Origin of the sequence: Streptomyces sp. NPDC002055, assembly GCF_040296705.1 — a bacterium.
Lineage (GTDB): Bacteria > Actinomycetota > Actinomycetes > Streptomycetales > Streptomycetaceae > Streptomyces.
The window spans coordinates 1-114721 of record NZ_JBEOXS010000012.1 but is presented as its reverse complement, the minus strand read 5'-3'; the positions used below and the strand labels follow the sequence as shown (position 1 = coordinate 114721).

The 114721-nt window shown below is 73.5% G+C and carries 97 protein-coding genes, 1 rRNA gene and 4 pseudogenes (1 of these 102 cut by a window edge); 37 read left to right on the top strand and 65 right to left on the bottom strand.

What is annotated here, in order from left to right; translation table 11 throughout:
* From ABT112_RS09970 to abc-f, 5 genes are all read right to left on the bottom strand, one after another.
* On the bottom strand, positions 1 to 712 hold the 5' portion of the coding sequence (locus tag ABT112_RS09970) for a helix-turn-helix domain-containing protein (RefSeq protein WP_351507535.1). 143 nt of this gene lie to the left of the window's left edge; 712 of the gene's 855 nt are visible here — the first part of the coding sequence; its start codon is at positions 710 to 712; its stop codon lies beyond the left edge, outside the window.
* Between the two features lie 3 nt (positions 713 to 715).
* Positions 716 to 1237 (bottom strand): DUF6879 family protein, encoded by a 522-nt coding sequence (locus ABT112_RS09965; protein WP_351507533.1) that lies wholly within the window; start codon positions 1235 to 1237, stop codon positions 716 to 718.
* Positions 1218 to 1481, bottom strand: a complete 264-nt coding sequence (locus tag ABT112_RS09960) for a hypothetical protein (RefSeq protein ID WP_351507532.1) — start codon at positions 1479 to 1481, stop codon at positions 1218 to 1220. The genes ABT112_RS09965 and ABT112_RS09960 overlap by 20 nt, the downstream gene beginning before the upstream one ends.
* Before the next feature lie 548 nt (positions 1482 to 2029).
* Complete coding sequence (locus ABT112_RS09955; RefSeq protein ID WP_502975304.1) at positions 2030 to 2731, bottom strand: CatB-related O-acetyltransferase; 702 nt, start codon at positions 2729 to 2731, stop codon at positions 2030 to 2032.
* 222 nt (positions 2732 to 2953) lie between these two features.
* Complete coding sequence (gene abc-f, locus ABT112_RS09950; RefSeq protein WP_351507530.1) at positions 2954 to 4573, bottom strand: ribosomal protection-like ABC-F family protein; 1620 nt, start codon at positions 4571 to 4573, stop codon at positions 2954 to 2956.
* A 155-nt stretch (positions 4574 to 4728) separates the two neighbouring features.
* Between abc-f and ABT112_RS09945 the strand changes: the two genes are divergently transcribed.
* Positions 4729 to 5382, top strand: a complete 654-nt coding sequence (locus ABT112_RS09945) for a TetR/AcrR family transcriptional regulator (RefSeq protein WP_351507528.1) — start codon at positions 4729 to 4731, stop codon at positions 5380 to 5382.
* A gap of 218 nt (positions 5383 to 5600) precedes the next feature.
* Here the strand turns inward: ABT112_RS09945 and ABT112_RS09940 are convergent, their stop codons facing one another.
* A complete protein-coding gene (locus ABT112_RS09940; protein WP_351507631.1) occupies positions 5601 to 6215 on the bottom strand; it encodes a TetR/AcrR family transcriptional regulator in 615 nt (204 codons plus the stop codon).
* Positions 6216 to 6541: 326 nt separating this feature from the next.
* Between ABT112_RS09940 and ABT112_RS09935 the strand changes: the two genes are divergently transcribed.
* Positions 6542 to 7438: an alpha/beta fold hydrolase gene (locus tag ABT112_RS09935; protein WP_351507527.1), complete on the top strand. Its 897-nt coding sequence runs from the start codon at positions 6542 to 6544 to the stop codon at positions 7436 to 7438.
* A 203-nt stretch (positions 7439 to 7641) separates the two neighbouring features.
* On the opposite strand, the gene ABT112_RS09930 is transcribed toward ABT112_RS09935, so the two are convergent.
* Positions 7642 to 8049 carry a RidA family protein gene (locus ABT112_RS09930; protein WP_351507525.1) on the bottom strand — a complete coding sequence of 136 codons (408 nt, stop codon included), beginning with the start codon at positions 8047 to 8049 and terminating at the stop codon, positions 7642 to 7644.
* 160 nt (positions 8050 to 8209) lie between these two features.
* Here ABT112_RS09930 and ABT112_RS09925 point away from each other — a divergent pair, with 160 nt between their 5' ends.
* Positions 8210 to 8590, top strand: a complete 381-nt coding sequence (locus ABT112_RS09925; RefSeq protein ID WP_351507523.1) for a winged helix-turn-helix transcriptional regulator — start codon at positions 8210 to 8212, stop codon at positions 8588 to 8590.
* A gap of 123 nt (positions 8591 to 8713) precedes the next feature.
* Here ABT112_RS09925 and ABT112_RS09920 read toward each other — a convergent pair whose 3' ends face one another.
* The 5 genes and pseudogenes from ABT112_RS09920 to ABT112_RS09900 all read right to left on the bottom strand — a co-directional run bounded on the left by ABT112_RS09920 (position 8714) and on the right by ABT112_RS09900 (position 14825).
* Positions 8714 to 9373, bottom strand: coding sequence for a hypothetical protein (locus tag ABT112_RS09920; protein WP_351507522.1), 660 nt, complete (start codon positions 9371 to 9373; stop codon positions 8714 to 8716).
* A 54-nt stretch (positions 9374 to 9427) separates the two neighbouring features.
* Positions 9428 to 9580: pseudogene (locus ABT112_RS09915) on the bottom strand (aldehyde dehydrogenase family protein); the annotation flags it as partial.
* 6 nt (positions 9581 to 9586) lie between these two features.
* The gene (locus tag ABT112_RS09910) at positions 9587 to 10927 is read right to left on the bottom strand and encodes an MFS transporter (RefSeq protein ID WP_351507521.1); all 1341 of its coding nucleotides are present in this window, start codon (positions 10925 to 10927) and stop codon (positions 9587 to 9589) included.
* Positions 10927 to 12408 (bottom strand): CitMHS family transporter, encoded by a 1482-nt coding sequence (locus ABT112_RS09905; protein ID WP_351507519.1) that lies wholly within the window; start codon positions 12406 to 12408, stop codon positions 10927 to 10929. The genes ABT112_RS09910 and ABT112_RS09905 overlap by 1 nt, the downstream gene beginning before the upstream one ends.
* A gap of 167 nt (positions 12409 to 12575) precedes the next feature.
* Positions 12576 to 14825 (bottom strand): molybdopterin-dependent oxidoreductase, encoded by a 2250-nt coding sequence (locus ABT112_RS09900; RefSeq protein ID WP_351507517.1) that lies wholly within the window; start codon positions 14823 to 14825, stop codon positions 12576 to 12578.
* A 271-nt stretch (positions 14826 to 15096) separates the two neighbouring features.
* On the opposite strand from ABT112_RS09900, the gene ABT112_RS09895 reads away from it, so the two are divergent.
* Positions 15097 to 16743, top strand: a complete 1647-nt coding sequence (locus ABT112_RS09895) for an alpha/beta hydrolase (protein WP_351507515.1) — start codon at positions 15097 to 15099, stop codon at positions 16741 to 16743.
* 199 nt (positions 16744 to 16942) lie between these two features.
* On the opposite strand, the gene ABT112_RS09890 is transcribed toward ABT112_RS09895, so the two are convergent.
* The 4 genes from ABT112_RS09890 to ABT112_RS09875 form a co-directional block, all read right to left on the bottom strand.
* Positions 16943 to 17578 (bottom strand): TetR/AcrR family transcriptional regulator, encoded by a 636-nt coding sequence (locus ABT112_RS09890; protein WP_351507629.1) that lies wholly within the window; start codon positions 17576 to 17578, stop codon positions 16943 to 16945.
* 108 nt (positions 17579 to 17686) lie between these two features.
* Positions 17687 to 18970, bottom strand: a complete 1284-nt coding sequence (locus tag ABT112_RS09885) for a hypothetical protein (protein ID WP_351507627.1) — start codon at positions 18968 to 18970, stop codon at positions 17687 to 17689.
* A complete protein-coding gene (locus ABT112_RS09880; protein WP_351507514.1) occupies positions 18970 to 19932 on the bottom strand; it encodes a cupredoxin domain-containing protein in 963 nt (320 codons plus the stop codon). The genes ABT112_RS09885 and ABT112_RS09880 overlap by 1 nt, the downstream gene beginning before the upstream one ends.
* On the bottom strand, positions 19929 to 21959 hold the full coding sequence (locus ABT112_RS09875; protein ID WP_502975303.1) for a right-handed parallel beta-helix repeat-containing protein: 2031 nt from the start codon (positions 21957 to 21959) through the stop codon (positions 19929 to 19931). The genes ABT112_RS09880 and ABT112_RS09875 overlap by 4 nt, the downstream gene beginning before the upstream one ends.
* 215 nt (positions 21960 to 22174) lie before the next feature.
* On the opposite strand from ABT112_RS09875, the gene hmgA reads away from it, so the two are divergent.
* From hmgA to ABT112_RS09860, 3 genes are all read left to right on the top strand, one after another.
* Positions 22175 to 23515 (top strand): homogentisate 1,2-dioxygenase, encoded by a 1341-nt coding sequence (gene hmgA / locus ABT112_RS09870; RefSeq protein WP_351507509.1) that lies wholly within the window; start codon positions 22175 to 22177, stop codon positions 23513 to 23515.
* Positions 23516 to 23711: 196 nt separating this feature from the next.
* Entirely contained in the window at positions 23712 to 24458 is a 747-nt protein-coding gene (locus ABT112_RS09865; protein ID WP_351507508.1) for a GntR family transcriptional regulator, read from the top strand.
* Positions 24459 to 24798: 340 nt separating this feature from the next.
* Entirely contained in the window at positions 24799 to 26040 is a 1242-nt protein-coding gene (locus tag ABT112_RS09860) for a type ISP restriction/modification enzyme (RefSeq protein ID WP_351507625.1), read from the top strand.
* Between the two features lie 177 nt (positions 26041 to 26217).
* On the opposite strand, the gene ABT112_RS09855 is transcribed toward ABT112_RS09860, so the two are convergent.
* Together ABT112_RS09855 and ABT112_RS09850 are read right to left on the bottom strand one after the other, a co-directional pair.
* Complete coding sequence (locus ABT112_RS09855; protein WP_351507506.1) at positions 26218 to 26742, bottom strand: LppU/SCO3897 family protein; 525 nt, start codon at positions 26740 to 26742, stop codon at positions 26218 to 26220.
* Between the two features lie 196 nt (positions 26743 to 26938).
* On the bottom strand, positions 26939 to 27373 hold the full coding sequence (locus tag ABT112_RS09850; RefSeq protein ID WP_351507504.1) for a VOC family protein: 435 nt from the start codon (positions 27371 to 27373) through the stop codon (positions 26939 to 26941).
* 190 nt (positions 27374 to 27563) lie between these two features.
* Between ABT112_RS09850 and ABT112_RS09845 the strand changes: the two genes are divergently transcribed.
* Positions 27564 to 28772 (top strand): CaiB/BaiF CoA transferase family protein, encoded by a 1209-nt coding sequence (locus tag ABT112_RS09845; RefSeq protein WP_351507502.1) that lies wholly within the window; start codon positions 27564 to 27566, stop codon positions 28770 to 28772.
* On the opposite strand, the gene ABT112_RS09840 is transcribed toward ABT112_RS09845, so the two are convergent.
* The gene (locus ABT112_RS09840; RefSeq protein ID WP_351507500.1) at positions 28769 to 29644 is read right to left on the bottom strand and encodes a helix-turn-helix transcriptional regulator; all 876 of its coding nucleotides are present in this window, start codon (positions 29642 to 29644) and stop codon (positions 28769 to 28771) included. The genes ABT112_RS09845 and ABT112_RS09840 overlap by 4 nt on opposite strands.
* Positions 29645 to 29848: 204 nt before the next feature.
* Between ABT112_RS09840 and ABT112_RS09835 the strand changes: the two genes are divergently transcribed.
* Positions 29849 to 30700, top strand: a complete 852-nt coding sequence (locus tag ABT112_RS09835; protein ID WP_351507498.1) for an oxidoreductase — start codon at positions 29849 to 29851, stop codon at positions 30698 to 30700.
* Positions 30701 to 31141: 441 nt separating this feature from the next.
* On the opposite strand, the gene ABT112_RS09830 is transcribed toward ABT112_RS09835, so the two are convergent.
* Both ABT112_RS09830 and ABT112_RS09825 read right to left on the bottom strand, forming a co-directional pair.
* Positions 31142 to 31411 carry a hypothetical protein gene (locus ABT112_RS09830; protein ID WP_351507496.1) on the bottom strand — a complete coding sequence of 90 codons (270 nt, stop codon included), beginning with the start codon at positions 31409 to 31411 and terminating at the stop codon, positions 31142 to 31144.
* Positions 31412 to 31766: 355 nt separating this feature from the next.
* Positions 31767 to 32570 carry an SGNH/GDSL hydrolase family protein gene (locus ABT112_RS09825; protein WP_351507494.1) on the bottom strand — a complete coding sequence of 268 codons (804 nt, stop codon included), beginning with the start codon at positions 32568 to 32570 and terminating at the stop codon, positions 31767 to 31769.
* 523 nt (positions 32571 to 33093) lie between these two features.
* Between ABT112_RS09825 and ABT112_RS09820 the strand changes: the two genes are divergently transcribed.
* Complete coding sequence (locus ABT112_RS09820; RefSeq protein ID WP_351507623.1) at positions 33094 to 34221, top strand: DUF5925 domain-containing protein; 1128 nt, start codon at positions 33094 to 33096, stop codon at positions 34219 to 34221.
* A gap of 390 nt (positions 34222 to 34611) precedes the next feature.
* Here ABT112_RS09820 and ABT112_RS09815 read toward each other — a convergent pair whose 3' ends face one another.
* The 3 genes from ABT112_RS09815 to ABT112_RS09805 form a co-directional block, all read right to left on the bottom strand.
* Complete coding sequence (locus tag ABT112_RS09815; RefSeq protein ID WP_351507492.1) at positions 34612 to 34995, bottom strand: GntR family transcriptional regulator; 384 nt, start codon at positions 34993 to 34995, stop codon at positions 34612 to 34614.
* A 181-nt stretch (positions 34996 to 35176) separates the two neighbouring features.
* Complete coding sequence (locus ABT112_RS09810) at positions 35177 to 36328, bottom strand: methyltransferase domain-containing protein (protein WP_351507491.1); 1152 nt, start codon at positions 36326 to 36328, stop codon at positions 35177 to 35179.
* Between the two features lie 340 nt (positions 36329 to 36668).
* Positions 36669 to 38495, bottom strand: coding sequence for a carboxyl transferase domain-containing protein (locus tag ABT112_RS09805; RefSeq protein WP_351507489.1), 1827 nt, complete (start codon positions 38493 to 38495; stop codon positions 36669 to 36671).
* 191 nt (positions 38496 to 38686) lie between these two features.
* On the opposite strand from ABT112_RS09805, the gene ABT112_RS09800 reads away from it, so the two are divergent.
* The 4 genes from ABT112_RS09800 to ABT112_RS09785 all read left to right on the top strand — a co-directional run bounded on the left by ABT112_RS09800 (position 38687) and on the right by ABT112_RS09785 (position 41572).
* Positions 38687 to 39103 carry a hypothetical protein gene (locus ABT112_RS09800; RefSeq protein ID WP_351507487.1) on the top strand — a complete coding sequence of 139 codons (417 nt, stop codon included), beginning with the start codon at positions 38687 to 38689 and terminating at the stop codon, positions 39101 to 39103.
* A complete protein-coding gene (locus tag ABT112_RS09795; RefSeq protein WP_351507485.1) occupies positions 39100 to 39537 on the top strand; it encodes a winged helix-turn-helix domain-containing protein in 438 nt (145 codons plus the stop codon). Before ABT112_RS09800 ends, ABT112_RS09795 begins: the two co-directional genes overlap by 4 nt.
* A gap of 176 nt (positions 39538 to 39713) precedes the next feature.
* Positions 39714 to 40121, top strand: a complete 408-nt coding sequence (locus ABT112_RS09790; RefSeq protein ID WP_351507483.1) for a GNAT family N-acetyltransferase — start codon at positions 39714 to 39716, stop codon at positions 40119 to 40121.
* Positions 40122 to 40486: 365 nt separating this feature from the next.
* Complete coding sequence (locus tag ABT112_RS09785; protein ID WP_351507481.1) at positions 40487 to 41572, top strand: lytic polysaccharide monooxygenase; 1086 nt, start codon at positions 40487 to 40489, stop codon at positions 41570 to 41572.
* Between the two features lie 192 nt (positions 41573 to 41764).
* Here the strand turns inward: ABT112_RS09785 and ABT112_RS09780 are convergent, their stop codons facing one another.
* Complete coding sequence (locus ABT112_RS09780; RefSeq protein WP_351507479.1) at positions 41765 to 42634, bottom strand: esterase/lipase family protein; 870 nt, start codon at positions 42632 to 42634, stop codon at positions 41765 to 41767.
* A 529-nt stretch (positions 42635 to 43163) separates the two neighbouring features.
* Here ABT112_RS09780 and ABT112_RS09775 point away from each other — a divergent pair.
* Positions 43164 to 44363, top strand: a complete 1200-nt coding sequence (locus tag ABT112_RS09775; RefSeq protein ID WP_351507477.1) for an RNA polymerase subunit sigma-70 — start codon at positions 43164 to 43166, stop codon at positions 44361 to 44363.
* 72 nt (positions 44364 to 44435) lie between these two features.
* Here the strand turns inward: ABT112_RS09775 and ABT112_RS09770 are convergent, their stop codons facing one another.
* Both ABT112_RS09770 and ABT112_RS09765 read right to left on the bottom strand, forming a co-directional pair.
* A complete protein-coding gene (locus ABT112_RS09770) occupies positions 44436 to 45593 on the bottom strand; it encodes a DNA polymerase Y family protein (protein ID WP_502975300.1) in 1158 nt (385 codons plus the stop codon).
* The gene (locus ABT112_RS09765; protein ID WP_351507472.1) at positions 45590 to 49132 is read right to left on the bottom strand and encodes a DNA polymerase III subunit alpha; all 3543 of its coding nucleotides are present in this window, start codon (positions 49130 to 49132) and stop codon (positions 45590 to 45592) included. The genes ABT112_RS09770 and ABT112_RS09765 overlap by 4 nt, the downstream gene beginning before the upstream one ends.
* A gap of 571 nt (positions 49133 to 49703) precedes the next feature.
* On the opposite strand from ABT112_RS09765, the gene ABT112_RS09760 reads away from it, so the two are divergent.
* A complete protein-coding gene (locus ABT112_RS09760) occupies positions 49704 to 50144 on the top strand; it encodes a subtilase-type protease inhibitor (protein ID WP_351507470.1) in 441 nt (146 codons plus the stop codon).
* A gap of 239 nt (positions 50145 to 50383) precedes the next feature.
* On the opposite strand, the gene ABT112_RS09755 is transcribed toward ABT112_RS09760, so the two are convergent.
* The 6 genes and pseudogenes from ABT112_RS09755 to ABT112_RS09735 all read right to left on the bottom strand — a co-directional run bounded on the left by ABT112_RS09755 (position 50384) and on the right by ABT112_RS09735 (position 59724).
* Entirely contained in the window at positions 50384 to 51457 is a 1074-nt protein-coding gene (locus ABT112_RS09755) for a S1 family peptidase (protein WP_351507468.1), read from the bottom strand.
* Positions 51458 to 52199: 742 nt separating this feature from the next.
* Positions 52200 to 53390, bottom strand: coding sequence for a slipin family protein (locus ABT112_RS09750; RefSeq protein ID WP_351507621.1), 1191 nt, complete (start codon positions 53388 to 53390; stop codon positions 52200 to 52202).
* A gap of 302 nt (positions 53391 to 53692) precedes the next feature.
* Positions 53693 to 54595, bottom strand: a complete 903-nt coding sequence (locus ABT112_RS09745; RefSeq protein ID WP_351507466.1) for a S1 family peptidase — start codon at positions 54593 to 54595, stop codon at positions 53693 to 53695.
* Between the two features lie 1418 nt (positions 54596 to 56013).
* Positions 56014 to 56202 (bottom strand): annotated as a pseudogene (locus ABT112_RS35345) (hypothetical protein); the annotation flags it as partial.
* Between the two features lie 198 nt (positions 56203 to 56400).
* Entirely contained in the window at positions 56401 to 57429 is a 1029-nt protein-coding gene (locus ABT112_RS09740; RefSeq protein WP_351507465.1) for an LLM class flavin-dependent oxidoreductase, read from the bottom strand.
* Between the two features lie 1041 nt (positions 57430 to 58470).
* Complete coding sequence (locus ABT112_RS09735; protein ID WP_351507463.1) at positions 58471 to 59724, bottom strand: DUF5685 family protein; 1254 nt, start codon at positions 59722 to 59724, stop codon at positions 58471 to 58473.
* A gap of 276 nt (positions 59725 to 60000) precedes the next feature.
* Between ABT112_RS09735 and ABT112_RS09730 the strand changes: the two genes are divergently transcribed.
* Positions 60001 to 60435 carry a cell division protein SepF gene (locus ABT112_RS09730; RefSeq protein ID WP_351507461.1) on the top strand — a complete coding sequence of 145 codons (435 nt, stop codon included), beginning with the start codon at positions 60001 to 60003 and terminating at the stop codon, positions 60433 to 60435.
* A 504-nt stretch (positions 60436 to 60939) separates the two neighbouring features.
* On the opposite strand, the gene ABT112_RS09725 is transcribed toward ABT112_RS09730, so the two are convergent.
* Both ABT112_RS09725 and ABT112_RS09720 read right to left on the bottom strand, forming a co-directional pair.
* Entirely contained in the window at positions 60940 to 62136 is a 1197-nt protein-coding gene (locus ABT112_RS09725) for an acyl-CoA dehydrogenase family protein (protein ID WP_351507459.1), read from the bottom strand.
* 332 nt (positions 62137 to 62468) lie between these two features.
* Complete coding sequence (locus ABT112_RS09720) at positions 62469 to 64166, bottom strand: MFS transporter (RefSeq protein WP_351507456.1); 1698 nt, start codon at positions 64164 to 64166, stop codon at positions 62469 to 62471.
* A 578-nt stretch (positions 64167 to 64744) separates the two neighbouring features.
* Here ABT112_RS09720 and ABT112_RS09715 point away from each other — a divergent pair.
* The gene (locus ABT112_RS09715; protein ID WP_351507454.1) at positions 64745 to 65791 is read left to right on the top strand and encodes a phosphatase PAP2 family protein; all 1047 of its coding nucleotides are present in this window, start codon (positions 64745 to 64747) and stop codon (positions 65789 to 65791) included.
* 369 nt (positions 65792 to 66160) lie between these two features.
* On the opposite strand, the gene ABT112_RS09710 is transcribed toward ABT112_RS09715, so the two are convergent.
* Complete coding sequence (locus tag ABT112_RS09710; RefSeq protein ID WP_351507452.1) at positions 66161 to 66376, bottom strand: I78 family peptidase inhibitor; 216 nt, start codon at positions 66374 to 66376, stop codon at positions 66161 to 66163.
* Positions 66377 to 66690: 314 nt separating this feature from the next.
* Between ABT112_RS09710 and ABT112_RS09705 the strand changes: the two genes are divergently transcribed.
* From ABT112_RS09705 to ctaD, 11 genes are all read left to right on the top strand, one after another.
* Positions 66691 to 66993, top strand: a complete 303-nt coding sequence (locus ABT112_RS09705) for a gas vesicle protein GvpO (RefSeq protein ID WP_351507450.1) — start codon at positions 66691 to 66693, stop codon at positions 66991 to 66993.
* A gap of 63 nt (positions 66994 to 67056) precedes the next feature.
* Positions 67057 to 67488, top strand: a complete 432-nt coding sequence (locus ABT112_RS09700) for a gas vesicle structural protein GvpA (protein WP_351507448.1) — start codon at positions 67057 to 67059, stop codon at positions 67486 to 67488.
* Positions 67485 to 68219, top strand: coding sequence for a GvpL/GvpF family gas vesicle protein (locus tag ABT112_RS09695; protein WP_351507446.1), 735 nt, complete (start codon positions 67485 to 67487; stop codon positions 68217 to 68219). The genes ABT112_RS09700 and ABT112_RS09695 overlap by 4 nt, the downstream gene beginning before the upstream one ends.
* Complete coding sequence (locus ABT112_RS09690) at positions 68219 to 68509, top strand: gas vesicle protein GvpG (protein ID WP_351507444.1); 291 nt, start codon at positions 68219 to 68221, stop codon at positions 68507 to 68509. Before ABT112_RS09695 ends, ABT112_RS09690 begins: the two co-directional genes overlap by 1 nt.
* The gene (locus tag ABT112_RS09685; RefSeq protein ID WP_351507443.1) at positions 68506 to 69240 is read left to right on the top strand and encodes a hypothetical protein; all 735 of its coding nucleotides are present in this window, start codon (positions 68506 to 68508) and stop codon (positions 69238 to 69240) included. The genes ABT112_RS09690 and ABT112_RS09685 overlap by 4 nt, the downstream gene beginning before the upstream one ends.
* Positions 69233 to 70495 carry an SRPBCC family protein gene (locus tag ABT112_RS09680; protein ID WP_502975299.1) on the top strand — a complete coding sequence of 421 codons (1263 nt, stop codon included), beginning with the start codon at positions 69233 to 69235 and terminating at the stop codon, positions 70493 to 70495. The genes ABT112_RS09685 and ABT112_RS09680 overlap by 8 nt, the downstream gene beginning before the upstream one ends.
* Positions 70496 to 70543: 48 nt before the next feature.
* Complete coding sequence (locus ABT112_RS09675; RefSeq protein ID WP_351507441.1) at positions 70544 to 70924, top strand: gas vesicle protein; 381 nt, start codon at positions 70544 to 70546, stop codon at positions 70922 to 70924.
* Entirely contained in the window at positions 70921 to 71814 is an 894-nt protein-coding gene (locus ABT112_RS09670; protein WP_351507440.1) for a GvpL/GvpF family gas vesicle protein, read from the top strand. Before ABT112_RS09675 ends, ABT112_RS09670 begins: the two co-directional genes overlap by 4 nt.
* 56 nt (positions 71815 to 71870) lie before the next feature.
* Positions 71871 to 72053 carry a gas vesicle protein gene (locus ABT112_RS09665; protein WP_351507617.1) on the top strand — a complete coding sequence of 61 codons (183 nt, stop codon included), beginning with the start codon at positions 71871 to 71873 and terminating at the stop codon, positions 72051 to 72053.
* A 7-nt stretch (positions 72054 to 72060) separates the two neighbouring features.
* Positions 72061 to 72345 (top strand): gas vesicle protein K, encoded by a 285-nt coding sequence (locus ABT112_RS09660; protein ID WP_351507438.1) that lies wholly within the window; start codon positions 72061 to 72063, stop codon positions 72343 to 72345.
* 231 nt (positions 72346 to 72576) lie between these two features.
* A complete protein-coding gene (ctaD, locus tag ABT112_RS09655) occupies positions 72577 to 74268 on the top strand; it encodes an aa3-type cytochrome oxidase subunit I (protein ID WP_351507436.1) in 1692 nt (563 codons plus the stop codon).
* A gap of 232 nt (positions 74269 to 74500) precedes the next feature.
* Here ctaD and ABT112_RS09650 read toward each other — a convergent pair whose 3' ends face one another.
* The 4 genes and pseudogenes from ABT112_RS09650 to ABT112_RS35340 form a co-directional block, all read right to left on the bottom strand.
* Positions 74501 to 75469, bottom strand: coding sequence for a hypothetical protein (locus ABT112_RS09650; RefSeq protein WP_351507434.1), 969 nt, complete (start codon positions 75467 to 75469; stop codon positions 74501 to 74503).
* Positions 75466 to 76737, bottom strand: coding sequence for a glycosyltransferase family 4 protein (locus ABT112_RS09645; protein ID WP_351507433.1), 1272 nt, complete (start codon positions 76735 to 76737; stop codon positions 75466 to 75468). The genes ABT112_RS09650 and ABT112_RS09645 overlap by 4 nt, the downstream gene beginning before the upstream one ends.
* Before the next feature lie 163 nt (positions 76738 to 76900).
* A pseudogene (locus ABT112_RS09640) lies at positions 76901 to 77329 on the bottom strand (ABC transporter substrate-binding protein); the annotation flags it as partial.
* 83 nt (positions 77330 to 77412) lie between these two features.
* Complete coding sequence (locus tag ABT112_RS35340; protein ID WP_502975298.1) at positions 77413 to 77775, bottom strand: transglycosylase family protein; 363 nt, start codon at positions 77773 to 77775, stop codon at positions 77413 to 77415.
* Between the two features lie 279 nt (positions 77776 to 78054).
* Between ABT112_RS35340 and ABT112_RS09630 the strand changes: the two genes are divergently transcribed.
* Complete coding sequence (locus ABT112_RS09630; RefSeq protein ID WP_351507431.1) at positions 78055 to 79002, top strand: DUF8842 C-terminal domain-containing protein; 948 nt, start codon at positions 78055 to 78057, stop codon at positions 79000 to 79002.
* Positions 79003 to 79214: 212 nt separating this feature from the next.
* Positions 79215 to 79523 carry a hypothetical protein gene (locus ABT112_RS09625; RefSeq protein WP_351507429.1) on the top strand — a complete coding sequence of 103 codons (309 nt, stop codon included), beginning with the start codon at positions 79215 to 79217 and terminating at the stop codon, positions 79521 to 79523.
* Positions 79524 to 79634: 111 nt separating this feature from the next.
* On the opposite strand, the gene der is transcribed toward ABT112_RS09625, so the two are convergent.
* The 5 genes from der to aroH all read right to left on the bottom strand — a co-directional run bounded on the left by der (position 79635) and on the right by aroH (position 84179).
* Complete coding sequence (der, locus tag ABT112_RS09620) at positions 79635 to 81095, bottom strand: ribosome biogenesis GTPase Der (RefSeq protein WP_351507427.1); 1461 nt, start codon at positions 81093 to 81095, stop codon at positions 79635 to 79637.
* Positions 81096 to 81157: 62 nt separating this feature from the next.
* Positions 81158 to 81745, bottom strand: coding sequence for a lysophospholipid acyltransferase family protein (locus tag ABT112_RS09615; RefSeq protein WP_351507616.1), 588 nt, complete (start codon positions 81743 to 81745; stop codon positions 81158 to 81160).
* An 89-nt stretch (positions 81746 to 81834) separates the two neighbouring features.
* Positions 81835 to 82536 carry a (d)CMP kinase gene (cmk, locus tag ABT112_RS09610; protein WP_502975297.1) on the bottom strand — a complete coding sequence of 234 codons (702 nt, stop codon included), beginning with the start codon at positions 82534 to 82536 and terminating at the stop codon, positions 81835 to 81837.
* A gap of 198 nt (positions 82537 to 82734) precedes the next feature.
* A complete protein-coding gene (locus ABT112_RS09605) occupies positions 82735 to 83820 on the bottom strand; it encodes a prephenate dehydrogenase (protein WP_351507424.1) in 1086 nt (361 codons plus the stop codon).
* Positions 83817 to 84179, bottom strand: coding sequence for a chorismate mutase (gene aroH / locus ABT112_RS09600; RefSeq protein ID WP_351507422.1), 363 nt, complete (start codon positions 84177 to 84179; stop codon positions 83817 to 83819). Before aroH ends, ABT112_RS09605 begins: the two co-directional genes overlap by 4 nt.
* Before the next feature lie 187 nt (positions 84180 to 84366).
* Between aroH and ABT112_RS09595 the strand changes: the two genes are divergently transcribed.
* Together ABT112_RS09595 and ABT112_RS09590 are read left to right on the top strand one after the other, a co-directional pair.
* Complete coding sequence (locus ABT112_RS09595; protein ID WP_351507420.1) at positions 84367 to 84729, top strand: DUF952 domain-containing protein; 363 nt, start codon at positions 84367 to 84369, stop codon at positions 84727 to 84729.
* 7 nt (positions 84730 to 84736) lie between these two features.
* Positions 84737 to 84913, top strand: a pseudogene (locus ABT112_RS09590) (DNA polymerase beta superfamily protein); the annotation flags it as partial.
* Positions 84914 to 84981: 68 nt separating this feature from the next.
* On the opposite strand, the gene ABT112_RS09585 reads toward ABT112_RS09590, so the two are convergent.
* From ABT112_RS09585 to pyrG, 10 genes are all read right to left on the bottom strand, one after another.
* Positions 84982 to 86010, bottom strand: a complete 1029-nt coding sequence (locus ABT112_RS09585; RefSeq protein ID WP_502975296.1) for an ADP-ribosylglycohydrolase family protein — start codon at positions 86008 to 86010, stop codon at positions 84982 to 84984.
* Between the two features lie 216 nt (positions 86011 to 86226).
* On the bottom strand, positions 86227 to 87258 hold the full coding sequence (locus tag ABT112_RS09580) for a pseudouridine synthase (protein ID WP_351507415.1): 1032 nt from the start codon (positions 87256 to 87258) through the stop codon (positions 86227 to 86229).
* Entirely contained in the window at positions 87258 to 87845 is a 588-nt protein-coding gene (scpB, locus tag ABT112_RS09575) for an SMC-Scp complex subunit ScpB (RefSeq protein WP_351507614.1), read from the bottom strand. The genes ABT112_RS09580 and scpB overlap by 1 nt, the downstream gene beginning before the upstream one ends.
* 326 nt (positions 87846 to 88171) lie before the next feature.
* A complete protein-coding gene (locus ABT112_RS09570; RefSeq protein WP_351507413.1) occupies positions 88172 to 89659 on the bottom strand; it encodes a segregation and condensation protein A in 1488 nt (495 codons plus the stop codon).
* Between the two features lie 122 nt (positions 89660 to 89781).
* Positions 89782 to 90381 (bottom strand): hypothetical protein, encoded by a 600-nt coding sequence (locus tag ABT112_RS09565; protein WP_351507410.1) that lies wholly within the window; start codon positions 90379 to 90381, stop codon positions 89782 to 89784.
* Positions 90382 to 90422: 41 nt separating this feature from the next.
* The gene (locus ABT112_RS09560) at positions 90423 to 91541 is read right to left on the bottom strand and encodes a ParA family protein (RefSeq protein WP_351507408.1); all 1119 of its coding nucleotides are present in this window, start codon (positions 91539 to 91541) and stop codon (positions 90423 to 90425) included.
* 389 nt (positions 91542 to 91930) lie between these two features.
* On the bottom strand, positions 91931 to 93046 hold the full coding sequence (ald, locus tag ABT112_RS09555) for an alanine dehydrogenase (protein ID WP_351507613.1): 1116 nt from the start codon (positions 93044 to 93046) through the stop codon (positions 91931 to 91933).
* 131 nt (positions 93047 to 93177) lie between these two features.
* On the bottom strand, positions 93178 to 95259 hold the full coding sequence (locus ABT112_RS09550) for a tetratricopeptide repeat protein (protein ID WP_351507407.1): 2082 nt from the start codon (positions 95257 to 95259) through the stop codon (positions 93178 to 93180).
* A gap of 376 nt (positions 95260 to 95635) precedes the next feature.
* Complete coding sequence (locus ABT112_RS09545) at positions 95636 to 96289, bottom strand: NUDIX domain-containing protein (RefSeq protein ID WP_351507405.1); 654 nt, start codon at positions 96287 to 96289, stop codon at positions 95636 to 95638.
* 78 nt (positions 96290 to 96367) lie between these two features.
* Positions 96368 to 98035, bottom strand: coding sequence for a CTP synthase (pyrG, locus tag ABT112_RS09540; RefSeq protein WP_502975307.1), 1668 nt, complete (start codon positions 98033 to 98035; stop codon positions 96368 to 96370).
* Positions 98036 to 98482: 447 nt separating this feature from the next.
* On the opposite strand from pyrG, the gene ABT112_RS09535 reads away from it, so the two are divergent.
* Positions 98483 to 100291: a glycoside hydrolase family 15 protein gene (locus ABT112_RS09535; protein ID WP_351507401.1), complete on the top strand. Its 1809-nt coding sequence runs from the start codon at positions 98483 to 98485 to the stop codon at positions 100289 to 100291.
* A gap of 70 nt (positions 100292 to 100361) precedes the next feature.
* The gene (locus ABT112_RS09530; RefSeq protein WP_351507399.1) at positions 100362 to 101981 is read left to right on the top strand and encodes a PucR family transcriptional regulator; all 1620 of its coding nucleotides are present in this window, start codon (positions 100362 to 100364) and stop codon (positions 101979 to 101981) included.
* 223 nt (positions 101982 to 102204) lie between these two features.
* Here ABT112_RS09530 and ABT112_RS09525 read toward each other — a convergent pair whose 3' ends face one another.
* From ABT112_RS09525 to ABT112_RS09500, 6 genes are all read right to left on the bottom strand, one after another.
* Complete coding sequence (locus ABT112_RS09525; RefSeq protein WP_351507397.1) at positions 102205 to 103329, bottom strand: glycosyltransferase family 4 protein; 1125 nt, start codon at positions 103327 to 103329, stop codon at positions 102205 to 102207.
* Positions 103330 to 103526: 197 nt separating this feature from the next.
* On the bottom strand, positions 103527 to 104420 hold the full coding sequence (locus ABT112_RS09520) for a hypothetical protein (RefSeq protein ID WP_351507394.1): 894 nt from the start codon (positions 104418 to 104420) through the stop codon (positions 103527 to 103529).
* A 265-nt stretch (positions 104421 to 104685) separates the two neighbouring features.
* Positions 104686 to 106404: a DNA repair protein RecN gene (gene recN / locus ABT112_RS09515; RefSeq protein ID WP_351507611.1), complete on the bottom strand. Its 1719-nt coding sequence runs from the start codon at positions 106402 to 106404 to the stop codon at positions 104686 to 104688.
* A gap of 399 nt (positions 106405 to 106803) precedes the next feature.
* Complete coding sequence (locus ABT112_RS09510) at positions 106804 to 107703, bottom strand: NAD kinase (protein ID WP_351507392.1); 900 nt, start codon at positions 107701 to 107703, stop codon at positions 106804 to 106806.
* Positions 107700 to 108506 (bottom strand): TlyA family RNA methyltransferase, encoded by an 807-nt coding sequence (locus ABT112_RS09505; protein WP_351507390.1) that lies wholly within the window; start codon positions 108504 to 108506, stop codon positions 107700 to 107702. The genes ABT112_RS09510 and ABT112_RS09505 overlap by 4 nt, the downstream gene beginning before the upstream one ends.
* Positions 108507 to 108678: 172 nt before the next feature.
* Positions 108679 to 108942, bottom strand: a complete 264-nt coding sequence (locus ABT112_RS09500; protein ID WP_351507388.1) for a hypothetical protein — start codon at positions 108940 to 108942, stop codon at positions 108679 to 108681.
* 66 nt (positions 108943 to 109008) lie between these two features.
* On the opposite strand from ABT112_RS09500, the gene ABT112_RS09495 reads away from it, so the two are divergent.
* A complete protein-coding gene (locus ABT112_RS09495; RefSeq protein WP_351507385.1) occupies positions 109009 to 109356 on the top strand; it encodes a sterol-binding protein in 348 nt (115 codons plus the stop codon).
* A 230-nt stretch (positions 109357 to 109586) separates the two neighbouring features.
* Here ABT112_RS09495 and ABT112_RS09490 read toward each other — a convergent pair whose 3' ends face one another.
* Entirely contained in the window at positions 109587 to 110618 is a 1032-nt protein-coding gene (locus ABT112_RS09490; RefSeq protein ID WP_351507609.1) for an HAD-IIA family hydrolase, read from the bottom strand.
* A gap of 71 nt (positions 110619 to 110689) precedes the next feature.
* Here ABT112_RS09490 and ABT112_RS09485 point away from each other — a divergent pair, with 71 nt between their 5' ends.
* The gene (locus tag ABT112_RS09485) at positions 110690 to 111973 is read left to right on the top strand and encodes a DUF1015 family protein (protein WP_351507383.1); all 1284 of its coding nucleotides are present in this window, start codon (positions 110690 to 110692) and stop codon (positions 111971 to 111973) included.
* Positions 111974 to 112081: 108 nt separating this feature from the next.
* Here the strand turns inward: ABT112_RS09485 and ABT112_RS09480 are convergent, their stop codons facing one another.
* The 3 genes from ABT112_RS09480 to rrf form a co-directional block, all read right to left on the bottom strand.
* Complete coding sequence (locus tag ABT112_RS09480; protein ID WP_351507608.1) at positions 112082 to 113068, bottom strand: tetratricopeptide repeat protein; 987 nt, start codon at positions 113066 to 113068, stop codon at positions 112082 to 112084.
* Entirely contained in the window at positions 113050 to 114417 is a 1368-nt protein-coding gene (locus ABT112_RS09475; RefSeq protein ID WP_502975295.1) for a hypothetical protein, read from the bottom strand. Before ABT112_RS09475 ends, ABT112_RS09480 begins: the two co-directional genes overlap by 19 nt.
* 213 nt (positions 114418 to 114630) lie before the next feature.
* A 5S ribosomal RNA gene (rrf, locus tag ABT112_RS09470) occupies positions 114631 to 114721 on the bottom strand; the annotation flags it as partial.

Genomic DNA, 114721 nt, shown 5'->3' with positions numbered 1-114721 from the left:
CAACGCTCACTTGCGCCTTGTCGTAGATCCAGAACCCTTCAACGGGCATACGCGCCCGTTCAAGCCGGGCGGGGACCACACCCAAGGTCACGTTGGGCAACTCGCCTTCAGCGAGGGAGCGCAGACGCTCAAGCTGTTCCGCTTGGGTGTCGACGTCGCCGTAGCCGTTCCTCAACACGGACTCTTCCACCAGGAACGCGAACCGGCGTTGCCCCTCGGTGAGCACCCGCTGTCGTTCCATGCGGACGGCCACAGCGTCGGCAACGTCATCGACTGGCACGCGGCGTCGCTGGACAGCGCGCAAGACAGCTTCGGTGTAGCCGTACGTCTGGATGAGGCCGGGCACGAGCCAAGAGGAGTAGGCCCGAAACCAGCGGGTGCGCTCGAACAGTTGCCACACGGACTCCTGCGCCCGTCGCAGCCCCGTGCGCTCCATCCGAAGCCAGGACACCCACATGCCCTCAACGGCCTGCAGAGAGGCGATCAAGTCCGCTGCCTGGTCCTCCACGCCGCAAGCTGCGCACCACGCGCGAATGTCGTCCTCGCTGGGCTGCGTCTTCGCCGTCGAGATCCGAGACACCTTGGACGGATGCCAGCCGCACAGCGCGGCAAGGTCTTTGCCCTCAAGCCCGGCATCCCTGATCAACTCCCGAAGGCGGTCGGCAAGGAGCTGCCGGGCTTGCTGGACGCTGGATGATGCTGACTGGGGCATGGATCACTGATCCGGCTTGTACTCCTCGTGAGGTGTGGCCCGATCCCACACCGACTCGAAGGCAGACGAGACCAGTTGGACCACTTCCGGTTCCGTCCGCCACTCGCGGTCAACGACTTCCCCGACGCCAGAGAAGTACGTGAACAACACCGCCTCGCTGTCGAACATCCACAGGTCAGTACCGGGCAGCGGGATGTCAGCGGCCTTGCGCCGGGGCAGCCAGCGGACAAGTTCCCCCGCTGCGACGTTGGCGAACGTCATGTCGTGCTCGTACCTGATGTACTCCGTGACCGGCTCAGAGACGATCCGGGCCCGCCGCATGACGACCCCGCGCGCTGTCGTCTCGTGCACTAGGTCACGCCAGGTACCCCACCAGTCCGGTAGCTTGGCCGGGTCGCTGTTGTACCTGTGGCCAGCGCTCCAGCGGGCAAACTCCGGATCGTCCGGCGTATAGCTGTCGCGCATCTCCAGGTGTACGGCGGAGTGCCGCGCCTTGGAGATCCCTTCACGTACGGGGTACTTCATCGTTGCCGTCCTCCGGTCGGGGGATGTACTTCAGCATCACAGCGGGGAGCCGAATGATCGTCTCGTGATCCGGCACGTCCGTGCTGTGGCCGGGGACAGAGCCGATCTCTTGGCACGCCATCACTTCCTCCTCGGTGGCCCGGTACGACTGGACCAGCAGATCCCCCGTGTCCTCGTCCAACCAGATGGTGGGCGAGTCGTCAACGGGCGTGTTCGGGATGATCCCGAGGAACCGCAGCTTCATGTGCGCGCTCTCCCTCTGCCGATCGGATTGCAGCCGATTGCTTGAGCCTCACCCGCTGGAGGCAGCCCGGCAAGACTGCCTGCCCGCACGGCACTTGTCCCAGGCGAGGAAGCGGCGACGGGGGCGGGGGTTCAGGATCGAAGGCGGCGGATCCCTTGCGAATCCCGGGGCGACCCTCGCAGTCGGCCGGGAAGTCACCGATTTTCGAAGCGCGCTCGGCGAGGCTGCGTCCATGGCGCAGAACCCGCACGGGTCGGGATCGGTCTTGCGATACCACCCGATTACCTCGGCGTCGTTCTGAGCCGGCCGAGGGAATGGAATTCGATTACCTGTGCCCACCCCCTAACGTTTAGGGGTGATCAGCGGCGCTGTGTGCCGAGTGCTGTTTCCGAGAGAGATCTTCGGCCCTCACTCCGCAGAGGTTCACCGCACACGAGGAGGCCACCGGAGCGGGGCGGCCCGGCGGTGAAGCCTTTCGGCCTCACCGCACGGAGCATTCCCAGCAGGGCACCGGCCTTCGCAGGGCCGTTCGTCCTCCGCCAGGCGTTTCAACGGCCCGGCGGCGGGTCTTGACGCGTCTCCGGCGACGTCTGTCCGGCCGCCGTCTCCAGGTCGTCGATGCTGCCGGACATGATCGTGCGGAGGTGTGCGGTGATCTGCTGGAGCGGCCAGTCCCACCAGGCCAGGGCAAGGAGGCGGTCGACGTCCGTATCGCTGTAGCGGCGGCGGACGAGACGGGCGGGGTTGCCGCCGACGACGCCGTAGTCGGGGACGTCGTCGACGACGACGGAGCCGGAGGCGACTATCGCTCCGTGGCCGATGCGGACACCGGGCATCACCGTGGCCCGGTAGCCGAGCCAGACGTCGTTGCCCACCACGGTGTCGCCCCGTCCGGGCAGCCCGGAGAGGAGGTCCATGTGGTCGCCCCAGGAGCCGCCCATGATGGGGAACGGGAACGTCGAGGGGCCGTCCATGCGGTGGTTGGCGCCGTTCATGATGAACCGCACGCCCTCCCCCAGCGCGCAGAACTTCCCGATGACCAGCTTCTCCGGCCCGTAGTGGTACAGCACGTTGCGGGTCTCGAAGGCGGTCGGATCGTCGGGGTCGTCGTAGTAGGAGAACTCCCCGACCTCGATCAGCGGCGAGGTGACCAGCGGCTTCAGCAGCACCACCCGCGGCTGTCCGGGCATCGGATGCACCACGGTCGGGTCGGCGGGAACGGGGGGCATGTCGGCGGGGACAGGTGGCATCGGGTATGGCTTCCTTCCTGACGAGGACGGGATGACCGCGGGGCCGGGGCTTCCCCCCGGCAGGGCGGCTGCGGACCTCAGGCGGGGGCCTCGGACTGCGGCCTCGGGCGGCGACTCTCGGGCGGCGACTCTCGGACTGCGGGCCCTCGGGCCGCAGGCTTCACCTCAGGCCGCGACCTCAAGGCCGAGCAGCCCTCACTGCGGACCTGAAGGCCGTGCCCCTCAAGCCGTGGCGCCGGATGTCGCGTTCGCCGGCAGGTCCAGGTGGGTGCCCTGCCAGCGCCGCCGCAGCCGGCGGTCGTGGCTGACGACGACGAGGGCGCCGTTGTAGCCGGCCAGCGCGGTTTCCAGCTCCTCGATGAGGGCGGGCGAGAGGTGGTTGGTGGGTTCGTCGAGCAGCAGGACGTCCGACGGCTCGCTGAGCAGGCGGGCCAGGGCGAGTCGCTGCAGCTGCCCGGTGGACAGCCGGCCGACCGGCACCGTGAGCTGGTCGCGGGCGAACAGGCCGAGGGACAGCAGCCGTTCGGCGTGCTCCGCGGCCTCCCCCGCCCGTCCGCGGGCGAAGGCGGCGAGCACGGTCTCGTCCGGTTCCCCGGGACGCGGCTCCTGGGGGAGGTGGCCGATCCTGCCGCGCCGGGTGACGCCCCCGCTGTCGGGGGCGACGTCCCCGGCCAGGACGCCGAGCAGGGTGCTCTTGCCGGCTCCGTTCGGCCCTGTGATCAGCAGGTGTTCGCCCGCCGTGACGGTGAGGTCCGTGCGGTCGAGCCGGTCGGTGACGGCGACGCCGGCCGCGTCGAGGACGGCACCCTGCAGGCGGCGGGCCCGCAGGACGGGGGTGAAGCGCAGCGGCTCCGGCGGGGGCGGGACCGGGTCGGCGAGGAGGCGGCGCAGCCGTTCCTCGGCGTTGCGCACCCGGCCGGCCAGCGACTGCTGCACGCGGCCGCCCGCCCGGTCGTAGGCCATCTTGTTGCCGTCCTTCATCGGGCGGCCGGGGGCCACCTGACGGGCGGTGGTCGCGGCGGTCTCGCGCAGCCGGTCGATGTCGGCCCGCCACTGGTCGTGTGCCTGGACCCAGCGCTGCCGGGCGGCCGCCTTCTCGGCGAGGTAGCCGGTGTAGCCGTTGCCGTACCGGACGACGCGGCGCCGGTCGGCGTCCACCTCCAGCAGGCCGGTGACGACCCGTTCGAGGAAGAGGCGGTCGTGGGAGACCGTCACCGTGGTGCCCCGCCGGGTGCGCAGGTGTTCCTCCAGCCAGTGCAGGGCGTCCCCGTCGAGGTGGTTGGTCGGCTCGTCCAGCAGCAGCACCTCCGGCGCGGCCGCCAGGACGGCCGCCAGCCGCAGCCGGACCTGTTCTCCGCCGGACAGACTGCCCGCGGTACGGTCACGGCCCACCAGCCCCAGGCCGAGGCCGTGCAGGGCACGTTCCACCCGGGCGTCGGCGTCGTAGCCGCCGCGCAGCTCGAAGACCGTCATCAGTTCGCCGTATTCGGGCAGACCGGACTCGTCACCCTCGGCCATCGCGGCTTCCAGACGGCGCATGCGCCGCTCGACGGCGCGCAGGTCGCCGAGGGCACGGTCGATGATCTGCTGGACGGTCACCCGGGGGTCCAGGCGCTCGTCCTGGACGAGGTAGCCGACGCCGCCGGCCGCCTGGACGACGATCTCGCCCTGATCGGGGCGTTCCCGCCCGGCGAGCAGGCGCAGCAGGGTGGTCTTGCCGGAACCGTTCTCACCGATGATCCCGGTGCGCTCGCCCGCGGGGAGCGAGCAGGTCACCGAGTCAAGGACGAGCCTTTCGTTGAAGGACTTGCTGACGGCGAGCGCGGTGATCTGTGCAGGCATGCAAAAACTCCGAAGCATTCGGGGACGAGGCGGCCGTCGAGGGCCGGATGGTCGGGCGAACGCTTCGAATGAGCATCGATCACTCCACTAGTGCGACAACTGATGCGTTAAGATGCTGCCACAACGCCGTCTCCTGAGCAATCGGATTTCCAGCGATGACTCCCGAAACCCCGGGCCCGGAAGACACCCGGCCGCCGCCGGCCCGCCGCAGGCCCGGCGGGCGCACCGCCCGCATCCGCACGCAGGTGCACGACGCGGTCCTCGCGGAGCTCGGTGAACACGGCTTCGACGGGCTCACCGTGGAAGCCGTGGCCGCCCGCGCGGGTGTGCACCGGACGACGGTGTACCGGCGCTGGAGGGACGTCGGCGGTCTGCTCGCCGACGTCCTCGACGCGGCGAGCGACGACGACTGGCAGCCGGCGGACACCGGCTCGCTGGAGGGCGACCTGACAGCGCTGAACCAGGAGATCCACACGGCCCTGACGGCTCAGCCGCCGATCGTCGCCGCGCTGATCGCCGCCTCGTTCCGCTCCGAGGAGGCCGCCCAGGCCCAACAGCGGCTCTGGGAGGACCGGTACACCCGCTGCGAGGTCACCGTCGACCGAGCCGTACGGCGCGGCGAACTCCCGCCGCGCACCGACGCCCGGCGCCTGCTCCTCGCCGCCACCGCGCCGCTGTACCACCAGTTGGTGCTCCTCCGGACGCCACCCGACCCGCACCTGCCGGGCCAGGCGGCCCGGACCGCCGCCCTCGCCGCGAGCGCCGGCGCCTTCGCCCTCGCCGAGCCTCCGGCGGCAGGTGGCGTCTGACGGCCCCTGTCGGCACGGCCGTCGCACCGCGCGCCGTCCGGGCACCCGTACCCGGCAGCCGAGACGGCCCCGGCTGCGGGTGCGCTGACGTCGGCGGCTACGGGGTGGGGCCCGGAGTGCGAGTGGACCCGGGCTACGGGGTGGTCCCGGAGTGCGAGTGGACCCGGGCTACGGGGTGGGCCCGGGCTGCGAGTGGTCCGGGCTGCGGGTCGGGCCGGCTACCCGTTCGCCCCCACCATGCGCAGCACCAGGGCTGCGTACAGGTCGCCGACCTCGTCGGGGGTGCGGCGGCCCTCGGTGTTGAACCAGCGGGCCACGTCGATGCAGAGCGACAGGACGGCGAGGGTGGTGCCCGGCACGTCGGGGACGTCGAAGTCACCGGTGTCGACGCCGGCCTCGATGATGGAGCGCACCGCGCCGTCGGTGCGCCGCCGCAGGGCGACGACCTCGGTGTAGTGCTCCTCGGAGAGCGCGCCCAGCTCGTACTGCACCACCCGGGCCGTCGTGTGGTGCTCGGCGTGCCAGCGGACGAAGGCGCGGACGGCCCGGGCCAGCCGGTCGGCCGGGGTGCCCGCGCTCTCCGCCGCGTCCCGGAGGATGCGCAGCGAGAGCTGGTGGCCGACCCGGCTGATCTGGAAGAGCAGCTCTTCCTTGGTCTTGTAGTGGATGTAGAGGGCGGCGGGGCTCATCCCGGCGCGGCCCGCGATGTCGCGGGTGGTGGTGGCGTGGTAGCCGCGTTCGGCGAAGGCCTCGACGGCGGCGATCACCAGCCGCCTGGCCGCGTCGGGGCTGATGTCCGCCCAGGCCCCGGTCTGCTGCTCCTCGCCGCCCATGGCACCCACGCCCCGTTTCTCCCGTCCTTCGGCGGTCCGTCCGCTGACAGGACGTACACCATACCCCGAAGGTGAGCAAGCGCTTAGGGGCCCCTGCGCCGTGCCCGCCGGGGGCGCCGGCCTGAGGGCGGTGGCCCGAGGGCGGGTGACCCGAAGCCGGGGACGGGAAGCGGCAGCCGTACGGGCACCGCGCCCTGCACCGTCTCCGCAGAGCACCGGTGGCGGATCACGGTGGCACCATGCCGAACTCACCGCCGTGCGATGGTGATCGGAGCCGGACGATATTCCGGTGCGCAGCGGCCCCGGCTGCGGCCATGCTGGCGATCATGACTGCGTATACCGATGATCCCGCCCGGCTCGGTCGGAGCCGGCTGCCCGACGGACGGATGCTCGGCTGGGCCGAGTGGGGTCCGGAGGACGGAACGCCCGTGGTGCTGTGTCCGGGTGCGGCGACGAGCCGGTGGCTCGGGCTCGGCGCGGGCGCGGCCGAGTCGCTGGGCGTGCGCCTGGTCTCGGTGGACCGCCCAGGGCTCGGCGCGTCGACCCCCGCGCCCGGCCGCTCCTTCGCCGGCTTCGCCTCCGACCTGCGGCAATTCGCCGTGGTGCGCGGGCTGGGGCGTCCGGCCGTCGTCGGGAACTCGCAGGGCGCGCCGTTCGCCCTCGCCTGTGCCGCGGCGGGCGTCGCGTCCGCGCTGGCCGTCGTCTCCGGCGCGGACGAGGTCGCCGCGCCGGGGTTCGCCCCGGTGCTGCCGGCGGAACTGCGGGACCTCGTGGAGCGGGTGGCGTGCGATCCGGCCGGTGCCGAGGAGTTCTTCGCGGGGTTCGGCGCGGAGGCGATGTGGGACATGGTCATGGCCGGGAGTCCGGAGTGCGATCTCGCCGTGTACCGGGATCCCGGCTTCGCGACGGCGTACCGCCGGGCCCTGGACGAGGCCTTCGCGCAGGGCGGGGCGGGCTACGCCCGGGACACGGTCCTGGCCATGGGGCGGTGGCCGTTCGCCCTCGAGGGCATCTCCGTCCCGGTCGACATCTGGTACGGCGAGCGGGACACCGGCCACTCCCCCGACGCCGGGGCACGGCTGGCCGCCCGTATCCCCGGCGCCCGGCGCCGGGTCGTTCCCGGGGCGGGCGGCGCGCTGCTGTGGACGCACGCCGAGCCGGTCCTCACCGCGCTCCTCGACCACGCCGTCGACGGCGCCGGGACGATGCCGGCGTGGCCGTGATGGACGTGGCCGTGATGGACGTGGCCGAGAAGCCGTTGTCGTACCGGCCATGAGGGCTGTCGACGGAACGAGAACCCTGGCCTGGTGTCGGTGGTGCGCTCGCCCCCCGGTGCGGCACCGCGCCGGTGTTCGCGTGACTGCGCACGCCGGTTGGCCGCTTCGGCGCTCAGTGACCGGGAGCAGCCCCTCGGTCGAGGATCGCGTCAGTCGAGGATCGCGGTGGCTTCGATCTCGACCAGATGGTCGGGGACGTCCAGTGCCGCGACACCCAGCAGCGTGGCCGGTGGGACCGGAGTGATCCCCAGCTTCGCGGCCGCCCGGGAGATCCCTTCCAGGAGCAGGGGCATCTTGTCGGGAGTCCAGTCAACGACGTACAAGGTCAGCTTCGCCACGTCGTCGAAGGAGCCGCCCACCTCGGCCAGCGCGGTCCCGATGCTGAGGTAGCAGTGCTCGACCTGCGCGGTGAGGTCGCCTTCGCCGACCGTGCCCCCTTCCGCGTCCCAGGCGACCTGCCCGGCGATGAAGACCAGTTTCGATCCTGATGCGATCGACACCTGCCGGTAGGCATCGATCGTGGGCAATCCGCTGGGGTTCACCAAGGTGATGGCCATACTGCCTGCCTCCTTGTCCTTGTCCGGTTGTCCTTGTCCGGGCGCCCGTGGGCACCCTCCACTGAACCGAGACACCCGTGGTCTCTTGTGGTTACTCAGGAACCGTAGGAGAGTGCTGCCTGACATGGAAGAACGCACTTTTCAGTGACAGGGGAACCTGATGGTGACCAAGCAGTTCAGGGGATCGCCCGAGGAAGCGGACCTGCGGCGCGCGGACTCCCTGGCGCGGGAGATCTTCTCGGACATCGCCAACAAGTGGGCGTTCCTGATCATCGAGACTCTCGGGGAGCGCACCCTGCGCTTCAGCGAGCTGCGCGACGAGGTCGAGGGCATCAGCCACAAGATGCTCACCCAGAACCTGCGCATGCTGGAGCACAACGGCCTGGTCGAGCGAAGGGTGCACCCCACCGTGCCGCCGCGGGTCGAGTACACCCTCACCGAGCCGGGCCGAGCCCTGCGGGCAACGGTCGACGGAATGTGCGAATGGACCCACCGGTACCTCGGTGACATCGAAGCAGCCCGCCGCCGCTTCGACATCTGACGTCCGACTGCCCGAACTGCCCCGCTCCTGCATGGTCGTCACCGGGAGGGCAGACGTCAGATGACGCGGAGCGGCGGACCGGCGACAAAGGCCGTCACCGGCCCCTGGTGGCCGCCCCCTGCGTCAGCTCAGCGGATCGGACAGCTCCGCTCGCACCGCCTCCAGGCGCGAGCTGCCGGTCAACTCCTCGATCAGCGGCGCCGGTCCGCCGACATAGGTGGAGTCGAGGTCGACGTCGGTGGCGACGCACCACGCCCGGTCGCGCGGCCACCACAGGTTCGGCGACTGGGGCAGCAAGCAGCCCGCCTCGCGGTCCCCCAGATCCGTCGCGGCCTCGACCGGGCCCTCGTACAGCAGGTAGGCGCGCCCGCTGAGGTGCACCCGGGGGCCGTCGGCGGTGAGCCAGCCCCAGCCGTCCCAGAGGCCCAGGTAGCAGGATTCCGGCGTGGTGGTGTGGGCGCTCAGTACGTCGCACAGGACGGGCAGGAGTTCCGCCTCGAACGATCCCTGCCACGGCTCCGCGCCCCCGGCGCCGACGGCGATGTCCGCGAACCGGACGCGGGAGTGCAGGGGGCGGCCGGCGCGCTCGGCGGCCTCGGCCCACCGCAGGAACGTGCCGCCGGACGCCTCGACCGGGTGCAACACCCGCGCATACGCGGCGAATCCGGTCGGCAGCAGCGCATGGACTCCGGCGTCGAAGTCGCCGGTCCGCGATTCGATCCAGCGAGCCGGAGCGAGATCCGAGACCGCGCGCAGCCGCGGCCCCTGGTCCGCTGATGCCATGGGTCGCCTCTTCCTGTCGGGGTCGGAAGACCACCAGTGTGCGCCCGCCGCGGCCGGCGAGCGGTGTCGCAAGCGGCCGCCTTTGATGTCGACCTGTCCGGTGTCGAGGCGGCGGGCGAAGGCGAGCGCCTCCTCGTCGTCCGACCGGACCGCGCCCGCGCCCGCGAGGCCGTACACCGTGCCGTTGGCAATCCGCGGGGCCTCGTCCGGCCCTCACACCGTCCGGTCGGCCCCCGCGGAACCCGGCCGGCGCTCGCCCCGGGACACGGTCTCCCGCCCGAGGCCTGGCGCGGTCCGGCCGGCCGGTTCCCGCTCCGGGCCCGGGTCCGCGTCCGGGTCCGCGTCCGGCGCGGGAGGCGGCGGGGCCGGGCCGCCCGGACGCGCCGCGGCCCCCGCCGCGACGAGGAGCAGCAGGCCGAGGGTGACGAACGGGGCGGCCGTACCGGCGATTCCGGCCAGCAGCCCCGCCCCGGCGGGCGCGGCGACCTGGCCGAGCCGGTTGCCGGTCAGCCGGAGGGCGAGCGCGGTGGAGCGGGATCCGGCGGGAACGGCCCGGACCACCGTGGTCATCGACAGCGGCTGCCCGACGCCGAGACAGAAGCCGAGGGCGACCAGCACCCCGGCCAGCACCGGGACGGGCAGCGGCACGGCGATGCCGCCGCAGAGCAGCGCGGCCAGCAGGCAGCTCCCGGCCAGCAGGGCGGTGCGGCCGACGAGCCGGATCATCGGGGTCATGACGAGGCGGCAGGCGATCGTCGCCGCGGCGCGCAGGCTGAGCAGCACTCCGATGGTGGCGGGTGCGATGCCGCGGTGTTCGCCGATGACGGGGAGGTAGGCGGTGAGGATGTCGGTCGCGGAGAGCACGGCGAGGCTGGTGAAGATCCCGGCGGGGACACCGCGGGTGCGCAGGATGCGGTGGACGGGCACCCGGCCGGCGGCGGCTTCGCCCGGCGCCCGGTCCCGGCGCCCCGTGCGGTGTTCGATCCGCCAGAGCGAGGTGACGGAGACCGCGGCGACCGCGGCGGCGACGAGCAGGGCGGTGGCGCTGGTGGGTCCCATCCGTCCGCTGTGCTCGGAGACCAGGAAGCCCGCCGCGACCGGGCCGACGAGCTGGCCGAACGAGGCGCCGATGGTGAAGTGCCCGAAGTTCCGGTCCTGTTCGGCCGGTCCGCTCTGCCGGGCGACGATGCTCTGGGCGCCGATGACGAAGCAGAGGTGGCCCAGTCCCATCACCCCGCTCCAGGCGGCCACGGCGGCCAGCGACCCGGCGGTGCCGCTGAGCGCGCAGCCCGCCGCGATGAGCGCGACGCCGGCGGGCAGCAGCGGGGCGCAGCGGCCGTGGTCGGTCCTGCGCCCCAGCGGGACCGCGGCGAACAGCGGCAGCAGGGCGTAGACCCCGGCGATGACGCCGACGGCGCGGGCGTCGGCGCCCAGTGCGAGGGCCCGGTAGGAGACGGCGGGCCGCGCCATGGACACCGCCCCCTGCGCGAAGGAGAAGGCGATGACCAGGCGCAGCAGCCAGCCCCTGCCGGGCCCCGTATCCGGGAGTGCCATCAGATGATGCCGAAGAGCAGTCCGGCGGCGAGGACCACCAGCGAGGTGAGCGCCGCCCACTTCACGGTGAACCGGGTGTGGTCGCCGAACTCCACCTTGGCCATGCCGACCAGGACGTAGACGGCCGGGACGAGGGGGCTGGACATGTGGAGGGCCTGGCCGACGAGCGAGGCGCGGGCGATCTCGACGGGGGCCACGCCGTGGGCGGCGCCGGCCTCGGCGAGGATCGGCACGATGCCGAAGTAGAAGCCGTCGTTGGACATGAAGTAGGTGAACGGAATGCTCAACAGGCCGGTGACCAGGCCCATGTGCGGGCCCATGCCGTCGGGGATCGCGTCGACGACCGCCCGCGCCATGTGCTCGACCATGCCGGTGCCGGTGAGGACGCCGGTGAACACGGCGGCGGCGAAGACCATGCCGGAGACGTTGAGGACGTTCTCCGCGTGGGCGGCGATCCGGGCCTTCTGGTCGGGCATGTGGGGGAAGTTGACGGTCAGCGCGATGGCCGCGCCCAGCAGGAACAGCACCGGGATGGGCAGCGTCTGCAGGATGAGCAGGGCGAGCAGGGCGACCGTCAGGGCGGCGTTGAACCAGTAGAGCTTGGGGCGGAGCGTGGCGCGCTGCGGGTCGAGGACGGCGTCCGTGGGGGCGTCGTCGTGGTCGGCGTCGGTGCCGCCGGCCGTTCCGGCTCCGCCGGTGCCGCGCTGCGCGGGCGCCCCGGTGCCGTCCCCTCCGGCGGCGGCACCGGCACCCGGGCCGGCTCCGGCGCCGACGAGCACGGGCTCGCCCTGCTCCGCCGTCTCCTGCTCGGCGGCCTTCTCGGTCACCCGGCCGGGGGCCTCCTCGGCCGGCCCGTCGAGGGTGAGCAGGCCGAGGCGCTTCCGCTCGCGCAGCCCGAGGACGTAGGCGAGGACGAACACGCAGACCAGCCCGACGCCGAGGGCGGGGATCATCGGGACGAAGATGTCGCCGGCGTCCAGCTTGAGCGCGGTGGCGGCGCGGGCGGTGGGGCCGCCCCACGGCACGGTGTTCATGACGCCGTTCGCGGTCGCGGCGACACCGGTCATCACGACGAGGCTCATCTTCAGCCGCCGGTAGAGCGGCAGCATCGCCGACACCGTGATCATGAAGGTGGTGGAGCCGTCGCCGTCCAGCGAGACGACCGCGGCGAGCACGGCGGTGCCGACGACGATCCGCATCGGATCGGCCTTGCAGAACCGCAGGATGACCCGGACGACGGGGTCGAACAGCCCGACGTCGATCATCACGCCGAAGTAGACGATGGCGAACATCAGCATCGCGGCCGTGGGCGCGAGGTCGCCGATGCCCTTGAGCACGTAGTCCCCGAGATGGGCGCCCTGCCCGACGAGGACGCAGAACAGTGCCGGAATGAGGACCAGCGCTGCCATCGGGGACATCTTCTTGGTCATGATCAGCGTCAGGAACGCCGCGATCATGACGAATCCGAGGATTGTCAGCATGGGGTGGACACCAATCGTTCGCCCGTGAACTCCACCGGGGGCGAGCAGTCCCGGCAGCCGCCGGTGGCGGTCCGGACGACCGTAGGGGGCCGAACTCCGCGTGAACAAGACCTTGACGCGTGAGCAATAAGCGCAAAAGACCAGGTCAACGCGGTACCCTTGGAGGTTCAGCGCACCGGGGCCACCTGCACGGGGAAGCCGTTGAGGACGGCGGTGCCGGAGAGCGGATCGAGCAGGCTGCCGTCGAGGAGCTGGTTCACATTGGCTCCGGCGTCGGCCGAGGCGACACGGAGCCGGGTGCCGGGCCGGTCGTGGCCCCAGCCGTGCGGCAGGCTGACGACTCCGGCGCGGACGGCGTCGGTCACCTCGACGGGCACCCGGAGCCCGCCGCCGTCCGCCGTCACCTCGGCTTCCGCGCCGTGCACCAGACCGAGCCGGCCGGCGTCCTCCGGGTGGACCTGGAGGGTGCAGCGGTTGCTGCCGCCGGTGAGCGCGGGCAGGTTGTGCATCCAGCTGTTGTTGGACCGCAGATGGCGGCGGCCGACGAGGACGAGTCCGGCGGGGCGGCCGGTCAGGGCGCGGCGGAGCCGGGGCAGGTCGGCGGCGACCGGCTCCGGGCACAGTTCGATCTTTCCGCTGCGGGTCCGCAGGAGCTCCGGGAGGCGCGGCGCGAGCGGACCGAGGTCGATGCCGTGCGGATGGGCGAGGAGCACCTCCAGGCCGAGGCCGCCGGGCGCCTGCTCCGGTCCGGCGGCGCCCGGCGCGCCGAACCCGTCGCCGTACGGGCCGAGCCGGAGCATCAGGTCCAGCCGCCGCTCGGCGCCGGTGCGGCCGTGGAGCTGCCCGGCCAGGCCGGCCGGATCCCGGCCGTGGACGGGTGAGTGCGGGTCGGCGACGGCCTTGGCGAGGGCGGTGTCGATGGCCAGGGTGTCGACGGCCGACGGGTCGGCCCCGTGCATCCCGCTGACGCACAGCACGAGCCTGGCGAGGATCTCGCATTCGTCGGGCCGGCCGTCGGGCAGCGGCAGCACCTCACGGGTGTAGCGGACCTGGTTGCGGACGGCGAACCCGTTGAACGCGAAGTCGTGGTGGGCGCTCTGCGCGGGCCTCGGCGGGGGCAGCACCACCTGGGCGTGCCGGGAGGTCTCGTTCAGGTACGGGTCGACGGCGACCATGAAGTCCAGGCCGGCCAGGGCCCGGTCGAGGCGGTCGCCGTCGGGCGCGGACAGCACGGGGTTGGCGGCGACGGCGAGCACGGCGCGGACCCGCCCGTCCCCGGGAGTGTCGATCTCCTCGGCCAGGGCGGCGAGCGGGAATTCGCCCTTGACCTCCGGATGGCCGCTGACCCGGCTGTGCCGGCGCCCGAGGTCGAAGCCCTTGCCGGGACCGGCGGGCCGGGGCGCGCGGGCCGTGGCGGCGAGCGGGAACATCGCGCCGCCGGGCCGGTCGAGGTTTCCGGTCAGGGTGTTGAGCACGTCGACCAGCCAGTTGGCGAGGGTGCCGAACTCGACGGTCGAGCTGCCGACCCGCCCGTAGACGGCCGCGGTGGGGGCGGCGGCCAGCTCCCGGGCGATGGCCCGGATCTCCGCGGCGGGGACGTCGCAGGCCCCCGCGACCGCCTCGGGCGTGAAGTCGGCGCTCCGGGCGCGGACTTCGGCGACCCCGTCGACCCGGTCCGCGAGCACGCCCGGGTCGACCAGGTCCTCGGCGAACAGCACCTGGACGAGCGCGGCGAGGAGCAGCGCGTCCGCCCCGGGGCGGATGGCCACATGCCGGTCGGCGAGCCGGGCGGTGCGGGTGCGGCGCGGGTCGATCACGGTGAGCGTGCCGCCGCGGCGGCGCAGCGCCTTGAGCCGGCCGGGGAAGTCGGGGGCGGTGCACAGACTGCCGTTGGAGTCCAAGGGGTTGGCCCCGATGAGCAGCAGGTGGGCGGTGCGGTCGAGGTCCGGCACGGGTATGGCGAACGGGTCCCCGAAGAGCAGCCCGGAGGAGACGTGCTTGGGCATCTGGTCGACGGTGCTGGCGGTGTAGAGGTTGCGGGTGCGCAGGGCCCCGAGCAGCAGCGGCGGGTAGAGCGCGCCGGCCATGGTGTGGACGTTCGGGTTGCCGAGGACGACGGCGACGGCGTCCGGGCCGTGGGCGTCGATCACCGGCCGCAGCCCCTCCGCGACCGCGTCGAACGCCTCCTCCCAACTCGTCTCCCGCAGCTCTCCGTCACGCCGTACGAGCGGCCGGGACAGCCGGTCGGGGTCGCCGTCGAGCTCGCCGAAGGCGGCTCCCTTGGGGCAGATGAAGCCGGCGCTGAACACGTCGTCGCGGTCGCCGCGGGCCCCGGTGACCCTGTCCCCGTCGACGGTGAGGGTGAGGCCGCAGGTGGCCTCGCACAACGGGCAGATACGCAGGGCGGTACGGCTCATTCGGTCCCTCCCGGGGCACGGCTGCGGCGGCGCGGCACGACGCTCCGACCATACCGACCGGTACGCATGCGAGGGGAGCCCCGGACGTCGGTCCGTCCGTCGCGACAGGTGGCCGAGAGCGGCCCATCCCCCTACAACTCGGGTACCACCCACGGCTGTTGTGTCATCCCCAGGGTGGACAGAGGTGCAGCCCCGGCGAGGGATCCGCATGCGGGGTCAGTCCCTGAAAGATCTCTCCTGTCCGAAATTTACGACCGGAAGGATCGATATCGTGCGCAGACGACGTCTCGCGCCCCTGGTGGCCGTGAGTGTCACGGCGACGCTGGCTCCCGCGCTCGCCACCGCCACGGCCACCGCCGCTCCGGCCGCCACCCCGTCGACCGCCTCCTCGTCCGCCGCCAAGGGCGCGCTGGACCGGTACGTGCAGCAGAAGCCTCGGTGGAAGCGGTGCAGTGCCGACGCTCCGGCGACCTTCCAGTGCGCCACGATCAAGGTCCCGCTGGACTACCGGGCTCCTGAGGGCAAGCGGATGGATCTGGCCATATCCCGGATCAAGAGCACCGCGCCCGGCAAGCGGCACGGCGTCCTGCTCTCCAACCCCGGCGGCCCGGGGGGACCGGGGCTCTTCATGCCGCTGAGCATGAAGGAGTCGCTCCCCCGGTCCGGCCGGCAGAAGTACGACCTCATCGGCTTCGACCCGCGCGGTGTGGGACGCAGCAGCCCCGTCTCCTGCGGTCTGAAGCCGAAGGAGGAGAACTGGCTGCGGCCGTACAAGGCGAAGACGTTCGACAAGGACGTCGCCTGGGCACGCACGGTCGCGAAGAAGTGCCGGAACAAGGCGGGCGGCACGCTCCGGCACATCACCACGCGCAACACCGCGCGCGACATGGATCTGCTCCGGGCGGTCCTCGGCGAGAAGAAGATCTCGTACGTGGGTTACTCGTACGGCACCTACCTGGGCGCCGTCTACACTCAGCTCTTCCCGCGCCGGGCCGACCGGTTCGTGCTGGACAGCGCGGTCGATCCGGCGCGCGCCTGGCGAGGCATGATGCAGTGGTGGGCGGAGGGCGCCGAGCCCGCGTTCGACCGGTGGAGCGAGTGGACCGCCGAGCGTTCCCGGAAGTACGGCCTCGGTGACACCCCGAAGAAGGTCGAGCGGACCTTCTGGGACCTGGTCGCGCAGGCCGACGTCAAGCCCATCGAGGTGGACGGGCAGCCGACCACCGGTGATGACATCCGGAGCGGCTTCCGCGTTGCGGTCTTCAGCCCGAAGGTGGCCGCCGAGGGGCTCGTGGAGCTGAAGAAGGCCGCGGACGGCAGGCCCGCCTCCGCGAAGAAGCTCGCGGTGTTCACCGGGTCCGGGGGAACCGGGACGGCGGGTGCCGCCGCCGATGCCGCGGAGGGGCCGTCCGACAACACGACGGCGAGCCTCATGGCCGTGGTGTGCGGCGACAACTCGGCCGCGTGGTCCCGCGATCCCGAGAGCTACCGGCGGGACGCCATCGAGGACAAGGGCCGCTACCCGCTCTACGGTGACTTCGCGTCCAGCATCAAGCCCTGTGCGTTCTGGGGCAAGTCCGTGGAACCGGCGACCGAGGTGAGCAACCGGGCCGGCACCCTGATCGTCCAGAACGAGTGGGACAGCCAGACCCCGCTGCCCAGCGCTCAGGCCCTGCACGCCGACCTGAAGGGCTCGAAGATGCTCACCGTCCTCGGCGGTGAGGGCCACGGCGTCTACCCGAACGGCAACGCGTGCACGGACGGCACGGTCAACCGCTACCTGCTCACCGGCAAGCTCCCGGCGAAGGACGTGACCTGCAAGGCGACGGCCGATTCGAACGCGGAGGCACGGAAGAACCGGAAGCGGGACGCGCTCCCCGGGTCCCCGATCCCGGGGCGTGCCCCGGACCGCTTCTGAGCCCGGCCGCACGGGCCTTGCCGCACTGTTCCCTTGCGGTATGACCTCGTGACGATGGGGCGGGACCTCCAGGCGGGGGCCCGCCCCATCATGCGCCGTCGGCTCGCGCGTCGTCGGACCATCCGCCGTCCGCTCGCGCGTCGTCGGCGGGCGACGCAGTCGGAGGAACGCGGCGGGGTGGGGGGCGGACCGGCCCTCCTCAGTCGAGAAGGCGCGCCAGATAGGCCCGCACCAGCTCCTTGGTCTCGGCGATGATCGCTCGGTCACCGGACGGCTCGGTACGGAAGGCGAGTTGCAGCAGCGCGTCGGCGGCTTCGACCGCGACCAGGAACGTACGGCGCAGCTCGGCGTCGGGCTGCCGGCCCAGCCGTCCCGCGAGCAGATCGCACAGCCGGTCGGCGACGAGGTGGTTGGCAGGGTCGGGAATTCCGGCGGCGGGCACCGGCACCGCGAAGTCGATGTGCGAGAAGCCTGCTATGTCCCGCCGCATCCCGATATAGACATCGATGACCACATCGAGCGCGCGACGCCAGTCGAGCGGGTCGGCCGCGCCGAGCCCCTCGTTGACCCGCGCGATGTAGACCTCGAGATTGCGGTGGGCGAGGGCGTCGGCCAGCGCGCGCTTGTTGCTGAAGAAGCGGTAGACGGAGCCGATCGGGACCCCGGCGCGGAGCGCCACGACGCGGGTGGTCAGCTCCTCGTAGCCGACCTCGTCCAGGACCTCGGCACAGGCGTCGAGGATCCGTTCGAGGCGTTCGGCGCTGCGCTGCTGCACGGGCATGCAGCGCAGGGTGGGGCGGGACTGCTGGTCGCTGGACGTGGGCACGGGGTCCATCATGCCTTCCCCTCTCCGGCGCTCGGGACCGGGTGTGGTCCGGCGGGGCACGACGGGCGGCCGGCCACGGTACGCAGGCCATTCGTCCGCGGCGATCGGAGGGGGCGGTCAGGCGATGAGCAGCCCGATGCCCCCGAGGGTGAACACGATCATCAGCACGAGGATCGGGAGCTGACCGGCGACGGCACGTGCCGCGGGGAAGAGCCGTACGGCCCGGTCGTGGGCGGCGACGACCCCGAGGACGTGGCCGGTGACGACGGCCGTGACCTGGAGTGCGGCGAGGGCACCCGGCCCGAGCGGCGGCGCCGGGCCGTCCGCGGGGCGACCGCCGGCCGCCAGGAGCAGGGTGCGCGGTCCTTCGGTGAGCAGCAGCGTGCAGTAGTGGGCGATCAGATAGCCCGCGGCGATCGGCAGCAGCACGTGGACGAAGGCCGTGAACGGCCGGGGCACCGGGCCGGAGATGAGGCGGACGACGCCCGCGCAGACGGTGTGCAGCACCCCGACCAGGGCGACGGCTCCGAGGAGGCCCAGGGTGGCGGTGGGGGTCCGGCCCAGCGGCGAGGTCTGGACCGTGTCGATCCAGGAGGGCGCGTCGGAGAAGCCGTCGTAGGCGGTGCTGCCGAGCATCACACAGACCGTGGCGACCAGTCCGGGCACGGCGGGGGTCGCGTCCAGCCCGTCGAACGGGTTCCGCAGGACGAGCCGTCCGTCCGCCCGGCGGCCGACCGGGGCGAGCCGTCCGAGCAGCGCCGAGTAGACCTCGAAGGCGTCGCACCGGTCGAACCACCCGCGCCCGCAGAGGCCGGCGCCCGCCAGCTGGACGAGGGCGTAGCCGGTGAGGAAGGCGAGGAGGGCACCGGCCGACGCGGGCTCGGGCGAGGCGAGTTCGAGCCAGGTGTAGGCGAGCAGGCCGGCGGCGGCCGGCCAGTGGCCGAGGCGGCCGGGCAGCGGAACGGGGCCGGTGGCGGGGTCGCGGCGCAGGGCGCGGCAGAGCCCGGTGTGCAGGGCGCGCAGCGGGTTGAGCAGCCGCCACACCGGGCCGAACAGCAGCGAGGCCGGGACGAGCCCCACCCAGAACAGGACGTGGACGGCGCCGGGTGCCGGGTTGCGGTCGGGATCGTCGGGCCCGGCCAGCAGGAACAGGCAGACGGCCGAGCCCGCGAGGAGGCCGAGGCCCCGGAGTGCGGTGCGCAGGGCGGGCGCGTCGGCGGCCCGCCGGACCGCGGCGGGAAGCGGACGGCCTCCGTCGGCGCCGCGGAACCGGGAGTCGGACCAGAGCAGCCCCAGGGCGAGGAACGACACGAACAGGGCGGCGAACGCTCCGGCGTAGGCGTGGAACGGCGAGATCGGCAGGTCGTGCGAGGAGCCGACGCCGTGCGCGAGGGGGCGGATCACCGGACGGCGAGCTGGGCCAGCAGCAGCCCGGATCCATGGGTTTCCACCTCGAACAGCCCGGTGCGGTCCAGGACGACGGTGAGCGTGGTGGTCCGCCCGGCCCGCAGCGCGGCGGACCGGTCGATGCCGTGGACGTGCAGCTCGTCGTCGGTGTCACTGGTGACGCGCAGGGCGATCCGCCGGCCCTTGCGCAGCTCGATCCGGCCGGGGCGGGGGGTGACCCGGCCGTCGGCGATCCGGACAGTGATCGTCCGGTCGGCGCGCGGCCGTCCCTGCCCGGTGGCCGGGGGTGCGCCGCCCGGTCCCCCGCCCGCGTCGCCACTGCCCGAGGAGGGCCGGCCGGATTCCGGCGGATGGTGGTGGCCGTGGCCCTGGGAGGGAGCGCCGTGCCCGCTGCCCGCGGCGGTGGCCGTGAGCCGGGCGGCGCCCTGGACGGGGCGGCCGCGCACCGCCCACGCCGTGTGGTCGTCGGCGTAGAGCCGGGCGGTGAGCGTGTGGCGGCCGGCCGGGACACCGGCGGCGGGCAGGTGGTGCCAACGGCCGTAGACCCGGGCCAGCTTGCGCCCGTCGAGCAGGAGATGGGCGTGGCCGCCGCCGGGTACGGCGGCGCCGCCGACGCTGTCCGGGGTGAAGCGGAAGCGGCGGACGTCCAGCCGGACGTTCCAGCCGTCCTCCGCGTCGGGCCGGACGGTCACGGTGACGGCCGGCGCGCCGCGCGCGGGAACCTCCCGCAGCCGGTGCCCGTCGCCGTCGTCGGCGGTGAGCAGCCGGCCGGCCGGCCCGTCGGCGACGTCGTGCCGGGTGCCGGGCTTGTGATGGGTGGTGGGCCGCTCGGCACAGCCGGCGGCGCCCAGCGCGAGGATCAGTGCGAGGGCCAGCGCGACGGCAGCGGACCGGGCCGGCCGCCCCGCGCGGTACCGCGGGCGGGTTCGGCGTGCCCGGCTCCCCGGCCCCGTCATGCCGCGGCTCCCGCCGGGTCCGCGGACCGTTCGTCCGTCCGCCGTGGCGCCGGACCGGTGCTCCGTGCCGAGGCCACGACGGCCCAGAGCACCCACACCACCCCGAGCAGGCCGCGCAGCCAGGCGGGGCTCAACGGCAGCCAGGGGACCAGCAGTACGGCCTTGTCGAAGGCGTCCAGCAGCGTCAGCGCTCCGAGCACCACGGTGCTCCAGCCGAACGCGGGCCGCCGCCCGCGCAGCGCGAGCCCGACGACGACCCACCACACCCCGGTGCACAGCAGGGCCAGTGGCGGTACGGCGGTCGGCGCCAGCGAGACGGTCGCGCCGGCCACGTCGAGGGCCAGCCCGGCCGCGCCCAGCGCCGTGGCGGCCGTGGCCCAGCGGTGGTGCCGCAGCCGGCGCCACCAGAGCACCCCGCCGACCAGGGCGAGGACGGTGGCGACGGCCAGCGCGAGCTGCACCTCGATCCGCTCGGCGCCGCGCGCCCCGTACCAGTCGCAGCCCGCGGGCAGCCGCCGGGCGCCCACGTCGTAGTCGGCGCAGACCAGCAGTTGGGCGATCTTCACCGGCTCGGCGAGCAAGCGGTGGGAGCCGCCGGAGACGTCCCCCGGCGTCCGTCCGCACACCGGCAGGGTGCGCGGGCTGCTGGCGCCGGTGTCCGACTGCCAGCAGTTGTCCCGGCCCTGGCCGTCCCACCACACATCGGTGTGGTTGGGCCGGTGCTCGCCGCCGCGGGTCAGGCCCAGCCGGTTGCCGGCGTACCGGTTGTGGTGCGAGGTGTCGGTCTGTTTCGACCACGCCTCCTCGCCGCGGATCCAGGCGGGCACGGCGTTCAGGTAGAAGCCGGTCCGGTGGTGCCCGTAGACCCAGTTGTCCTCGAAGACGTTCCAGTTGCCCCCGGCCGTGATGACGCCGGTGCCGGGCGGCATGGAGATCTGCGGGCAGACGACCCCGCGCTCGTAGCCGCGCTCGGCGGAGGGCCGGGCGCAGGTCCCGTCGGCGACGTAGGGATAGTAGTCCTGGTTGTTGTCGTGGATGAGGTTGCGCTCGAACCGGGCGTGGTTCTGCGGGAGTCCGGGGTGCCCGGGGAAGGCGCTGTCCATGGAGGCGCCGCCCATGTTGTGGTCGAACTCGTTGTCGTGCGCCCAGACCGAGTCCCCGGCCGTGCCCGAGTAGCCGACCATGTTGTGGTGGCTGCGGCAGCCCCGGATCTCGATGGAGTAGCGGGGTACGGCGTAGCCGCGGCCGTCGTTGATGTCGGAGGCGCTGCCGGGGTAGATGCCGGAGTCGCCGTTGCCGTAGGACTCGCAGTTCTTGTACAGCCCGTGGTCGCTGGCGAAGGTGAGGAAGCCGTACTCGTCGTTCCAGCGGGTGAGCACGTCGTCGATGACGAAGCCGTCGGCGGCCAGCACGTAGAGGGAGTTGAACGTGGTGCGCTGGGCGGTGAAGTTGCGGAAGTAGACGCCGTCGGAGCCGTCCGCCCGGATCGCGTTGAGCTTGCGGTACCCGGCGTCGACGACCACGTCGCGCGGCCCGGCGCCGGTGCCCTCGATCTGCAGGTTCTTCTTGCCGAGGACGGCGACCAGGTTCTGGTTGTGCGGGCACTGCCGCTGCTGGGCGTAGGAGAGGATCTGGTAGCCGAGGGCGGCCTGGCGCGCGGTGAGCCGGGCGCAGGCGCCGGTGGGCGCGGGCTGGGAGGGCTCCTCCTCGTAGCGGCCGGGCAGGACGGCGATGTTCATGCCCGGCCGGTCCACGGCGTCGACCGCGGCCTGAAGGTGCCGGAAGCCGTCCTTCCGGCACCGTTCGTACAGCTGGAGGTTGCGGCGGCGCAGGTCCTCGGGGAAGCCCGCGACCCGGCGCTCGAATTCGCGCCCGCCGGTCTTGCACACCAGCAGGTCCGGCTCGCCCTTCCGGTACGCCGGGACGCTGCCGGTGCCGTCGGGGAAGCGGACCTCGCGCTCCTCGTGCGCCTCCGCGGCGGGCGCAGTCACCAGCAGCGCGGCCAGCACGACCAGCAGAGCAGCCACTTTTCGTGTCCATGCCGAAGAGGCCATGCGCGAAAAGTAGAGCAGGGCTCACGTATTGGGAAGACCCATGAAGCCCCTCAAGGCCCATGAAGCCCCTGAAGAGCCATGACCCGAGGAGCCAGGAAGGGCGCCGGCGGGGCCGGGACGTCATTGACGGACCCCCGACGGCATTCCTATGGTCTCCCATAGGATTCCTTGAGCGGCGGGAGCACGCGATGAGCAACAGCGGCGACATCGAGCAGGCGAGGAAGGCGGCCGAGGGACTGGCCCACTCCCCCGGCTTCGGCAATGAGCACAGCTCGGAGGCGATTCCCGGCGCGCTGCCACTCGGCCGCAACTCTCCGCAGCGCGCCCCGCTGGGCCTCTACGCGGAGCAGCTCAGCGGCTCCGCCTTCACCGAGCCACGCGCGCGCAACCGCCGCTCCTGGCTGTACCGCATCCGCCCGTCGGCCGCGCACCCGGCGTTCGTCCGCACCGACAACGGCGCCCTGCGCAGCGCCCCGTTCACCGAGGCGGTCCCGGACCCGAACCGGCTGCGCTGGAACCCGCTGCCCGGGCCGGACGGCCCGGTGGACTTCGTCGGCGGCCTGTGGACCCTCGGCGGCAACGGCGACGCCCAGCAGCGCACCGGCATGGCGATCCACCTCTACCACGCCACCGCCTCGATGACCGACCGGGTGTTCTCGGACGCCGACGGCGAGCTGCTGATCGTCCCCGAGCGCGGCGGGCTGCTGCTGCGCACGGAGTTCGGCCTGCTGCGGGCCGAACCGGGGCACATGGCGCTGATCCCCCGCGGGGTGCGGTTCCGCGTCGAGCTCCTCGACGCGAGCGCCCGGGGCTATGTGTGCGAGAACTACGGGCAGCCGTTCGTCCTGCCCGACCTGGGGCCCATCGGCGCCAACGGGCTGGCCAACGCCCGCGACTTCCTCGCGCCGGTGGCGGCGTACGAGGACCGCGAGGGCCCCGTCGAGGTGATCAACAAGTTCTGCGGCAACCTCTGGACCGCCACCTACGACCACTCCCCGCTGGACGTCGTCGCCTGGCACGGCAACCACGTGCCGTACGTCTACGACCTGCGCCGCTTCAACGTCCTGGGCAGCATCAGCTACGACCACCCGGACCCGTCGATCTTCACCGTGCTCACCTCGCCGTCGGACACCCCCGGCCTCGCCGGTGTCGACTTCGTGGTGTTCGCACCGCGCTGGCTGGTGGGCGAGGACACGTTCCGGCCGCCGTACTTCCACCGCAATGTGATGAGCGAGTACATGGGCCTCATCGAGGGCGCGTACGACGCCAAGGCGGAGGGGTTCGTGCCGGGCGGCGGCTCGCTGCACAACATGATGTCGGCGCACGGTCCCGACCGGGAGACCTTCGACCGGGCGAGCGCCGCCGAGCTGCGGCCGCAGAAGATCGACGACGGACTGGCCTTCATGTTCGAGACCCGCTGGCCGGTGACCGCCACCCGCCAGGCAGCGGAGGCCGGACACCTGCAGCGCGGCTACGACGACGTGTGGCAGGGTCTGGAGGCGAACTTCCGCCCCGGGGACCGTCCCTAGGGACCGTAGTCGGATCGGGCAGGATCCGGGACCGGTGCCAGGCACCGCGCGCCCTGCCCGACCCGATGACAGCCCCCGGAGGCACCGCGGACCGGCCCCGGCACCCCGCCCCGGTCCGGTCCCCCGGAGCCGCGGCCGCACCCGACACCGGTGCCCGCGGCCCCCGGCCCAGCCGTCATCGCCCCGGAGCCGCACCGTGACCACCTTCGCCCCCGACTCCCTCGTACTGAACCGCAAGCTGCCGCTGTGGTACCAGGTCTCGCAGTCCCTGCGGGCCTCGATACTGGGCCGCCGCCCACAGGAGCCGCTGCGGCTGCCGACCGAGGACCGGCTTGCGGAGCACTACGGGGTCAGCGTGCTCACCATGCGCCAGGCCCTCAAGGAGCTGGAGGCGGAGGGGCTGATCAGCCGGCACCGGCGGCGCGGGACGTTCATCGAGCCGTCCGCACAGCGCGGCGCCCCGGTCCGGCTGCTCGGCTCGGTGGACGCGATCGTGGCCCAGCAGTCGGGCGAGCGGGCCACGGTCCTGAGCCACGGGACGGTGCCCGTCCCGGCCGAACTGGCGGAGCACTTCCCCGGTCTGGACGAGGTGGTGGAGTACCGGCGGCTGCGCTGCGAGGAGAGCAGCGGCGAACCGACCAACTGGGCCGAGAACGCGGTGCGGCCCGAGCTCGCCGAGCGGATCGACCTCGCCGATCTGACGCGCCTGCCGATGACGAAGGTGCTGCGGGACGCGGTCGGGGTGCGGATCAGCCGGATCACGGACACCGTCGAGGCCCGGCTCGCCGACCCGGAGACCGCCCGGCTGCTGAACGTGCCGCTGCTCAGCCCGATCCTGCACTACACGGGCGTGACGTACGACGATTCCGGCCGGGTGGTCGACGTGGCGCGGATCCGCTACCGCGGGGACCGCTTCTCCTTCACGGTGACCCTGGAGGCATGAGGGCGTCCGCTGTCGTGCCGACGACAGGACGGGACGGTGGCCGACCGGCGACGCGGGAGGCGGACGGGGCCAGGGGCGCCGGGCGGAGACATGGCGGAGTCGAAGCCCGACCGCGTACCGCGGTCCCGGCCGCAGGCGCCCGCGGCGCCCTCGGTCCGGTGACCCCGGCGGCAAGCGGGTCCCCCGCGCGGGCCGCGTGGGTACCATGCGGGCGGACGGACGGACGTTCCGCGATGTCCATCGCGCCGGGGAGGGCCGCTGCGTGACGGCGAAACCAGCCGAGGAGCGGCCGGCCCCCGGGGCCGCGCCGCCGGCCGGCGCCCCGCTGCTCGCGGACCTGATGCCCTGGTCCGTGGCGCCGCTGCGGGCGGGCCGGGCCTGGCCGCTCGCCCCGGACGCCGCGTCCCTGCGCGCCCGCTGGGACGCCCTGGTGCGGTGCGAATCGGCCGAGGAGCGCGCCGCCCTGTTCCAGCCCTCGCGGATCCGCGGACTGCACACCGCGGTGCCCCAGCTGCCCGGCCACGACGCCCCGACGGCACCGCTCGCCGCGGAGCGCGGCCCGTGTCCCGAGCCGGTGCGGGTCCTGCACGGCCCGTTCGACCAGCAGTGGCTGATCCCCGACCACCGGCTGATCGACGCGGCCCGGCCGGAGCTGTGGCGAGTGGCCGGCCCCGGGCAGACCTTCGTGGTGGAACAGGCACGCGGCCCGGTACCCGCCGCCCGCGCGGCGGAGGGCCGGGCCCCGCTCCGTGACCCGGACCCGGCCGGACCGGCCGTGGTGTGCTCCGCGCTGCTCCCGGACGGGCACGCGCCGGCCGGCCGCCCCGGGCGGATCCGTCCGCTCTTCCGGCGGCCCGGCGGCCGGGAGCCCAACCTGGCGCCCGGCCTGCTCGACCGGCTCACCGATCTGCTCGGCCGGGCCGTCTCCGCCGAGGACTTCCTCGCCTGGACCACCGCCGCCGCGGCGCACGGCGCGGGCGGCTGCGCGGTGCCGCTCCCGCTCTCCCCCGCCGTCTGGGACACCGGAGTGGCCCTCGGCCGCCGGATGCTGTGGCTGTACACGCACGGCGCGCGCTGCGGCCGGTCGCCGGAGGACCGCCCCAAGCTGCCCGGCGGGCGCCGCCCGTACGTCCGGGCCGCCCTCCCGTCGAACCTCCGCGCGCTGTCCGGCGCGCTGCGCTACGACGCCGACGAGGAGACCCTGCACCTGGGCGAGGGCCGGATCGCGCCGGTGCCCGCGGGAGCCTGGGAGTTCCGGGCCGCGGGGGTCCGCGTGCTGGAGCACTGGGTCGATCTCCGCTCGGCCCCGGCACCGGCCGGTCCCCTGGACGCGATCCGGCCGGCCCTCTGGCCGCGGGAGTGGACCTCCGACCTGCTGGAACTGATCACCGTGCTCGCCCTGCTGGCCGAACTCCGGCCGCAACAGCGGGAGTTGGCCGCACGCCTCAGCGAGGGGCAGCAGCTCACCGCCGACGAGCTGCGCACGGCCGGTGTACTGCCCGCCCCGGCCGCGGCCCGCCACCCGGCCTCGGTGCTGGACCACCACGAGGAAGGCCCGAACGGCCAGTTCGCCCTGCTCTGAGCCGGTGCGGCGCCACGGCGGCGGACCGACGGGAGTGATCCCTCATGACCGGGGCGGGCAGCCGGGCCTGCCGGCGACAGTGGCCCGGACCGCGGGCGGGAGCGGGCTCGGGCACAGCGCACCGACGGCGCAGCCGGCCCGGACACCCGCCCCCTCACGGCGCCCCGCGCGCGGGACCTACTTCTCGAGCGGCTTCAGACAGCGCGTGATCTGCGGCACGCCCCTGCGGAGCTCCTGGTACCGGCTGGTGCCGGCCGGGCAGGTGTCCACGCCCTCGGTCTCCACCACCGTGAACTCGGCCTCGACGCTCCCGCACTCGACGAGCTCGATCACGGGCTTGCCCTCGGTGCCCTTGTTCTGCACGCAGTCGCCCGGCTCGGCCGAGACAGCGGCCTTCTCCGCGCCCTTGGCGACGGTCCGTCCGTGCTTGTTCTTGGTGAGGGTGTTGCCCTTGCTGTTGTAGCTCCAGACGGCGGCGATGCCGAGGGCGACGACCACCGCGAAAATCTTGACCTTGAGGCTGCTCCCGGGCCGCCGCGGCGGGCGCGGTGCGGGACCGGGCATCATCTGCGGCCCGCCGTAGGGCGCCTGCCCCGGGTGGGGCTGCTGACCGTAGGGCCCCTGCTGCGGCGGTGCGCCGTACGGCGGCTGCTGCGGCTGGCCGTACGGGTGGTAGCCGCCGGGCGGCTGAGGCGTAGACATACGAGTCCCCCATGAATGACAGTGCGGTGATGTCACGTCAAGATCGACGTGGAGCCGACAAGTTAGCGCCCGGGCGCCGGAACCCCGAGCCCGGGGGCCACCGCTGTCCGTGTGCGTCGCCATACGCCCGCGATGTCCCCCGCCGGCCCACCCGGTCCGGGCCCGGACTCCTCACCTCACCGTCCGGCGAGGACGCTCAGTCGAGACAGAACTCGTTGCCCTCGATGTCCTGCATCACGAGACACGACTCGTTCTCCTCGTCGGCAAGCAGGAGTCGCAGACGTGTCGCGCCGAGCGGGAGCAGCCGTGCGCACTCGGCTTCGAGCGCGGCCAAGCGCTCTTCCCCTACGAGTCCGGTGCCGACCCGCACGCAGAGATGCAGCCGATTCTTGACGACCTTGCCTTCGGGAACGCGCTGGAAGAACAGCCGCGGGCCCACACCTGAGGGATCCATGCAGGCGAACGCCGAACCCTGACGCTCAGGCGGCAGCGAGCGGTCGAAATCGTTCCACGTGGCGAACCCCTCCGGTGGCGGCGGTACGGCGTACCCCAGCACCTCGCACCAAAAGCGAGCGACGCGCTCGGGTTCCGCGCAGTCGAAGGTGACTTGGACCTGCTTGACCGATGTCATCGGCGGACCATAGCAGGGAGACCCTGGCGCTCACCTCTGCATTATGAGGAGCGGAAGACGCTTCCCGGGTGAGGACCGGAATCGCCGCCGCACCGAGCCATGGCAGCCCTTGGGAAGTGATCACCGCCACGCGCCACGGCCCCTCCGGCACCGATGACAAACTCCCTGCCGGCGCGATAGGACCGGATCCATGAACGACTCCGCACAGCCGCAGCCCCTGCCGCTCGACGGCATCACCGTCGTCGCGGTCGAACAGGCCGTCTCCGCGCCCTTCGCCACCCGGCAGCTCGCCGACCTGGGCGCCCGGGTGATCAAGGTCGAGCGGCCGGACGGCGGCGACTTCGCCCGCGCCTACGACACCGCGGTGCACGGCCTGGCCTCGCACTTCGTCTGGGCCAACCGCGGCAAGGAGTCGATCGCGCTGGACCTCAAGGAGCCGCGGGGCCGGGAGATCCTGGAGCGACTGCTGGCGGACGCGGACGTCTTCGTCCAGAACCTCGCCCAGGGCGCGGCGGACCGGCTGGGGCTGGACGCCGCGGCACTCTGCGCGCGCCACCCCCGGCTGGTGGCCGTGGACATCTCCGGTTACGGCCCGGACGGCCCGTACGCCCACAAGCGGGCCTACGACATGCTCGTGCAGTGCGAGGCCGGGCTGGTATCGGTGACCGGCACACCGGAGCAGCCGGTGAAGGCGGGCATCCCCGCGGCCGACATCGCCGCCGCGATGTACGCCTTCTCCGGGGTGCTCGCGGCGCTGCTGCGGCGCGGTGTCACCGGCCGCGGCGGCCCGGTCGAGGTGTCGATGTTCGACGCACTGGCCGAGTGGATGGGACACCCGCTGTACTTCGGGATGTACGGAGGCGAGCCTCCGGCGCGCACCGGGGTCGCGCACGCCGTCATCGCCCCGTACAACGCCTATCCAACGGCCGACGGGCCGCTGGTCCTGCTGTCGGTGCAGAACGACCGGGAGTGGCGGCGGCTCGCGGAACAGGTGCTGGAGCGGCCCGAACTGGCCGAGGACCCGGACCACGCCACCAATGTGGCCCGGACCCGGAACCGTACGAAGACCGACGCGGCCGTCACGGAGGCGCTCAGCGGCATGACGGCCGACGAGGCGGTGGAGCGCCTGGAGCGGGCGGGCATCGCCTGCGCCCGGCTCAACGGGGTGGCCGAGCTGGCCGCCCACCCCCAACTGGCGGCCCGGGAGCGGTGGCAGGAGGCCGGCTCACCGGCGGGCCCGCTGCGCACGCTGCTCCCGCCCATCACCCTGCCCGGCGGGCAGGCACCGCCCAGGGGAGCCGTACCGGCCCTGGGGGAACACACCGGAGCGCTGCTGCATGCCCTGGGGATGACGGACGAGCAGGTCGCCGCACTGCGGCGGGACGGTGTGGTGGCCTAGCTCGACTCTACGTGCCGCCCGTGCGAAGTCTCGGGCTGCCGTATCCACGCGGCCAGGAGCCGAAGCGCCTCTTCGGAGCTGGAGCCTGCCTCGGCGGTGTAGACGCTCAGCCGCTGGTCCGGGTCGGCGGGCAGGGTGAGGGACTCGTAATGGAGGGTGAGCGGGCCGACGATCGGGTGGTGGAAGTGTTTGCTGCCATGGGTGTGCCGATACACGTTCTGGTCGGCCCACCAGCGGTGGAAGTCCTCATCCTTGATCGAGAGTTCGCCGACGAGTTCGGCCAGTAGCGGATCATGGGGATGGCGTCCGGCGTCGCGACGGAGCGAGGCGACGATGTCCTGGGCGTGGGTGTCCCAGTGGGCATAAAGCGAACGGGCGGTCTCGTCGCAGAACATGAACCGCACCAGGTTCCGCTCGCGGTGCGGCAGCGCGTCGAAGTCGGTGAGCAGCGCACGTGCCATCCGGTTGGACGCAAGGACGTCCAGTCGCCGCCCCAGTACCAGGGCGGGGGTGTGCTCGAGGGTCCGGAGCAGGTCGCGCAGTCCCGGGCGGACCGGCTGTGGACGCGTTGCCGTGCGGCGGGTCCTGCCTGCGGCGGGCTTGGCGAGCTGGAACAGATGGGTGCGTTCGACGGGATCGAGGCGTAGCGCGCGGGAGATGGCGTCGAGCACGGTCTCGGAGACGTTCAGTCGGCGTCCGCGTTCCAGGCGTACGTAGTAGTCGACGCTCACGCCCGCCAGTTGCGCGATCTCTTCGCGGCGCAGTCCCGGCACTCGCCGAGAACCGCCGTCGTCGGACAGGCCCGCCTGGCGCGGGGTGATCCGTGCCCGCCGGGAGCGGAGGAACTCACCGAGGGCTGTGTTGCGGTCCATGCCGTTCACGATAGGGCCCAAGATCGCCCCGACGGCCCGCGAAAGGGGGACTGGCAGTCCCCCGGTCCGGCTGTCCCCGGGGCGAAGCGGACCCCCCGGAAGCCGGTCAGCAGCCGATTCCGGTGCTGAAGTGAAACGTGTCGAGACCGACGGGGCCCAACCGCCCCGGTCGGCCTCTGTTCGCATCGTACGAAGGGAACTCCTGTGTCGGACACCAAGACATTCCTGATCACCGGCGTCAGCACCGGCCTGGGCCGCGCACTCGCGCATGCGGCGTTGGGCGCGGGCCACCGGGTGGTGGGCACGGTGCGCACGCCCGCCGACGCACGGGCCTTTGAGGCGCTCGCCGGCGACGCGCACGCCCGCATCCTGGACGTGACCGACCATGACGCGGTGGACACGGTCGTGGACGGGACCGAGCGCGACCTGGGCCCGGTCGACGTACTCGTCGCCAACGCCGGGTACGGCCATGACGGCCTCTTCGAGGAGTCGTCGATGGATGACCTTCGCCGTCAGTTCGAGGTGAACGTCTACGGAACCGTGGCGGTGATCAAGGCCATGCTGCCGCACATGCGGGAGCGCCGTTCCGGCCACGTCATCGCCGTCACCTCGATGGGCGGGCTGATCACCATGCCGGGCCTCAGCTTCTACCACGGCAGTAAGTTCGCGGTGGAGGGCATCCTCGAAACGCTCGGCAAGGAGGTCGCCGGTTTCGGCATCCATGTCACCGCTGTCGAGCCGGGCAGTTTCCGGACCGACTGGGCCGGCCGCTCGATGATCCGCGCACCCCGTGTGATCGCCGACTACGACGAGCTGTTCGAGCCGCTGCGCGCCCGGCGCATCCACGGCAGCGGGCACCAGCCGGGCGACCCGGACAAGGCCGCGGCCGCGGTGCTGCGCATTGTGGCGGCCGACCAGCCGCCGACGCGCCTGCTGCTCGGCACCGACGCGCTTCGGCTCGTCCAGGCCGGACGCGACGCCTTCGAGCGGGACATGCTGGAATGGGCCGAACTGTCGGCCTCCACCGACTTCGACGACGTCAGCCGGTCCGCCTGACGTCACTCGCTGTCGGGCGCTGTCGGGCCCCAGCGCGGGGCCTCGACTGCGGCTGTCATCACCGAGTCGGCCCGCTCTCGGTCCACCACACAGCCGGACCTGCTCATAGCCGTTCACGCCACCCAGCGCCTCCTGGCAACCGGGGGAGGTCAAGGCTCAAGCCAGGCGTCGTCCGACCTGTGGCGTCGTCCGCCCTGAGGGCAGGGATGGTGGTGGGCCGATGCGTGCGATCGCACGGCGGAGGGTTGGGGGTACCTCCCGGGCCGCCGGGCCCAGGGGGGAGAGAGGAGCGCAGCGGGCCGCGCCGACGGCCGACAACGTGGCGTGGGGCACCCCCTGCCCGAAGGGCTGTGAGGGAGTGCGTGCCGGCACACCGCCGCCCGGGGCGGGTGTGCCGGACAGGGCCTGAGACCGTGCGCCTGGTCGGGTGGGCGGGCCGGGTCAGCCGTGGTTGCCGAAGAGCGAGCGGCGGAGCCGTCGCAGCGGGGCGAAGAGCGAGACCCGGGAGACCCGTGCCCCCCTGCTCGACACCGCCCGCACGTCACGGGACGTTATCTCCCGCATCAGCAGAGTGGCCTCCTCCGCCTCGCACGACGGCACGGCAGGACCGGCCAGCACGGCGAGATGGCGGTCGAGGCGCGTACTGGACGCGCTGCTTCCGCAGCTGATGGCAGGGACTCGAGCCCTGCTGCGCATTGCTATCTGTTCCATGAGACTCCCCACCCAAACGAGGGCACCCGACCCGGGCAGGTTAACCCTACCGTCCCGTCACGTCACCCGCGCATCCGCGGGGCCCCGATTCACCTTCCCGGCAAGGGTGTTGACATTCGGAGTGAACTGCGGTGCATCGGGGGCGCGTTGATCGATGGGGGTCTCGGGCGGTGCCGGCCCGCCTCGGGGGCGCACCGATGGCGCACGCTCCGGCCGCCCGCGCCGGTGGCGACTCCGAGAGAGCAGGCACGTGGGCGAGGAAGCGGGGTGAGCGAGGCGAGGCAGGCGAGGAAGCGGGGTGGGCGAGGAGGCCCCGGGGAGGGGCCTCCTCCTCCGTGGGGGTGGCGGCCGGCTGTCAGGCCGCCGAGGAGAAGACGGGGAGATAGCCACCGGACTGTCCGGCGGCCTTGGGGTGGTAGGAGTTGTCGATCGGCAGGGTGACGCTGTGGATCCAGCTGTCGCTGGAGCAGATCTCGTGGCCGGTGAAGGTCCCGGTCACGTCGCCGAAGGTGAAGCCGTGGTCGGCGGCGCGCTTGGCGGTGGCGGCGTTGAGGGCGTCGGAGGCGGCGTTGAGGGCGGACCGTTCGTTCTCACTGAGGCCCGCGATGCAGCTTCCGTTGATCTTGTAAAGCCGCGGGTAGCCGAGGACGACGACCCGGGCGGCGGGGGCCTTGCTGCGGATGGCGGAGTAGACCTGGTCGAGCTTGCCGGGCAGCGTGGTGGCGACGTACTGACGCGCCTGCTGCACCCGTTGCAGACAGGTGCTCTCGGAGTTGAGGACACAGGTGGTCATGACGTCGGCGAATCCGGCGTCGTTGCCGCCGACGCTGATGCTGACCAGCCCGGTGGCGGAGTTGAGCGGGGCGAGCTGGCCGGAGAGGACGTCACCGGTCCGCGCGCCCGAACAGGCGGTGAAGGAGAAGGACGCGGGCGCGTGGGCCGCTGCCCAGAGGGCGGGATAGGACTTGGTGCTGCGCTTGCAGTTGCCGCTGGAGCTGTCGTAACTCCCGGCGCCGACGCCGGAGGAGTACGAGTCACCGAGGGCCACGTAGCGGGGGGCGGCCTGTTCGGCGGAGTACGCCGCGCCCGCCCCGGCAAGGGCGAACGCGGCACTGAGGAGGATTGCGGACGATACGCCCGCAGACCGGGACAGTTTCATGGAACCTCCCTTAGCAGGAGCTCTGCCACATCTGTCGTAGCAGCGCCCAGGCGACTCCGGAAGTGTCCATGCCAAACAAAGGTTCGGACCTTCTGCGCGGTGGGCTGCGCGTGACGCCCCCGCCCGCTCCGCCCCTGTCCCAGCCGTCTCCTCGCGGACCCGGCACACCGTCAGCGGACAGCGAGCGGGGTCGACCGCAGGGGCCGACCCCCGGGTGGGGGCGTCGTTGCCAGCACCCCGGGCGACGGCGTAAGGGGCCGCGCGGGCGCAGTCGGCCCGTACCGCGAGCGCCCCGCGCCCCGCGGCCCCCGGCCCCCGGCCCCACGACGGTGACGCCCGGTCAGCACCGGCCGACCCCGGTCGGCACCGATCGGCACCGATCGGCGCAACCCTGCGCCCCGGTCTCCGGCGGCACGGCCGGGCATCCGGGAAACCTGCGTGCACCGGCGGCGCCCGTGCCGGATCATGGGCGTGACACGCGCCGGACCACCGCCCGCGCCCCTCGACCGAGCCGGAGGACACCCTGCCGACCGACGCCCCACCGCCCCGGGCCGAGCCCGCCGCGGCGCACGACGCCCTGCCGATCCGGCTGACGATGGACGACAGCGACTCCCCATCGGATGTCGTGGACGCGCTGTTCCTCGGCCGGTTCGCCAACGGTGAGCAGCCGTACTCCCGCAGCACCTCGATCGACCGGGTCAAGTCCGGGGCGACCCTGCTGCCCGAGGCCGCCACCGTGCTGCGCTCCGCGCGCGACGACGACCGCGGCGCGCTGCTGGCCGAGGGCGAGGGCTGGACGCTGCTGGTGTCCCGGTGGAACCGCGGCGCCGACGTCACGGTGACGGCGGTCGACGACGCACTGGCCGAGGAGGTGCTCCGCCAGAGCGTCGACGGCGCGGAGGACGAGCCGGAGCCGCAGCCGGAAAACGTGACGATGGGCTTCTGGTACGTGTCGCCTCGGCGCGGCCCCTACCGGACGACCCGGCAGATCTCCGCCGGGACGTGGGAGGAGATCCGGCCGAACTACACGGCACCGGTCGCCGACGCGATGGACCGGCTGATGAAGGTCACCCCGGACGACATCTCGGGCCGTCTCCTGCTGCTGCACGGCCCGCCCGGCACGGGCAAGACCTCCGCCCTGCGGACCCTGGCACGCTCCTGGCGCGACTGGTGCCAGGTCGACTGCGTCCTGGACCCGGAGCGGCTGTTCAACGACGTCGGCTATCTGATGGACATCGCGATCGGCGAGGACGAGGGCACGGCGAAGGGCCGTTGGCGGCTGCTGCTCCTCGAGGACTGCGACGAGCTCATCCGCGGCGAGGCCCGGCACACCGCGGGCCAGGCCCTCTCCCGGCTGCTGAACCTCACCGACGGACTGCTCGGACAGGGGCGCAACGTCCTGGTGGGCGTCACCACCAACGAGGACCTCGAACGGCTCCACCCGGCCGTGGTCCGGCCGGGCCGGTGTCTGGCCCGGATCGAGGTGGGGTCGCTGACCCGCGGCGAGGCGGTGAGTTGGCTCGGCACGGAACAGGGTGTCGGACGGGACGGCGCGACGCTGGCGGAGCTGTTCGCCCTGCGGCGCGGCACCGGCCCGGCCTCCGTCCTCCCCCACCCGGCCACCGGATCGGACGCGGGGCTCTACCTCTGAACTTCCGGCCGTGGGGGGGGACCGGGCCGGCCGCCGGGGGCGCGCCCGGCCGCCCCGGCCCCCGCCCCCGCGCCCCACCCCCCGCCCTGGTCCCGGGCGTGGCGCAACCACGGGACGACGACGGGCGCGTGCCCCCCCCCCCCCCCCCGGCCGGTGCACAGCAATGGCTCCGGCTCCGGCTCCGGCTCCGGCTCCGGCTCCGGCTCCGGCTCCGGCAAGGCGTATTTCCGGCCTCCCCCGGCCTGTCTCCCGCCGGGCCTGCGGGGCCTGCGGGGCCTGCGGGTGCTCATATGCCTACCGGTGCTCGCGGGCCCACCCGCGCTCCGGGCCCATCGGAACCTGCCGGGGTGCGCCGGGTGCGCCGGGGTGCGCCGGGCCGTCACCCCGCGTTCACGGCCGGTCGGTGCCGTAGGCGGCGCGCAGGGCGTCCTCGACGGCCGCGAGTGCCGCGGCGTGGTCCAGGCCCAGACGGTGGACCCGCCCGGCGTAGGCCGAGGCGGCCGAGGCGGCTTCCCGCTCGGCGGCCTCCCCCGCGGCGGCGACGAACGTCCCGTTGCGGCCGCGGGTCTCGATCACCCCGTCCGACTCCAGCGCGCGGTACGCCTTGGCGACGGTGTTGGCCGCCAGCCCCAGCTCCTCGGCGAGCCCCCGGACCGTCGGGAGCTTGTACCCGACCGGCAGCGCGCCCGAGCGTGCCTGGTCCGCGATCTGGGCGCGGACCTGTTCGTAGGGTGCCTCGGGGGAGTCGCCGGTGACGGTGACCTTCAAGCTCACGGGGTGACTCCTCACAATGCGCTGAGCTGTTCGGCACCATCGTCTCGCACACCCGGGCCGGCGTCCCGGCGTGTCGTACGAAACACCCCACTCATCCGAAACACCCCATGGGCCACCCCGGTTCCGCTCCCACCCCGGTTCCACTCCCGCACCCATCCGGGAGACAACCCGGGGGCGAGGCCTACGTGGAGGGGAGGTCCGTCGTGGGCGGCAGCGTCACGGCGCGGTCGGGCAGCTCCGGGTCGTACGCGACGGGGTCGCCCGCCCGGTGCCAGTGCAGCACGAAGCGGTCTCCCGCCCGGTAGGCGTCCAGCCCCGCCCTGCAGTACGCGACCATGTCGTCCGGGAGGGCGTCCAGCGGGAACCAGTCGAGCTGCGAGCACTTCTCGGGCTCGCGGTTGACCGGCTCACCGCCCGCCCCGTAGGTGACCTCGAAGAACCAACCGGTGCGCGGCCGTGCGTCGGCCCGCGGCGCGCGGTGCTGCATCACGAGGGCCACCCGCAGGTCCTCGGGGCGAAGGTCGAGGCCGGTCTCCTCGCGCGCCTCGCGGATCATCGCCTCCCGGACGTCCTCGCCGTCCTCCACATGTCCGGAGGGCGCGTGCCACAGACCGTCGGCATAACCGGTGTTGGCACGGCGGCTGAGCAGGACCTGCCCCTCTCTGCGCAGCACGAGGTGCACGTCCACCACCTCGGTGTGCCGCCGCGGCGGGGCCGGGTGGACCACCATGGCGTACCGCTCGTCGGTGACCGGCCGGCCCCAGAGGGCCGGATCGGTGGACAGCCGCTCGGTGTGCACCCGGGCCGCCCAGGGGGCCACCGCCGCGGAGAGTTCACCGAGCGGCACCCCCGCCGGATCGATGTCGCCCCAGACCCCCTCGATCAGCACGAGCCGCCCGCCGGGGCGCAGCAGGCCCGCCCAGTGACGCAGCACTGCGGCCCGGTCGGGCAGCATCCACACCAGATGGCGGGCGAGAACGACATCGAACCGCCGCTCCCCCACCGGAGGTTCGGCCGCGTCCCCGACGAGGACCTGCGCGCCGGTCCCGGCGAGCTTGGACCGTGCCTGCTCCGCCATGCGCGGGGAGAGGTCGACCGCGGTGACCCGGTGGCCCCGCGCGGCCGCGAGCAGGGAGAGGCTGCCGGTCCCGCAGCCGATGTCGAGGACGTCGGACGGGCCGTCGGGCAGCCAGTCGTCCAGCCGCGCCGCCCAGGCGGCCCGTACGGCGGGATCGCGCAGCCCGTGGTCCGGTTCGTCGTCGAACGCCGCCGCGGCGGAGTCCCAGTACTCGGCTGCCGAGGCCGTCCGGGCACCCGGATCCGGCGATGGCATCAGGGGTGCCGGCGTCCGTGGGTTCGTCGAATCCGCCGAATCCGCCGAATCCATCGAGCCCGCCGGACTCTGCGGACTCCGGCAACTCATCGGACTGTGCCGGCTCGGCTTGCTCTGGGGGCTCGGCCGACTCTCGGGGCTCTGGGGGCTCTGGGGGCTCTGAGGGCTCTGAGGGCTCTGAGGGCTCTCGGGGCTCTGCCTGCTCGGCTGACTCTGCGGAATCCTGGGGTTCTTCGAGGTCTCGGAGTGCACATCGGGATCGTCGCACCGCCCACTGACAACGGCCGCGCGTCTCCCTGAACGGTGCCTCCCGGAGGGGAGTTCCAGCGCCCGGCATCCGTCAGGAGCGGGCGTGGTGCGCGCCGAGTTCCCGGTACCGCCTCCGGCGGGCGGTGAGCCGGGCGTCGGGCTCCTGGCCGCGCAGGGCGGCGAGTTCCTCGCCCAGCACGGCTCCCAGCCGCGCGAGGAACGCGGCCGGCTCGTCCGCGGCGTCAGGCGTTGCTCCGCCCGCCGCGCCGCCGTCCGCCGCGCCGCCGTCCGGCGCCTCCTCGACGATGCGGTCCACGATGCCCTGGTCGAGCAGGTCGGCGGAGCGCACGCCCTGGCGGGCGGCGACCTCGTACGCCCGTTCCGTGGTGCGGTACAGAATCGCGGAGGCGCCCTCGGGCGGCAGCGGGGAGAGCCAGGCGTGGCGTGCGGCGAGCACCCGGTCCGCGGGCAGCAGCGCGAGCGCGCCACCGCCGGCGCCCTGCCCGAGCAGCAGACACAGCGTCGGCGCGGGCAGCGTGACGAGGTCCGCGAGGCAGCGCGCTATCTCACCGGCGAGCCCGCCTTCCTCGGCTTCCCGGGACAGTGCGGCACCCGCGGTGTCCACCACGGTGAGCAGCGGAACGCCGAGTTCGGCGGCGATCCGCATCCCGCGGCGGGCCGCGCGCAGTCCGGCGGGGCCGAGCGGTGACGCCGCCTCGCCCTGCCGGTCGTGTCCGAGGACCATGCACGGCGTTCCGCCGATCCGGGCGAGGGCGAGCAGCAGTCCGGGGTCGTGTTCCCCCGCTCCCGTGCCGCTCATCGGGGTGACGTCGCGGCCGACGGCCTTCAGCAGCGCGCGGACGCCGGGCCGTTCGGGACGCCGGGAGCGCCGGATGGAGTCGGCGGTCGCCTGCGCATTCCCGGGCCCGGCCCCGGACCCGTCCCCATCTCCCGAACCACTCCCGCCCCGGCCGTCCGCCCCGGGCTCCCGTGCACCGGCCTCCCGCGCACCGACGTTCCGGGCGGCGACGTTCCGGGCGGCGACGTTCCGGGCGGCAGCGTTCCGGGCGGCAGCGTTCCGGGCGGGCGCGGCACCCCCCTCGTCCTGCCGCGGCGCGCGGCCGTCCCGCGCCGCCACCCCGCCGCCCTGCTCCGTTGATTCGCTGCGCGGTCCGGAGTCACCGTGCGGTCCGACCTCGCCATGCGATCCGGTGTCGCTGTGCCGTCCGACCTCGACGCCGCGGAGGACGGCGAGGGCGTGCGCCGCGGCCTCGGGCAGGTGTTCCGCGGGGAGGACCGCGTCCACCAGCCCGTGCGCCAGGAGGTTCTCGGCGGTCTGGACGCCGGGCGGGAACTCCTCGCCGTACAGCGCCTCGTGGACCCGGGGACCCAGAAAGCCGATGAGGGCACCCGGTTCGGCGGACGTGACATGCCCGAGGGAACCCCAGGAGGCGAACACTCCGCCCGTCGTCGGATGCCGCAGATGGACCAGGTAGGGCAGCCCGGCCGCCTTGTGCTCCGCGATGGCGGCGGTGACCTTCACCATCTGGACGAAGGCGATGGTGCCCTCCTGCATCCGCGTACCGCCGGAGGCGGGTGCGGCGAGCAGCGGCAGCCGTTCCGCGGTGGCCCGTTCGACCGCCCGGACCAGCCGTTCCCCCGCCGCGACCCCGATCGACCCGGCCAGGAAGCGGAATTCGCAGGCCACCACGGCCACCCGGTGCCCGCGTATCGCGCCCTCGCCGGTGACGACCGACTCGTCGAGACCGGTGCGCTCGCGGGCCCGCTCCAGATCGGCACGGTAGTCGAGGTCCTCGGTGGTGACCGCGACCGGCTCGTCCCAGCCACGCCAGGTTCCGGGGTCGACGACGGCGGCGATCAGGTCCAGGGCCGGGGTGCGGGGGCTCGGTCGCGTCATGGGGGCCACCCTGCCACGATCACCCGCCCGCCCGGCGGGACGCAATCCCCCCTCGTGGACCGGCTCCCACCGGCGAGGACACCGGGCAGCGCGGCAGAACGCAGCGCTACACACTTTCCACTTTGGAAAGTAGATGCCACTATGGAAAGCGCTTAGACGGAGACCGATGCCGACGAAACAGGGGGACGACCATGTCCGGAGCGGTGGAGGCCGGCGCGGCACTGGAAAGTGCCGCACGGATGGAGCGGGCCGCGCGGGCCCACAGCGGCTGGTACGCGACCTATCTGTGGGTGTTCGCGGGGTGGCAGTTGATCTTCGTACCCACCCTGTTCCTGTGGCGTGGGCCGGTGGGAGCCCTGACCTGCAGCGGGGCGAGCGCCGCGCTCGTCACGGCGCTCTCCGTCCACGCCGCACGGCAGCGGACCGTGCCCCGTGGCCACACCCGCAGGCACCTCGGTGTCATCGGCGCCTGGACCGTGGCCTACACCGGCAGCATCGTCCTGGCATTCACCGTCCTGGAGCCCGGCCCTCCCTTCGTCGCGATGGCCGCGGTGGCCTGTGCCCTGCCGCCCGCGTGGGGCGCGTGGCGGACGAGGCGTCCGGCGTGACACGGGAGACGACGCCGGGCACCTCCTCCGCGCGCCGCGGGAACGGACAGCGCCGAATCGAACAGCACGGGAACGGACAGCGGGGCAACGGGCGGCAGGCCGACGGCCCGCATGGGGACAGCCCGCATGGGGACGGCCCGCACCCGCGCCATGCGCTCGCACCGCTGCTCGCCTCGCCGGTGCGGCTGTCGGTGGTCGCCGCGCTGGCCGCCGTGGACAAGGCCGAGTTCGGCTATGTGCGGGACCTGGTCGAGATCACCGACTCCGCCCTCTCGAAGCAGGCCTCGGCACTGGAGGAGGCGGGCTGGGTCGCGGTGGAGAAGGGACAGGTCGGCCGCCGACCGCGCACCTGGCTCTCGCTGACCGAGGAGGGACTGACCGTCTACCGACGCCACATGGCCGCCCTGCGGGCCATCGCGGGGCCGCTGGCCTGAACGTGTGGCGGCGCCGCCGTCGCGAGCCGGCCATGGCCGCTCCGCGCCGGCACCCGCAGCTGCGCCGGAGGCAATCCCCTGCGGACGGGCCGGAACGCGTGCCCGTGACGGTCGCTCCTCACGCCGCATCACCCAACCCGTCACCGTCCGGTCGGTTCAGGACCGACGATGACGGCATGACCGATATCGAGATTCGTCCGGTACGGCCCGAGGAATTGCACGCCGTGGCCGGGCTTCGTTGGCAGTGGTTCCAGGAGAACCAGGGCACACCCGCCGTCGTACGGGACGTCTTCGTGCGCACCTTCGCGACGTGGGCAGCGGAGAACGCGGGCTCCCACCGTTGCACGGTGATGCTCCGGGGCGACGCACTCATCGGGATGGCGTGGCTGGCGATCGTGCGAGGCGTCCCCACCCCCTTGGCGCCCCGGCGTGCGTCGGGCGACATCCAGTGTGTGTACGTGGTCCCCGAGGAACGCAACGGGGGACTCGGGGGCCGACTCATCGACGTGGTCCTGGCACTCGGACGCTCCCTCGGGCTGGAGCGGATCACGGTGCACTCGAGCGAGCGAGCGATTCCGGCTTAGTCGCGCCACGGGTTCGGCCCGTCCCATCGACTGCTGCAGGCCGGCCCGACAGCCCCGTCCGCACCTCCCGGTCCGGATCCGGAGACCGCTCACGCCCCCCGTTCCGGAAAGGCCACCACACCCCCCTCCCACACCCCACCACCCCCGCCGATGCCCCCTGGCTGAGCCCCCGCTTAGCCTCCCCTTAAGCGGACCATAACGATCCCCTTCTCCCCCTCCTCAGGGCGGTTTTCGCCGCTCAGCCGGTCTAGCGTGCTGATCGCCGGGGCGGGGTTCCGGCTGTCGGTGCCGCCGGATTCGGGGGGCGGAACCGCCGGCCGGCCCCGCCCGCAGTTCCCCCCGAACACCCTGAAGGAGCACCCCACATGACCGCACGTCGTCAGGCCGCCCGGCTCGTCGCCATCGGCTTCGCGCCGCTCGCGCTCGCCGGGCCGGCCGCCGGGACTGCGGCCGCGCACGGTTCCATGACCGACCCCGTCAGTCGGGTGTCCGCCTGTTTCGCCGAGGGTCCGGAGAGCCCCAAGTCGGCTGCCTGCAAGGCGGCTGTCGCGGCGGGCGGGACCCAGCCGCTGTACGACTGGAACGAGGTGAACATCGCGGACGCCGCCGGGAAGCACCGGAGCATCATCCCCGACGGCAAGCTGTGCAGCGCCGGCCGCGACAAGTACCGGGGCCTCGACCTGCCGCGGGCCGACTGGCCGTCCTCCCGGATGTCCGCCGGCAAGCACACCTTCCGCTACAAGGCCACGGCGCCCCACAAGGGTTCGTTCGCGCTCTACCTGACCAGGAGCGGCTACAACCCGAAGAAGCCGCTCACGTGGTCCGCCCTGGAGGCGAAGCCCTTCGCGAAGGTGAGCGACCCCAAGCTGGTGAACGGCGAGTACGTCTTCAGCGGCAAGGTGCCGAAGCGGACCGGACGGCACCTGATCTACAGCGTCTGGCAGCGGTCGGACAGCCCGGAGGCCTTCTACACCTGCTCCGACGTGGTGTTCGGCAAGGGGAGCGGAGTCCGCTCCGCCGCTGCGACGGCGAGCGGGCCGAGCGACCAGCAGATCGAGGCCGGCGCCGCCAGGTCCACCGTGGACCACAACGGCCACGGAGCCGGCGGGCACGGCGGTGACACCGGCCACGGCACGGCGACCGGATCCGGTACCGAACACGACCACGGCACCCGGCCGGAGAACGGCGCCGAGACTTCCTCGTCCGCACGCGGCTCGTCCGCACGCGGCGCCGATGCGGCCGGCACCGCGGCCACCGGCGAGGACGCCCCGGCGGGCAACGCCCCCGTGGCGAAGGGCGCCATCAACCAGCCGGTCGACGAGGAGCACCTCGCGCAGACCGGTGGGGACAGCAGCACCGCTCCCCTCGCGATGGGCGGCGCGGCGGTCCTCGCGCTCGGCGCCTCGGTCGTGTTCGCCACCCGCCGCAAGGCCGCCCACCGCCGCGGCTGATCCGCGCAACCGGGTACCACCGCTCCAGGACTCCGTACCACCGCTCCAGTGGGCCGGGCTGCCGCCCCTCCTCCCCCTGGGGGGCGGCAGCACCGTGACGGGGCGGGAAAAGGCCCCCGACGCACGACGGCTCTCAAGACCGTCGCGTGCCGGGGGCCGTCGCGCGTGGGGCGGCCGAAGACCGCGCGTGGGTCAGCTGAAGACCGACAGACAGTTCGTCCGCGTGGCGTGGGCCGGGTCGAGGGCGTTGGCGGTCTCGTGGAAGGCGATCCGGTCGAGGAGGCCGATCGCCACATGCTCGGACAGGTCGACGGCACAGAGGTCCTGGAGCACGACGTTGCGCACGTCGGGCCCGGACAGGAAGGCGGACCGGTACGGCGTGACGACTTCGTCGTACTTGGTCGCGATCACCGTGTACCGGACGCCGGGCACCGTGTCACCGCCCTCGTTGAGCCTGGTCAGGAAGTCCGACCCCGCCACCTGGTCGGTGAGGCCGGGGGCCGACCGGCCGATGGCGTCCTTCGCTCCGGGGAACTGGTCCAGGAGCCAGGTCAGTCCGTTCAGGGTGGTGCCGTGGTTGTCGGGCGCCAGCCCGATCAGGGCGTTCACCTTCTCCGCGCCGCCGAGGAACTTCAGGTAATGACGCGGCATCATCCCGCCCTGGCTGTGGCCCACCAGGTCCGCCTCGGCGGCGCCGGTGGCCGCGAGGACACGGTCCACATAGGCGGAGAGCTGACGGGCCGACGCCTCGATGGGGCCGAGGCCGTGGAAGAAGGGGACGCCGGGCAGTTGGCCGTAGTCCAGGGAGAAGACGCAGTAACCGCGCTGCACCAGGTAGGGGGCGAGGCCGAGCCAGTTGTCGATGGAGTTGCCGAGCGTGCCGTGCACCAGCACGACCGGACGGGGATGGGCCGCGGACGGCCGGCAGGAGAAGTCGTTCCAGCCGCTGGAGGTGGTACGGGCAGCGGTGCCGTCGTCCGCCACCGCCGGGGTGGCGGTGAGTGCGGCGGTGAGCAGGAGGGCGGGAAGCAGTTGCAGAGCTCGCTTCCAGGGCAGCTTCATGTGATCTCCTCGCGGGGGCGACACGGGGTGGGGTGACCGTGAACCCTGTGATCCGGATCACAAGAAAGCTGTGCTCATGTCAAATTACGGACGAGTAGCACATCTGGCCAGTCACGCGGGGGCAAAGAGAATGTCATGCACTCTTCATAATTCGCCTCAGGAGCAGCGCTCCGCCCCACCCGCCGCGCCGGAGCGGGGGCGGCGGGTATACGGAACGGCTTCCGAACAGCCCGCGAACGCCCCAGAAGCACGGCCCGGGGCTCCACAAGCACGGAACGGCTTCCGCACCCGCGGCCGGCCCCCGCGGGCACAGGGCCGGGGGGTGCCGACGGTCCGGTGCGGAGGTGTGCGGTCGCCGGCCCGTGACCGGACGACGCACAACGGGCCGTGGGTCGCGGACACGTGAGGACCACCGGGGAACGCGTGGCGGACAACAGCCGGATGCCCTGCCGCGCGCCGGTCGGTTCCCGCCGCCCCGCGCGTTCTACTGTGCAGGGGCCCATCCGATCCGGAACGGGAGAGCCCGTCCGTGCCCCACCACGAGCCCACCCCCGGCCACCGCGAGTCCGCCCCCGGCCACCATGAGCCCGGGCGCCATGAATCCGGGCGTCATGAGTCCGGCCACCATGAGCCCGGCCGTCCTGAATCCGGTCACCGTGAGCCCGGCCCCGGCAGCCGCCCCGGGGACGCGCCGTCCGGTACGGCGCCGCCCCATGCCGCACCGGGGGGTGCGACGCCGGGCGGCGACCGGGCGGCGTTCGCCCTGCTCGCCGAGCGGCACCACCGTGAGCTGCACATCCACTGCTACCGCATGCTCGGCTCGTTCGAGGAGGCCGAGGACCTCGTGCAGGAGACGCTGCTGCGGGCACGGCGGCAGGCGACGAGCGCCGAGGGGGATCCGGCGTCGCGGGAACCGGAGTTCCGGACCCTGCTGTACCGGATCGCGACGGCGGTCTGCCACGACGCGCTGCGGCACAAGCGGAGGCCGCCGGCGCTGCACTCCATCGCGGAGGTGCCCTGGGTTCAGCCCTATCCCGACCGGCTGCTGGACCAGGCCGCGCCCCGCGGAGGCGGACCGGGGCCCGCGGCCGTCACCCGGGAGACGATCGAACTCTCCTTCCTCGCGGCCCTCCAGCTCCTGCCGCCCCGGCAGCGGGCCGCACTGGTCCTGCGCGATGTGCTCGGGCGGCCGGCCGAGGAGACCGCGGCACTGCTCGGTACCACCGCGACGGCGGCCGGCAGCGCGCTGCAGCGCGCCCGGGCGACCCTCCGGGAGCACCGGCCGCCGCACCGGGACGACCCGGGCTCCGCGGCCGGACGCGAGGACGCGGCGGAGGGGAAAGCGGAGGCAGAGGTGGACACGGAGGCGGAGCTGCTCCGGCGCTACGTCGACGCCCACGAACGGGCCGACACCGCCGCCCTGACCGCGCTGCTGCGGGAGGACGTACGGGTCACGACACTGCCCCGCCCGTGGTCCTACGAGGGCCGGGCAGCGCTCGCCCCGCTCTTCGAGCAGACCTTCGGCCCGCAGGAGCCCGGCGACTGGAAGCTGCTGCCGACCGGGGCCAACCGCTCGCCGGCGGCGGCCGGTTACCTGCGCGCGGAGGGCGCATCCGGCCACCGGGCGTTCAAACTCGACGTGCTGCGGGTCGAGGGCGGCGCCATCGCGGAGATCACCACCTTCGACGCCGAACTCTTCCCCGCGTTCGGGCTCGGGCTCACGCTCTGACCTGTCCGCCCGCCGATACGGAAGGCCGTGGGGAACGGCGCCGTGCACGAGCGCGACGGCACTGCCCGCCGGTCACGCGGTACGGCGGGGCGGGTCCGCCAGGGCCGCCGGCCGGACCGCCCCGGGCCAGCGCATATTGGCGCGGTCGAGGACCGGTTCCAGGAGCCATGCGTTGGCCGCCTGCCGGTCGAAGGTGAGCTGCCGGCCGGAGCGTTCGGGGCCGGTCAGGTCCTCCGCCCGCAGGGAGACCGCCCGGACCCGGGCCCGCTGCAGGCCCAGCGCGTCGTGCAGCGCGTAGGCGGTGGCGGCCAGGGCCGGGGTGTGGGCGGTCGGCTCGGGCAGCGCCCGGGTGCGGGTCGTCGTGGAGCGGTCGGCGTAGCGGACGGTGAGCGTGAGCGCGCGGGCCACCCGGCTGTCGGCCCGCATCCGGAAGCCGAGGTCGGCGGCGAGCGCGAGCAGCGCCCGGCGCCTGAGGTCCGCACCCAGCTCGTCGTGGTCGAAGCGCTGTTCGGCACCGACCGAGCGCGTCGGGGCGCCTGCCGGCCCGTGCCCCGGAGCCGAGGAGACGGGGGTGGGATCGATGCCGTGCGCGCGGTCGTACACCCGGCGCCCGGCGCTCGCGCCGAGGATGCGCTGGAGGGTGGCCGGCGGGGTGGCGGCGATCCGGCCGATGCTGTCCAGGCCGTACGCGCCGAGGGTGCGGGCGGTGGCCGGGCCGACCCCGTGGAGTGCGGTGACCGGCCGGGGCGCGAGGTAGGCGGCCATCGCGCCGGGGTCGTCGGGGACGGTACGGATCGCGCCGGCGGACGCGGGGTCGAGGGCGGCCAGGCGGGCCAGCAGGGGGTTGCCCGCGACCCCGACGGTGCAGTCCACACCGTGCCGGGCGAGCGCCCGGACCCGGACGAGGCCGGCGATCCCGACGGCGTCCCGGCCGAAGTAGCGCAGCGCGCCACGGACGTCGACGAGTGCCGCGTCGGGCGGGAGGGCCTCGATCACGGGGCTGAACTCGGCGAGCAGCCCGAGGAGTTCCGGATAGGTCTCCTCGCCGGGGGCCGTCTCCGTCCCCGCGGTCCGGAACCGCACGTACAGCGTCGACGGCCCGCTCCCGGAAGCCGGGGCCGTGTTCCGGAGAGCCCGGGGCCCGCTCCCGGAAGCCGGGGGTGCCTTCCGAGGGGTCGGGTCCGCCTCCCGAGGAGCCGGGGGCGCCTTCCGAGGGGTGGGGGACGTCATCGGCCCGCGCTCCCCGGGCTGGAGTGCCACAGTTTGCGGCCGGTGGCGGCCGGGTCGCCCGCGGGGCGGAGGTCCGCCCAGGGGTGCATGGCGTAGCCGGTGGACAGGTGGATGCGGCGGCCGTCCGCGGAGCCGGCGGGCGCCCCGGGCTCCGGCTCCGCGCCGGGCCCGCCGTCGGACCGCTCCCCCGGACCTCCCGGCTCCCCCGGGCCCTCCGGCGCGCCGGACGTCAGCCGCGCCGCGACCGCGTCCAGACCGCCCTCGCGGCGCAGTTCCGCGAGCTCCGCGAGGTTCCACGCCGCCGCCCCGACGACGCTGAGGCTGCGCGGTCCGCGCCGCTGGACCGTGCCGCGGACGAGGAGCAGCCAGGAGTGGAAGACGGTGTGGGCGCAGGCCGCGTGGCTGTCGTCGAAGAAGGCCAGGTCGACCAGGCCCGTGCCGTCGTCGAGGGTGGTGAAGACGACCCTCCGGCCGGAGCGGATCGGCGGGGTCTGGGTGGCGGCCTTGGCACCGGCGACGAGCACCGTCTCGCCGTGCCGGGCGGCGCGCAGCCGCTTGGCCGGAATCACCCCCAACTCCTCCAGGAAGGCGGCGTGGTCGCCCATGAGGTGCCGGGAGGTGTCCATGCCGAGCACGCCCAGTTCGGCGCCGAGGCGTTCGCCCGCGTCGAGGTCGGGCAGTCCGGCCGGTTCCGCGAGGGCGGGCCGGGCGTCCGCGTCCAGCGGGAGCTGTCCGGCGCGGGCGGTGGTGCCGCGCTGGTGCCGGTGGAGTTCGGCGATGTGCAGGAGCAGGTCGCGCCGGTTGTTCCCGAACGCGTCCAGCGCGCCCACCTGGGCGAGCCGTTCGGCGACCGGCCGCCCCGGGCGGGCCCGGTGCCAGAGATCCTGGAGCGAGGTGTACGGACGGCCGGACGCGATCCGCTCCGTCTCGGCCTCGCTGATGCCGTGCACTTCGGAGAGCGCGAGGCGAATGCCCCACTTTCCACCGGACTCCAGTTCGATTCGATAGTCGGCGGCCGACCGGTTCACCTCCAGGGGCAGGATCGGCACCCCGCGCCGCCGCGCGTCCGCGAGCAGCAGCCGCTTCGGGTACATCCCGGGGTCGTGGGTGAGCAGTCCCGCGTAGAAGGCCGCCGGATGGTGGGCTTTCAGCCAGGCCGACTGGTAGGTCGGCACGGCGAAGGCCACGGCGTGCGCCTTGCAGAAGCCGTACGAGCCGAACGCCTCGACGATCTCCCAGGTGCGCTCCACCACCTCCGGCGCGTACCCCCGGGCCGCGGCCTCCGCCGCGAACCAGGCCCGCACCCGCCCCTGCCGCTCGGTGTCGGACAGCGCGCGGCGGGCCTCGTCGGCGCGGCCCGGGCCGCAGCCGGTCATGACCGACAGGATCTCGATGATCTGCTCGTGGAAGACGACCACCCCGTAGGTCTCGCGGAGCGCTTCCGCCAGGTCGGGGTGCGGGCACCGCGGCACCCGCCGTCCGTGCCGCGCCTCGATGAAGGGGCGCACCATGTCGGCGGCGACCGGGCCGGGCCGGAAGAGCGAGATGTCGACGACGAGATCGTGGAAGGTGGCGGGCTGGAGCCGTCCGATCAGATCGCGCTGCCCCGGGGACTCGATCTGGAAGCAGCCGAGGGTCTCGGTGGAGCGGATCAGGTCGTAGGTCGCGGGGTCGCCCGGCGGTACCTGCGCGGGGTCGTCCAGATCCGGCCCCCGCCCGGTGGCCCGTGCGATCTCGGCCACCGCGTGCGCCATCGCGGACTGCATCCGCACCCCGAGCACATCCAGTTTGAGCAGCCCCAGGTCCTCGACGTCGTCCTTGTCGAACTGCGCCATCGGGAAGCCGTCACCGCTGGCGACGACGGGGGTGCGGTCGTGCAGCGAGGCGTCGGACAGGAGCACTCCGCAGGGGTGCATGGCGATCCCGCGGGGCAGTCCGTCCAGCGCCTCCACCAGCTCCCACAGCCGTCCGTAGCGGTCCCCCTCCGCGGCGACCGCGCGCAGCTCCGGCAGTTCGGCGAGGGCGGCACGGGCGTCGCGGGCGCGGATGTGCGGGAAGGCCTTGGCGAGCCGGTCGGTCTCGGCCGGGTCCATGCCGAGGGCCGCGCCCACGGCCCGGATCGCGTGCCGCACCCGGTAGGTCTCCGGCATGGCGACGGTGGCGACCCGCTCCGCCCCGAAGCGGTCGAAGATCGCGCGGTAGACGTCGAGGCGCCGGGCGGACTCGACGTCGATGTCGATGTCGGGCAGCACCCGCCGCTCCCGCGACAGGAAGCGCTCCATCAGCAGGTGGTGCTCGACGGGGTCGGCGTGCGCGATGCCGAGGAGGTGGTTGACCAGCGATCCGGCGCCGGAGCCGCGGGCGGCGACGCGGATGCCGAGCGCGCGGGTGTCGTCGACGACCCGGGCGACGGTGAGGAAGTACGAGGCGAAGCCGTGGTGTCCGATGATGGCCAGTTCCTCGTGCAGCCGCTCCCAGCGCCGCCGTTCGCGGTCGTAGCCGCGCAGCACCATCGCGGCGGCGCACCGGCTGTGCAGGGCGCGGTCGGCGGTGCGCCGCTCCGCCCCCACCAGACGTGGCTCGGGGAAGTGCACGGTGCCGATGCCGAGGTCGTCCTCGGGGTCGACGCGGCACGCGGCGGCGGTCCGCCGGGTCTCCTCCAGGAGGCGGTGCGCCGCGTCCCGGCGGAAGCCCGCGGCCTCCGCGATCCGCTCGGCGGCGCGCGCCATGTCCCGTTCGTCCTTGAGCCAGCGTTCGCCACTGTCGAGCCGGTCGGGCCGGCGCGGGTCGACGGGGACGAGGAGGCGGGCGGCGTCCAGCACATCGGCGACCGGGCCCTGCCCGGGGTCGGCGTAGCGGACGGCGTTGCTCAGGACGGCCGGCACGCCCTGGTCGGCGGCGAAGCCGACGGTACGGGCGGCGAGCCGCAGCGACCCCGGCCCGGTGCCCCCGCGCCCGTGGTGCACGGCCTCCAGCCGGAGCGCGCCGCCGTACAGATCCCGCCAGGGGGCGAGCAGCCGTGCGGCCCGGTCGGGGCGGCCCTCGGCGAGGGCCCGGCCGACGTCGGAGCCGGGGCCGAGCAGCACGGTCAGCCCGCTGTCCGCGGACCTCTCCAGGTCGGACCGGTCCAGGAGGGGCTGTCCGGCGTCGCCCGCGTGGGCGGCCGAGACCAGGCGGCACAGCCCGGCCCAGCCGGTGGCGCCGTCCCGGGCGAGGAAGACCGCCCGGGGCGCGGACTCGTCGAGGAAGGCGCCGCCGCGCACCGGGTTCCGCCGCCCCGGGGGCGTGCGGCCGGGCGTGCGCCCGGAACCGTCCGGCGCCTGTCCCCGTACGGCCAGTGCGGCGCCGAACAGCGGCCGCACACCGGCCCGGGCGCACGCCTTGGCGAACCGGACCGCGCCGGCGAGGGTGTCCCGGTCGGTCAGCGCGAGGGCGTCCATGCCCCGCTCGGCGGCGCACTCGGCGAGCCGCTCCGGGTGAGTGGCCCCGTACCGCATGGAGAAACCGGAGACGGTGTGCAGATGCGTGAACCCGGACACCCGCACCTCCTGAGCTCGTACACCCCCTGGCCGGAACTTTTCTGTCTCCCCGGCCTCCACCATAGACCAAGGATCGAACATTCGTACGATCGATACGGACGGCCCACCGGAGCGCCGCCCGGCCGGCCGGTGAACACCGCACACCCCCTGGTGAACAGGGCGGGGCGGCGCGATCCGCACCCACCACTCCGCACTCGGCACCCCCGGGACGCCCCGGAGACCGGCCCGATTGCGGACATATGCCCGGGGCGAGTCGAGCCGCTTCCCCGGAAGCCCGGCGACACGCCGGAGTCGAACGGCACTTTCCAGCCGAGGTGACGCGACAAGCCAGGAACGTTGCACAGCGTTTGCGCAGGTCAGGCGGAAGTTTTTGCTTCAAGCGGGAATTTTCGTCCACATGCCGGACACATCTTCGATGCCCTCACACCCACTCCGACCTGCCCGAATATACATTCGGGCACAGTGTGTTCCGGTGCGGCGACCAGAAGTGACCGCTCGGTGTGCGTTCACCGTTCGCATGAGCAAGACTCCCGTCCGGCATCTGCACCCGCGAACAGAAGGAGCCTTCGAAATGCGCTACACCATTGGGGCGTTGGGGGCGGCCGCCGCCCTGGCCGTCGGCTGTCTGGCGAGCACGACCGCCGTGGCTCACGCCGACAGCCAGGGCCAGAGCAGCCTCTACGCACCGTCGGCTCTGGTACTCACCATCGGCAAGGGCGAGGACGCGGCGACCGCGGCCGTGCAGCGGGCCGTCGTGCTGCGCTGCACCCCCAGGCCCGGCGGGGACCACCCGGCCGCGGCCGAGGCGTGCTCCCAGCTCCGCGCCGTGAACGGCGAGTTCTCCGCGCTGACCCAGCCCCCGGCGCCGGGCACCGTGTGCACCAGGATCTACGACCCGGTCACGGTCACCGCGGACGGGGTCTGGAACGGCCGTCGCGTCTCCTGGTCGCAGACCTTCGCCAACCAGTGCGTGATGGAGGGGACGACCCAGGGGAACGTCTTCGCCTTCTGACCAGGAGGGAGTGATTCCCTGCCCGCACGGGAGAGCGCATCCTCCCCGCCGGGAGGGAAACCCTCCTGCAGGACCCGGAGAACATCCGGGGGGCCGCTGAGCCGACCGGTGCTGTGGGGGCGCCGGCCGGCAGCGACCGGGGCCGTGGGGGGCCCGGACGCAACAGCGCAGGCCCCGGGTACGTCGGACGTACCCGGGGCCTGCGGCCCGCATCACCTGCGGGGCGGACCCGCTCGGCGTCAGCCGATCTCGGCGCCGAACTCCTCCAGCGCCTCCGGCACCGGCTGGAAGAACGTGGTGCCACCGGCGGAGCAGTCACCGCTTCCGCCCGAGGTCAGACCGACCGCCGACGAACCGGCGAACAGCGCGCCGCCGCTGTCGCCCGGCTCGGCGCAGACATTGGTCTTGATGAGCCCCTCGACGGTGCCCTCCGAGTAGTTGACGGTCTCGTTGAGGCCGGTCACCTCGCCGCCGTGCACCTGGGTGGTGGAGCCGCTGCGCTTCACCTTCTGACCGACGGTCGCCTCGGCCGCCTTGGTGATCTTCTGAGTGCTGCCGTTGTAGAGGTTCACCGCGCTGGGGTGCTCGGCGTCGCCCGAGTACTTCACAAGTGCGAAGTCGTTGCCCGGGAACTGCGAGTCCTCCATGGCGCCGATCGCGGCACCGTCGGCCGACCACTCGCTGCCCTTCTTGCCGCAGTGCCCCGCGGTGATGAAGGCGGGCTCGCCGCCGACCGTCACGTTGAAGCCGAGCGAGCAGCGACCGCCGCCGCTGGTGATCGCGTCGCCGCCGGCGACGAAGGGCCGGTACTCACCGGAGGTCCGCTGCAGCGCGACCTTGCTGCCCAGGCTGTCCAGCACCGTGTCGAGCTTGCGGAGCTTGCCACCCTTGACGGTCCGGTCCGCGGTGACGACGATCTTGTTCTTCCGCGGGTCGACGGACCACGACGTACCGGGAATGGTCGCCTTGTCGGACAGCGTCGTCCGCGCTTCCTTGAGCTCGGCCAGCGTGTGCTGGACGACCTTCGCGACCGCGCCCTTCTCCCGGACCTTGTCCGCGGCGGCCTTGTCCACGACGTTGACCACGAGCTTCCTGGCCTCGGTGTCGTAGTACGCGCCCGCGGTGTCGCCCCGCAGATCGGACGTGACGGAGGAGGCCAGCTTCGCGGCGGCCGGCGCCGACAGCAGGTCCGCGGCCCGGGGCGGAGCGGGGGTGGCGGTGGCGCTCTGCAGGGTGAACGCCGCGCCGACGACGGCTGCCGCCGCCGCGCCCGCAATCGCGGTGCGCCGCTTGGTGATCCGTCGGTGCTTCAAGTCAAGACCTCCAGTGGGGGGTTGGGCCTGCCGTGGGGAGCATGCGGCCCGGAGGGTGCACATCACGCACACCTGGCACATACGTACAGACGAGGACGGGCCCACCGAAAAGGAGCCGCGTCCATGCCAATTGGCGCGCCGAGTATGCCCAGGTCCCCCACCGACACACAAGGTCGGGCTCCGATCGTGTGTACGAAGCCACAAGGGCGGCGTCCAGCCCGGGAGGCATTGCGACGCTATGTCCGCCATGGAGACGACGGACGGCGGCCGCCGCACGTCGGCCGACGCACCGCACCCGGCCATGACAGCGGACCGTTGCGGTGCGGGAGCCGCCGGAAACCCCTGCCGGGAAACCGCCGCCGGCACCCCGCCGTCGGCGACCTCAGCCCGCGGAGCGGGGACAGACGGAACGGAGGGCGGCACACGGAACGGGATCCGGAACGGCCGGCCTGCCGAACCGGAACGTGACCGGCCGACCGACCGAACCGGAACGTGATCAGCCCGCGGACCGCCATGCCCGCGCAGGACCGCCCCCATACCCGCGTAGGGCCATCCCCCATACCCGCGCAGGACCGCCCCACCCTCCCCACACCCGTACCGGACCATCCCCCGGACCACCGACCGGCCACAGTCCGCCGGCCACCGGCCACCGGCCTCAACACCCCCGTCGCACGCCTGACCGGGGCGGGCCATCCGCCCCGGTCAGGACCTCACCACCTCACACCTGTGGCGTCACGGCACGTCACGGCACCCCGGCCACGGGCGGCCCGGCCGCCGAACCGTCGCCGTTGGCGGGGGCCTCCGGCCGGCCGCCGGAGCGGAGATCGTCGGCGGCGAGTGCGGCCGCGTCGGCCGGGGAGCCGGACGCCTCGGCGGTCTCCCGTCCGGCTCCGGCCGCCGCCGGAGAAGCGGCCCCGGGCTCGGCAGCGGAAGCAGCACCGGCGGCAGCACCGACTTCGACGCCGGCCCCGGCACCGGCACCGGCACCGGCACCGGCACCGGCACCGGATGCTGCGGTCGGCGCGGCGGCCGGCGTCTCCGCGGGCGCGGAACCGGCAACCGGACCGGTCGCGGGACCGGAAGCGGAGTCGGAAGCACCGTCGGGAACCGGCCCGGACGCGGCCACCGGGGTCCGCGGCGCCGCCTCGACCCCTTGCTGCGGGGCGTACGGCCCCTGCTGGGCCCGCTCCAGGAACCTCAGCAGTTCCACGGGGAAGGGCAGCACCAGCGTGGAGTTCTTCTCCGCGGCCACCGCCACCACCGTCTGGAGCAGCCGCAGTTGGAGCGCGGACGGAGTGGCCGCCATCTGCTGCGCCGCCTCCGCCAGCTTCTTCGAGGCCTGCAGCTCGGCGTCCGCGTTGATGACCCGGGCCCGCCGCTCACGGTCGGCCTCCGCCTGCCGGGCCATGGACCGCTTCATGGTCTCGGGGAGCGACACGTCCTTGATCTCGACCCGGTCCACGGTCACCCCCCAGCCGAGGGCGGGGCTGTCGATCATCAGCTCCAGGCCCTGGTTGAGCTTCTCCCGGTTGGACAGCAGATCGTCCAGCTCGCTCTTGCCGATGATGGAGCGCAGTGAGGTCTGCGCCATCTGGGACACGGCGAAGCGGTAGTCCTCGACCTGGACGACCGCGTCGGCGGCGTCGACGACCTTGAAGTAGACGACGGCGTCGACCCGCACCGTCACGTTGTCCCGGGTGATGCCTTCCTGCCCCGGCACCGGCATGGTGATGATCTGCATGTTCACCTTGTTCAGCCGGTCCACCAGCGGGACGATCATGGTGAATCCCGGCTCCCGCACCTGTGGCACCAGCCGCCCGAGCCGGAGGACGACCCCGCGCTCGTACTGCTTGACCACGCGCGCCGCGGCCAGGAGGTATACCGCGGCACAGCAGAGTGCCACGACTGCCGCTGTCACGAGCTCCTCGACCATCACGGCCACCCGCCCGTCTAATTTGTGAATCATGCCCCTTTTGGGGGCCTCTGCTGTCCACGATAATCCCGCGCCGCGGAACCGTGAGAGGCGGTGAACAGCCATCGAGCCCCCGCCCGGAACGCCGGGCGGAGGCTCGTCCGTCACCGGCCGCGGACTCTCCGGGGTGGGGGTGGGAGACCGGGCCGGGGACGGCTGGAGGGGATGGTGCGACGGGCACCGGACGGCGCGGAATCAGCAGACGCTCACGCCGTACGCGCCCGCGGAATCAGCAGACGCTCACGCCGTACGCGCCCGTGGAATCAGTAGACGCTCACGCCGTACGCGCTCAGCGCCTCCGTGACCGGCTGGAAGAAAGTCGTCCCGCCGGAGGTGCAGTCGCCGCTGCCTCCCGAGGTCAGACCCACGGCACGGCTGCCGGAGTAGAGCGGGCCGCCGCTGTCGCCGGGCTCGGCGCAGACATTGGTGCGGATCATGCCGTAGACGATGTCGCCGCCGCCGTAGTTGACGGTGGCGTTCAATGCGGTGACGGTGCCGCCGTGCGTACCGGTCGTGCTGCCCCGGCGGGTGACGGACATCCCGACGGTGGCGTCGGCGGCGCTGGTGATGTCCTGGCTGCCGACGGTGCCCGGGTGGCTGATCGAGCTGTTGGTGTAGCGCACCAGGCCGTAGTCGTTGCCGGGGAAGCTCGACCCGGCGGTCGGGCCGATGACCGTGGTGCGGGCCGCGCTGGTGTACCAGTTGCCCGCGCCATCGGTGCAGTGCCCCGCGGTCAGGAAGTAGTAGGTGCTGCCGCTGCGCACGTTGAAGCCGAGCGAGCAGCGCCAGCCGTCGGCGTAGACGGCGTCGCCGCCCGAAAGCAGCTTGGTGAACTTGCCGGGGGTGCGCTCGATGCGGATCGCACCGGCGTCCCGGCCGGCCTGTCGCTGGATCTTCGCGATCTCGGCACTGGAGACGGTGCTGTCCGCGGTGACGACGACCCGTCCGGTCTCCTTGTCGACATGCCAGGCGGTGCCGCCGACATCGGCGGTGAGCACGGCATCGCTCACCCCGGTGAGCTGGGCCGCGCTGTAGGTGGGGGCGGGGGGTTCGGCGTTGGCGGCGGGGGCCGCGAACGCCGAGACGGCAACGAGCCCGGAGGCGACGGCGATCAGCCGTGCGCGTCTCGCGATGCCTGAGTGGGGGGTGATGCGCTTGATCCTCACTTCTTCCTCCAGTGGGGAATGGGGGGTCCGCTTGGGTGGGCAGGCCCGTGAGGCGCAGTCGGAGAGCACTCCGGAGTCTTTTTGGACGTGCTCCTGACAAGCGCTGGGGGGAGTATTCGGCCGCCGCGCCCCGGGCCGCAAGAGCGCCTTTCAGCCGTGGTCCGCGCAGGCAGCGGGGCCTCGGCGGCCGGTGGCCCCCGGGGTCCCGTGGCACCCGGCCCGCGCGCGGACGGGCCGGTGGGTCAGCAGGTTCCGCTCCCCCGCCGCGACAGCAAAGGGAGCGGTGTTCACAGGGGGCGGGAGGGGGCGCCGCACGGCCCCGGCAGCGGGGCACGACGACGGCCGGGGACGCCCGGAGGCCGAGGCCACCGCGGTGGCGGCGGCCGGGAGCAGCCCGGACCAACGGCAGCGGCGACTCCCGCTCCCACTGATCGCACCGGCGAAGACGATCCACTGCGTCCCATCCGTCTCGGCTGCCGCCCGAAGGGTGTTCTCGGCTCGTCCGGGGCGGAGTCCGGCATCGCGCCCCGGGCCCGGTCCGCACGCGGAGCCGTCGGCGGCGGGCACCCGGGCCGTGCACCGTCCGCCGTACGGCCGGGCTATGGCCGACGCGGCCCGGCACGGCCCGGGAGGCGGGTCCGGAGGCGCCGCAGTGCTCGGCCACCCGGCCCCGGGGACCGGGGTCCGTACCGCGCACACCCCGCAGCGACAGGGGACGACCAGCCGCGGAACGCCACCGTCGAGGAGCGAACCCGCGGACGCGGGACGCGCCTCGGTCACCCCGGAGCGCCGGGCGGGCCCGCCGGACGGACCTCCGACAACGGCGGGGGCACCGTCGACGGCGGAAGGGGGCACGGCCGGACGACCGTTGTCCATCCCACGCGCAGGAGTGTCCGGAACCCACCCCTCCGATCGGCCGTTCAACGGATCCGGCCCCGGGGACCACCCGGTCGGGACGCCACGGGGCAACTCGGGGAGACCGCCCCGCCGTTCCAGCACGCGGGACTCCACGGCGAGGCGGCGCAGGCCGGTGCGGGGGTGATGCCGGGTGGGGCGATGCAGGGCAGACAAAGGGGTGGCAGGGCAATGCCGGGCGGGGAGAGGGGTGGCAGGGCGCGGCCCCGCGGGACGTCCCCCGGCCCGGCGCTCCGTGGCCCGGCGCTCCGTGGCCCGACGGTTACCGGCGCCCGCCCGGCCGTCGCGCCGCTCCGGAAGGGTACGCGGAGCGCGCCGCTGCGCCGGAATCGCGGGCACGGCCGGCGCGGTCGGCGCGGACTGAGCCGTCGACGCATCCGGAACCATCACCGCGGCCGGGAGCGCCGGATCAACCGACCTCCTCGGCACCGCCCGCACGCCCGGGACCGGCACAGCACACGCGGCACCGCGGGCGGGCCACGCCGCCCGCTGCCGCTGCGCGCTCATGCGGTCCCGTTCCATGCCGGGGCGGTCCCATTCCATGCCGGGGTGGAGTCCTTCCCTACGAGCCATACGGTCCGACGAAGGCCGAGGTGCTTCCGCAGCGTCGCACCTTCGTACGCGGTCCGGAACGCGCCGCGCTCCTGAAGCAGCGGCTCCACCCGGTCGACCACCTCATCCAGCCGCTCGGGCACGATCTGTGGTATGCGGACGGAACGTCAGCCGCCGCGTGGCTCGCGCAGCGCCGCCCCGCGGCCGTTCCGGCCGGGCTCCGTTGGATGCGGCCGCGACGACCTTCCGCAGCCGTCGCACCCGACCTCCCCGGCAGACCACCGCGGCCGACCGCCGGGGCCGGCGCGTGCCGACCGCCCCGGCGTCCAGCGGGAGCGTCACGGCCCGGCGACCCGGGCTCCCTCCACCGCCGCGCACCGGCCGGCGGGGTATCCGAGCCCCAGGTGCTCCCGCAGGGTGGAACCCGGGTAGAAGCGGCGGAGCAGACTGCGGTGCTGGAGGACGGGCACGGTGCCGTCGACGATCAGCACCAGGTCGCGGCGGGTGTCGGCCGGCCGCAGGTGGAAGCCGTCGGCGGCGCCCGCCGCGTACCAGTCCCCGATGAGGTGGGCGAGCCCCACGGCGTCGGCCGGGGTGCGGAGTTCGACGGGCAGTGAGACGAAGACGGCCGGACGGCCCGGCTCCCGGCCGTGAGCGCGAGCGCGCTCGCGCAGTTCCTCCCCGACGGCACGCGCCGTGTCGGGGTCCTCGGCGCGAACCAGGACGAGGTCCGCATGGCGGGCCGCGGTCTCCTGACTCGGCCCCGTGGTCGCGTCGACGGCGATCACCGGGCGGCCCTGCGGCGACCGGGGCGGCACCGACGGTCCGCGCACGGTACGGAACGAGCTCACGGAATCCCCCCGCTGCGGCCCGTCATGGCCGACCACACGCCCGGCCACCGTGTCCCGTACCTCCGCGCCGTCCTCGCCGCCGTCCCACAGCCGTGCGACGGCCCCGGCCGCGTCGTCCGCCTCGGCCCACAACGCTGCCTCGGCGGCCGGACGCGCGCCGGCCGGCCGGCCTACGGCACGGGGCACCGGGACATCGACGGTCCAGCCCGCGCGGCCCCGGCTCGCCCGGTCCAGCGCGGCGAGCGCCGCGGCGACCCGGGCCGGCTCGGTGCGGCAGGCGGGAACGGTCGGCACGAGGCCGATCCGCTCGGTGGCGGGGGCGACCCGGGCCAGCACGGCGAGGGCGTCGAGACCGCCGGCGGTTTCTCCGACGGGGGCGGCACCGTCGTCGAGGGTGATGAAGTCCAGGGCGCCGCGTTCGGCGAGCCGCGCCAACTCCACGTATGTGTCGGCCTCTTGGCATCCCGCGGTGTCGAGAGCGGCGGCCAGATGGAGCGGTCGGGTCGGTCCGGGCATGGTCATCCTTCGGAAGAGGGGGGTGGCAAGGAGGGGTTCAGCGAGGGGAAACGGCAGCCGGCACGGGCCGGAGTGCGCATCCGGGCCCGTGGCGCCGTACGGACCGCCGCACACCACCGGCCACCGCGCCGCACCCGTCTTCGGCGCCCGGCGGATCGCCACCGCCGACGGCAGGGCACCGCGCCACGGCAGGAACATCCGGACGGTCACGGCGGTTCCCCGGACACACGGAGAGCAGCGTCGGCCAACTGCCCTTCCGGACCCCGGAGTCGACCGTCGGCGCGGCAAGCGGAATCACGGCAGGGACGGCGAACCAGGGTTCGGTACCGCCGCGGAGGCCCGACACCCCTAGGACCGGGGCGGGAACAGCAACCGGAACGGCGAAGGCGTTCGATAACACGGTGTCCGGCGACACGGACATGCAAAGGCTCCGTCGGCTACGGATCGAGCACGGGTGGCGGACGCCCTCACAGCAACAGCCCGACCGCGCCCCTCAGCACGGCCGGGCACCGAGGCTATGCGGTGCGCACGGTCCGCTGTCAAGGTTGTCCGCACTGTGAGCCGCTCCGCCGGGGGCAGTTGACGTCACATGGGACTGCTGTTCCACTTGGCCCATGCAGGCAGGTCACCGGCTCGTCACGCGATGCCACATCGACTTCGGTCGGGTGTGGTCGTCGTCCTGTTCGGACTGACTCCGCGCCCGAGGCCGCTCCGCACGTACCGGACGTCCGCAGCACCGGACTTCGCACCGGCGGGCCTTCACCCCCGTCGTGCCCTCACCCCTGTCGGCCCTCGCACGTCCGGGCCGTCGTACGTACCGGAAGCGGCTGCGCGCAGCGCCCCGACCTCCGCCCTCACACAGCCGGGCCACCCACCACAGCAGGCGCCGCCCCCGGCCTGCCGTGTCCCCTCCGTGGCAGAACCTCGCCCCGGCCGGCGCCCGCCCAAAGACCCGCCGGCTCACCGGCTCAGCACACCCCGGTCAGGGGTGCGGGAAGGCCCCGCACCCGCAACCGGAGTACACCGGCCGGTACCCGACGTTCAGCCCTCGCAGCACCCGCAGCACTCACAGCATTCGCAGGAGTCGGTACAACAGCTGCAACCGTCAACGCAGGAGCAGCCTTCACAACAGTCGCAGCAGTCGCAGAACTTGCGGCACCAGCCCTCGCGCTGCTGCCCGTTCCACGGGTCCTCGTAGGGGTCCTTGCAGCACACCTGACAGGTGCAGAAGAGCCCGGTCCACACCGCGCACCCGGCGATCAGCCCGCGCCCCCGGCGGGGCGGCTCGGGCGGCATGCCTCCCGGACCGCCGGGGCCGGGGCCGTACGGGTCCGTGATCCACGGCGAGGTGCGCGGCGGCTCGCCGTACGGGTGGGAGCCCTGCGGCGTTCCGTGCTGTGCGGGGGAGGTTCCGTGCTGCGCGTGGGCACAGGAGCTGCCGAAGGCCCGGTCGACCGACTGCCGCAGTTCGTGGGCGAGAAGCACATGGGCGAGTCGGCCCGCGCCGTCCCCCGCGAAGGTCACGTCCCGCAGCGCCAGCCGCACCCCGTGCAGGGCGTCGTCGCAGAGCTGCCGCACCTGTGCGAGGTCGGTGCCGGTGGCGGTGATCGGGTTCCAGGCACCGGTCGCGGCGTCGTCCGCCAGGTCCTCCACCGCGTCCAGCAGATGGGCCAGCCGGCCGAAGAGCCGGCCTGCCTCCTCCAAGGGCGCGATGTTGCCGGGCCGCCCGGCGAGTACGGCCGTATGGCCGAAAGCCGCCGCCGTCGCCGTCTCGGTGGGTTCGGTGATCCGCAGCAGTGGGGTCCCCGCGCCCGCGCAGGCCTCGATCCCGGCCTGCCGGTCCACCGCGTCGAGCAGCACGGCCGTGTCGAAGCCCAGGCCGGCTCCGGTGCGGGCACCCGCCCGGTCCCAGGTCGCGGCCACCTTCCGGGCCGCGAGGGCCACCGGGCGGCGCCGCAGCATCCCGTCCCCGTCGGCTATGTGGTCGCGCATCTTCGCGGAGGCCAGTACAAGGGAGACAGTGGCCGCCAGCCGCGCCCCCTCCCCCTGCGCGACCGAGGCGGTGCGCATCCCGCGCAGCGGGCACGGTCCCGCGGTGCGCCGCCAGGCGCCGGACCGCTCCGACTGTGCCTCGGCGAGCACCGAGACGATCAGGCCGTCGTAGTTGGTGGCGATCCTCGCGAACTGGCCCTGCGCGCCACGCAACGCCAGGCACAGTCCGCAGAGATGGGCCATCCACTGCGTCCGCAACCCCTCGGAGAGACGGTGGCGGCACGGCCTGACTATTCCGAACAAAACTCCCCCTGTACATACGTTTTGCAGCTGAGGGCATGTTAGCGATCGTGCCGATCACCCAGACGCCCCCCATGTCACCCATCCGGGCGGGTGGTTTTCCACCAGCGCCCCGTCAGCTGCCCTGCGCAGGCGGAACCCTGATTCCTCACCACCCGTTGTGCACCAGTACCGTCACGAAACCCCTGCGCGGGGTCTATTCGCTTGGCGCAACATCCGCATCATGGACGACCATGGAGGGGCGGACAGCAGAGACCGCGTGCAAGGGAGGAGGCGTTCATGGGATCGGTGCGCAAGGCGAGTGCCTGGCTGGGCCTCGTCGATGACAACGATGACGACCGCTACTACGACGACGACTACGCGGAGGGGCCGGAGCCCGTCGACGCCTGGGTGACCGACCCGCGGGTGCAGGTGGCCGACGAGGCGGCGCAGGAGCAGGGCACCCGGATCGCGACGGTGACTCCCGACAGCTTCCGGGACGCTCGGGCGATCGGCGAGCTGTTCCGGGACGGCGTGCCCGTCATCGTCAACCTGACCGGCATGGAGCCGTCGGACGCCAAGCGGGTGGTGGACTTCGCGGCCGGACTGACCTTCGGGCTGCGCGGGTCCATCGAGCGGGTCGCCACCCGGGTCTTCCTGCTCACTCCGGCCGACTACCAGGTGGTGAGCGGCGACGCCGGGCGCAGGGGCGACGGCTTCTTCAACCAGAGCTGACAGCCGGGGCCGCTCACCGCCGTCGCGCCCCCGGCCGTCGCCCGACGGCCGCCACATCACCGGGCGCCGCTTCCCGACCCGCTGATTCCCGACCGCTGATTCCCGACCGCCGGTCACCGGCTGTCGCTCACCGGCCGTCGTTCATCGACGGGCCGTCCACCGGACGTCGTTCACCGGTCGCCGTTCATCAGGCGTCGCTCACCGGTCGTCGCTCGCGATCCGTGCCATGGCTCCGGTAGCGGCGCCTGCGGCGGAAGCCGTGGACCTAGGGCGTGTTTCGAAAGTCCCGCCTGGCCGGAGGTGTCCGGCACGCACTCCCCCGTAGCCCTTCGGGCACGGGAGGTGCCCCACGCCGCGTTGTCGGTCGTCGGCGCAGCCCGCTGCGCTCTCTCCCCCTGGGCCTGGCGGCCCGGGAGGTGCCCCCACCCTCCGCCTTGCGATCGCACGCACCGGACACCTCCGGCCCCGCCCTTCGGGCGGACGACGCTACTTTCGAAACACGCCCTAGTCCCCGCGAAAGGCGTCCAGTCCGGTCAGGGCCTTGCCCAGCACCAGTTGGTGCATTTCCACGGTGCCCTCGTAGGTGAGCACCGACTCGAGATTGGTGGCGTGCCGCATCACCGGGTATTCCAGCGAAATGCCGTTGGCGCCCAGGACGGTCCGGGCCGTACGGCAGATCTCGATCGCCTCGCGCACGTTGTTGAGCTTGCCGAAGCTGACCTGCTCCGGCCGCAGCCTCCCGGCGTCCATCCGCCGCCCCAGATGGTGGGCCAGCAGAATGCCCTTGTGCAGTTCCACCGCCATGTCGGCGAGTTTGGCCTGGGTCAGCTGGAAGCCGCCGATCGGCCGGCCGAACTGCTCGCGGGTCTTCGCGTAGTCGACCGCCGTCTCGAAGCAGCTGCGCGCCGCGCCCATCGAGCCCCAGACGATGCCGTACCGGGCGTGGCTGAGGCAGCTGAGCGGCCCGCGGAGTCCGGTGACTTCAGGCAGCACGGCGTCGGCGGGCAGCCGGACCTCGTCGAGGACGAGTTCGCTGGTGACCGAGGCACGCAGGGACCACTTGTGCTTGATCTCGGGGGCGGAGAAGCCGGGGGCGTCGGTCGGTACGGCGAAGCCGCGGATGCCCTCCTCGGTCTGTGCCCAGACCACGGCGACGCCCGCCACCGAGCCGTTGGTGATCCACATCTTGCGGCCGGTGAGCACCCAGTCCGAGCCGTCGCGCCTGGCGTGGGTGCGCATGGCGGCCGGGTCGGATCCGACGTCGGGCTCGGTCAGTCCGAAGCACCCGATGATCTCGCCGGCGGCCATGCCGGGCAGCCAGCGCTGCTTCTGCTCCTCGGAGCCGTAGCGGTGGATGGCGTACATGGCCAGCGAGCCCTGCACGGAGACCAGGGAGCGGATACCCGAGTCGGCCGCCTCCAGTTCGAGGCAGGCCAGGCCGTACTGCACGGCGCTCGCGCCCGCGCAGCCGTAGCCGTCGAGGGACATGCCGAGGGCGCCGATGGAGCCGAGCTCCCGGGCGAGTTCGCGGATGTCGGGCAGTTCGCCGCGCTCGTACCAGTCGGCGATCTCCGGCAGCACGCGCCGGGCCGCCCACTGCCGTACGGTCCCGCGGACGGCGAGGTCCTCCTCGCCGAGCAGGTCGTCGATCCCGAGCGGGTCGCCGGGGTCGAACCGTGGCAGGGTGCGGCTTGCGGACATCGGTCGGCCTCCGGCTCGGTAGGGCGCCGCCACCGGCTCGCGCCGGGCGCTGTGATCATCCCGTTCGGCCCCGACGCTACGGCGCGGTAACCCCCGTCGTCCACCCCTGGCCGGGGCTTCCCCGACCGCCCCTGTCGTCCTCGGGGCGACGGGGCCGGCCGACGGCCTCGTGCCGACCGCCGCCCGTATGCGGCGCCCTCCCCGGCCGGGCGTGCACGTGCCGGCCCGGGCGCGGGTGACGTAACGGCCGGCCGGCGGGTACGGCCGCACGCCGGTGCCCGCCCGGGGAGCGCCGCACGCCGGTGCCCGCCCGGGGAGTCCGGTCCGCCCGGTCAGCCCGTGTGGTCGGCGCCGACCCGGCTGCGGCCGCGGCTCTGCTGGCCGGGCAGCCCGCCCGCGGCACGGCCGGACCCGGTGGCTCCGGGGCGCTCCGCCGCCGGGCCGTCGGTGTCCTCCGGCTCGTCGCCGTACTCCTCCATGGACCGGGGCAGGCGCAGCGCGGCGCAGGCGCCGAGCAGCAGCAGGACGCCGCTCACCACGAGCGTGACGTGCAGGCCGTGGACGAAGGCCTGGCGGGCGGCGGCGCGCAGGGCGGCGCCCGCGGGGCCGCCGAGCCGGTCGGCCACCTCGTACGCCTCGCCGAGCGAGTGTCCCGCGGCCCGCCCGGCCCGGTCCGGCACACCGGTCACGGCGGAGACTCCCGGCGCGTAGGCCGCGTTCATGACGCTGCCGAGCAGGGCGATGCCGATGCCGGCGCCGAGCTGGTAGGAGGTCTCGCCGATGGCGGCGGCGCCGCCCGCGTCGGCGGCGGGAGCCTCGCTCAGCATCGACTCGTAGGCGCCGAAGAGGGTGGTCTCCAGGCCGAAGCCCAGGAGGATCAGGGCGACGGTCAGCAGCCAGGGCCGGTCGTCCGCTCCCATGAGGGTCAGCGAGAACACGGCGCCGGCGGTGAGCACGAAGCCCGCGGAGACCATGGCGCGCGGCCCGAAGCGCTGGAGCATCCGGGAGCCGAGGAGCCCGGCGGCCATCGCGGCGACGGTCAGCGGCACCATGCGCAGCCCGGTCTCCAGCGGGGAGAAGCCGAGGACCAGCTGAAGGTACTGGGTGGCGATGAGCTCCAGGCCGACCAGCGCCAGCATGCCGACGACGATGCAGCCCACGGAGGTGCCGAAGGCGGGGCGGGCGAACATCCGCAGGTCCACCAGCGGGTGCTCGCGGCGGCGCTGCCGGCGGACGAAGAGGAGGAGCAGCAGGGCTCCGACGATCAGCGGAATCAGGGTGACCGGGTGCAGCACGGCTTCGCCGCTGCCGGCCCGCTTCACCCCCAGCACCATGCCGAACAGGCCGAACGCCGCCATCAGCGCGCCCAGCACGTCCCAGGGGCCGTTGCGGTCGCCGGTGGACTCGGGCAGCAGCCAGCGGCCGACCGGCAGGCAGACGGCCATCAGCGGGATGTTGATGAGGAAGACCGAGCCCCACCAGTAGTGCTCCAGCAGGAAGCCTCCGAGCAGCGGTCCGATCGCGGCACCCACCGCGGCGACGGCGCTCCAGATGCCGATGGCCAGGGCCCGTGCGCGGCGGTCGGGGAAGACCTGCCGGAGGATCGACAGCGTCGCCGGCATGATCATCGCGCCGCCGATGCCCAGCAGGGCGCGGGCGCCGATCAGCACCTGCGCGCTGTCCGCGGCGGCGGCCACGGCGGAGGCGACGCCGAAGAGGGCGTAGCCGAGGAGGAGGACCCGTCTGCGGCCGACCCGGTCGCCGAGGGTGCCGAAGAGAATCAGCAGGGAGGCGGCGACGAGCGGATAGGCGTCGACGATCCACAGGAGTTCGATGGAGCCCGGCCGCAGGTCCTCGCTGAGCGCGGGGACCGCGACGTGCAGCACGGTCGCGTCGAGGGCGACGAGCAGCAGGCTGACGCAGAGGACGACGAGCACGGCCCAGCGGTTGGCTCCGTGGTCGCTCGTGCCGCGCCGATGCCGAGGAACGTCCGCCGCCCGTTTGTCGCGGGCCGTGGTCGTTCCGGACATGTACGCACCTCCCAGTATTCCGCTCGGTCGGCGGGCCCCGGACGGACGGGACTGCGGCCCGGCGGGCCCGGCTTCGAACGCGAGTGAATCGTCAGGGTACGCGAGCCGCGGCGCCGGGACGGGGCCCCGGCCCACCTCGGCCACCGGGGGCGCGTGGTATCCGTCACGATCCTCCCGAGCCGCCCACCACCCCGGGGTGACCGGCCACCGACACAGCGTGACGGGAGCGGCCGCCTCCGGAGCGCGGACCCCCGGCCGGCCCCCGCACACCTTTCCCCGGACCGGGAACCGCCAGGTCATAACCTTGATCAACGATCATTCCCGAACGTTCCGGAACTTCCGGTTCCGGCCGTTCCGCAACGGTGCGGACAATTCACGGCCACATCGGGGTAAACACACTCGCCTTACCCGCCGGAGGGCCGGAAAAATGGCCTCACGGAATTCATCCGGCCTGTGCTCGGGCTTTGCGGAGGCGTGCTGAATTTGTATCTCGGTGAGGTCCGGGCCACATCACATCGTCATCACGAACCCTCTGGTTCGAGCCGGGGGCACCGCTCACCCCCTGTAACGTCGATTGGGTGCGTACCAACCAAATCTTCGCCCGACTGGAGCAGGAGCCGGAGCGACCCAGCAACCGCGATGTGCCGCGGATGAGCCGGACACGCACGGTGCTGTTCGGCTCGGCCGTGTGGTTCTACGTGGCCATCGTCGCGGCGGTTTTCGTGAGCGACCACCTCGTCCGGCTGGACTGGCAGGTCATGCTCTTCCGGCCCTACAAGCAGTGGCCGGAGCTGCACGCCTTCCTCGACTACTTCGTGGTGCTGGGCCAGCGCGGCCCGACCGCCGTGCTGGTCGCCGCGTGGCTGGGCTGGAGATCCTGGAGACAGCGCACGCTGCGCCCGCTGCTCGCGCTCGGCGTCGCCCTGCTCCTGCTCAACATCACCGTCGGCGCGGTGAAGTACGGCCTCGGGCGTCTCGGCCCGCACTACGCCACGACCGTCGGCTCGGCCGAGATGTGGTCCGGCGGCGACATATTCCCCTCCGGGCACACCGCGAACGCCGTGGTGACCTGGGGCATCCTGGCCTATCTGGCGACCACCCCGCGCGCCCGGCGGGTGCTGTCGGTCGTCGCCGCCGTCTTCGCGCTCGGCGTGGGCGCCACCACCGTGTACCTCGGTACGCACTGGGTCAGCGATGTGCTCCTGGGCTGGGCCGCGGGCCTGGTCGTGCTGCTGGCCCTGCCCTGGTTCGAGCCGGCCATCGCCACCGTCGAGGCGTGGATCTTCGCGCTCCGCGCCCGCTACCGCGCGACCGGCAGCCTGGCACCGCGGCCGCTGCCGCCGGTGGGCGCCCGCACCTCCCCGCTGGTCACGACGCGCGCCCCGGCGCCGGAGAAGGTGCCGCACGGCCTGGAGCCGGTCATCGTGAGCAGTGGGCACGGCTCCGGCGGCCAGAGCGCCCGCAGTGCGGAGAACCGGCCGCACCACCCCGCCCGCCCGCACACCAGCCGCTCCGAGCGCAGCCCGGTCAGCCCGACCGGGAGCCGCAGGCCACCGCACTCCGACCGGGCGCCGCGGACCGCCCCGCTGGGCCCGGCGACCGGGCGCGGACGGGCGGGCGGCTGACTCCACGCACCTCCGAGCCGCGGGGACGGTACGCACCCCGGTTCCCCGCACCACACGGCCCCGGCGCTCTGCTCAGCGCCGGGGCCGTCGTCGTATGTCGGGGGGCTCGCCGTGATGTCCGGGCCGGCGTCGTGACGGCCGGGCCGGCGTCGTGACGGCCGGGCCGGCGTCGTGACGGGCCGGGTCGGCGGTTCCGCGGGCTCCCGGCTGCGCCCTGCCCCGGCCCGCAACGGGCCGCTCCGCAGGACCAGCGGGCGGGCCGGTCCGTCACGCGCGGGCCGCTCCGCGCGCCGCCCGGCGCCGGTTCCGCTTCCGTAGGGGCGGGCGCCGGGCCCGGCGGTACCGCGGCCCGGCGCCGCCCCGTTCCGGTCAGCCCTTCCAGCAGCGGACGACGACGCCGTCCCGGACCGCCAGATTGAGGCGGCCCGTCAGGTACTCCATGGTGATGATCGCGTCCGGCGGGAGGGTGCGGACCGTGGTCCAGCCGCGCTGCCGGGCGCGCTCCTCGGCGGCGGAAGCGTCAAGTCCGACATAGGACTCGAAGTCGTCGTCCGTCGGCTCGGGTGGGGTCGATGCGTCGCTCATGGTGGCCACCGTAGGCGCCCCCGAAGACGTGACGGAAGGCACGTCCGAGCGACCGGCGGATCCGCGGGTCGTCACGCTTGTGTCACAAGCTGTCGCGTCGACTTCATCACCCCAGCGTCACCCGTACGTGCCCTCCTACGGGCCCCGGAACTCCGGCCATTCGCCGCCGAATTACGTTTCTGACGCCTTGTCCAATAGCCCTCGAAAAACCCGGGGAAATAGTTAACACGGTTCCCGGAAAAGGCCGTTCGAGCCCGTCTGGAACTCGATGTTTGCCGTAGGGCAAACGTGGTACCCGATGCAGCGAGGCAACGATGGCTGACACTTCGAAAAACTCAGAGAAGAGCGCGGCGGACGACCGTCCTCCGGCGTTGGACGTCCTCCGGCGAGCCGGGGCGCAGCTCGCCGAGCTGACCGGCCTCCGAGCAGAGGCGGTGACCCGGCTCGAACGCACCGAGAAGGGCTGGATCGTGGAAGTGGAGATCCTCGAGCTGGCCCGGGTGCCGGACACGATGAGCCTGATGGCGTCCTACGAGATCACGACCGACCCGGACGGCACTCTCACCGGCTACCGCCGGCTGAGCCGTTACGAACGCGGCCGTTCCGACCGGAGATGACGCCGGTCGGCCGGAGCCGGCTCCGCCGCACACCCATGCAGAAGCGAGAGAGGAAGGTCCGACATGTCCGTTGTCCCGGCGCAGCAGACCGGGGGTTCAGGCGGCTCCAGCGGTCTGTACGACGTCCTGGAACTGGTCCTCGACCGCGGGTTGGTGATCGACGCGTTCGTGCGGGTCTCACTGGTCGGCATCGAGATACTCAAGATCGACATACGCATCGTGGTCGCGAGCGTCGACACGTACCTGCGGTTCGCCGAGGCCTGCAACCGGCTCGACCTGGAGTCGGGCCCGAAGAAGAACCCCGGACTGCCGGACCTGGTCGGTGAGATCACCGAGTCCGGGGCGAAGGGCAAGTCCAAGGGCGCGCTCTCCGGCGCCGCCGAGACGCTCTCCGAGGCGTTCAAGCAGGGCCAGTCGGAGGCGGACGGCGGTGACAAGGAGCCGGCGCGACGGCCCCGCCGCACGACGTCCCGCCGTAAGGAGGAGTCGGAGTGAGCACCTACGTCTACGGCATCGTCCTCGCCGCGCACCCGGGTCTGCCCGACGGGCTGGCCGGCATCGGCGACCCGCCGAACCCGGTCCGCACCGTGCGGGAGGGCGATCTGGCCGCGGTGGTCAGCGACGCTCCCACCGAGCTGCGGCCCAAGCGCCGTGACCTGCTGGCCCACCAGCACGTCCTGACCGAGGCGGGCGCCTCGGGAGCCGTGCTCCCCCTGCGGTTCGGCAGCCTGTCGGACGACGACGCCGCCGTGCGGGCCGCGCTCGCCGGTCAGGCGGAGCACTACCGGGAACAGCTCGGCCGGCTCGACGGCCGGGTGGAGTACAACGTGAAGGCCGTGCACCACGAGGAGGCCGTGCTCCACCTGGTGGTGCACGAGAACAGCGAGGTGCGCGCGCTCACCGAGGCCAACCGGGCCGCGGGCGGCGGTTCGTACCAGGACAGGCTGCGGCTCGGCGAGCTGGTGGCGAACGGCGTCAAGACGCGGGAGGCGCACGACGCCGTGGCCGTGGAGTCGGCGCTGGCGCCGCACGCCGAGCAGCACAGCCACGGTCCGGAGACCTCCGGCTGGCTGGTGAATCTCTCCTTCCTGCTGAACCGCGCCGAGTCGGCGGCGTTCCTCAATGCCGTGGAGGAGTTCCGGCAGGCCAATCCGCAGCTCGATGTGCAGGCGACCGGACCGCTCCCGCCGTACAGCTTCGTCTCCACGGAGCGGGCGACCGCGTAATGGGCCTCCTCGGCGAGATCCTCCTGCTGCCCGCAGCACCCGTCCGCGGTGCGGGCTGGGTGCTGCGGCAGGTGGTGGCGGAAGCGGAACGGCAGTACTACGACCCGGCGGCCGTTCAGCGGGAGCTGAGCAGCCTGGCCGAGCAGCTCGATCAAGGGCTGATCGACGAAGCCGAGTTCGACCGGCGCGAGGACGAGCTGCTGGACCGTCTCGAGGTCGCACAGCAGCGCCGCGCGGCGGCTCCGGGGAGCGGATTCGCTCCCCCCTCGAACGAGGGAAGGACCTCATGACGAACCGACTGGCAGTGGCGCTGGCCGTGACCGCGGGCTATGTGCTCGGACGTACGAAGAAGGCCAGACTGGCCATCGGCGTCGGCAGCATGGTCCTGGGCAAGCGGCTCAACCTCTCCCCGCAGCAGCTCGTGGGGACGCTCACCGAACAGCTCCGGGCGAACCCGCAGCTGGCCGAGGTCCGCGACCAGCTGCGCACGGATCTGCAGGGGGTGGGGAAGGCCGCGACGAGCGCCCTGATCACCCGGCAGCTCAACGCACTCGCGGACAACCTGCACGGCAGGACCCTCGACGTCCGGGACCGGATCGACACGGGCAGGCTCACCGGCGGCCCGGTGGACGACGACGAGCACCCGGCGGACGACAAGCCCGCCGACGACGCGTACGAGGCACGCGGCAGCGACCGCGCCGGGAAGGACGCCTCCGGGGGCTCGGAGGACTCGGAGGCGCCGCGGCGCCGGCGTCCCGCGAAGAAGGCCGAGGGGACCGGCGGGAAGAGCCGGACCGGGTCGGACGGGAGCAGGTCGGACGGGACCGGTTCGGACGGGAGCGGGTCCCGGAAGACCGCGGCGAAGAAGGCCCCCTCCGGGAAGGCCCCGGCGAAGAGGCCGGCCGCTTCGAAGAAGACCGCGGGGTCGGCCGCGAGGAACGCGGGGCCGGCGGCGAAGAAGACCGCGGGCACCGCCCGGCGGGCGACCGGCCGGCGCAGCGGAGGTGGCGACCGTGACTGACGGACCGAAGGGCACGGGCAACCCCGTCTCCACGCTCAAGGACAGCGTGGTGGGCAACCCCGCCACCGACCGGCTCAAGGAGGAGGCCGCGGCGTTCGCGGCCGCCCAGGCCCAGCGGCTGTTGATATCCGCCGGCCGGAAGCTGGGCGGGGCGACCACGAAGCTCAACGACGTCGCCGAGGGCAACAGCCCCGGGCTGTTCCACCTGGCGAAGGAGGGCGGCAAGAAGTTCGCCGAGGGCAAGGGCCCGGTGCGGTCGGCCGTGGAGATCGGCGCGGCGAACCTCAAGGACACCCTCAAGGACAAGGTCAAGGGCGCCTTGCAGGGCCTGGGCGGCGGCAAGCGCAAGGGCGGCGGGGGCAAGGGCAGGTTCGTCACCATCGTCGAGGACATCGACGTCGGCGTGCCCGTCCGTGAGGCGTACAACCAGTGGACGCAGTTCCAGGAGTTCAGCACCTTCGCCAAGGGCGTGCAGGGGGTGGAGTCGGCCGACGACACGACGTCCAACTGGCGCGCCAAGATCTTCTGGTCCAGCCGCAGTTGGAAGGCGAACACCACCGAGCAGATCCGGGACCGGCGCATCGCCTGGACCTCGGAGGGCGCCAAGGGCAGCACCAAGGGCGTCGTCACCTTCCACCCGCTGGGCGAGAACCTCACCACGGTGCTGCTGGTCATCGAGTACTACCCCAAGGGGCTGTTCGAGAAGACCGGGAACATCTGGCGCGCTCAAGGCCGTCGCGCCCGGCTCGACCTCAAGCACTTCCGCCGCTTCCTGATGATGCGCGGCGAGGCCACCGGCGAGTGGCGCGGCGAGATCCGGGACGGCGAGGTCGTGCTCAGCCACGAGGACGCCCTGGCCGAGGAAGAGCAGGAGGAGGCGCACGGCGACGGCGCCGAGGACCGCGCGGCCGGGGACGACGGCCGCGGGGACGAGGAGTTCGACGACGGTACCGAGGGCTATGAGGAGGCCGAGGAGGCCGACGCCGAGTACGACGATCCGGACGGCGAGGACGACGACGGCGAACCGTACGACGAGGACGGGCACGACGCCGACGACGAGGCGGCGGAGGACGAGGAGCTCCCCGACGACGAGTACGAGGCGGAGGACGAGGACGAGGACGACAGCGACGGCGACGGCGACGGCGACGGCGACGGCGCGTATGCGACCGAGGACGCCCACGAGGACGACTACGACGACGCGTACGACGACGAGGTGGCCGAGGAGGAGCCGGAGCGCGTCCGCGCCTCCCGCTGACCTCCCGCTGACCTCCCGCCACGGCCGATGAGAAGAGGACCGCCGGAAATGACGGGAACCCTGCCCGAGCCGTACGGCTCCTCCGGCAGCAGCGCCAACCTGGCGGACATCCTGGAACGGGTGCTCGACAAGGGCGTCGTGATCGCCGGAGACATCAAGATCAACCTGCTCGACATCGAGCTGCTCACCATCAAACTGCGGCTCATCGTGGCCTCGGTCGACAAGGCCAAGGAGATGGGCATCGACTGGTGGGAGCACGACCCGGCGCTGTCCTCAGGCAGCCGCAGCCGGGAACTCGCCGCGGAGAACCAGGAGCTCCGCGACCGGATCGCCGCCCTCGAACAGCGGGATCCGGAGCGGCGGAAGCCCGAGCTGCCGGACGCGTCCGAGCAGCGGAAGAAGCCGGACCGGCGGGAGGAGAGGCCATGACCGCGCTGCTGAGTTACGTCTATGCGGTGACCCGCTCCGCGGACTGCCGGCTGCCCGAGGACCTGCGCGGCATCGGCGGGGCGCCGGTGGCCGTGGTCGCGGAGGACGGGCTCGCGGCCGCGGTGACCGCGGTGCCCGCCGCCGACTTCGAGGAGGCGCCGCTGCGCGCGCACCTGGAGGACCTCGAGTGGCTGGAACGGACCGCCCGCGCGCATCAGCACGTGGTGGACGCGGTCGCCGCGACCGGCTGCGCCCTGCCGTTGCGGCTGGCCACGGTCTACCGCGACGAGCAGGGCGTACGGCAGATGCTCGCCTCCGGACGGGAGCGGTTCGGGCCGGCGTTCGCCCTGCTGGAAGGGCGGGACGAGTGGGGCGTGAAGATCTACACGGACAGCGGCCCGTCCGCCCCCGAGGACGCTTCCGCCGCCGCGTCGCCGGCCCGTGCGCGACCCGCTTCGGGGCGCGACTACCTGCGGCAACGACAGCAGCAGCGCAAGGCGCAGGAGAGCACCCGGCAGCAGGCCGACGACCGCGCGCGGAAGGCCCATGAGGCGCTCGCCGGACTCGCCGAACGCTCCCGGCTGCACCGTCCGCAGGACTCCCGGCTCTCCGGGGCGAGCGGGCAGAACGTGCTCAACGGCGCCTATCTCGTGGACCGGGGGGAGGCGGCGGCGTTCCGGTCGCTGGTGAGCCAACTGGCCGGCCGGGCCGCCGGGCTGCGGATCGAGCTGACCGGGCCCTGGGCGCCGTACTCGTTCACCTCGGCCGACTCCGACGCCTACGCCGGCGCCGGCGCCGGCCCGACGAACGGCGCCCGCCCGACGCACGGCAGCGGCCCGACGAACGGCACCGCAGGCGAGCGGTCCTCCGGGGCGGAGGGGGCGGCCTGATGACCATCGAACCGTCCCCGTCCCTGACCCCGCCCGTGACCCCGTTCCCGGAGCCGATGGCGGAGCGGCAGATCGCGCTGGTGGACCTCCTGGACCGGCTGCTCGCGGGCGGAGTCGTCCTCGCCGGCGACCTGACGCTGCGGATCGCCGACGTCGATCTGGTCCGGATCGATCTGCACGCGCTCATCAGCTCGGTGAACGAGAACGTGCCGTCGCCGTGGGACACCGGAGAGGGGTGACGGCGGCGTGGAACGTCCGCACAACCGGCTGGAACTGGACCGGGACACCGTCGAGCGCGATCTGATGCGCCTGGTGCTGACCCTGATCGAGCTGCTGCGCCAGCTCATGGAACGTCAGGCACTTCGCCGGGTCGACCAGGGGGACCTGACGGAGGACCAGGAGGAGCGGATCGGGCTGACCCTGATGCTGCTCGCCGAGAAGATGGAGGAGCTGCGGGACCAGTTCGGGCTGGAACCCGAGGACCTCAACATCGACCTCGGCCCCCTGGGTCCGCTGCTCCCCCGCGACTGACCGGTGCGGGCCGGGAACCGGTGAACCGGCCCGGCCCGCACCGAGGCCCCGGATGCCGGGCCGCAGGGCAGGGGCCGCCGTGCCACAGGGCAGGGGCCGGCCCGGTGGCTCCCGCCCGGTGGACCGGCGTTCCGCTGCGGCGTGCTGCCGGGCGAACCAGGCGAAGGGGGCATAACGTTCCCGTGGAGCGGCGGCCGGAGGGCCCGCGCCACGACGGGTGAAGGGGCGTTGATGAGCAGCCGGACCGAGGAGGCTAGCGCCGGCCCCGCACCGGTGCGGACACCCGGGCAGATCGCCGTCGACTGGCTGACCACCACCGACCACAAGAAGATCGGCCACCTCTACCTGATCACGTCGTTCGCCTTCTTCCTGGCGGGCGGCGTGCTGGCGCTGCTGATGCGCGCCGAGCTGGCCCGTCCGGGCCTGCAGATCGTCTCCAGCGAGCAGTTCAACCAGGCGTTCACCCTGCACGGCACGATCATGCTGCTGCTCTTCGCCACCCCGACGTTCGCCGGCTTCGCCAACGAGATCATGCCGCTCCAGATCGGCTCCCCCGATGTGGCCTTCCCCCGGCTGAACATGCTGTCGTACTGGCTGTTCCTGTTCGGCGGACTGATGGTGCTGGGCAGCCTGCTGACGCCGGACGGGGCCGCCGACTTCGGCTGGACGGCCTATGCCCCGCTGAACGGCTCCACCCGGTCGCCCGGCATCGGAGCCGACCTCTGGATCATGGGGCTGGCGCTGGCCGGGTTCGGCACGATCCTGGGGTCGGTCAACTTCATCACCACCATCATCTGCATGCGCGCCCCCGGCCTGACGATGTTCCGGATGTCGATCTTCACCTGGAACACCCTCTTCACCTCGATCCTGGTGCTGATGGCGTTCCCGGTGCTGGCGGCCGCACTGCTCTGCCTGGAGGCGGACCGCCGCTTCGGGGCGGTGATCTTCCAGCCGGAGAACGGCGGTGCGCTGCTGTGGCAGCACCTCTTCTGGTTCTTCGGCCACCCGGAGGTCTACATCATCGCGCTGCCCTTCTTCGGCATCATCACCGAGATCCTCCCGGTGTTCTCCCGCAAGCCGATCTTCGGGTACGTGACGCTCGTCGCCGCCACCATGGCGATCACCGGCCTGTCGGTGGTGGTGTGGGCGCATCACATGTTCGCGACGGGCGCGGTGCTGCTGCCCTTCTTCTCGCTGCTGTCCTTCCTCATCGCGGTCCCGACCGGCGTCAAGTTCTTCAACTGGTCCGGCACGATGTTCCGCGGCTCGCTGTCGTTCGAGACGCCGATGCTGTGGGCGGTCGGCTTCCTGGTGACCTTCCTGTTCGGCGGGCTCACCGGCGTCCTCCTGGCCTCCCCGCCGCTGGACTTCCACGTCACCGACAGCTACTTCGTGGTGGCGCACTTCCACTACACGGTCTTCGGCACGGTGGTCTTCGCGACGTTCGCCGGCTTCTACTTCTGGTGGCCGAAGTTCACCGGCCGGATGCTCGACGAACAGCTCGGGAAGATGCACTTCTGGACGCTGTTCATCGGCTTCCAGACGACGTTCCTGGTGCAGCACTGGCTGGGGGCCGAGGGGATGCCGCGCCGGTACTCCGACTACCTGGCGGCCGACGGCTTCACCGCCCTCAACACCGTCTCGACGATCGGGGCGTTCCTGCTCGGCCTGTCCACCCTGCCGTTCCTCCTCAACGTCTGGCAGACCTCGCGCGAGGGCCGCAAGGTGACGGTGGACGACCCGTGGGGGTACGGCAGGTCGCTGGAGTGGGCGACCGCGTGTCCGCCGCCCCGCCACAACTTCGTGACACTGCCGCGGATCCGCTCGGAGTCGCCCGCGTTCGATCTGCACCACCCCGAGGTGGCCGAACTGGAGGAGCCCCCGCGGGGCGGGGAGCGCGCGGTGGCCGAGTGGGAGAAATGAGACCGGCGGGCCACGGAGCGCGGACCGGTCCGAACGATGACCAGGCCGGTGACACCCGGCCCGGGTGCGGTCCGGGGCCGGTCCGGGGCCGGTGCGGTGCGGGCCCATGCGGTCCGGGGCCAGTGCTCGGGGCGCAGCGGGTCTCAGTGCCCGGCCCCCGCGGTGCCCGCCGGAATCGGGACGGGGCCGGAGCCGGCCCGGGGCAGCCGTGCGGGCCGCCCCGGACGGCGGATCACGCGGCGGCGGAGCCGTCCACGGGACCGATCCGTACGGACAGGTTGTTGTCCGCCGTGTAGTACGGGCCCACTTCGGCCGGGCCCTGCGGGGCGGTCACCGGCTGCGCCGGGTAGGTGAAGATGTGCTTCCTGTCCGGCACGTCGTCGAGGATCCGGGCGATCCGCACCGGCTCGGCGCCGGCGGTGGGGCGCAGCCACAGGTCCCAGCGGTCGGCGCCGCCCTCCCAGACCTCCGACAGCTCCTTGTAGGGAAGCGTGAAGGCGAGGTGCCGGTCGCAGCCCCCGCCGCGGACGGCGCTCTCCGCGCACGCGTCCGCCGTCCGCACCAGGGAGGGGTCCCGGCGGCAGCGGGCCTCGGCCGTGGCGTCCCGGCCCGCGGTCACGCCGTACAGCCGCACCTGGACGGTCAGCGCCCCGTCCGAGAGCAGGATCTCCCCGGCCTCGGCGTGCGGGGTCCGGTGCCAGCTGCGGACGGAGAGGTTGCCGTGCTTGGTCGCGTACGGGACGCGGACGGCCACCGAGGGCCGGTCCGGGTCGGGGCGCCGGTCGACGAGGGAGCGGAGGTCCAGGATGCCGGGGGCCAGCCGCGCCGGTTCGCCGCCGCCGAGGGCCACGGACGCGTCCCAGCGCCCCTCGGGCAGCGGCACGGTGCTGGGCAGCACGGCCCGCAGCCGGCTGTCGTTGGCGTGGACCAGGGGCAGCCGCACCTCGTCGGCGGCGCCGTCGCCGCGCCGCCGCAGGACCAGCGCGGCGTCCCAGCCCTCCGGGGCCGGTGCGCCCGCGGGCGCGGTGATGTCGAAGGTGAGACCGCCCGCGGAGTCCGCGATGCAGTCGGCGTCGGGGGTACCCGTGCCGAGGGTCACGGGAAGGACGGTCACGGCGATGGGCTCCTTCTCGGTGCGGGACTGGGGCTCTGCCGACCGGTCGGCAGCGGTGGGGGCGGGCGGTCCGGAGTCGGCGGTCATGCGGGGCTGCCTCTCCGCAGCGCGCCGCGGCTCGCGTCCCGGACGGCGTACGCGCCGCCGAGCAGCGCGCCCTGGGTGCGGTGCAGGGAGCCGCGCAGCCGGGTCCGGGCGCTGCCGCGGCCGCACTTGGCGACCAGGTCGGTGAAGAGCGACTCGTAGCGGCCGGCGACCCGGGAGGGGTCGAAGCGCGCCGAGCCGTGCAGGGCGGCGTGGCCCATGCGCTGCCGCTGCTCGTCGTCGTTGATGAGCTTCAGCAGTGCGGCGGCGACGGCGTCGGCGTTCCGCGGCGGCACCAGCAGCCCGTCGACCCCGTTGTCGATGATCTCGCCGGGCCCGTGCGGGCAGTCGGTGGAGACCACCGGCAGCCCGCAGCGCATCGCCTCCACGATGGTCATCCCGAAGGATTCGAGGCTGGAGGTGACCGCGGCGATCGACCCCTTGGCCCACTCGGGCTCGATGGGGTTGGCCGGGCCCATGAGGAACACGTGGTTGTAGAGGCCGAGCCGGTCGATCAGGGCGCGCAGCTTGTCCTTCTCGGCCCCGCCGCCGTAGATTCGCAGCCGCCAGTCGGGGCGTTCGGCGGCGACGGTGGCGAAGGCGCTGATGAGCAGGTCGTAGCGCTTGACCTTGGCGAGGCGCCCGGCAGCGACGACCCACTTGTGGGTGCCGTCGGCCGGCTCGACGGCCGGGGCGGGCACGCTGTTGGGCACCGCCTCGATCCGTACGCCGGGCAGCCGCATCCGCCCGCGGTAGGCGGTGGCGTCGGCCTCGGTGACGGTGGTGACGGCGTCGAGCCGCGGGTACAGGCCGCGCAACTCCTTGCGCAGGGCCTCCGAGTGGCTGTCGAGCGTCAGGTGCTCCTGGCCGACGCGGACCGGGCCGCGGCGGGCCTGCCGGGCGATGTGCACATTGATGCCGGGCCGGGTGCCGACGAGCACATCGGCGTCGACCGTCCGCAGATGGCGGGCGATGCGCTGGTCGGTGAGCTCGCTGTACTGCTGGTAGCGGCCTTCCGCCTGCGGGAAGACCCTCGCCGGTCGCCGGTGCTCGGGGCAGCCGCCCTCGTAGCCGTCGGTGTCCTTGCGGATGTCGACGAGATGGCTGAGCCGTACCTTCGCCCCCGGGTCGAACACCGGCTCGTCGCGGTGCCGGAAGACCGAGACGATCTCCACGTCGTGCTGTTCCGAGAGGGTCCGTGCCAGGTTGAACGTTGTACGGATGGTTCCGCCGATGCCGTACGCATTATGAATCAGGAATGAGATGTGCATCCGTCCCCGTATCCCACGCTTCCCTGCGGACAGCCCGTCTCGTCCGCCTACCGATTGGTAAGACCGCCCTTTCCGACTACGGGTTGGTCTCTATCACCGTCTCGTTCCAGAAGTGATGCGATATCGGTAGCGAAGATCGGGAACCCATTCGATTCCGCCCACATCAGGGCTTGTACGGAAGCTGTGGAACCATGAAGCAGTTGTCGGTCATTTCACCACCCTGAGTGGTCCAGCCGCCGGCGCCACCGCGGGCGTCATCACTCCAACGAGCGACGGACGGACAGGCCCGCCGGGTCTTCGGGGGTTCGGGCGACGGTGTGAACGACACCGGCAGCAGCAGCCCGCGCGCCGTGTACGGCGCGTGGCGCGTCATGAAGCGCTCGACGCAGGCGCGGGTGAGCCGGTCCCCGCAGGACCGGGCGGCGTCGGTGAACCACATGGCGGCGGCCCATCCCTCCAGTTGCCATGGCGACAGGGTGTCCCCGCCGGGTTGTCCGCGCATTGCGTCACGAAACGCGCGAACAGCGGATTGGCCGGTGTCGTCGTAGTTGCGGCTGGATCCTGTCGCCCAGAGGGCGTTGCGGCAGGCCGGCAGCACCGCCAGCAGCACCGTGAGAAGCACCGCCCACCGGCTCCGGTCAGCGACCTCATGGGGCGCTCACCGTGCAAGGCCCCCTAACCGAGCCCGGCCCGCCGGGAACAGCTCGGCCAGGCGCTCCAGCCCCGGGCCCGCACCACGGACTCGGCGACCCTGATCTGTTCGGAGCGGGTGGCGAGGTCGGCGCGCGGGGCGTACGCCCGGCCGCCGTGCGCCTCCCAGGTCTGCTGGCCGAACTGGAGCCCGCCGTAGTAGCCGTTGCCGGTGTTGGCGTCCCAGCGTCCGCTGCTCTCGCACTGCGCCAGCCGGTCCCAGGCCGCCGCCGGCGGACCGGTGCGGCTGCGGGGCGGGGCGGACTCGGCCCAGGCGGCCTGCGGCAGCGGCCCCAGCAGCGCGGCGAGCGTGACGACCATCGGTGTGACACCACGGATGTGCGACATGCCACACGCTACGCACGCCCGGACGCCGGGCCGGTGGAGCCGCGCCGGGCCGGCGGTTCGGGACCGACCCGGTCGGACCATCGGGCGGCGGGCGTTGCCCAGGTCCTGTCGTCGAGCTCCCGTCGTCCGCCCGCAGGCGGACCCCGCGGCGTCAAGTGGGCCGGATCCGCCCGGATTCGGCGTCCCCGCGTGCGTGACCCGGGCGGCAGATCACCCGTTGTCCTCTTATGAGCCGGGAGCTCCTCCCGGCGACCACCACCGAACATCGAGGAGCCCCCCGTGCCGCGCATGCTCGACGTCAGCGATGACGTACGTGCCGAGATCGGCGACGAAGAAGCCGATCGGCTGATCGCGGGCGAGAACGCCCCGGGCAGCTACGACTGCACCTCCTGCCGGACTCCCGGCGACACCGAGCAGGAGCGCACCAGCACGGTGCTGTTCGTCGGTGACGAGACGGCGGTGCTCGCCTTCGCCCACGCCGGCTGCATTCCCTCGCAGGTCGTCCCGGTCTCGGAGGACCAGTTGCAGGGCGCGGTGCGCAGCATCACCGGCGAGGGGGAGCCGGCCGACCACCACGCGCACGGGTACCCGGCGCACGCCGCGCCGTCCCACGCCGCCCATGCGTACCCCCCGCCGTCCCACGAGGCGCCCGCCCACGCCGCTCCCGCCCACGCCGCACCGGCCCACGCCGCTCCCGCCCACGCCGCACCGGCTCCGGCGTACGCCGTCCCGGAGGACCTGCAGGCGGCCCCGCGGCAGGCGGTGATCGGGGTGACCAGCGGGCTGATCCTGATCGACGACAGCCTGTACCCGGCCCTGGTGGTGGAGCCGACCACGCCGATCGCCCGCCCCGGCAGCGACGGCCCCGGCGACGACTTCCTGCCGCTCCTCATCGAGCAGGGCTTCATGCCGGTCACGGACGTCGAGCAGATCCCCGAGGTGCTGCCGGGCTGGTCCGTGCTGTTCGCCATGGGGCAGCTGCACGCGATCCTGCAGCCGTCGGCCACCGGCGGACGGCCGACGGCGTGGTGGCAGGCCCACCAGCCGCTGACCGTGACCGACGGCTGGCGGACGGCGGTCAACCGGATGTCGCGGGTCCTGCTCTTCGCCGCGCCGGTGGGCTCCATCGGCCAGCAGCCGCGCGAGGACCTGATGCGCGACGCCCTGGACCGGGCCGCCGCGGGCGGCGCGCTCGTCTCGGCGGTCATGCCGCTGGCGGGCACATGACCCGGCCTCCCTCGGGTGGTCCGGGGAGTGACGCGGAGTCCGCCCCGCAGGCCGCCGTCCGGCGGACCGGCTGGGGCACCGGCGCGCACCCGGTGCCGCGAACAGGCGGTTTCGCCGCTGCCCCGCATCCGTCCGGGCCCGAGGTCGTTGGCAGCTACGTGCACTCATACGACCCCGCCCCACGACCCCCGTACCAGCACCACATCCCCGGCATGCGCCCGCCGCACGAGACGCCGGCGCAGCAGTCGCCGACGCCGATCTACGACGCGCTGTACGCGGAGTACCGCCGGCAGTTCCGCGCGCTGCCCGGTGACCGCACGGGCGAGGAGGACCTGGGGTTCGCGCCGTTCAACACCGGGGGCCGGCGCCCGCCCCAGCACCGTGCTCCGGAGCACCGGGCGCCGGAGCAGCGCGGTTCGTGGGACCGGGTCCGGACCTGGGATCCGCAGCGGCCGAACCGCCCGGGGTTCCCCCCTGCGCTGCCGCCGGGGCAGCGCGACAACCGGAGGCACGGGCTGTAGCCGGCCCGGCCCCGGCCGTCGGGCGTCACGGCCCGGACCGCTCCCCGCGCGGTGCCGGCCGTCCCGACGGCACGGGGTGCGGCCGGCACGCCCGGGCGTGTGCTCCGCGGCCTACTTCTTCCGGCCGCGCTTCTCGCGGACCCGCACCGAGATGTGGATCGGGGTGCCCTCGAAGCCGAACTCCTCGCGCAGTCGCCGCTCGATGAAGCGCCGGTAGCCGTGCTCCAGGAAGCCGGAGGCGAAGAGGACGAACCGGGGCGGCTTGGTCCCGGCCTGGGTGCCGAAGAGGATGCGGGGCTGCTTGCCACCGCGGATCGGGTGCGGGTGGGAGGCGACGATCTCGCCGAGGAAGGCGTTGAGCCGGCCGGTGGGGATCCGGGTCTCCCAGCCGGCCAGGGCGGTCTCGATCGCCGGGACGAGCTTCTCCATGTGCCGCCCGGTGCGCGCCGAGACGTTGACCCGCGGCGCCCACTGGATCTGGACGAACTCGGTCTCGATCTCGCGCTCGAGGTAGTAGCGGCGCTCCTCGTCGAGGGTGTCCCACTTGTTGTACGCGATGACCAGCGCACGGCCTGCCTCGACGGCCATGGTGATGATCCGCTGGTCCTGGACGCTGATGGTCTCGCTCGCGTCGATCAGGACGACCGCGACCTCGGCCTTCTCGACCGCGGCGGCGGTGCGCAGCGAGGCGTAGTAGTCGGCGCCCTCCTGGAGGTGGACGCGGCGGCGGATACCGGCGGTGTCCACGAACTTCCAGGTCACGCCGCCGAGTTCGATCAGCTCGTCGACCGGGTCGCGGGTGGTGCCGGCCAGTTCGTCGACGACCACGCGGTCCTCCCGCGCGACCTTGTTGAGCAGCGAGGACTTGCCGACGTTGGGGCGGCCGATGAGCGCGATCCGGCGGGGGCCGCCGAGGCCCGCGCCGAAGGTCTGGGCGGGCGCCTCGGGGAGCGCGTCGAGGGCGGCGTCGAGCATGTCGCCGGTGCCGCGGCCGTGCAGCGCGGAGACCGGGTAGGGCTCGCCGAGTCCGAGCGACCACAGCATCGCGGCGTCGGCCTCGGCGTTGGGGCCGTCGACCTTGTTGGCGCAGAGCACCACGGGCTTGCCCGCCCGGCGCAGCAGCTTGACGACGGCCTCGTCGGTGTCGGTGGCACCGACCGTGGAGTCCACCACGAAGACCACCGCGTCGGCGGCCTCGATGGCGAACTCGGCCTGGGCGGCGACGGACGCGTCGATGCCGAGGACGTCCTGCTCCCAGCCGCCGGTGTCGACGACCTTGAAGCGGCGGCCCGCCCACTCGGCCTCGTAGGTGACCCGGTCGCGGGTGACGCCGGGGCGGTCCTCGACGACCGCCTCACGGCGGCCGATGATCCGGTTCACCAGAGTCGACTTGCCGACATTGGGACGGCCGACGACGGCGAGGACGGGCAGCGGGCCGTGGCCCGCCGCGGCGAGCTCGCTCTCGACCTCGTCCGGGTCGAAGCCCTCCTGCGCGGCGAGCTCCATGAACTCCGCGTACTCGGCGTCGCCAAGCTCACCGTGCTCGTCGCCGGTGGGGGTCTGGTCGTTCATGAAGTCTGTTCCTCGTCGTCCATCGTCCGGGCGGACCGGTCCGGTCCGTCCTCAAGTCTCGTCTAACGCCCGGTGGAAAGCCTGGCGTTTTTCAGGTGGGCGGTCAGCCGCTCCTGAATGCGCACGGTCGCCTCGTCGAGGGCCTTGCGCGTCCGCCTTCCGGTGCCGTCCCCGGCCTGGAACGCGTCACCGAAGACCACGTCCACCCGGCTGCGCAGCGGCGGCAGCCCCTGTATGAGCCGGCCGCGCCGGTCGGTGCTGCCGAGCACGGCCACCGGCACGATCGGTGCGCCGGAGCGCACCGCGAAGTAGGCGAGCCCGGCGCGCAGCGACGCGAAGTCGCCCTCGCCCCGGGTGCCCTCCGGGAAGATGCCCAGCACCCCGCCCCGCTCCAGCACACCCAGTGCGTGGGTGATGGCGGTGCGGTCGGCGGTCGTCCGGTCCACCTCGATCTGCCCGATGCCGCGCAGGAACGGATCGAGCGGGCCGGTGAACGCCTCTTTCTTGATCAGGAAGTGCACCGGCCGGGGGGCGGTGCCCATCAGCATCGGGCCGTCGATGTTGTGGGCGTGGTTGACCGCGAGGATCACGGGGCCGGTGGCGGGGACCCGCCAGGCGCCGAGTACCCGTGGCTTCCACAGCCCGTACATCAGGCCGATACCGATGCGGCGGCCGACCGCCGCGCCCCCGGGGCCGGGGGCCCCCGCCCCGGCGGGCGGGGAAACGGTGTCCTTGCGGGTCACGCGGTCCGCTTCTCCTCGATGAGCGTCACGACGCACTCGATGACCTGCTCGAGCGTGAGCTCGGTGGTGTCGACCTCGACCGCGTCGTCCGCCTTGGCCAGCGGCGAGGTCTTCCGGCCGGAGTCGGCCGCGTCCCGCTTGACCAGGGCGTCACGGGTGCTCGCCAGGTCGGTGGCCTCCTTGCCCTTGAGCTCGCCGCTGCGGCGGGCGGCACGGGCCTCGGGCGAGGCAGTGAGGAAGATCTTGAGGTCGGCGTCGGGGAGCACGGTGGTGCCGATGTCCCGGCCCTCGACGACGATGCCCCGCTCCGCGGCGGCCGCGGTGCTGCGCTGCAGCTCGGTGAGGCGGGCGCGGACCTCGGGCACGGCGCTGACTGCGCTGACCGCCCCGGTGACCTCCTGGGTGCGGATCGGGCCGACGGCGTCCGCGCCGTCCACCGCGATGGTGGGGGCGGCCGGGTCGGTGCCGGAGACGATCACGGGCTTCTCGGACGCGGTCGCGACGGCGGCGGCGTCGTGGATGTCGACGCCGTTGCTCAGCATCCACCAGGTGATCGCCCGGTACTGGGCGCCGGTGTCGAGGTAGCTCAGGCCGAGCTTGGCCGCGACGGCCTTCGACGTGCTCGACTTGCCCGTGCCGGAGGGGCCGTCGATGGCGACAATCACTGTTGCCGGTGCGGTCCGGGCGGCGGTTTCCACGGTGACGAACACCTTCCTCGTGCACGGGGCTGGATGAGCTGGGGAGCACCTGCCGGCGGTCGCCGGGGGCAGGTGGCCTTCGGACAAGGTTACTGGCTGGCGGCAGCGGCCCGTACCCGGCGTGGTACCGGCGGCCGGGAGCCCGCCGGGCGCGTCCGCGGGCGCCGGGCCCGTTCTCGGCGTGCCCGGCGGCGGAGCCTACTGCCGGAGCGACCAGCCCTGCTCGCGGAGGGCGGCGGTGAGCGCCGGCACCGCGGAGGGCTCGACCATCAGCTGGATCAGACCGGCCTGCTGGCCGGTGGCGTGCTCGATCCGGACGTCCTCGATGTTGACCCCGGCCCGGCCGGCGTCGGCGAAGATCCGGGCCAGCTCGCCCGGCTGGTCGCCGATGAGCACGGTGACGATCTCGTACACGGCCGGGGCGGCGCCGTGCTTGCCCGGCACCCGCTCGCGGCCGGCGTTGCCGCGGCGCAGCACGTCCTCGATGCCGGCGGCGCCGTCGCGCCGTTTGCTCTCGTCGGCCGCCTGGAGGGACCGCAGCGCCTGCACCGTCTCGTCCAGGTCCGCGGCGACCGCGGCGAGCACGTCGGCGACCGGGCCGGGGTTGGCGGACAGGATGTCGATCCACATCGCCGGGTCGGAGGCCGCGATCCGGGTCACGTCCCGGATGCCCTGGCCGCACAGCCGCACCGCGGTCTCGTCGGCGCCCTGGAGGCGGGCGGCGACCATGCTGGACAGCAGCTGCGGCGTGTGGGAGACGAGGGCGACGGCGCGGTCGTGCGCGTCGGCGTCCATGACCACGGGGACGGCCCGGCAGAGGGCGACGAGCTCCAGGGCGAGATTGAGCACCTCGGTGTCGGTGTCCCGGGTGGGGGTGAGCACCCAGGGCCGGCCCTCGAAGAGGTCGGCGGTGGCGGCGAGCGGCCCGGAGCGCTCCCGGCCGGCCATGGGATGGGTGCCCAGGTACTGGCGCAGGTCGCCGCCGAGGGACTCCAGCTCGCGGCGCGGCCCGCCCTTGACGCTGGCGACGTCCAGGTAGCCCCGGGCGACCCCGCGGCGCTGCGCGTCGGCGATGGTCGCGGCGATGTGCGCCGGGGGCACGGCGACGATCGCCAGGTCGACGGGGCCCTCGGGCTCCCTGTCGGTGCCGGCGCCGAGGGCGGCGGCGGTACGGGCCTGGGACGGATCGTGGTCCACGAGGTGGACGTGGACGCCACGGCCGGACAGGGCCAGGGCGGCGGAGGTGCCGATCAGGCCGGTGCCGATGACGACGGCGGTTCTCACTGGGCGATGTCCTTGCGGAGGGCGGCTGCGGCGCCGAGGTAGACGTGGGAGATCTGCGCTTTGGCGAGGCCGGTCTCGACGTGCGCCAGGAGGCGGACGACCCGGGGCATGGCGCCCTCGACGTCCAGCTCCCGGGCGCAGATCAGCGGCACGTCGACGATACCGATCCCGCGGGCGGCGGCGGCCGGGAAGTCGCTGTGCAGGTCGGGGGTGGCGGTGAACCAGATGCTGATCAGGTCCTCGGAGGTCAGGCCGTTGCGCTCCAGGACGGCGGTGAGGAGCTCACCGACCTGCTCGTGCATGTGGGCGGACTCGTCCCGCTCCAGCTGGACCGCCCCCCGGACCGCTCGTACCGCCACGTCCTCTGCTCCTCCGCGCTCGCGCCTGCCGGTTGCTCGGATGACCAGCCTAGCCAGCCGGGGCCGGGTGCCGCGGCGGTGGCCGCCCCACGAGACGCCGGGCCCGTCTGTCTCCGGGGCCCGGCCCGATGGACATTCCGGGCGGGCGAGAGTGGGAGACGGCATCCGGTCGGGTAGAACGTTGCGCATGATCTTCCATGTGGTGCCGCTGGACGACTGGCTCGCCGTGCCGGACCGCCCGTACGCCCCTCCGACGCTCGGTGAGGAGGGGTTCATCCACTGCTCCCCCGACGAGGCCACCTCGCTCGCCGTCGCGGACGCCTTCTTCCGCGACGCCGTCGGCCCGCTGATGGTGCTGCTGATCGACGAGCAGCTGCTGGACGCCCCGGTCCGCTGGGAGCCCGCCACGTTCCCGCCGCCGCCGGGCAGCGGGCCGGGCGTGCTCTTCCCGCATGTGTACGGCCACATCAACCGGACCGCGGTGGCCGGGATGCTGGAGGTCCGGCGGGGCGCGGAGGGCCGGGCGACCGGCCTCGCCCTCTGGTCATGACCATGCCCTGACACAATCGGGGGATGCCGCACCCTCCCCGGCCCCGGACGTCCTGGTCCGCGACCACACCGTCCACTCCTGTGTGATGGGATCGCGCGCCTTCGGGCTCGCCACCGAGGGGAGTGACACCGACCGGCGCGGGGTGTTCGTCGCGCCGACGCCCCTCTTCTGGTGGTTCGAGAAGGGCGGTGCCGTCCGGCGGCGGGCCCGCCGCGTCCGCCGGGCCGCCGGGTACCGCTCCGTCGGCCATGGTCACACCTCCCAGGCCGCGCCGAGGGCCAGCAGGTCACCGCGGTACTCGATGCGCTCGGCCCACTCCCGGGGCCAGGCGTCCGCCCCCAGGTGAGCCCCCGCGAAGGCGCCCGCCAGGCAGGCGATCGAGTCGGAGTCACCCGCGGTGCAGGCGGCCCGGCGCAGCGCGGTGAGCGGCTCGTCGGGGAAGAGCAGGAAGCACAGCAGACCGGTCGCGAGGGCCTCCTCGGCGATCCAGCCCGCCCCGGTGGCGTCGCAGGGGTCGGCCTCGGGGTCGGGGTGCCGCAGCGCCTCGTCCAGCCGGTCGAGGACGGCGAGGCACTCGTCCCAGCCCCGGGTGATGAAGTCGACGGCCGACGGCGCCTGGGCGTGCTGCCAGAGGTCGCCGAGCCAGCGCTCGTGGTAGGCGGCCCGGTTGTCCCGGGCGTACGCGCGCAGCGCGGCCGGCAGCCGGGCGGGCGCGGTGCCCTCGGCGAGGAGCCGTACCGCGTGCGCGGTGAGGTCGCTCGCGGCGAGCGCGGTGGGGTGGCCGTGGGTGAGGGCGGCCTGCAACTGGGCGGCGCCGGCGCGCTGTTCGTCGCTCAGGCCCGGGACCACACCGACCGGGGCCACCCGCATGTTCGCGCCGCAGCCCTTGGATCCGGTCCGGCTGGCCCGCTGCCACGGCAGGGCGCGGTCCTCGAGCAGGGCGCAGGCGCTCAGACAGGTGTTGCCGGGGGCGCGGTTGTTGTCGGGCGAGCGGTTCCAGCGGATGAACTCCTCGCGCACCGGCGGTTCGAGCGTGCCGGGGGCCAGGGGCCCGTGCTCCATGGCGGTGCGTATGCCCCGGCCGAGGGCGATCGTCATCTGGGTGTCGTCGGTGACGACGGCGGGGGCCGGCAGCCGCATCTCCCGCCAGGGGCCGCACTTGGCGAGAATCGAGGGGACGTTGTTGAACTCGGTCGGGAAGCCCAGGGCATCCCCGAGGGCGAGGCCGATCAGGGAGCCGGTAGCGGTGAGTGGCACGAGTGGGAGTCCTTCCGGTGGCATCGGAAGGACGAGCGTAGTGAGTTGATCACCGGGGCTGCCTCCCGGTTCCCGGAAATCCGGGGTGACCGGCAGCTCCCGCGGCCGTTTCCGGAAAGCCGGCCGCGATGGGGCGGGGCCGGCCGCGATGGGGCGGGCGACGGAAACGCCCGCCCCCGATGCGGGAACGGGCGTTCCGGTCGTGTCCGCCGTGCCGGGCCACGCGGCGGTCGGGACCTTCTAGAGGTCGACCTCGCGCATCAGCATGCCGACCTCGGTGTTGGTCAGCCGGCGCAGCCAGCCGGACTTCTGGTCGCCCAGCGGGATCGGGCCGAAGCTGGTGCGGACGAGCCGGTCCACCGGGAAGCCGGCCTCGGCGAGCATCCGGCGGACGATGTGCTTGCGGCCCTCGTGCAGCGTGACCTCGACCAGGTAGTTCTTCCCGGTGTTCTCCACGACCCGGAAGTGGTCGGCGCGGGCGTAGCCGTCCTCGAGCTCGATGCCGTTCTTCAGCTGCTTGCCGAGGTCGCGCGGCAGGGGGCCCTGGATCGCGGCGAGGTAGGTCTTCTTCACGCCGTACCGGGGGTGGGTGAGGCGGTGGGAGAGCTCACCGTGGTTGGTGAGCAGGATGATGCCCTCGGTCTCGGTGTCGAGACGCCCCACGTGGAAGAGCCGGGTCTCCCGGTTGGTGACGTAGTCCCCGAGGCACTGGCGGCCGTCCGGGTCCTCCATGGTGGAGACGACGCCGGCCGGCTTGTTGAGCGCGAAGAACAGGTACGACTGGGTGGCCACGGTCAGCCCGTCGACCTTGACCTCGTCCTTCTCCGGATCGACCCGGAGGCCCTGCTCGGTGACGATCTTCCCGTTGACCTCGACGCGGTGCTGCTCGATCAGCTCCTCGCAGGCGCGGCGCGATCCCATGCCGGCGCGGGCGAGGACCTTCTGCAGCCGCTCGCCCTCCTGCTCACCGAAGGTCTTGGGCAGCTTGAGCTGCGGCTTGCTGTGCCGGGCCCGGTTGCGCTCCTCGATCTGGGCGTCGAGCTCCCGCGGGCGGGCCGGTACGGGCTTGCGGCCGCGGTTGCCGGTCGGCTTGTTGCTCGGCTTGGACCGCGGGACGCCGCCGGGCTTGTTCGCACCGGACTGGCCGGTGTTGCCGACGTCGTAGCGGCGCTCCTCCGGCCGGGGGGTGCCGGTGCGCTTCTTGTCACCGCGCTTGCCGCCGCCCGCACCGCGAGGGTTCCGGTTGCCGCTGTTCCTGTCGCTGCTTCGCATCAAGGTTCCGTTGTCGAGTGGGTACTGTCTGCATCGTCCGGTGCATCCGGGTCGAACGACGGAACCCCTTCCAGGGAATCCGCCTCGACGGCGTCCACCTCCGGAAGAAACGGGGCGAGCTGGGGCAACTCGTCCAGGCCGCGCAGGCCCATCCGCTCCATGAAGTAGTTCGTCGTCCTGTACAGGATCGCACCTGTTTCGGGTTCCGTCCCCGCCTCCTCCACCAGACTTCGCTGGAGCAGGGTGCGCATCACGCCGTCGCAGTTCACTCCGCGCACGGCGGAGACCCGGGACCGGCTGACCGGTTGACGGTACGCGACCACGGCCAGGGTCTCCAACGCGGCCTGGGTCAGCCGGGCCTGCTGGCCGTCGAGGACGAAGCTCTCGACGGCCGCCGCGTACTCGGGCCGGGTGTAGAACCGCCAGCCGCCCGCGACCAGCCGCAGGTCGAAGCCCCGGCCCTGGGTCGCGTAGTCGTCGGACAGCTCGCGCAGCGCGTCGGCGACGGCCCGGCGCGGCCGCTCCAGGACCTTGGCCAGGTGTTCCTCGGTCGCGGGCTCGTCGACGACCATGAGGACGGCCTCCAGCGCGGGCTTGAGGTCGAGCCCGGCGACGGCCGAGGCCCCGGCGGGCCGCTCCGCCTCCTCCGGCCCGTCCCCCTCCCGGCCGGCCCCCTCCGGCGCGTCCGGCTCCGCCGGCCCATGCGGCTCCGCAGGCCCATGCGGCTCCGCAGGCCCGTCCGGTTCCGCCGGCCCGTCCGGTTCCGCCGGCCGCTCCGGCCACTGCGCGTCCGGCGGTGACGGCCGGGGGTGCTCCTCCCCCGGCTGCCGCACCCCGGCGGGCCGCTCCAGCGACCGCGGCGACCCGGAGTGCCGCGGTTCGGGCAGCGACACCTCGCGGGCCCTGTCCTCGCTCATGACTGCTCCTTCTGCCGGCTGTCGCCCCCGCCGGACGGGTCCACCGGGGGCTGGTCGAACTCGTCCGTGACGATCGGCTGCTCCCCGTCGCCGCCGGTCCAGCGGACCATGAGCGAGCCGAGCGCCTCCTCCTGGTCCAGGACGACCGCCCGTTCGCGGTAGAGCTCCAGGAGCGCCAGGAAGCGGGCCACGACGGTGAGGGTGTCGGGGGCGTCCTCGGTGAGCGCGTGGAAGCTCGCCTCGCCGAACTCGCGCAACCGGGCGATCATCACCTGGCCCTGCTCACGGACGCTGACCAGGGGCGCGTGGATGTGGTCGACGTACACCTGCGGCTTGGCCCTGGGCTGCATCGCCTTCACCGCGAGCTGCGCGAACCCTTCGGCGCCGATGCTGATGACGACCTCGGGCAGCAGCTCCGCGTGGTGCGGTTCGAGACCCACGGTCCGCGGGTACCGCCGGGCCTCGGCGGTCAGGCGCTCCTGGAAGATCTCCGCGATCTCCTTGTACGCGCGGTACTGCAGCAGCCGGGCGAACAGCAGGTCGCGGGCCTCCAGCAGCGCCAGGTCCGCTTCGTCCTCCACCTCCGCGGCGGGCAGCAGCCGGGCGGCCTTGAGGTCGAGCAGGGTGGCGGCGACGACCAGGAACTCGGTGGTCTGGTCGAGGTCCCAGTCCGGTCCCATGGCCCGGATGTGGGCCATGAACTCGTCCGTGACCTTGGAGAGGGCGACCTCGGTGACATCGAGCTTGTGCTTGGAGATCAGTTGGAGGAGGAGGTCGAAGGGCCCCTCGAAGTTGGCGAGCCGGACGGTGAACCGGCCCGTGGCCTCCTCGCCCCGGGCTTCCCCTTCGGAGCCCCGGGCTCTCCCTTCGGAAGCGCCACCGGCCGCCGCGCCGGGGTCCGCACCGGCCGCGTCCGCCGGGGCACCGGCCGGATCCGGAGCGCCGTCGGCACCGTCGGCACCGTCGGGCGCATCCGGAGCGCGGCCCGCGCCGTCGAGCGCACCGGCCGCATCGGCCGGATCCGGAGCGCCGGCTGCGCCACCGGGCCCGTCGGCAGCGTCCGGGGGCATATCGGCCGCGTCCCCCGGCACCACGTCGGGCGCGCCGCCGCCCGAGGCCCCCGGGAGAGCGGGCTCCGTGGCGGACGGGACCGGCGCGGGAACGGCCTCAGCGCCCGGCGCGGGAACGGCTTCAGCGCCGGGAGCAGAAGCGGGACCGGCCTCAGCACCCGGAGCGGGACCGGCCTCTGGGCCCGGAGCTGGAGCGACCCCTGCGTCCGGCGCGGGAACGGCCTCGGCGTCCGGCGCGGGCGCCGGAGCAGGCACGACGGCGGAAGCGGTGACGGCCGGCTCCGCAGTGGACGGCTCCGTGGTGGACGGCTCCGTGGCGGCCGGCTCCGTGGCGGACAGTGCCGTACCGGGGCCTCGGCCCAAGGAGCGGCGGGAAGCACGCGGCTTCGGCGCGGGTTCGTCGTTCGTCGGCATTGCGGTCCACGGTGCTGGAGGTCCCCGGCCGGAAGCCGGGCGCGGGTCCCCGGTACCAGGGCTCGGCCCGCGACACCGCAGGCTATCCTCCCCGCCCTACCGGGTGGTGGACCGCAACCTGCTCAGCGCCCGCGCAGCCGGCGGACCAGGATGCTCGCGTCGCCCCGCGACTCCAGGTCGGCGAGGACGACCGCCACCGCCTCGCGGACGATCCGGCCGCGGTCCACGGCCAGCCCGTGTTCGCCGCGCAGCACCAGCCGGGCGTGCTCCAGATCCATGAGCTCCTCGGCGGAGACATAGACGGTGATCTTCTCGTCGTGGCGCTCCCGGCCACTGGGGCGGCGGTTCGCCGTACGGGCGCGCCGCCGGGGCTGGCCGCCGGCGGCGGCTCCCGGAGCGGGGGCGGTCCGGTCGGCCGGAGCCGCCGCGGCCGCCCGGTGGGCGGGGGCCGTGCCCTCCTGCCCGGGGCGGCCGGCCGGACGGGCGGTCTGCGCCGGACTCCGCCCGTCGGCCTTCCGGGGGTCCTCGTCCTGCTCGCGTCCGGAGTGCTCCGCGGTGTCCGGGCCCGCGGGCGCGTCGGCGCCCGCGCCGGATGCCGCTCGGCCCTCGCCCGACGGCGCCTGCGCCGCCGGGTCCGGCTCGCCGGCCGGAGCCGGCACACGGGGGGTCCCGGAGGACTCCCCGTGGCTGTGCTGGCGGGGGGAGGACGGCTGCAGTGCCATCCCCCCGGTGGTACGGAACAGTTCGTCGGCCCCCGGAAGACTCACTCGGCGTGGCACCGGGCGAGCACCTCCCTGGCGAGCTGGCGATATGCGGCGGCGCCCACGGAGTTGGAGGCGTACGTGGTGATGGGCTCGCCCGCGACCGTGGTCTCGGGGAAGCGAACGGTCCGGCCGATCACGGTGTGGTAGACGTGGTCGTCGAACGCCTCGACCACCCGCGCCAGGACCTCGCGGCTGTGCACCGTACGGGAGTCGTACATGGTGGCGAGGATGCCGTCGAGCTCCAGCTCCGGGTTGAGCCGCTCCTGGACCTTCTCGATCGTCTCGGTCAGCAGCGCCACACCGCGGAGCGCGAAGAACTCGCACTCCAGGGGCACGATCACCTTGTGCGCCGCGGTGAGCGCGTTGACGGTGAGCAGACCCAGCGAGGGCTGACAGTCGATCACGATGTAGTCGTAGTCGGCCAGCAGCGGCTTCAACGCCCGCTGGAGGGTGGACTCGCGGGCCACCTCGCTGACCAACTGCACCTCGGCCGCTGACAAATCGATATTGCTGGGCAGCAGGTCCATGTTGGGGACGGCCGTCTTGAGGAGGACGTCGTCGGCCGACATGCCCCGCTCCATGAGCAGGTTGTAGACCGTCAGGTCCAGCTCCATCGGGTTGACTCCGAGCCCCACGGACAGTGCACCCTGGGGGTCGAAGTCGACCAGCAGCACCCGCCGGCCGTACTCCGCGAGCGCGGCGCCCAGATTGATGGTCGAGGTCGTCTTGCCGACCCCGCCCTTCTGGTTGCACATCGCGATGATCTTGGCGGGGCCGTGATCGTTCAGCGGACCCGGGATCGGGAAGTACGGCAGGGGGCGGCCCGTCGGGCCGATGCGCTCCCGGCGCTGCCGGGCAGCGTCCGGGGCGAGCGTCGCCGCGTACTCCGGGTCGGGCTCGTACTCCGCGTCGGGGTCGTAGAAGTGCCCCTCGGGCAGGTCGTCGTAGTCGGCGAGACGTGTGGCGGGGTCTGTACCGCCCTGGTCGCCGGCCATGGCGTTCACGTGATGGCCGTCCATGCTCTGATGGGCTGTCGTGATCTGGCGGGCTGCGAAGGTGTGGACAGCGACGGAGCCGACAGCCTCGAGCCCCGAGGGACCCTGGCCACGCGCAGCCATTCCTGGCTGACCACCCCCGGGAGTAAATGTCGACTCATTCACAAGTCGTCTTACCTCCTTGGATGTGACCAGGAAAATTTATCGATAGGTCAGCGTGACACCATGCCGACGGTTGGCGACTCTATGGCGTGTCGACGGTTCACAGCAACACAATCCACCGGACCCGGCGTCATGTGTCGGCAACCGAACCCCCCGATGTCAAGGGCGTATGGACCTCTCCCCGAACTTTTCCGACTGTGCGAATCGGTTAAAGGGTTACGTTCGAGGCGAGTTGACAGACGTTTTCGGGCATGCCGAACGCGTCCGGCCGGACCTTGAGCGACAAGGTCCGGCCCGGCACGCGGTATTGGCGATGTTGACGGCGTCCGTTGACGCCGCCGGGTGGCGACTCAGCCGAGCAGCGTGCTCAGCTCGACGGACGGCAGGGAGTGCGCCTCGGCGACGGGGCCGTAAACGACCTGTCCGTCATGGGTGTTGAGGCCCTTGGCCAGCGCGGCGTCCCGGCGCAGCGCCTCCTGCCAGCCGCGGTTCGCCAGCTCGACGATGTACGGCAGCGTGGCGTTGGTCAGCGCGTGGGTGGAGGTGTTCGGCACCGCGCCCGGCATGTTGGCGACGCAGTAGAAGACCGAGTTGTGGACCTGGAAGGTCGGCTCGGCGTGCGTGGTGGGACGCGAGTCCTCGAAGCAGCCGCCCTGGTCGATCGCAATGTCGACAAGAACACTTCCAGGCTTCATCCGCGACACGAGCTCGTTGGTGACCAGCTTCGGGGCCTTGGCACCCGGGATGAGCACCGCGCCGATGACGAGGTCGGCGTCGAGGACGGCCCGCTCCAGCTCGTAGGCGTTGGAGACGATGGTCTGGATCTTCGTGCCGAAGATCTTGTCGGCCTCACGCAGCTTGTTGATGTCCTTGTCCAGCAGCGTGACGTGGAAGCCCATGCCGATGGCGATCTGCGCGGCGTTCCAGCCGGAGACACCGCCGCCGATGACGACGGCACGGCCGGAGTGCACGCCCGGGACGCCGCCCGGCAGGACACCGCGGCCGCCGGCGAAGCGCATCAGGTGGTAGGCGCCGACCTGCGGGGCGATCCGGCCCGCGACCTCGGACATCGGGGCGAGCAGCGGCAGCGCGCGGGTGGCGGTCTCGACCGTCTCGTAGGCGATCGCGGTGGTGCCGGACTCGAGCAGCGCGTCGGTGCACGCGCGGGACGCGGCGAGGTGCAGGTAGGTGAAGAGCGTCTGGTCCTTGCGGAGCCGGTGGTACTCCTCGGCGATCGGCTCCTTGACCTTCAGCAGCAGGTCGGCCGTGGCCCAGACCTCGTCGGCGGTGGGCAGGATGCCCGCGCCGGCGGCGACGTACTCCTCGTCCGGGATGGAGGAGCCAAGGCCGGCGCCCTGCTCCACGAAGACCTGGTGGCCGTTACGGACGAGCTCGAGCACGCCGGCCGGGGTGATGGCCACGCGGAACTCGTTGTTCTTGACCTCGCGGGGGATGCCGACCTTCACGTCGATCACGGTCCTTGAATGAGGGGATCAGGTACAAACCCCAGCATGCGACTGCATACCGGATGGCACCGCTCCTGTGGCGGCGCAACCAGTCTATTGAAGGATGTCTCGCTGTCTAGCCTTTCAAAGCATCAATCTCGCGTGGAACCGCCACGGATTTCGTAGGCGGTACCGGCGGTATCGCTTAGCAACCGATCGGCCGCGTCCCGTTGCAGCCGGGCGGCGGCCGGGTCACCGAGCCGTTCGAGGGTGCCGGCGGTCCGCAGCAGCAGGGCCGCCTGGAGCCGCTCGTCACCGGCGCGCCGCGCCCAGGTCAGCGCCTCCTCGCAGGTCCGCAGGGCCTCCTCGGGCCGCTCCGCGCACTCCTGCACCCGGGCCATCTCGCCGAGGGCCCGGGCATGGCCCCGTGCGTCGTGCAGCCTGCGGTGCACCGCCGCGGCGGCCCGCCACTGGCGCAGCGCCTCGCCCCAGCGGCCGGCGTGGCCGTGCACCGCCGCGAGCCGCCCGTAGAGCCGCGCCTCCTCGGCCAGGTCGCCGCGGGAGAGCCACAGGGCGAGGGCCCGCCCGTACCAGTCCGCGGCCCGCGTCCAGTCCCCCAGCGCCTCGTACGTCCCGGCCAGCGACTCCAGGGCGCGGACGGTGAGCAGCGGGTCGCCCGCCGCGCGCGCCGCCTCCAGAGCGCCGCGGTAGCGGCCCAGGGCGTCCCCGGACCGGCCCGCGGCCGTGTCGAGGTCGGCCAGGTTGAGCAGCGCCGCCGCCTGTTCCGGCCGCGACCCCCGCCGCTCGGCCACGGCCAGCACGAGCCGGTGCAGGGGATAGAGGTCGGGGGCGGCGCCCCGCTCGCCCCGGTGGGCGATCAGGGCGCGGGACAGGGCGGAGACCAACCGCCGCGCCTGGGTGAGGGATTCGCCGTCCGCCGCGGCCGATTCGGCGGCGGCCAGCAGGACCGGGAAGCGGGAGTCGAGCCACTCCCCGGCCACGGCGGGGGACGGGAAACGCAGCTCCCGCGACAGCGCCGCCAGCCGCTTCCGGGCGGGCGAGCCGGCCGGCTCGGTCACCGCCCGGCAGGACTGCAGCTGCCGTACGGTCCGCTCCAGCATCCGGGCCCGCGCCAGCTGGATCTCGGCCGGCTTCTCCTCCGCCTCGAGCGCGGCCCGCAGCAGCGGGGCGAGAGCGCCCGGCACCCGGTACCGCGACGGCAGGGGGCCGCTGTCCTCGGGCGGCCGCAGCAGCCCGTGGGCGGCGAAGCCCTCCAGCGCGGCCTGCGCGGCGGACGGCGAACTCCCGGCCAGCGCCGACGCGATGTGCGCGTCGACGACGCCGGCGGGGGCGAGCGCCAGCAGGCGCAGCAGCCGGGCGGCGGACGGCGGCAGGGAGGTGTGGACCAGTTGGAAGGCCCGCGCCAGCGGCCAGGTCCCGGGGGCGACCGGCGGGGCGGACCCCAGCGGGAGGTCGCGCAGCCGCTGGATCGCGTCGGCGACCGAGGTGCGGGGCCGGGCGGCGAGCCAGCCGCCCACCAGCATCAGCGCCGCCGGCTGCCCCGCGCACTCCTCGACCAGGGCGTCGGCGGAGCGCGGATCGACGGTGATCCGCACCGGGCCGGTGTACCGGGCGAGGAGTGCGACCCCGGTGTGCGGGTCGAGCCCGCCCAGGGTGCAGGGCCGGACGTCGGGGACTCCGGTGAGCGGGCCCTCCGAGGTGGCCAGCACCAGGCAGTCCGGAGCGTCGGGGATCAGTTCGAGGAGTTCCTCCGGCTGTCGGACGTCGTCGAGGAGCAGGAGCGCCGCGCGGCCGGCGAGGGCGCTGCGCAGCGCCTCGGTCAGCTCGTCGTCCGGCGCTCCGGGGACGGCGGTCACGTCCAGCGCTCCGAGCAGGTCGCGGGCGACGCGGCCGAGGGGCACGGGCTGTCCGTCCGGCGTGGTGAACCGGGCGCGCAGCACGCCGTCGGGGTACTCCGGCGCCGCGCGCCGGGCGAACTCCTCGGCGAGCGCGGTCCGTCCGGAACCGGGGCGGCCCGCGACGAGCAGCACCCGGGCCCGCGCGCCCTTGCGTCCGGAGAGGGTGTCCAGCCCGGTCCGGGCGATGTCGTCGCGCAGGGACTTGAGTTCGCGGGCGCGTCCGAGGAAGCCGGTGCCGGTGGTGTCCGCGGTGGTGGTGCGGGCCGGGGCGGCCGTTCTCGCGCGCCCGCCGGTGTCCACCGCCTGATCCGTCACGGGCGTGCTCCCTTCCCCTGCCGTCGGCGGGGAGACCCCGGCCTGCGCAGCCCGCCCCGGGTGCGGGCGGGAACTCCCCGAGCGTAGTTCACCCGGCACCGACGCCCGCACGGAGCGCGACAGGCCTTATGGCCGAAAATCACCGCATCGGATCATCCGCACGATGTGGTGCACCTCATGTCCGGGGCGCTGCCCCGACGGCGGCGGCTCCCCCGACGACGGCCGGCCCCGCGGGATGCGGGGCCGGCCGTGGGTGATGTTCAGGAATGCGCCGTGTGCATGAGGCGGTGTGCATGAGCACGTGAGGCCCGGACGGGACGGGTCGCGACGGGTCCGGCCGTCCTGCGGAGCCCCCGGCGCGCGGGAACGCGAGGCGTCAGGCGCCGACCGAGGCGTCGAAGGGCCGGGCCGGCCACGGGGCGTCCGCCGGGCGCAGCGCCTCGACGCCGTCCCCCGCGAGCGCCGCGGTGAGCGACAGAACGCCGACCACCAGGCAGTTGTTGTGCAGCTCACCGGCGAGCACGCCGCGCACCAGCTCCGGCAGCGGCACCCGGTCGATCTCCATGTCGGCCTCCTCCTCGGAGACCTCGAAGCGCTCGCCCTCGGCATCGGTGAGACCGCGGGCGAGGAAGATCCGGACGGCCTCGTCGCAGCCGCCGGGCGTGGTGTAGACGTCCGTGAGGACCCGCCAGTCCTCGGCCTTGATGTGGACCTCTTCGTAGAGCTCGCGCTGGGCACCGTGCAGCGGGTTCTCGCCGGGCACGTCCAGCAGTCCGGCCGGGATCTCCCACAGCTTGTGGCGTACCGGGTGGCGGTACTGGCGGAGGACGACCACCCGGTTGTCCTCGTCGAGCGCGAGGACCGCCACGGAGCCGGGGTGGACCTGGTAGTCACGGGTGACCGTGCTGCCGTCCGGCATGACCACACGGTCCGTCCGGACGCTGGTCTTGTTGCCGGTGAAGGGGGTGGCGGTCTCCGTGACCTGCCACTCCGCGGCGATGTCGTGCAGGCGCTCGGTGTGCTCGCCCATGGGTGGATCGACCTCCGCAACGATGATGCCGGGGCCCGGGTCTCTGCGACGCCCGGACCCCGGCCACCACCGTATCGGTCAGCCCTTGGAGCTCTTCTTCCGCGCACCCTGCTGCCGCTCGACGGCCGCCTTCGCCAGGCCCGCGAAGAGCGGGTGCGGGCGGGTCGGGCGGGAGCGCAGCTCCGGGTGCGCCTGGGTGGCGACCAGGTAGGGGTGCGTCTCGCGCGGGTACTCGACGTACTCGACCAGCTTGTTGTCCGGGGAGGTGCCGGAGAAGAGCAGGCCGGTCTTCTCCAGCTCGGCGCGGTAGGAGTTGTTGACCTCGTACCGGTGGCGGTGGCGCTCCTCCACGTACGGCTGGTCGCCGTAGACCTCGCGGACGATGGAGCCCTCGGCCAGCTTCGCCGGGTACATGCCGAGCCGCATGGTGCCGCCGAGGTCGCCCTCACCGGCGACGATGTCCAGCTGCTCGGCCATGGTGGAGATCACCGGGTGGGCGGTGGCCGGGTCGAACTCGGTGGAGTTGGCGTCCTCGATGCCGGCGATGTTGCGCGCCGCCTCGACGACGACGCACTGCAGGCCGAGGCAGAGGCCCAGCAACGGGATCTTGTTCTCCCGGGCGTAGGTGATGGCCGACACCTTGCCGTCCACCCCGCGCTCGCCGAAGCCGCCGGGGATGCAGATCGCGTCGACGTCACCGAGCTGCTCCCGGGCGCCCGCCGGGGTCCGGCAGTCGTCGGAGGTGACCCACTTGATCTTCACCCGGGCGTTGTTGGCGAAGCCGCCCGCGCGCAGCGCCTCGGTGACCGAGAGGTAGGCGTCGGGAAGGTCGATGTACTTGCCGACCAGGGCGACGGTGACCTCGTGGTCGGGCTGGTGGACGCGGCGCAGCAGGTCGTCCCACTGGGTCCAGTCGACGTCGCGGAACGGGAGGTCGATCCGGCGGACGACGTAGGCGTCCAGGCCCTCGGCGTGCAGCACCTTGGGGATGTCGTAGATCGACTTGGCGTCGATCGCGGCGACCACGGCGGCCTCGTCGACGTCGCACATCAGCGAGATCTTGCGCTTGATGGACTGCGGGACCTCACGGTCGGCGCGGAGCACGATCGCATCCGGCTGAATACCGATGTTGCGCAGTGCGGCCACCGAGTGCTGGGTGGGCTTGGTCTTCAGCTCGCCGGAGGGGCCGATGTACGGGAGCAGCGAGACGTGCACGAAGAAGACGTTGTCCCGGCCGACCTCGTGGCGGACCTGGCGGACGGCCTCCAGGAAGGGCAGCGACTCGATGTCGCCGACCGTGCCGCCGACCTCGGTGATGACGACGTCCACGTCCTCGGTGGCCAGCCGGCGGATGCGGTGCTTGATCTCGTTGGTGATGTGCGGGATGACCTGCACGGTGTCGCCCAGGTACTCGCCGCGCCGCTCCTTGGCGATGACGGAGGAGTAGACCTGGCCGGTGGTGACGTTGGCCGATCCGTCGAGGTCCACGTCGAGGAAGCGCTCGTAGTGGCCGATGTCGAGGTCCGTCTCGGCACCGTCGTTGGTGACGAAGACCTCGCCGTGCTGGAACGGGTTCATCGTGCCAGGATCGACATTGAGGTACGGGTCGAGCTTCTGCATCGTGACCCGCAGGCCCCGCGCCTTCAGCAGCGCACCCAGGCTGGAGGCCGTGAGCCCCTTGCCGAGCGAGGAGGCGACACCCCCGGTGACGAAGAGGTGCTTGGTCGTCATGGATTTGGGCGGCAGTGCCAAGAGGGGGCTCCCGTGGTCGCGTAGTGAGGTGCGGGCCGGCTCCTACCCTGTACGAAGAGTTTCGGAGGGGGTGCCGTCGCTGCGGTTCGGGGGTGCCGTCACCTCGGGTGAGGCCCACCGGTCCACGGGCTACCAGGGTATCAGCGACAGCAGGAGGCTGCTTCCGGCCATGCGTGGACCTCTTTCGTACGGGCCGGTCGCGGGGCTTCGTACGGGCCGGTCACCGGGCTCCTCAGCGGGCACGGAGCCGCTGGTCACCCGTACGGCCCGGACGCCTTGCCCGGACGGCCACACGGATCGGTGCGGTGCGTCGTATCCTGCTCGGACACATCAGCGAGCACCGGCACGGCACGACCCCGCCCCGCCTCCCGGAACAGAGCTCGTCACATGTTCCCTTGACCGCAAGACGCCCTGAGGGGCGACGAGGCCGTTCGACTGGAGATGCACGTGGCCGGGCGCATCGAGGATTACGCACTCATCGGCGACACGCAGACCGCCGCCCTGGTCTGCCGGGACGGCACGGTCGACTGGCTGTGTCTCCCCCGGTTCGACTCCCATGCCGTCTTCGCCGGGCTGCTCGGCACGGATGAGCACGGGTTCTGGCGGCTGGGCCCCGCGTATCCGGACGGCACCGAGCCGCCGGCCGCGGACCGCCGGCGCTACCGCGGTGATTCGCTGGTGCTCGAATCGGAGTGGGACACCCCGCGCGGCACGGTGCGCGTGATCGATTTCATGCCGCCCCGGGAGGGCGCCCCCCAGCTGATCCGGATCGTGGAGGGGGTCAGCGGGCGCGTGCCGATGCAGTCGGCGCTGCGGATGCGCTTCTCCTACGGCTGGGTCGTGCCGTGGGTGCACCGGGTGGACGGGCGCACCGTCGCCGTCGCCGGACCGGACTCGGTCTGGTACGACACGGCCGCCGAGACGCACGGCGAGGAGCTCACCACCTACTCGGACTTCACCATCTCGCCGGGTGAGCGGATGGCCTTCACCATCAGCTGGCAGGCCTCGCACAGGGAGCCGCCGCCGCTGCCCGAGCCGGAGGCGTCCCTGGAGGCTACCGAGGAGTTCTGGCAGGAGTGGGTGGCGCAGTGCACGTACCACGGCCCGTACCGGGACGCCGTGGTCCGCTCGCTGATCACCCTGAAGGCGCTGACCTACGGGCCGACCGGCGGGATCGTGGCGGCGCCGACCACCTCGCTGCCGGAGGACATCGGCGGCTCGCGGAACTGGGACTACCGGTTCACCTGGCTGCGGGACGCGGCGATCACCCTGTCGTCGCTGCTGCGCACCGGCTACCGCGAGGAGGCCCGCGCCTGGCGTGAGTGGCTGCTCCGCGCCGTCGCGGGCGACCCGGAAAACCTCCAGATCATGTACGGGATCGCGGGCGAGCGGGAGCTGGGCGAGACGGAGCTGACCTGGCTGCCGGGGTACGAGAACTCGCAGCCGGTCCGGGTCGGCAACGGCGCGGCGGGCCAGCTCCAGCTCGACGTCTACGGCGAGGTCACCGAGGCGCTGCACCTGGCGCACATGACGGGCCTGGCGCGCAACGACTACGCCTCGCTGCTCCAGCTGAAGCTCATCCGGTACCTGGAGGACCACTGGAACGAGCCGGACGAGGGCATCTGGGAGGTCCGCGGGCCGCGCCGGCACTTCGTCCACTCCAAGGTCATGGCCTGGGTGGCGGTGGACCGCACGGTGAAGCTGATCGAGTCCGGCGATGTGGACGGTCCGCTGGAGCGGTGGCGCGAGCTGCGCGACGAGATCCACCGCACGGTCTGCGAGAAGGGCTACGACAAGGAGCGCAACACCTTCACCCAGTACTACGGGTCGAAGGAGCTGGACGCCTCGCTGCTGCTCATTCCGCAGATGGGCTTCCTCCCGCCGGACGACAAGCGGGTCATCGGCACGATCGAGGCGATCCAGCGGGAGCTGGGCACCGAGGACGGCTTCGTGATGCGCTACCCGACGCAGGGGGAGACCCCGGGCGTCGACGGGCTGGAGGGGGACGAAGGCGCCTTCCTGGCCTGCTCGTTCTGGCTGGCGGACGACCTGGCGATGATCGGCCGGGTGGACGAGGCCCGGAAGCTGTTCGAGAAGCTGTTGTCGCTCCGGAACGACCTGGGACTGCTCGCCGAGGAGTGGGACCCGGTCCGGCAGCGGCAGGTTGGCAACTTCCCGCAGGCGTTCAGCCATGTCCCGCTGATCGACACCGCGCTGCGGCTGACCGCTTCGGGTGCGTACGGGGGCTGAGGGCCCGGGACCGTACGGGCCGGCGGGCCAGGATGTGCAGGTCAGCCCGGCCCCGGGTAGCGTCCGCCTCATGGAAGCGCAGGCCGGGATCACCGTGCGGCGCGCTCTCGAGCTGCCCGCTCTCCGGCGCGGGCTCCCCGAGGTCGTCGCCTCCGAGGAGCAACTGGACCGGCCGGTCCGGTGGGTGCACGCGGGCGAGGTGCCCGACATCGCCTCCCTCCTCAAGGGCGGGGAGCTGCTGCTCACCACCGGTCTGGGGCTGGGGACCCGCCCGGCCGACCAGCGCGGATTCGTCCGCACCCTCGCCGACCGGGGCATCGCGGCGCTCGTCGTGGAGCTGGGCGGCAGCTTCACGGAGCTGCCCGGAGCGCTGCTGGAGGCGGCCCGGTCCTGCGATCTGCCGCTGGTGCAGCTGCACCGCCGGGTGCCGTTCGTGACGGTGACCGAGGAGATCCACACCGAGATCGTCAACGGCCACTACGCCCTGCTGCGCAGCGCTGAGGAGGTCCACCGGCGCTGCACCAACCTGCTGTTGCGCGGCGGCGGGGCACCGGAGGTGCTGCGCCTGCTGGCCGGCTTCACCGGCAACCCGGTCTTCCTGGAGACCCCGGAGGGCCAACTGCTCTACGCCGCCGGGCAGGGCGGGGCCGCGGAACCGGTGGAGGTGTGGGACGGGCTGCGCGCCAAGCGGGCGTCCCGGGCCGGGGAGCCGCCCGCGGGCGGCGTGACCGTGGACATCCCGGGCGGCGGTGCGGGGCCCGGTTCGGTACGGGCCCGGCTGGTGATCCTGCCGGTGGAGGGGCCGTTGGCGCCGGTGCACCGGATCGCCGCGGAGCGCACCGCCGGGCTGCTGGCGGTCGTGCTGATGCAGGCCCGGCAGGAGGAGGAGCTGGCGGCCCGCGGCCGGGGCGACTTCCTGACCGATCTCGCCGAGGGCCGGATCGCCGCCGAGGACGCCCCCGCCCGGGCCCGGGTACTGGGCTTCCGCCCGGCCGACGGTCTGCTGCTCCCCGTGGTGATGCGGCTGCCCGCCGAGCTGATCCCGCCCGGCGACTGGGCGGTCCTGGTGCGGGCGGTGCAGGAGGAGCTGACGACGGTCGGGCTGCCGGTGCTGATGGGAGTACGACCGGTGGAGGGCCGGGTTCCGCTGCTGCTGGGGCTGCGTTCGGAGTCGGAGCGGTCGGCCGCCGCCGACCGGGTCGCGGCGGCGCTGCGGGCCGGGGTCGAACGGGCCGGACTGGAGCGGGCCGGAGTCCAGTCGCCCGCGGTGGTCGTCGGGGTCGCCGGGGACTGGACGGGCGCGGGCCCCGGCCTGCGGCACGCCGCGGAGGCCGCAACCGCCGCCCAGGGCCTGCCGTCCCGCCCCTGGTACGACGCCCGGCGGCTGGACATCGACCTGCTGTTGTGGCGGCTGCGGGAGCACCCCGATCTCGCCGCGTTCGTGGACCGGGCCATCGGCCCCCTGCTGGTCCACGACCGTACGGCCCGGCCCCCGCTGCTGCCGACGCTGGAGGCCTATCTCGCGCACGCGGGCCGCAAGGCGGAGACCGCCCGCGAGCTGCACCTCAACCGGCAGACGCTGTACGACCGGCTGGCCCGGATCTCCCAGCTGCTGGCGACGAATCTGGACGATCCGCAGGCCGTGCTCGCTCTGAACCTGGCACTCCAGGCCCGCCGCCACACGGCGTGAGCCGTGCGGGCCGACCGGTCTTCTCCGGCCCGTGCATGCCGGCCGGCTCCGGCCCGTTCGGGAACGACCGGCCGGCTCCGGCCCGTTCGGGAATGACCGGCCGGCTCCGGCCCGTTCGGGAACAACCGGCTGGCTCCGGCCCGTTCGGGAACAACCGGCCGGCTCCGGCCCGTTCGGGACGAGGCGCCGGTCCCCTCCCGCACGTCCGGGAGACGGCCCCCGGTCACCGCCCCGCGAGTTCGTCGTACACGCTGAGGACTTGGGCCACGGTCTCGTCCTCGGTCGGCCAGGTAGCGGCCTGGGCCCGGCCGGCCGCCGACAGCCGGGCGCGGCGCCCGGGGTCGGCGAGCAGCCGGGCGACGGTCGCCGACAGCGCCTCCGCGTCGCCGTAGGGCACCAGTTCCGCGGCGTCCCCCACCAGTTCCGGGATGCCACCGACCGCCGTCGCCACCAGCGGCACTCCGGCGCGCAGCGCCTCCTGCGCGAGCACGGCGCGCGCCTCCCAGCGGCTCGGCAGCACCGCGACATCGGCCGCGGCCAGCAGCTCCGGCACGTCGTCATGGCGGCCCAGCAGCCGCACCGGCAGGCTCTCGGCGTCGATCCGCCGCTGGAGCAGGGGGCGTTCGGGTCCCTCCCCCGCCAGTACCAGCAGCGGCTGGGGATCGAGATCGCGCCAGCCGCGGGCGGCGTCGAGCAACAGCGAGTGACCCTGCCGGGGTTCGAGCCGGCCGACGGCGAGCAGCACCGGACGGTCCACCGCCCCGAGTTCGGCACGCGCCTTGCTGCGCCGCAGCTCGGCGTCCGCGCCGCCCGCATCGGGCACGAGGGACCGGGGTGCGGAGACCGCGGTGAGCCGGGCGTCGCGCGCTCCCCGCCGTCGGGCCCGGTCGACCAGGCCGGACGAGGTACCGAGCACGACCGCCGCGGCCCGCACCGCCCGGCGTTCCATCAGCCGCACCACCTGGGCGCGGGTCCCCTCGGCCGATCCCCGGGTGTACCAGGTGACGACGAGCGGGGTGCGGCGGCCGCCTAGCGCCAGGGCGGCGCGCACCGCGGCCCGCAGCCCATGCGCGTGCACGACGTCGGCCTGACCGCAGACGGCCCGCAGCACGGCGACCGTCGCGGGGTCGGTGCGGGCCGCCACGGGCCCGAACTGGGCACCGGCGCCGGTGAAGTCATAGGCCCGCTCGGCGGCGCGCGGGGCGCACACCGTCACGCGGACACCGCGCGCGACCAGCCCGGCGGTCAGCGAGCGCACATGCGCGCCGTTGCCCGAGCTGCCGCGCCCCAGCACCTGGACGGCGTGCAACGGCGACTTCCCGGGCGGTGGGGCCGGTGTGCTGCTCACGCGGGTGGAGCTCCTGGGTCGGGGCCGGGGGACGGTGGGGCGACAACTGCGCGCCCCAGGATGCCAGTCCGACGGGACGGCAAGGCACCGATGTTCGGCACTTTCGGTGCCCCTGGCTGCCCACACCCGACCACACTCACCCGATCGAGTGACGGACGCCTGTCCTATCCGAGGGTGCGTCGATCCGCGGGGGGCGTCTATCCGCGGGGCGCGCCCGTCGGCCGTACGGGGGTGGCGCCGCGGGAGAACGCGGCGGCCGTCTCCCGACGGCGGCCGAGAGCGTCCCAGGCGCGCAGCACGGCGTGCTCGCGCCAGGCCGAACCGCTGCCCATCACGTCACCGGCGACGGCCGCGGCGACCACGGCGGCGGCGCGCACCACCAGTCCGGTCCGGCCGGCGCCCGCGGCGACGGCCAGCCCGAGCCCGGCGCCGAGGGCATGCGCGCCCGCGTCCCCGAGCATGGTCAGCTCGCCGAGATCGTCCCCGAGGACGGCGGCCCCGGCGCCCAGCGGTGCCGCCGTCAGCACTCCGGCCGCGCCCCCGCACAGCAGCCCCGGCGCCCCCGCGGCCAGCACGGCCTTCGCGGCCCGGCCGGGCCGCACGTCCAGCAGATTGACCAGATGGGCGGTGCCCGCGACGACGACACCGGCGAGCAGCTTGTCGGCGGCGCGCTCCTTGAGCAGCGCACCGGCGGCCAGGCCGGCCGCCCCGATGCCGAAGAGCTTCACGCTGCCCGTGGTGATCTCGCCCTCCCTGAGGGCGGTGAGATGGGCCCGGAAGCCGCGGCGGCGGTCGCCCCGGCCCACCATGTCGTCGTACAGCCCGCAGGCGCCCGCCCCGAGGACGGCGAGCGCGGCGGCGCCCCGGGCGCGGACCGGCAGCGCCGACGCGGTCACCGCGGCCAGCACGGTGCCCACCGTCACGGCCGGACCGGCGTAGAGGTCGACGACACGGCCGGAGTGGTTGCGCCGCTCCCAGAGTGCGGCCTCGCCCGGCGGCTTGCGCCGCAGCCCCGCCTGCGCCACCCGGGCGGCCCCCACCGCGGCGAACAGAGCGGCCACCCGCCCTTCTCCGCTGCCCCGCTGCGCCATCGCGTGTGCTCCCCTCGCTGCCGAATCGCCCGTCACCCTACGCGCCGGCCTGCGGTGTTCGGCGCGGCGGTCCCCCTGCACAGAGGCCCGGCTGCACAGAGGCAGGCCGCACAGGGGCCGACCGGGAGGGGACCGGCCGGGAGGGGTACGGGGCGAGTGCGGCCGGGGGACGGCCGCGGCCGCAACGGCAGGCACACCGCCGGCGACGGGCGGCCGTCCGGTACGTCCCTCGCGGCCCGTGCCCCCGGACACGTTCAGGACCGGCTCACAGCCCCGTCCGCGCCGCCTCCAGGAGCTCCTCCGCGTGGGCGCGGGCCAGCTGCGAGTCCTCCTGGCCGGCGAGCATCCGGGACAGCTCGCGCACCCGGTCCTCGCCCTCCATGGCCTGCACACCGCTGCGCGTCACCGAGCCGTCGTGGGTCTTCTCCACGACCAGGTGGCGGTCGGCGAAGGCCGCGACCTGCGGCAGGTGGGTGACCACCACGACCTGGGCGGACTTGGCGAGCCGGGCCAGGCGCCGGCCCACCTCCACCGCCGCCTTGCCGCCCACGCCGGCGTCGACCTCGTCGAAGAGATAGGTCGGCACCGGGGCGGAGCCCGCGAAGACGACCTCCACGGCGAGCATCACCCGGGACAGCTCACCGCCCGAGGCGCCCTTGGCGATCGGCCGGGGCTGGGCGCCCGGGTGCGGGGCGAGCAGCAGCTCGACGTCGTCCGCACCGGTCGGCCCGAAGGCCACCGGCCGGCCGCCGACCTCGATCCCGTCCGGGTCCTCGGTCTGCCGGATGTCGATGGTCACCCGGGCGTGCGGCATGGCGAGTTCGGCCAGCTCCGCGGTGACCGCGTCGGCGAATCGCTGCGCCGCCTCCGTACGGGCGTCGGTCAGGTCCTGTGCCAGTCCGGCGAGTTCGACGCGCAGCGCGTCGTGCTCGGCCGTCAGCTCGCCGATCCGGTCGTCGTCGCCGTCCAGCTCCGCGAGCCGGGCCGCGCTCTGCTCGGACCAGGCCAGCACGGCCCCGATGTCCTCCCCGTACTTCCGGGTCAGCTGGGTGAGAACGGCGCGCCGCTCCTCGACCGCGGCCAGCCGGAGCGGATCGGCGTCGAGGTCGTCGGCATATCCGGCCAGCTCGCCCGCCGCATCGCCGAGCAGGATGCCGATCTCGCCGATCCGGTCGGCCAGTCCGGCCAGCGCCGGGTCGTGCGACCGTACGGCCTCCAAGGCCCGGTGCGCGCCCGCGACCAGAGTCGCCGCGTCCACACCCTCCAGGTCCTCCGGGTCGCCGGCGAGTGCGCGGTGGCCCGCGGTCGCGGCGGAGGCCAGGGCCTCGGCGTGGCCGAGCCGCTCGGCCTCGGCCGCCAGGTCGGTGTCCTCACCGGGCTGGGGTTCCGCGGCGGCGATCTCCTCCAGCCCGAAGCGCAGCAGATCGGCCTCCTGGGCGCGCTCGCGGGCGCGGGTGGTCAGCTCGTCGAGCCGGGCCGCCACCGCGCGCAGCCGCCGGTGGGCCGCGGTGTACGTGTCCAGGGGCGCGGAGACCGCGGCACCGGCGTACCGGTCGAGGGCCTGCCGCTGCCGCGCGGGGCGCAGCAGCCCCTGCTGGTCGGTCTGGCCGTGCACCGCGACGAGGTCGTCGGCGAGCTCGCCGAGCAGCCCCACCGGTACGGACCGCCCGCCCAGATGCGCCCGGGAGCGTCCCTCGGCCGAGACGGTCCGGCTGATGAGCAGCGCGCCGTCGTCCAGCTCGGCACCCGCTTCCCCGGCGCGCACCGCTGCCGGGGCGTCGGGGGGCACCTGGATGCGCCCCTCGACCACCGCCGACTTGGCACCGATCCGCACGAGGGCGGCGTCGGCACGGCCGCCGAGCAGCAGACCGAGACTGGTGACGACCATGGTCTTGCCCGCGCCGGTCTCACCGGTCACCGCCGTGAAGCCGGGTGACAGCTCGACGACGGCGTCGTCGATGACCCCGAGCGACCGTATCCGCATCTCCTCCAACACGGACACGACCTTACGAGGTTCCGCGGGCGCCGCGCGACGTGCTCCCCCGTGTCACCTCGGGGAAGCACGCCTCCACCACCCCTCTGACGTGCCCGGGAGCGCCCGCCGGCGCTCTCCCGGGGAAAGCGGTCGGCCCGGGGCGGGGGCGGGCGGCCCCTCTTCCGGGTGACCGTGCGCGAGGGCCGGATGTCCGCGAAGCGCCCGAAGCGCCCCGAAGGTCACCGGTACCCATCCGTCGAAGAAGCCCTCCGAAGAAGCGCCACTGAGCCCCTCCCGCCGCCGGCCGGCTCCCCGGCCCTCACGACCCGGCCCCGCGACCCGCGACAACCGCCACCGTCCCGCCCGGCGCCGGCCCCCGCCGTCACCCGGGGAGCCGCTCCGGGGCCGTCACTGCGGCGCGCCCCGCCAGCCGGCCACCGGCAGCGCGAACTTGGCGACCAGCCGGTCCGTGAACGACGCGTGGTGCAGCCGGGCCAGCCGTACGGGCACCGCGCCGCGCCGCACCTCCACCCGGGCCCCCGCGGGGAGTTCGACGGTGCGCCGCCCGTCGCACCACAGCACCCCGTGCGGGGTCTGCGGCTGCACCTCGACCGCGAGCACCGAGTCGGGCGCGGTGAGCAGCGGCTTGGCGAACAGCGCGTGGGCGCTGATCGGGACCATGAGCAGGGCCTCGACCTCCGGCCACACCACCGGGCCGCCCGCCGAGAAGGCGTAGGCGGTGGAGCCGGTGGGCGTGGCGCAGACGACACCGTCACCGCCGAAGCGCGACACCGGACGGTTGTCGACCTCGGTGACGACCTCGATCACCCGCTCGCGCGCGGCCTTCTCCACGGACGCCTCGTTCAGCGCCCAGTCACGGTGCACGATCCGGCCGTTGTTGCGGACGAGCACATCGATGGTCATGCGCTCCTCGACCTCGTAGTGGCGCGTGACGACGCGGTCCACCACCTTGTCGAGATCGTCCCGCTCGGCCTCCGCGAGGAAGCCGACCCGGCCGAGGTTCACCCCGAGCAGCGGTACTCCCGAGGCGCGCGCGAACTCGGCGCCCCGCAGCAGCGTTCCGTCGCCGCCCAGCACCACCAGGAGCTCACAGCCCCGCAGGACGTCCTCCGACGCCTCCACCAGCTCCACCTGGGGAGGCAGCGGCAGGTCCGCCGCCTCCTCCGCGAGGACCCGCACACCGATGCCGCAGCGCAGCAGGCCCTGAACCACCAGTTCCGCGCTCCGCACGGCGGCCGGCCGGCCGGTGTGGGCGAGCAGGAAGACGGTGCGATCTGTCGTGGTCAATGCGGCCCCTCCGCCACTGCACGTTCGACATCGGCCGGATCCAGTGCGGGAGCCCCGGCGCGCAGCCAAAGAAAGTATTCGACATTGCCGGACGGTCCCGGCAGCGGGCTCGCGGTGACGCCCAGGACACCGAGGCCGAGGTCAGCGGCGTGACCGGCCACGGTACGCACGGCTTCGGCACGCAGTTCGGGGCTCCGGACGACTCCGCCGCTGCCGAGTCGCTCCTTCCCCACCTCGAACTGCGGCTTGACCATCAGCACGAGATCCGCATCGGGTGCGGCGCAGCGGACGAGCGCGGGCAGCACCAGGCCGAGCGGGATAAAGGAGAGGTCGCCGACGACCAGGTCGACGGGCTCGCCGTCGATGTGTTCCAGTTCCAATTCACGTACGTTCGTACGGTCCTTGACCGTCACCCGTTCATCGCTCTGCAACGACCAGGCGAGCTGCCCGTAGCCGACGTCGACGGCGACGACCTGCCGGGCGCCGCTCCTCAGCAGGACATCGGTGAACCCACCGGTCGAGGCGCCGGCGTCGAGGGCCCGGCGGCCCTCGACCTTCAGCCCGTGCGGGGTGAAGGCGGCCAGTGCGCCGGCGAGCTTGTGCCCGCCCCGCGACACGTAGTCCGGGTCGCCGTCGTCCTCGGTCACGACGACGGCCGCGCTGGTCTCCACCTGTGTGGCCGCCTTGGTCGCGGTGGTCCCGCCGACGGTCACCCGGCCCGCGGCGATCAGCTGGCTCGCGTGCTCCCGCGAGCGGGCCAGCTTGCGGCGCACCAGCTCCGCGTCGAGTCGGCGTCGTGCCACGTCCGGTTCGCTCCTTCCGAGCGGTGTTCCGAGCGGGGGAACCGCAGGGAACGGGCTGCTTCTCACATCGATGGATCCCCGGGGAGCCCCCGGGCCGCCGTGCGTCCGGGGTGGGCCGGTGCACGGCGGGGGACCCGGCGCCGGCCGGACCGGCCGACGGCCGGAGTACGGCTCACCGGCCGGGCGGACGGTCTCCCGGCGGCTGCGCGGGCCGCGGCTCCCCCGGCCCGGTGTCGAGCGAGGCGAGCTCGGAGCGCAGCTCCCGGTGCACATCCTCGTACACCGCGATGTGGCCGTCCGCCGGGAGGTGGTCGACATCGGCCAGGCGCTCCAGCTGCGCGTCGACCTCGGCACGGCCCGTGGGGGTGCGGGTGACACCGAGCGGCAGCGGCTCGTCCTCCGGTCCCGGCTCCGTGCCGGGCATCGGCTCAGTCATGACCCCGACGCTACCCCGAACCGGGCCTTCTTCGGAGAACGAGGCCCTGGGGTACCGTCGTCCACGATGAGCACCCTCGAGGAGTGCCGCAGCGCACTCGACCGGCTGTCGGAGAATCTCGGCCGTGCCAACGGCGACCTGCGCAGCGCCGCCGCCCTGGACCGCTCACTGAGCTGCCGGATCACCGACCTGGACATCACCTTTCTGGGACGGCTCGCGCAGAGCCGCATCCAGGACGTGACCACGGTGCCGGGCCCGCCGCCGGAGCGTGCGCAGATCCGGCTCGCCATGGCGAGTGACGATCTGGTGGCCCTGGTGGACGGCCGGCTGAACTTCGCCAAGGCGTGGGGCAGCGGCCGGATCAAGTTCGAGGCGGGCCTGCGCGACCTGCTGCGCCTGCGTTCCCTGCTGTAGGTCCTGTCGTCACACTCCCGTCGTCCGCCCGGAGGGCGGGAGTTCGACGACAGGGCCCCGCTCCTCCGGGCGCGCCGACGGACGGGGCGCGCCGGGCCTCGGCCGAAGCCGTCACGGGGCGACGCCCCAACCGGCGTGCCCGTCCAGCCCCCGCGCGCCGGACGAGCCACCCGCCTGACGGGCCCGGCACGGCACGGGAGCGAGCACCGAACCGGCCGCGCCGCCCGGGGTCAGAGCCCCAGCCGCGCCAGGGCCTTCTCGGTGTCCACGGCGGCCTCGCCGTCCCCGGCCTCGGTCCACACCGCGGCGCACAGCGCCCGCAGACCGTCGAGCGCCTCGCCGTCCCCGTCGAGCGCGGCCGCGCCGTCCCGTACGGACGCGGTCCAGCCGCCGCACCCGAAGCCGTCCGCCCCCGCCGTCACCTCGGGCTGCGGCGTCAGCAGCCCGCGCAGGTCGGCGGCCACATAGGTCGGCCGGTGCCGCGGGGGCGCGGCCACCAGGTGGGCCGCGTCCGTCACCCCGGTGAGGACCAGCAGCGAGTCCACCTCACCCGCGTACGCGCCCTCGATGTCGGTGTCGAGCCGGTCACCGACCACCAGCGGACGCTCGGCGCCCGTCCGCAGCACCGTCTCGCGGTGCATCGGCGGCAGCGGCTTGCCCGCGACCTGCGGCCGCTTGCCGGTGGCGATCCGTACCGCCTCCACCAGGGCACCGTTGCCGGGCGCGGTGCCCCGGGCGGTGGGAATGGTGAGGTCGGTGTTCGAAGCGAACCAGGGCAGGCCCCGCGCCACCGCGTACGCGGCCTCGGCGATCTGCTGCCACCCCAGCGACGGGTCGAAGCCCTGGACCACGGCCCGCGGATCGTCGTCCAGCGAGTCGACCGGCTCCAGGCCCCGCTCGCGCAGCGCCACCCGGAGTCCCTCCCCGCCGATGGTCAGCACCCGGGAGCCCGCGGGCAGCTGATCGGCGATCAGCCGTGCCACGGCCTGGGCCGAGGTGATCACGTCACCGGTCCCGGCGGGCACGCCCAGCCGCGTCAGATGCTCGGCGACGGCCTCCGGCGTGCGGGAGGCGTTGTTGGTCACGTAGGCCAGGTGCATGCCGCCGGACCGCGCCGCTGCCAGGGACTCGACCGCGTGATCGATCGCGGCGCCCCCGGCGTAGACCACACCGTCCAGATCGAGCAGCGCCGTGTCGTACGCCTCGCTCAGCGGCCGTCCGGAGGCCTCGGTCCGGGTCCGGACCGGGGTGTGCCGTGCCATGGTGTCTCGTTCCTCGCTCGCTGCCATCCCCCGATCATCCCGCATCGTGCACGGACGCATAACATGCATCAATGACCACACCTGGGCACGCACGCGACGGCTTGCGGCTGTCGCCCTTCCGAGGTCTGCGCTATGTCCCCGAACGGGTCGGCAGCCTCGCAGCGGTGACCTCACCGCCGTACGACGTCGTGGTCCGGCCGGACGGCCTGCGCCACCTCGAGACCGCGGACCCGCACAACATCGTCCGGCTGATCCTGCCGCAGTCCGACTCCCCGGCCGCCCGGCACCGACAGGCCGCGGACACCCTGCACCGCTGGCTGGCGGAGGGCGTCCTGCGCGCGGACCCGGAACCTGCGCTGTACGTCTACGAGCAGCGCGACAACGCCGGACTGCTGCAGCGCGGCCTGATCGGTACCCTCCGGCTCAGCCCGCCCGAGGACGGCGTCGTCCTGCCGCACGAGGACGTGATGCCGGACATCGTCGAGGACCGGGCCGCGCTGATGCGCGAGACGGCGGCCCATCTGGAACCGCTGCTCCTCTCCTACCGCGGCAACGGCGACGTGGACGGGGCGGCCGCCGTCATCGAGCGCACGGTCCGGCAGGATCCGCTGCTCGCCACCACCACGGAGGACGGTTTCAGCCATCGTCTGTGGTCGGTGACCGATCCCGCGGAGCTCGCCGAGATCGACCGGGGTCTCGCCCGTCACCAGGCCCTGATCGCCGACGGCCACCACCGCTGGGCGACGTATCTGCGGCTGCGGGAGGAGCGGACGGTGCCCGGCCCCTGGGATTCCGGCCTGGTGCTCCTGGTGGACACCGCCCGCTATCCGCTGCGCGTGCGGGCCATCCACCGGCTGCTGCACAAGCTGCCGGTGCAGGACGCCGTCGCGGCCCTCGGGGACGCGTTCCGGGTCCGAACGGTGGCGGGCCCTCTCCCCCAGGCCCTCGACGAGCTGGCAGCCGCCTCGGACGCGGACGGCAACGCCTTCCTCCTCGCGGGCGGGACGGGATTCCACCTGGTCGACCGGCCGGACCCGGAGCTGCTGGACGCCACCGTCCCGACCGGCCGCCCGCAGGCGTGGCGCACCCTGGACGCGACCGTTCTGCACTCCGTCCTGCTGGAGCGCATCTGGCGGATACCGGACGGCCCGGAGCACATCGGGTACATCCACGACGCGTCGGCCGCGGTCGAGCAGGCGGAACGGCACGGGGGCACGGCCGTCCTCATGCACCCGGTGCAGGAGGACGTCGTCCGGGAGCTGGCCCAGCAGGGCGTCACGATGCCCCGGAAGTCGACGTCGTTCGGCCCCAAGCCCGCCACGGGACTGGTGCTGCGCAGCCTCGAACTGGGCTGACCGGAGCGTCGGCAGCGCACCTCGCGACACCTCGGATACACCTCGGAACAGAAACGGCGGCGGCCGGCGGCACCCGGATGGGTTCCGCCGGCCGCCGCCGCTATGGGGTCAGTCCCGGTCCTGCTCGGGCGCCTCGGTGGAGACGGGCTCCACTGCCTCCTGCGCCACGTCCTCTTCCTGCGCCACGTCCTCGGTCACCGCAGGCTCCACCGCGGCGACCTCCTCCGCGGCCTGGCTCTCCTCCGCAGCCTCGCTCTTCTCCGCGGTCTCGCTCTCCTCCGCGGTCTCGCTCTCCTCCGCGGTCTCGCTCTCCTCCGCGGCCTGGCTCTCCTCCTCGGCCCCGGCCTCCTCCGCGACGGCGCCCTCCTCCAGGACGACGGCCTCCGGCTCCGCGGGAGCCGACGGCTCCTCGACGGACGGCTGCACCGCGGCGGACGGCTGCTCGTCGGGCTCGGCACCCGGGTCGAACGCATCGGTGAACTCGACACCGTCCAGCTCCGCGAGCCGGTCCGACGCGTCGGTGGTGCCGCCCTGATCGGCCTCCAGGGCCTTGGCGAACCACTCGCGTGCCTCGTCCTCACGGCCCACGGAGAGCAGCGCGTCGGCGTACGCGTAGCGCAGCCGGGCCGTCCACGGCTGGATGGAGTTCGACGCCAGCTCCGAACTCTGCAGCGTCACCACCGCGGCGTCGGCCTGGCCCATGTCGCGCCGGGCGCCGGCGGCGACCAGACGCATCTCGACCTGCCCGGCGCGGTCCAGCTTCTGCACCTCGGGCTCACCGGCCATGGCCAGCGCCCGCTCCGGACGCCCCATGCCCCGCTCGCAGTCGGCCATCACGGGCCACAGCTCGGTGGAACCGGTCATCCGGCGCGCGGCACGGAACTCCGCGAGCGCCTCGGAGTACTTCGCGACGGCGTACGCGGCGAAGCCCGCGGCTTCCCGCACCGCCGCGACCCGCGAGGCGAGCCGCAGCGCGATCCGCGAGTACTCGTAGGCCCGCTGCGGGTCCTCGTCGAGCAGATTGGCGACCATGACGAGGTTCCTGGCGACGTCCTCGGCCAGGGTCTTGGGCAGGCTCAGCAGCTCCTGCCGCACGTCCTTGTCGATCTCGTCACCGGTGACGTCGTCGGGGATCGGCAGCCGCTTGATCGGCTCACGCTCGCGGTCGCCCCGCTCACGGTCGTCCCGCCGGCCGTAGCCACCGGACCGGTCATCACGGCGCCCGTAGCCACCGGAACGCTCGTCCCGTCCACGGTCGCCCTGCCCGTACGGACGGCGCGGCCCACGGTCACCGCGGTCGTCCCGCCCGCGGAAGCCGCCGCGCTCGTCGTCCCGCCGCGGACCGCGGGGGCGCTCGTCACGGGAGCGGTCGCGGTCGTCCCGCCGGCCGTAGCCACCGGAGCGGTCATCACGACGCTCGAAGCCGCCGGAGCGGTCATCACGGCGCTCGGAGCTGCCGGACCGGTCGTCACGGCGGTCGAAGCCGCCGCCGGGACGGCCACCACGGTCCCGGTCGTCCCGCCCGCGGAAGCCACCGCGCTCGTCATCACGCCGCGGACCACGCGGACGGTCGTCCCGCCGGAACCCACCACGGTCATCGTCACGCCGCGGCCCACGCTCATCACGCCGCTCGTCCCGACCACGGAACCCACCACGGTCATCCCGACGGTCGTCACGTCGGTCGTCGCGCTGGAATCCGCCACGGTCGTCCCGCCGGAAGCCACCGCGGTCGTCATCACGGCGCGGCCCACGGTCATCCCGGCCACGGAACCCACCACGGTCGTCCCGACGGTCGTCCCGTCGGAATCCGCCACGGTCGTCGCGCCGGTCGTCCCGACGCTCATCACGGCGGTCATCACGCCGGGGACCCTGCCCCGGACGCTCGTCCCGACCACGGAACCCGCCGCGCTCGTCATCGCGCCGCGGGCCACGGGGGCGATCGTCACGGGAGCGGTCACGGTCGTCCCGCCGGCCGTAGCCACCGGACCGGTCGTCACGACGCTCGAAGCCGCCGGACCGGTCATCCCTGCGGTCGAAGCCGCCGCCGGGACGGCCACCACGGTCCCGGTCGTCCCGCCCGCGGAAGCCACCGCGCTCGTCATCACGCCGCGGACCACGCGGACGGTCGTCCCGCCGGAACCCACCACGGTCATCGTCACGCCGCGGCCCACGCTCATCACGCCGCTCGTCCCGACCACGGAACCCACCACGGTCGTCCCGTCGGGGGCCGCCACGGTCGTCACGCCGGTCGTCCCGACGCTCATCACGGCGGTCGTCACGCCGGTCGTCACGCCGGGGACCCTGCCCCGAACGCTCGTCCCGCCCGCGGAAGCCGCCGCGCTCGTCATCGCGCCGCGGGCCGCGGGGGCGGTCGTCACGGCCGCGGGCTCGGTCACCGTCACGGTCCCGGCGCGGTCCCGCTCCTCGGGAATCCCGTCGGTCACCGCCGTCCTGACGCCTCGGGTGGCGCTCCGAGCGCCCTGACCTGTCCTCGGGCGAGTTGGTGGGCATCGACGTGACTCCTGTCTTGCGGTACCGCAGCTGTCCTGAGGTTCCGCAGTCGTTCTCACGCGGGCCGTCGGCCCACGCATCATGGAAAACAAAAGGACCCGTGGGTCCCAGCATGAACGCTGGGACCCACGGGTCCTTCAAAGATTGTTCGGCGGCGTCCTACTCTCCCACAGGGTCCCCCCTGCAGTACCATCGGCGCTGAAAGGCTTAGCTTCCGGGTTCGGAATGTAACCGGGC

Coding starts and splice junctions, on each gene's coding strand:
- ABT112_RS09890 (WP_351507629.1), bottom strand. CDS start 17,578: ATGGACCCCGTGCCCACGTCCAGCGACCAGCAGTCCCGCCCCACCCTG.
- ABT112_RS09530 (WP_351507399.1), top strand. CDS start 100,362: ATGGAAGCGCAGGCCGGGATCACCGTGCGGCGCGCTCTCGAGCTGCCC.
- ABT112_RS09910 (WP_351507521.1), bottom strand. CDS start 10,927: ATGGCACTCCCGGATACGGGGCCCGGCAGGGGCTGGCTGCTGCGCCTG.
- ABT112_RS09965 (WP_351507533.1), bottom strand. CDS start 1,237: ATGAAGTACCCCGTACGTGAAGGGATCTCCAAGGCGCGGCACTCCGCC.
- ABT112_RS09840 (WP_351507500.1), bottom strand. CDS start 29,644: ATGGACCGCAACACAGCCCTCGGTGAGTTCCTCCGCTCCCGGCGGGCA.
- ABT112_RS09730 (WP_351507461.1), top strand. CDS start 60,001: ATGGGATCGGTGCGCAAGGCGAGTGCCTGGCTGGGCCTCGTCGATGAC.
- ABT112_RS09535 (WP_351507401.1), top strand. CDS start 98,483: ATGCACGTGGCCGGGCGCATCGAGGATTACGCACTCATCGGCGACACG.
- ABT112_RS09650 (WP_351507434.1), bottom strand. CDS start 75,469: ATGACCGCCGACTCCGGACCGCCCGCCCCCACCGCTGCCGACCGGTCG.
- ABT112_RS09940 (WP_351507631.1), bottom strand. CDS start 6,215: ATGGGCGGCGAGGAGCAGCAGACCGGGGCCTGGGCGGACATCAGCCCC.
- ABT112_RS09930 (WP_351507525.1), bottom strand. CDS start 8,049: ATGGCCATCACCTTGGTGAACCCCAGCGGATTGCCCACGATCGATGCC.
- ABT112_RS09665 (WP_351507617.1), top strand. CDS start 71,871: ATGGCGGAGCGGCAGATCGCGCTGGTGGACCTCCTGGACCGGCTGCTC.
- ABT112_RS09880 (WP_351507514.1), bottom strand. CDS start 19,932: ATGACGGGGCCGGGGAGCCGGGCACGCCGAACCCGCCCGCGGTACCGC.
- ABT112_RS09485 (WP_351507383.1), top strand. CDS start 110,690: ATGACCACACCTGGGCACGCACGCGACGGCTTGCGGCTGTCGCCCTTC.
- ABT112_RS09955 (WP_502975304.1), bottom strand. CDS start 2,731: ATGCCACCTGTCCCCGCCGACATGCCCCCCGTTCCCGCCGACCCGACC.
- hmgA (WP_351507509.1), top strand. CDS start 22,175: ATGAGCAACAGCGGCGACATCGAGCAGGCGAGGAAGGCGGCCGAGGGA.
- ABT112_RS09805 (WP_351507489.1), bottom strand. CDS start 38,495: ATGACGCGACCGAGCCCCCGCACCCCGGCCCTGGACCTGATCGCCGCC.
- ABT112_RS09790 (WP_351507483.1), top strand. CDS start 39,714: ATGACCGATATCGAGATTCGTCCGGTACGGCCCGAGGAATTGCACGCC.
- ABT112_RS09830 (WP_351507496.1), bottom strand. CDS start 31,411: ATGGAACAGATAGCAATGCGCAGCAGGGCTCGAGTCCCTGCCATCAGC.
- ABT112_RS09710 (WP_351507452.1), bottom strand. CDS start 66,376: ATGAGCGACGCATCGACCCCACCCGAGCCGACGGACGACGACTTCGAG.
- ABT112_RS09675 (WP_351507441.1), top strand. CDS start 70,544: ATGACGGGAACCCTGCCCGAGCCGTACGGCTCCTCCGGCAGCAGCGCC.
- ctaD (WP_351507436.1), top strand. CDS start 72,577: ATGAGCAGCCGGACCGAGGAGGCTAGCGCCGGCCCCGCACCGGTGCGG.
- ABT112_RS09690 (WP_351507444.1), top strand. CDS start 68,219: ATGGGCCTCCTCGGCGAGATCCTCCTGCTGCCCGCAGCACCCGTCCGC.
- ABT112_RS09570 (WP_351507413.1), bottom strand. CDS start 89,659: ATGCCGACGAACGACGAACCCGCGCCGAAGCCGCGTGCTTCCCGCCGC.
- ABT112_RS09860 (WP_351507625.1), top strand. CDS start 24,799: ATGCCCTGGTCCGTGGCGCCGCTGCGGGCGGGCCGGGCCTGGCCGCTC.
- ABT112_RS09705 (WP_351507450.1), top strand. CDS start 66,691: ATGGCTGACACTTCGAAAAACTCAGAGAAGAGCGCGGCGGACGACCGT.
- ABT112_RS09845 (WP_351507502.1), top strand. CDS start 27,564: ATGAACGACTCCGCACAGCCGCAGCCCCTGCCGCTCGACGGCATCACC.
- ABT112_RS09960 (WP_351507532.1), bottom strand. CDS start 1,481: ATGAAGCTGCGGTTCCTCGGGATCATCCCGAACACGCCCGTTGACGAC.
- recN (WP_351507611.1), bottom strand. CDS start 106,404: ATGCGGATACGGTCGCTCGGGGTCATCGACGACGCCGTCGTCGAGCTG.
- ABT112_RS35340 (WP_502975298.1), bottom strand. CDS start 77,775: ATGTCGCACATCCGTGGTGTCACACCGATGGTCGTCACGCTCGCCGCG.
- ABT112_RS09925 (WP_351507523.1), top strand. CDS start 8,210: ATGGTGACCAAGCAGTTCAGGGGATCGCCCGAGGAAGCGGACCTGCGG.
- ABT112_RS09825 (WP_351507494.1), bottom strand. CDS start 32,570: ATGAAACTGTCCCGGTCTGCGGGCGTATCGTCCGCAATCCTCCTCAGT.
- ABT112_RS09810 (WP_351507491.1), bottom strand. CDS start 36,328: ATGCCATCGCCGGATCCGGGTGCCCGGACGGCCTCGGCAGCCGAGTAC.
- ABT112_RS09935 (WP_351507527.1), top strand. CDS start 6,542: ATGACTGCGTATACCGATGATCCCGCCCGGCTCGGTCGGAGCCGGCTG.
- ABT112_RS09545 (WP_351507405.1), bottom strand. CDS start 96,289: ATGGGCGAGCACACCGAGCGCCTGCACGACATCGCCGCGGAGTGGCAG.
- ABT112_RS09580 (WP_351507415.1), bottom strand. CDS start 87,258: ATGCGAAGCAGCGACAGGAACAGCGGCAACCGGAACCCTCGCGGTGCG.
- der (WP_351507427.1), bottom strand. CDS start 81,095: ATGAACGACCAGACCCCCACCGGCGACGAGCACGGTGAGCTTGGCGAC.
- ABT112_RS09785 (WP_351507481.1), top strand. CDS start 40,487: ATGACCGCACGTCGTCAGGCCGCCCGGCTCGTCGCCATCGGCTTCGCG.
- ABT112_RS09740 (WP_351507465.1), bottom strand. CDS start 57,429: ATGCCCGGACCGACCCGACCGCTCCATCTGGCCGCCGCTCTCGACACC.
- ABT112_RS09495 (WP_351507385.1), top strand. CDS start 109,009: ATGAGCACCCTCGAGGAGTGCCGCAGCGCACTCGACCGGCTGTCGGAG.
- ABT112_RS09720 (WP_351507456.1), bottom strand. CDS start 64,166: ATGTCCGGAACGACCACGGCCCGCGACAAACGGGCGGCGGACGTTCCT.
- ABT112_RS09800 (WP_351507487.1), top strand. CDS start 38,687: ATGTCCGGAGCGGTGGAGGCCGGCGCGGCACTGGAAAGTGCCGCACGG.
- ABT112_RS09520 (WP_351507394.1), bottom strand. CDS start 104,420: ATGGCGCAGCGGGGCAGCGGAGAAGGGCGGGTGGCCGCTCTGTTCGCC.
- ABT112_RS09560 (WP_351507408.1), bottom strand. CDS start 91,541: ATGGCTGCGCGTGGCCAGGGTCCCTCGGGGCTCGAGGCTGTCGGCTCC.
- ABT112_RS09945 (WP_351507528.1), top strand. CDS start 4,729: ATGACTCCCGAAACCCCGGGCCCGGAAGACACCCGGCCGCCGCCGGCC.
- ABT112_RS09855 (WP_351507506.1), bottom strand. CDS start 26,742: ATGTCTACGCCTCAGCCGCCCGGCGGCTACCACCCGTACGGCCAGCCG.
- ABT112_RS09595 (WP_351507420.1), top strand. CDS start 84,367: ATGATCTTCCATGTGGTGCCGCTGGACGACTGGCTCGCCGTGCCGGAC.
- ABT112_RS09725 (WP_351507459.1), bottom strand. CDS start 62,136: ATGTCCGCAAGCCGCACCCTGCCACGGTTCGACCCCGGCGACCCGCTC.
- ABT112_RS09565 (WP_351507410.1), bottom strand. CDS start 90,381: ATGGCACTGCAGCCGTCCTCCCCCCGCCAGCACAGCCACGGGGAGTCC.
- ABT112_RS09670 (WP_351507440.1), top strand. CDS start 70,921: ATGACCGCGCTGCTGAGTTACGTCTATGCGGTGACCCGCTCCGCGGAC.
- ABT112_RS09770 (WP_502975300.1), bottom strand. CDS start 45,593: ATGACGTCCCCCACCCCTCGGAAGGCGCCCCCGGCTCCTCGGGAGGCG.
- ABT112_RS09490 (WP_351507609.1), bottom strand. CDS start 110,618: ATGGCACGGCACACCCCGGTCCGGACCCGGACCGAGGCCTCCGGACGG.
- ABT112_RS09645 (WP_351507433.1), bottom strand. CDS start 76,737: ATGCACATCTCATTCCTGATTCATAATGCGTACGGCATCGGCGGAACC.
- ABT112_RS09500 (WP_351507388.1), bottom strand. CDS start 108,942: ATGACTGAGCCGATGCCCGGCACGGAGCCGGGACCGGAGGACGAGCCG.
- ABT112_RS09850 (WP_351507504.1), bottom strand. CDS start 27,373: ATGACATCGGTCAAGCAGGTCCAAGTCACCTTCGACTGCGCGGAACCC.
- ABT112_RS09685 (WP_351507443.1), top strand. CDS start 68,506: ATGACGAACCGACTGGCAGTGGCGCTGGCCGTGACCGCGGGCTATGTG.
- abc-f (WP_351507530.1), bottom strand. CDS start 4,573: ATGCCTGCACAGATCACCGCGCTCGCCGTCAGCAAGTCCTTCAACGAA.
- ABT112_RS09750 (WP_351507621.1), bottom strand. CDS start 53,390: ATGGTCGAGGAGCTCGTGACAGCGGCAGTCGTGGCACTCTGCTGTGCC.
- ABT112_RS09905 (WP_351507519.1), bottom strand. CDS start 12,408: ATGCTGACAATCCTCGGATTCGTCATGATCGCGGCGTTCCTGACGCTG.
- ABT112_RS09900 (WP_351507517.1), bottom strand. CDS start 14,825: ATGAGCCGTACCGCCCTGCGTATCTGCCCGTTGTGCGAGGCCACCTGC.
- ABT112_RS09585 (WP_502975296.1), bottom strand. CDS start 86,010: ATGCCACCGGAAGGACTCCCACTCGTGCCACTCACCGCTACCGGCTCC.
- ABT112_RS09615 (WP_351507616.1), bottom strand. CDS start 81,745: ATGTACGGGCTGTGGAAGCCACGGGTACTCGGCGCCTGGCGGGTCCCC.
- ABT112_RS09920 (WP_351507522.1), bottom strand. CDS start 9,373: ATGGCATCAGCGGACCAGGGGCCGCGGCTGCGCGCGGTCTCGGATCTC.
- ABT112_RS09700 (WP_351507448.1), top strand. CDS start 67,057: ATGTCCGTTGTCCCGGCGCAGCAGACCGGGGGTTCAGGCGGCTCCAGC.
- ABT112_RS09780 (WP_351507479.1), bottom strand. CDS start 42,634: ATGAAGCTGCCCTGGAAGCGAGCTCTGCAACTGCTTCCCGCCCTCCTG.
- ABT112_RS09625 (WP_351507429.1), top strand. CDS start 79,215: ATGCGCCCGCCGCACGAGACGCCGGCGCAGCAGTCGCCGACGCCGATC.
- ABT112_RS09760 (WP_351507470.1), top strand. CDS start 49,704: ATGCGCTACACCATTGGGGCGTTGGGGGCGGCCGCCGCCCTGGCCGTC.